Origin of the sequence: Nocardia vulneris, from assembly GCF_001613425.1 — a bacterium.
Taxonomy (GTDB): Bacteria; Actinomycetota; Actinomycetes; order Mycobacteriales; family Mycobacteriaceae; genus Nocardia; species Nocardia vulneris.
Map to the genome: position 1 here is coordinate 171327 of NZ_BDCI01000002.1, position 113411 is coordinate 284737.

Annotated in this window: 110 protein-coding genes, 1 pseudogene and 1 riboswitch (2 of these 112 cut by a window edge); of the genes and pseudogenes, 41 read left to right on the forward strand and 70 right to left on the reverse strand. The window is 69.4% G+C overall.

The features are described from left to right. A protein-coding gene (locus NVU01S_RS02625) for an AfsR/SARP family transcriptional regulator (protein ID WP_082031944.1) crosses the window boundary here: on the forward strand, positions 1–302 show its 3' portion. The gene continues 3061 nt to the left of window position 1, outside the view; the window shows 302 of its 3363 coding nt (coding positions 3062–3363); its start codon lies beyond the left edge, outside the window; it ends in the stop codon at positions 300–302. Here NVU01S_RS02625 and NVU01S_RS02630 read toward each other — a convergent pair. The 5 genes from NVU01S_RS02630 to NVU01S_RS02650 are packed head-to-tail and all read right to left on the reverse strand — an operon-like array spanning position 244 to position 5400. Next, entirely contained in the window at positions 244–804 is a 561-nt protein-coding gene (locus NVU01S_RS02630) for a VanZ family protein (RefSeq protein ID WP_043667504.1), read from the reverse strand. The two genes, NVU01S_RS02625 and NVU01S_RS02630, sit on opposite strands and share 59 nt — an antisense overlap. 39 nt (positions 805–843) lie before the next feature. Beyond that, a complete protein-coding gene (locus tag NVU01S_RS02635) occupies positions 844–1923 on the reverse strand; it encodes an SDR family oxidoreductase (RefSeq protein WP_043667506.1) in 1080 nt (359 codons plus the stop codon). Beyond that, positions 1923–3317, reverse strand: coding sequence for a condensation domain-containing protein (locus NVU01S_RS02640; RefSeq protein WP_043667508.1), 1395 nt, complete (start codon positions 3315–3317; stop codon positions 1923–1925). The genes NVU01S_RS02635 and NVU01S_RS02640 overlap by 1 nt, the downstream gene beginning before the upstream one ends. Beyond that, complete coding sequence (locus NVU01S_RS02645; protein ID WP_043667509.1) at positions 3314–4519, reverse strand: M20 family metallopeptidase; 1206 nt, start codon at positions 4517–4519, stop codon at positions 3314–3316. The genes NVU01S_RS02640 and NVU01S_RS02645 overlap by 4 nt, the downstream gene beginning before the upstream one ends. Positions 4520–4575: 56 nt before the next feature. Next, complete coding sequence (locus NVU01S_RS02650) at positions 4576–5400, reverse strand: class I SAM-dependent methyltransferase (RefSeq protein WP_156161500.1); 825 nt, start codon at positions 5398–5400, stop codon at positions 4576–4578. 188 nt (positions 5401–5588) lie between these two features. On the opposite strand from NVU01S_RS02650, the gene NVU01S_RS02655 reads away from it, so the two are divergent. From NVU01S_RS02655 to NVU01S_RS02685, 7 genes are read left to right on the forward strand one after another with little or no spacing between them, the layout of a single operon-like run. Further along, on the forward strand, positions 5589–6785 hold the full coding sequence (locus tag NVU01S_RS02655) for an iron-containing alcohol dehydrogenase (RefSeq protein WP_043667511.1): 1197 nt from the start codon (positions 5589–5591) through the stop codon (positions 6783–6785). Further along, positions 6775–8097 carry a cupin domain-containing protein gene (locus NVU01S_RS02660; protein ID WP_043667513.1) on the forward strand — a complete coding sequence of 441 codons (1323 nt, stop codon included), beginning with the start codon at positions 6775–6777 and terminating at the stop codon, positions 8095–8097. Before NVU01S_RS02655 ends, NVU01S_RS02660 begins: the two co-directional genes overlap by 11 nt. A 31-nt stretch (positions 8098–8128) precedes the next feature. Then, positions 8129–9139 carry a C-terminal binding protein gene (locus tag NVU01S_RS02665; RefSeq protein WP_043667515.1) on the forward strand — a complete coding sequence of 337 codons (1011 nt, stop codon included), beginning with the start codon at positions 8129–8131 and terminating at the stop codon, positions 9137–9139. A 53-nt stretch (positions 9140–9192) separates the two neighbouring features. Further along, entirely contained in the window at positions 9193–10116 is a 924-nt protein-coding gene (locus tag NVU01S_RS02670; RefSeq protein ID WP_043667517.1) for an isocitrate lyase/phosphoenolpyruvate mutase family protein, read from the forward strand. Next, a complete protein-coding gene (aepY, locus tag NVU01S_RS02675; protein ID WP_043667519.1) occupies positions 10113–11264 on the forward strand; it encodes a phosphonopyruvate decarboxylase in 1152 nt (383 codons plus the stop codon). The genes NVU01S_RS02670 and aepY overlap by 4 nt, the downstream gene beginning before the upstream one ends. Beyond that, positions 11254–12645, forward strand: a complete 1392-nt coding sequence (locus NVU01S_RS02680; RefSeq protein WP_043667521.1) for an aldehyde dehydrogenase family protein — start codon at positions 11254–11256, stop codon at positions 12643–12645. The genes aepY and NVU01S_RS02680 overlap by 11 nt, the downstream gene beginning before the upstream one ends. Positions 12646–12677: 32 nt before the next feature. Continuing rightward, positions 12678–13481: an SDR family NAD(P)-dependent oxidoreductase gene (locus NVU01S_RS02685; protein ID WP_043667523.1), complete on the forward strand. Its 804-nt coding sequence runs from the start codon at positions 12678–12680 to the stop codon at positions 13479–13481. A gap of 1 nt (position 13482) precedes the next feature. On the opposite strand, the gene NVU01S_RS44065 is transcribed toward NVU01S_RS02685, so the two are convergent. The 9 genes from NVU01S_RS44065 to NVU01S_RS02730 form a co-directional block, all read right to left on the reverse strand. Beyond that, positions 13483–13698 carry a phosphopantetheine-binding protein gene (locus NVU01S_RS44065; RefSeq protein WP_043667525.1) on the reverse strand — a complete coding sequence of 72 codons (216 nt, stop codon included), beginning with the start codon at positions 13696–13698 and terminating at the stop codon, positions 13483–13485. Next, the gene (locus tag NVU01S_RS02695; RefSeq protein WP_043667526.1) at positions 13698–15140 is read right to left on the reverse strand and encodes a class I adenylate-forming enzyme family protein; all 1443 of its coding nucleotides are present in this window, start codon (positions 15138–15140) and stop codon (positions 13698–13700) included. Before NVU01S_RS02695 ends, NVU01S_RS44065 begins: the two co-directional genes overlap by 1 nt. Before the next feature lie 2 nt (positions 15141–15142). Beyond that, positions 15143–16468: an aminotransferase class III-fold pyridoxal phosphate-dependent enzyme gene (locus NVU01S_RS02700; RefSeq protein ID WP_043667528.1), complete on the reverse strand. Its 1326-nt coding sequence runs from the start codon at positions 16466–16468 to the stop codon at positions 15143–15145. 34 nt (positions 16469–16502) lie between these two features. Beyond that, a complete protein-coding gene (locus NVU01S_RS02705; RefSeq protein WP_043667530.1) occupies positions 16503–17255 on the reverse strand; it encodes an ABC transporter permease in 753 nt (250 codons plus the stop codon). After that, on the reverse strand, positions 17252–18199 hold the full coding sequence (locus NVU01S_RS02710) for an ABC transporter ATP-binding protein (protein WP_043667698.1): 948 nt from the start codon (positions 18197–18199) through the stop codon (positions 17252–17254). The genes NVU01S_RS02705 and NVU01S_RS02710 overlap by 4 nt, the downstream gene beginning before the upstream one ends. Further along, complete coding sequence (locus NVU01S_RS02715; protein ID WP_052280393.1) at positions 18196–19344, reverse strand: serine hydrolase domain-containing protein; 1149 nt, start codon at positions 19342–19344, stop codon at positions 18196–18198. Before NVU01S_RS02715 ends, NVU01S_RS02710 begins: the two co-directional genes overlap by 4 nt. 58 nt (positions 19345–19402) lie before the next feature. Continuing rightward, positions 19403–20242 (reverse strand): pantoate--beta-alanine ligase, encoded by an 840-nt coding sequence (gene panC / locus NVU01S_RS02720; RefSeq protein WP_043667532.1) that lies wholly within the window; start codon positions 20240–20242, stop codon positions 19403–19405. A 191-nt stretch (positions 20243–20433) separates the two neighbouring features. Continuing rightward, entirely contained in the window at positions 20434–21114 is a 681-nt protein-coding gene (locus NVU01S_RS02725) for a response regulator (RefSeq protein WP_043667534.1), read from the reverse strand. Further along, positions 21104–22345 carry a sensor histidine kinase gene (locus NVU01S_RS02730; RefSeq protein WP_043667536.1) on the reverse strand — a complete coding sequence of 414 codons (1242 nt, stop codon included), beginning with the start codon at positions 22343–22345 and terminating at the stop codon, positions 21104–21106. The genes NVU01S_RS02725 and NVU01S_RS02730 overlap by 11 nt, the downstream gene beginning before the upstream one ends. Before the next feature lie 164 nt (positions 22346–22509). On the opposite strand from NVU01S_RS02730, the gene NVU01S_RS02735 reads away from it, so the two are divergent. Then, a complete protein-coding gene (locus NVU01S_RS02735; protein WP_209444778.1) occupies positions 22510–23079 on the forward strand; it encodes a hypothetical protein in 570 nt (189 codons plus the stop codon). Here the strand turns inward: NVU01S_RS02735 and NVU01S_RS02740 are convergent. From NVU01S_RS02740 to NVU01S_RS02750, 3 genes are all read right to left on the reverse strand, one after another. Beyond that, positions 23070–23396 (reverse strand): hypothetical protein, encoded by a 327-nt coding sequence (locus NVU01S_RS02740; protein WP_014985107.1) that lies wholly within the window; start codon positions 23394–23396, stop codon positions 23070–23072. The genes NVU01S_RS02735 and NVU01S_RS02740 overlap by 10 nt on opposite strands. 61 nt (positions 23397–23457) lie before the next feature. Beyond that, complete coding sequence (locus tag NVU01S_RS02745; protein WP_043667706.1) at positions 23458–24195, reverse strand: GNAT family N-acetyltransferase; 738 nt, start codon at positions 24193–24195, stop codon at positions 23458–23460. A gap of 98 nt (positions 24196–24293) precedes the next feature. Continuing rightward, positions 24294–26906: a helix-turn-helix transcriptional regulator gene (locus tag NVU01S_RS02750; protein WP_043667538.1), complete on the reverse strand. Its 2613-nt coding sequence runs from the start codon at positions 26904–26906 to the stop codon at positions 24294–24296. A 166-nt stretch (positions 26907–27072) separates the two neighbouring features. Between NVU01S_RS02750 and NVU01S_RS02755 the strand changes: the two genes are divergently transcribed. Then, positions 27073–27519 carry an ester cyclase gene (locus NVU01S_RS02755; protein WP_043667540.1) on the forward strand — a complete coding sequence of 149 codons (447 nt, stop codon included), beginning with the start codon at positions 27073–27075 and terminating at the stop codon, positions 27517–27519. Positions 27520–27591: 72 nt separating this feature from the next. Here NVU01S_RS02755 and NVU01S_RS02760 read toward each other — a convergent pair whose 3' ends face one another. The 7 genes from NVU01S_RS02760 to NVU01S_RS02790 all read right to left on the reverse strand — a co-directional run bounded on the left by NVU01S_RS02760 (position 27592) and on the right by NVU01S_RS02790 (position 33148). Next, positions 27592–28101 (reverse strand): hypothetical protein, encoded by a 510-nt coding sequence (locus NVU01S_RS02760; RefSeq protein ID WP_063048044.1) that lies wholly within the window; start codon positions 28099–28101, stop codon positions 27592–27594. 216 nt (positions 28102–28317) lie between these two features. After that, the gene (locus NVU01S_RS02765; protein WP_043667709.1) at positions 28318–29037 is read right to left on the reverse strand and encodes a DJ-1/PfpI family protein; all 720 of its coding nucleotides are present in this window, start codon (positions 29035–29037) and stop codon (positions 28318–28320) included. Between the two features lie 166 nt (positions 29038–29203). Next, positions 29204–30214 carry a GlxA family transcriptional regulator gene (locus NVU01S_RS02770; protein ID WP_043667544.1) on the reverse strand — a complete coding sequence of 337 codons (1011 nt, stop codon included), beginning with the start codon at positions 30212–30214 and terminating at the stop codon, positions 29204–29206. 139 nt (positions 30215–30353) lie between these two features. Then, a complete protein-coding gene (locus NVU01S_RS02775; RefSeq protein WP_043667546.1) occupies positions 30354–30935 on the reverse strand; it encodes a putative immunity protein in 582 nt (193 codons plus the stop codon). Positions 30936–31036: 101 nt separating this feature from the next. Further along, on the reverse strand, positions 31037–31867 hold the full coding sequence (locus tag NVU01S_RS02780) for a helix-turn-helix domain-containing protein (RefSeq protein WP_043667548.1): 831 nt from the start codon (positions 31865–31867) through the stop codon (positions 31037–31039). 48 nt (positions 31868–31915) lie between these two features. Beyond that, positions 31916–32539 carry a nucleotidyltransferase domain-containing protein gene (locus tag NVU01S_RS02785; RefSeq protein ID WP_043667549.1) on the reverse strand — a complete coding sequence of 208 codons (624 nt, stop codon included), beginning with the start codon at positions 32537–32539 and terminating at the stop codon, positions 31916–31918. 33 nt (positions 32540–32572) lie between these two features. Next, entirely contained in the window at positions 32573–33148 is a 576-nt protein-coding gene (locus NVU01S_RS02790) for a TetR/AcrR family transcriptional regulator (RefSeq protein ID WP_043667712.1), read from the reverse strand. Positions 33149–33257: 109 nt separating this feature from the next. On the opposite strand from NVU01S_RS02790, the gene NVU01S_RS02795 reads away from it, so the two are divergent. Together NVU01S_RS02795 and NVU01S_RS02800 are read left to right on the forward strand one after the other, a co-directional pair. After that, positions 33258–34112 carry a phytanoyl-CoA dioxygenase family protein gene (locus NVU01S_RS02795; protein ID WP_043667550.1) on the forward strand — a complete coding sequence of 285 codons (855 nt, stop codon included), beginning with the start codon at positions 33258–33260 and terminating at the stop codon, positions 34110–34112. 146 nt (positions 34113–34258) lie between these two features. Next, positions 34259–35065: an alpha/beta hydrolase family protein gene (locus NVU01S_RS02800; protein ID WP_043667551.1), complete on the forward strand. Its 807-nt coding sequence runs from the start codon at positions 34259–34261 to the stop codon at positions 35063–35065. Between the two features lie 93 nt (positions 35066–35158). Here the strand turns inward: NVU01S_RS02800 and NVU01S_RS02805 are convergent, their stop codons facing one another. Further along, the gene (locus tag NVU01S_RS02805; protein ID WP_218023624.1) at positions 35159–36475 is read right to left on the reverse strand and encodes a M14 family zinc carboxypeptidase; all 1317 of its coding nucleotides are present in this window, start codon (positions 36473–36475) and stop codon (positions 35159–35161) included. A 362-nt stretch (positions 36476–36837) separates the two neighbouring features. Here NVU01S_RS02805 and NVU01S_RS02810 point away from each other — a divergent pair, with 362 nt between their 5' ends. Continuing rightward, positions 36838–37935, forward strand: coding sequence for a carboxylate-amine ligase (locus tag NVU01S_RS02810; RefSeq protein WP_052280396.1), 1098 nt, complete (start codon positions 36838–36840; stop codon positions 37933–37935). A 57-nt stretch (positions 37936–37992) separates the two neighbouring features. On the opposite strand, the gene mbp1 is transcribed toward NVU01S_RS02810, so the two are convergent. The 10 genes from mbp1 to NVU01S_RS02860 all read right to left on the reverse strand — a co-directional run bounded on the left by mbp1 (position 37993) and on the right by NVU01S_RS02860 (position 49540). Beyond that, positions 37993–38235 (reverse strand): microaggregate-binding protein 1, encoded by a 243-nt coding sequence (gene mbp1 / locus NVU01S_RS02815; protein ID WP_029901942.1) that lies wholly within the window; start codon positions 38233–38235, stop codon positions 37993–37995. Between the two features lie 77 nt (positions 38236–38312). Then, positions 38313–39152: an SDR family oxidoreductase gene (locus NVU01S_RS02820; RefSeq protein ID WP_043667717.1), complete on the reverse strand. Its 840-nt coding sequence runs from the start codon at positions 39150–39152 to the stop codon at positions 38313–38315. A gap of 117 nt (positions 39153–39269) precedes the next feature. Further along, on the reverse strand, positions 39270–39740 hold the full coding sequence (locus tag NVU01S_RS02825; RefSeq protein ID WP_043667554.1) for an OsmC family protein: 471 nt from the start codon (positions 39738–39740) through the stop codon (positions 39270–39272). 9 nt (positions 39741–39749) lie between these two features. Next, positions 39750–41465, reverse strand: coding sequence for a glucosaminidase domain-containing protein (locus tag NVU01S_RS42240; protein WP_082031948.1), 1716 nt, complete (start codon positions 41463–41465; stop codon positions 39750–39752). 18 nt (positions 41466–41483) lie between these two features. Further along, positions 41484–43625, reverse strand: a complete 2142-nt coding sequence (locus NVU01S_RS02835) for a hypothetical protein (protein WP_043667556.1) — start codon at positions 43623–43625, stop codon at positions 41484–41486. A gap of 53 nt (positions 43626–43678) precedes the next feature. Next, positions 43679–45001: a hypothetical protein gene (locus tag NVU01S_RS02840; protein ID WP_202804861.1), complete on the reverse strand. Its 1323-nt coding sequence runs from the start codon at positions 44999–45001 to the stop codon at positions 43679–43681. Between the two features lie 25 nt (positions 45002–45026). Beyond that, complete coding sequence (locus NVU01S_RS02845) at positions 45027–45566, reverse strand: hypothetical protein (RefSeq protein ID WP_043667558.1); 540 nt, start codon at positions 45564–45566, stop codon at positions 45027–45029. 22 nt (positions 45567–45588) lie between these two features. After that, positions 45589–46839, reverse strand: a complete 1251-nt coding sequence (locus NVU01S_RS02850) for a hypothetical protein (protein WP_043667560.1) — start codon at positions 46837–46839, stop codon at positions 45589–45591. After that, positions 46839–49256: a hypothetical protein gene (locus tag NVU01S_RS02855; RefSeq protein ID WP_244467177.1), complete on the reverse strand. Its 2418-nt coding sequence runs from the start codon at positions 49254–49256 to the stop codon at positions 46839–46841. Before NVU01S_RS02855 ends, NVU01S_RS02850 begins: the two co-directional genes overlap by 1 nt. Before the next feature lie 65 nt (positions 49257–49321). After that, complete coding sequence (locus NVU01S_RS02860) at positions 49322–49540, reverse strand: hypothetical protein (RefSeq protein ID WP_156161503.1); 219 nt, start codon at positions 49538–49540, stop codon at positions 49322–49324. 143 nt (positions 49541–49683) lie between these two features. Here NVU01S_RS02860 and NVU01S_RS02865 point away from each other — a divergent pair, with 143 nt between their 5' ends. Beyond that, the gene (locus tag NVU01S_RS02865) at positions 49684–50475 is read left to right on the forward strand and encodes an AfsR/SARP family transcriptional regulator (RefSeq protein WP_244467178.1); all 792 of its coding nucleotides are present in this window, start codon (positions 49684–49686) and stop codon (positions 50473–50475) included. On the opposite strand, the gene NVU01S_RS02870 is transcribed toward NVU01S_RS02865, so the two are convergent. The 4 genes from NVU01S_RS02870 to NVU01S_RS02885 all read right to left on the reverse strand — a co-directional run bounded on the left by NVU01S_RS02870 (position 50404) and on the right by NVU01S_RS02885 (position 54984). After that, on the reverse strand, positions 50404–52122 hold the full coding sequence (locus NVU01S_RS02870; RefSeq protein ID WP_043667570.1) for a M1 aminopeptidase family protein: 1719 nt from the start codon (positions 52120–52122) through the stop codon (positions 50404–50406). The genes NVU01S_RS02865 and NVU01S_RS02870 overlap by 72 nt on opposite strands. Positions 52123–52157: 35 nt before the next feature. Then, complete coding sequence (locus tag NVU01S_RS02875) at positions 52158–52967, reverse strand: AfsR/SARP family transcriptional regulator (RefSeq protein ID WP_052280397.1); 810 nt, start codon at positions 52965–52967, stop codon at positions 52158–52160. Positions 52968–53115: 148 nt separating this feature from the next. Further along, entirely contained in the window at positions 53116–53901 is a 786-nt protein-coding gene (locus tag NVU01S_RS02880) for an alpha/beta fold hydrolase (RefSeq protein WP_043667578.1), read from the reverse strand. A gap of 120 nt (positions 53902–54021) precedes the next feature. Beyond that, positions 54022–54984 (reverse strand): zinc-binding dehydrogenase, encoded by a 963-nt coding sequence (locus NVU01S_RS02885; protein ID WP_043667580.1) that lies wholly within the window; start codon positions 54982–54984, stop codon positions 54022–54024. 81 nt (positions 54985–55065) lie between these two features. Between NVU01S_RS02885 and NVU01S_RS02890 the strand changes: the two genes are divergently transcribed. Both NVU01S_RS02890 and NVU01S_RS02895 read left to right on the forward strand, forming a co-directional pair. Further along, on the forward strand, positions 55066–55686 hold the full coding sequence (locus tag NVU01S_RS02890) for a TetR/AcrR family transcriptional regulator (protein WP_175068860.1): 621 nt from the start codon (positions 55066–55068) through the stop codon (positions 55684–55686). Between the two features lie 62 nt (positions 55687–55748). Further along, on the forward strand, positions 55749–57095 hold the full coding sequence (locus NVU01S_RS02895) for an FAD-binding oxidoreductase (RefSeq protein WP_043667584.1): 1347 nt from the start codon (positions 55749–55751) through the stop codon (positions 57093–57095). A gap of 19 nt (positions 57096–57114) precedes the next feature. Here the strand turns inward: NVU01S_RS02895 and pcaC are convergent, their stop codons facing one another. The 10 genes from pcaC to NVU01S_RS02945 are packed head-to-tail and all read right to left on the reverse strand — an operon-like array spanning position 57115 to position 66058. Then, the gene (gene pcaC / locus NVU01S_RS02900; protein ID WP_043667586.1) at positions 57115–57492 is read right to left on the reverse strand and encodes a 4-carboxymuconolactone decarboxylase; all 378 of its coding nucleotides are present in this window, start codon (positions 57490–57492) and stop codon (positions 57115–57117) included. Beyond that, positions 57489–58265 (reverse strand): 3-oxoadipate enol-lactonase, encoded by a 777-nt coding sequence (pcaD, locus tag NVU01S_RS02905; protein WP_043667587.1) that lies wholly within the window; start codon positions 58263–58265, stop codon positions 57489–57491. Before pcaD ends, pcaC begins: the two co-directional genes overlap by 4 nt. Continuing rightward, positions 58262–59608: a 3-carboxy-cis,cis-muconate cycloisomerase gene (gene pcaB / locus NVU01S_RS02910; RefSeq protein ID WP_043667589.1), complete on the reverse strand. Its 1347-nt coding sequence runs from the start codon at positions 59606–59608 to the stop codon at positions 58262–58264. The genes pcaD and pcaB overlap by 4 nt, the downstream gene beginning before the upstream one ends. After that, positions 59601–60125, reverse strand: a complete 525-nt coding sequence (pcaG, locus tag NVU01S_RS02915) for a protocatechuate 3,4-dioxygenase subunit alpha (protein WP_043667595.1) — start codon at positions 60123–60125, stop codon at positions 59601–59603. The genes pcaB and pcaG overlap by 8 nt, the downstream gene beginning before the upstream one ends. Next, positions 60118–60858: a protocatechuate 3,4-dioxygenase subunit beta gene (gene pcaH / locus NVU01S_RS02920; RefSeq protein WP_043667597.1), complete on the reverse strand. Its 741-nt coding sequence runs from the start codon at positions 60856–60858 to the stop codon at positions 60118–60120. The genes pcaG and pcaH overlap by 8 nt, the downstream gene beginning before the upstream one ends. Beyond that, positions 60855–62036, reverse strand: a complete 1182-nt coding sequence (locus NVU01S_RS02925; RefSeq protein ID WP_043667599.1) for a thiolase family protein — start codon at positions 62034–62036, stop codon at positions 60855–60857. Before NVU01S_RS02925 ends, pcaH begins: the two co-directional genes overlap by 4 nt. Beyond that, entirely contained in the window at positions 62033–62812 is a 780-nt protein-coding gene (locus NVU01S_RS02930; protein WP_043667601.1) for a CoA-transferase subunit beta, read from the reverse strand. Before NVU01S_RS02930 ends, NVU01S_RS02925 begins: the two co-directional genes overlap by 4 nt. After that, the gene (locus NVU01S_RS02935; protein WP_043667603.1) at positions 62809–63624 is read right to left on the reverse strand and encodes a CoA transferase subunit A; all 816 of its coding nucleotides are present in this window, start codon (positions 63622–63624) and stop codon (positions 62809–62811) included. Before NVU01S_RS02935 ends, NVU01S_RS02930 begins: the two co-directional genes overlap by 4 nt. 2 nt (positions 63625–63626) lie before the next feature. Then, on the reverse strand, positions 63627–64829 hold the full coding sequence (locus NVU01S_RS02940; RefSeq protein WP_043667604.1) for a 4-hydroxybenzoate 3-monooxygenase: 1203 nt from the start codon (positions 64827–64829) through the stop codon (positions 63627–63629). Then, positions 64826–66058, reverse strand: coding sequence for an MFS transporter (locus NVU01S_RS02945; protein ID WP_043667605.1), 1233 nt, complete (start codon positions 66056–66058; stop codon positions 64826–64828). The genes NVU01S_RS02940 and NVU01S_RS02945 overlap by 4 nt, the downstream gene beginning before the upstream one ends. A 102-nt stretch (positions 66059–66160) precedes the next feature. On the opposite strand from NVU01S_RS02945, the gene NVU01S_RS02950 reads away from it, so the two are divergent. Then, positions 66161–67063 carry a LysR family transcriptional regulator gene (locus NVU01S_RS02950; protein WP_043667607.1) on the forward strand — a complete coding sequence of 301 codons (903 nt, stop codon included), beginning with the start codon at positions 66161–66163 and terminating at the stop codon, positions 67061–67063. Positions 67064–67074: 11 nt separating this feature from the next. On the opposite strand, the pseudogene NVU01S_RS02955 reads toward NVU01S_RS02950, so the two are convergent. Together NVU01S_RS02955 and NVU01S_RS02960 are read right to left on the reverse strand one after the other, a co-directional pair. After that, positions 67075–69398 (reverse strand): annotated as a pseudogene (locus NVU01S_RS02955) (glycoside hydrolase family 65 protein). Next, the gene (locus NVU01S_RS02960) at positions 69395–70165 is read right to left on the reverse strand and encodes an HAD family hydrolase (RefSeq protein WP_043667728.1); all 771 of its coding nucleotides are present in this window, start codon (positions 70163–70165) and stop codon (positions 69395–69397) included. The pseudogene NVU01S_RS02955 and the gene NVU01S_RS02960 overlap by 4 nt, the downstream one beginning before the upstream one ends. A gap of 108 nt (positions 70166–70273) precedes the next feature. On the opposite strand from NVU01S_RS02960, the gene NVU01S_RS02965 reads away from it, so the two are divergent. Genes NVU01S_RS02965 through NVU01S_RS02975 form a run of 3 tightly spaced genes read left to right on the forward strand, consistent with a single transcriptional unit; the run spans position 70274 to position 71820 of the window. Further along, positions 70274–70837: a nucleotidyltransferase family protein gene (locus NVU01S_RS02965; protein ID WP_043667609.1), complete on the forward strand. Its 564-nt coding sequence runs from the start codon at positions 70274–70276 to the stop codon at positions 70835–70837. Further along, entirely contained in the window at positions 70838–71107 is a 270-nt protein-coding gene (locus tag NVU01S_RS45395; protein ID WP_043667612.1) for a BON domain-containing protein, read from the forward strand. It abuts the gene before it with no gap. Positions 71108–71112: 5 nt separating this feature from the next. After that, positions 71113–71820 (forward strand): metallophosphoesterase family protein, encoded by a 708-nt coding sequence (locus NVU01S_RS02975; protein ID WP_043667616.1) that lies wholly within the window; start codon positions 71113–71115, stop codon positions 71818–71820. 9 nt (positions 71821–71829) lie between these two features. On the opposite strand, the gene NVU01S_RS02980 is transcribed toward NVU01S_RS02975, so the two are convergent. Both NVU01S_RS02980 and NVU01S_RS02985 read right to left on the reverse strand, forming a co-directional pair. Continuing rightward, positions 71830–72456, reverse strand: a complete 627-nt coding sequence (locus NVU01S_RS02980; protein ID WP_043667618.1) for a DsbA family protein — start codon at positions 72454–72456, stop codon at positions 71830–71832. 115 nt (positions 72457–72571) lie between these two features. Next, positions 72572–73651 (reverse strand): AraC family transcriptional regulator, encoded by a 1080-nt coding sequence (locus NVU01S_RS02985; RefSeq protein WP_052280398.1) that lies wholly within the window; start codon positions 73649–73651, stop codon positions 72572–72574. A gap of 212 nt (positions 73652–73863) precedes the next feature. Between NVU01S_RS02985 and NVU01S_RS02990 the strand changes: the two genes are divergently transcribed. From NVU01S_RS02990 to NVU01S_RS03005, 4 genes are all read left to right on the forward strand, one after another. Next, positions 73864–74739, forward strand: coding sequence for a hypothetical protein (locus tag NVU01S_RS02990; RefSeq protein ID WP_043667619.1), 876 nt, complete (start codon positions 73864–73866; stop codon positions 74737–74739). A 67-nt stretch (positions 74740–74806) separates the two neighbouring features. Beyond that, entirely contained in the window at positions 74807–75193 is a 387-nt protein-coding gene (locus tag NVU01S_RS02995; RefSeq protein ID WP_063048045.1) for a hypothetical protein, read from the forward strand. Between the two features lie 101 nt (positions 75194–75294). After that, positions 75295–76407 carry a PLP-dependent cysteine synthase family protein gene (locus tag NVU01S_RS03000; RefSeq protein WP_043667623.1) on the forward strand — a complete coding sequence of 371 codons (1113 nt, stop codon included), beginning with the start codon at positions 75295–75297 and terminating at the stop codon, positions 76405–76407. Next, on the forward strand, positions 76404–77681 hold the full coding sequence (locus NVU01S_RS03005) for an MFS transporter (RefSeq protein WP_043667625.1): 1278 nt from the start codon (positions 76404–76406) through the stop codon (positions 77679–77681). Before NVU01S_RS03000 ends, NVU01S_RS03005 begins: the two co-directional genes overlap by 4 nt. A 95-nt stretch (positions 77682–77776) precedes the next feature. On the opposite strand, the gene NVU01S_RS03010 is transcribed toward NVU01S_RS03005, so the two are convergent. Then, entirely contained in the window at positions 77777–78889 is a 1113-nt protein-coding gene (locus tag NVU01S_RS03010; RefSeq protein WP_244467179.1) for an ABC transporter substrate-binding protein, read from the reverse strand. 577 nt (positions 78890–79466) lie between these two features. On the opposite strand from NVU01S_RS03010, the gene NVU01S_RS03015 reads away from it, so the two are divergent. After that, a complete protein-coding gene (locus NVU01S_RS03015; RefSeq protein WP_052280399.1) occupies positions 79467–80291 on the forward strand; it encodes a SigB/SigF/SigG family RNA polymerase sigma factor in 825 nt (274 codons plus the stop codon). An 84-nt stretch (positions 80292–80375) separates the two neighbouring features. Then, positions 80376–80666 (forward strand): hypothetical protein, encoded by a 291-nt coding sequence (locus tag NVU01S_RS03020; RefSeq protein WP_156161505.1) that lies wholly within the window; start codon positions 80376–80378, stop codon positions 80664–80666. Positions 80667–80764: 98 nt separating this feature from the next. On the opposite strand, the gene NVU01S_RS03025 is transcribed toward NVU01S_RS03020, so the two are convergent. From NVU01S_RS03025 to NVU01S_RS03035, 3 genes are all read right to left on the reverse strand, one after another. Next, on the reverse strand, positions 80765–81265 hold the full coding sequence (locus NVU01S_RS03025; RefSeq protein ID WP_052280400.1) for a DUF4383 domain-containing protein: 501 nt from the start codon (positions 81263–81265) through the stop codon (positions 80765–80767). Positions 81266–81494: 229 nt separating this feature from the next. Then, positions 81495–82088 (reverse strand): helix-turn-helix transcriptional regulator, encoded by a 594-nt coding sequence (locus tag NVU01S_RS03030; protein WP_052280401.1) that lies wholly within the window; start codon positions 82086–82088, stop codon positions 81495–81497. Between the two features lie 156 nt (positions 82089–82244). Further along, the gene (locus NVU01S_RS03035; RefSeq protein WP_043667631.1) at positions 82245–82436 is read right to left on the reverse strand and encodes a DUF1059 domain-containing protein; all 192 of its coding nucleotides are present in this window, start codon (positions 82434–82436) and stop codon (positions 82245–82247) included. 183 nt (positions 82437–82619) lie between these two features. After that, a riboswitch (cobalamin riboswitch) is annotated at positions 82620–82754 on the forward strand. A 137-nt stretch (positions 82755–82891) separates the two neighbouring features. Here NVU01S_RS03035 and NVU01S_RS03040 point away from each other — a divergent pair. Together NVU01S_RS03040 and NVU01S_RS03045 are read left to right on the forward strand one after the other, a co-directional pair. Continuing rightward, positions 82892–83875 carry a methylenetetrahydrofolate reductase gene (locus NVU01S_RS03040; RefSeq protein ID WP_244467180.1) on the forward strand — a complete coding sequence of 328 codons (984 nt, stop codon included), beginning with the start codon at positions 82892–82894 and terminating at the stop codon, positions 83873–83875. A gap of 90 nt (positions 83876–83965) precedes the next feature. Then, positions 83966–84349: an Rv0313 family protein gene (locus NVU01S_RS03045; RefSeq protein WP_043667633.1), complete on the forward strand. Its 384-nt coding sequence runs from the start codon at positions 83966–83968 to the stop codon at positions 84347–84349. A gap of 46 nt (positions 84350–84395) precedes the next feature. Here the strand turns inward: NVU01S_RS03045 and NVU01S_RS03050 are convergent, their stop codons facing one another. The 3 genes from NVU01S_RS03050 to NVU01S_RS45335 are packed head-to-tail and all read right to left on the reverse strand — an operon-like array spanning position 84396 to position 88780. Further along, complete coding sequence (locus NVU01S_RS03050; RefSeq protein WP_043667634.1) at positions 84396–86327, reverse strand: M3 family metallopeptidase; 1932 nt, start codon at positions 86325–86327, stop codon at positions 84396–84398. Positions 86328–86365: 38 nt separating this feature from the next. Next, positions 86366–86959 carry a PadR family transcriptional regulator gene (locus tag NVU01S_RS03055; RefSeq protein WP_043667636.1) on the reverse strand — a complete coding sequence of 198 codons (594 nt, stop codon included), beginning with the start codon at positions 86957–86959 and terminating at the stop codon, positions 86366–86368. Between the two features lie 12 nt (positions 86960–86971). Next, positions 86972–88780: a PDR/VanB family oxidoreductase gene (locus tag NVU01S_RS45335; protein WP_307681247.1), complete on the reverse strand. Its 1809-nt coding sequence runs from the start codon at positions 88778–88780 to the stop codon at positions 86972–86974. Between the two features lie 133 nt (positions 88781–88913). On the opposite strand from NVU01S_RS45335, the gene NVU01S_RS03065 reads away from it, so the two are divergent. The 6 genes from NVU01S_RS03065 to NVU01S_RS03090 all read left to right on the forward strand — a co-directional run bounded on the left by NVU01S_RS03065 (position 88914) and on the right by NVU01S_RS03090 (position 93905). After that, positions 88914–89471, forward strand: coding sequence for a mycothiol transferase (locus tag NVU01S_RS03065; RefSeq protein WP_043667639.1), 558 nt, complete (start codon positions 88914–88916; stop codon positions 89469–89471). A 149-nt stretch (positions 89472–89620) separates the two neighbouring features. Then, on the forward strand, positions 89621–90418 hold the full coding sequence (locus tag NVU01S_RS03070; protein WP_043667644.1) for an alpha/beta hydrolase: 798 nt from the start codon (positions 89621–89623) through the stop codon (positions 90416–90418). Between the two features lie 79 nt (positions 90419–90497). Continuing rightward, positions 90498–91496: an iron-containing redox enzyme family protein gene (locus tag NVU01S_RS03075; protein WP_043667647.1), complete on the forward strand. Its 999-nt coding sequence runs from the start codon at positions 90498–90500 to the stop codon at positions 91494–91496. A 41-nt stretch (positions 91497–91537) separates the two neighbouring features. Beyond that, positions 91538–92191 (forward strand): HemK2/MTQ2 family protein methyltransferase, encoded by a 654-nt coding sequence (locus NVU01S_RS03080; protein ID WP_043667748.1) that lies wholly within the window; start codon positions 91538–91540, stop codon positions 92189–92191. Continuing rightward, on the forward strand, positions 92169–92378 hold the full coding sequence (locus NVU01S_RS03085) for a CDGSH iron-sulfur domain-containing protein (RefSeq protein WP_082031951.1): 210 nt from the start codon (positions 92169–92171) through the stop codon (positions 92376–92378). The genes NVU01S_RS03080 and NVU01S_RS03085 overlap by 23 nt, the downstream gene beginning before the upstream one ends. A gap of 78 nt (positions 92379–92456) precedes the next feature. Next, positions 92457–93905 carry an FAD-dependent oxidoreductase gene (locus tag NVU01S_RS03090; RefSeq protein ID WP_082031952.1) on the forward strand — a complete coding sequence of 483 codons (1449 nt, stop codon included), beginning with the start codon at positions 92457–92459 and terminating at the stop codon, positions 93903–93905. 14 nt (positions 93906–93919) lie between these two features. On the opposite strand, the gene NVU01S_RS03095 is transcribed toward NVU01S_RS03090, so the two are convergent. Further along, a complete protein-coding gene (locus tag NVU01S_RS03095) occupies positions 93920–94129 on the reverse strand; it encodes a hypothetical protein (RefSeq protein WP_014985198.1) in 210 nt (69 codons plus the stop codon). A 225-nt stretch (positions 94130–94354) separates the two neighbouring features. Here NVU01S_RS03095 and NVU01S_RS03100 point away from each other — a divergent pair, with 225 nt between their 5' ends. After that, a complete protein-coding gene (locus NVU01S_RS03100; protein WP_043667652.1) occupies positions 94355–96526 on the forward strand; it encodes a catalase in 2172 nt (723 codons plus the stop codon). A 5-nt stretch (positions 96527–96531) separates the two neighbouring features. On the opposite strand, the gene NVU01S_RS03105 is transcribed toward NVU01S_RS03100, so the two are convergent. Both NVU01S_RS03105 and ligA read right to left on the reverse strand, forming a co-directional pair. After that, the gene (locus tag NVU01S_RS03105) at positions 96532–96798 is read right to left on the reverse strand and encodes a cytochrome P450 (RefSeq protein WP_043667654.1); all 267 of its coding nucleotides are present in this window, start codon (positions 96796–96798) and stop codon (positions 96532–96534) included. Positions 96799–96942: 144 nt separating this feature from the next. After that, complete coding sequence (gene ligA, locus NVU01S_RS03110) at positions 96943–98934, reverse strand: NAD-dependent DNA ligase LigA (protein WP_043667657.1); 1992 nt, start codon at positions 98932–98934, stop codon at positions 96943–96945. A 185-nt stretch (positions 98935–99119) separates the two neighbouring features. On the opposite strand from ligA, the gene NVU01S_RS03115 reads away from it, so the two are divergent. The 3 genes from NVU01S_RS03115 (at position 99120) to NVU01S_RS03125 (ending at position 101693) form a co-directional block, all read left to right on the forward strand. Beyond that, the gene (locus NVU01S_RS03115; protein WP_167829358.1) at positions 99120–100673 is read left to right on the forward strand and encodes an acyl-CoA carboxylase subunit beta; all 1554 of its coding nucleotides are present in this window, start codon (positions 99120–99122) and stop codon (positions 100671–100673) included. Positions 100674–100798: 125 nt separating this feature from the next. After that, positions 100799–101248 (forward strand): DUF4189 domain-containing protein, encoded by a 450-nt coding sequence (locus NVU01S_RS03120; RefSeq protein ID WP_082031953.1) that lies wholly within the window; start codon positions 100799–100801, stop codon positions 101246–101248. A gap of 10 nt (positions 101249–101258) precedes the next feature. Then, positions 101259–101693: a DUF4189 domain-containing protein gene (locus tag NVU01S_RS03125; protein WP_052280402.1), complete on the forward strand. Its 435-nt coding sequence runs from the start codon at positions 101259–101261 to the stop codon at positions 101691–101693. 13 nt (positions 101694–101706) lie between these two features. Here NVU01S_RS03125 and NVU01S_RS03130 read toward each other — a convergent pair whose 3' ends face one another. Then, entirely contained in the window at positions 101707–103383 is a 1677-nt protein-coding gene (locus NVU01S_RS03130) for a serine/threonine-protein kinase (RefSeq protein ID WP_063048047.1), read from the reverse strand. A gap of 402 nt (positions 103384–103785) precedes the next feature. On the opposite strand from NVU01S_RS03130, the gene NVU01S_RS03135 reads away from it, so the two are divergent. Beyond that, positions 103786–105138, forward strand: a complete 1353-nt coding sequence (locus tag NVU01S_RS03135) for an NAD(P)/FAD-dependent oxidoreductase (protein WP_043667661.1) — start codon at positions 103786–103788, stop codon at positions 105136–105138. Between the two features lie 45 nt (positions 105139–105183). Here NVU01S_RS03135 and NVU01S_RS03140 read toward each other — a convergent pair whose 3' ends face one another. From NVU01S_RS03140 to NVU01S_RS03155, 4 genes are all read right to left on the reverse strand, one after another. Next, complete coding sequence (locus NVU01S_RS03140; RefSeq protein WP_244467182.1) at positions 105184–105957, reverse strand: class I SAM-dependent methyltransferase; 774 nt, start codon at positions 105955–105957, stop codon at positions 105184–105186. A 110-nt stretch (positions 105958–106067) separates the two neighbouring features. Continuing rightward, positions 106068–106376, reverse strand: coding sequence for a type VII secretion target (locus tag NVU01S_RS03145; RefSeq protein ID WP_043667666.1), 309 nt, complete (start codon positions 106374–106376; stop codon positions 106068–106070). Between the two features lie 33 nt (positions 106377–106409). Further along, positions 106410–108884, reverse strand: coding sequence for a WXG100-like domain-containing protein (locus tag NVU01S_RS03150; protein ID WP_063048048.1), 2475 nt, complete (start codon positions 108882–108884; stop codon positions 106410–106412). Between the two features lie 278 nt (positions 108885–109162). After that, a complete protein-coding gene (locus NVU01S_RS03155; RefSeq protein WP_043681211.1) occupies positions 109163–110098 on the reverse strand; it encodes a Sco1979 family transcriptional regulator in 936 nt (311 codons plus the stop codon). A 377-nt stretch (positions 110099–110475) separates the two neighbouring features. Here NVU01S_RS03155 and NVU01S_RS03160 point away from each other — a divergent pair, with 377 nt between their 5' ends. Then, positions 110476–111996 (forward strand): FAD-dependent monooxygenase, encoded by a 1521-nt coding sequence (locus NVU01S_RS03160; protein WP_043681209.1) that lies wholly within the window; start codon positions 110476–110478, stop codon positions 111994–111996. Between the two features lie 37 nt (positions 111997–112033). Here the strand turns inward: NVU01S_RS03160 and NVU01S_RS03165 are convergent, their stop codons facing one another. Next, positions 112034–112261, reverse strand: coding sequence for a hypothetical protein (locus NVU01S_RS03165; protein ID WP_156161969.1), 228 nt, complete (start codon positions 112259–112261; stop codon positions 112034–112036). A 137-nt stretch (positions 112262–112398) separates the two neighbouring features. Between NVU01S_RS03165 and NVU01S_RS03170 the strand changes: the two genes are divergently transcribed. Then, positions 112399–113301 (forward strand): LysR family transcriptional regulator, encoded by a 903-nt coding sequence (locus tag NVU01S_RS03170; RefSeq protein WP_043681204.1) that lies wholly within the window; start codon positions 112399–112401, stop codon positions 113299–113301. Positions 113302–113330: 29 nt separating this feature from the next. Here NVU01S_RS03170 and NVU01S_RS03175 read toward each other — a convergent pair whose 3' ends face one another. Beyond that, positions 113331–113411, reverse strand: the end of a protein-coding gene (locus NVU01S_RS03175; protein ID WP_043681202.1) for an energy-coupling factor ABC transporter ATP-binding protein. The gene runs 639 nt beyond the window's last position; 81 of the gene's 720 nt are visible here — the last part of the coding sequence; its start codon lies off the right edge, out of view — the gene reads right to left on this strand; it ends in the stop codon at positions 113331–113333.

Here is a 113411-nt window from a genome sequence, read left to right on the forward strand (position 1 = left end):
AGGAGGTGCTCGCCTACGACGCGATCGCGACCGTGAACTACTGCTCGGCGCACTTCTCCGTGGCCCGCCAGCACTGGAAGGACGCGCTCGCGATCGCGGTCGGCCTCGGCATCCCGGAGACCCGGCGGATCGCCGAGCATGTCGCGGGCATCGACTCGACGTTCTCGGCCGCGCGCGCCACCCGCGCCGCGGACGCGCGCTCGGCGGAGTTCCGCAGAGCGGCGGAGCTGATCCGGGGCGAGGTCACCGCGGCGCAGCGGGCCGCAGCGATGGCGATGATGGCCGATCCGAAGGCACTGTAGGGGCGTCCGGCACGCGCGCCGCCCACCACCGCCGGGAGAGCAGGCCCGCCAGGCCCGCTCCGGCGGCGTTCAACAGCACGTCGTCCACCGAGCAGTGGCGGCCGATGGCGAGCGCGAACTGCAGCACCTCGACCGCGAGCGACACCGCCGCGCCCGCCAGCAGGAGGCGGTACCAGCGGCCGAACCACGCCCAGCGCACCGGGAGCAGCAAACCCAGCGCGGCGCACACCAGCAGGTTCCCGCCGAACTGCTCGATCACCCGATCGTCGGTCAATTGCTCGGCGAGGTCGCGCAGTGGTACCAGATTTACCGAACGACCAGTTCCTTTCGGCGTCAAGATCATCCACAGCCACGGTGCGGTGCCGACCACCAGCCCGACCTCGCACACCGCCGCACGCCGACCCCGCCATCGAGCCAGCCACCAGGCCAGCACACCCGCCACCGGCAGCGCGGCGACCGCGGTGAGCACGACCCCACCCCACGCCTCCCACGTCCCGTTCACACCACTCCGTACCGCCGCGCCGGCCCCACCGCACCGACGCTACTTCAGATACCAGGTGACGAGTCGCTCGACCAGTCCCAGGTCGCACGCCGACTCCGGCACGTCGAGCGCCGACTCCAGGTTGCGCCGGTCGAATTCGATCCGCTCCATCAGGTACTTTCCGGTGTAGGCCATTCGCGCGGCCACGGCCCGGTCCAGCACGGTCGGTCCGGCGTCGCCCCAGTCCTCCGGGCGCACCGGCCGCAGGGTCATCCCCAGTCCGGCGCCGATGATCCGAACCGTTTCCTCCGCCGAGACACCTACCCGATCGGTCAGGTTGACGATCTGCGGCAGGTCGTCGACCTCGGCCAGCCCCAGCAGCCATTCGACACAGGTATCGATGGGCACGAGATTGAGCGTCGCCCCCGCCGCCACCTGCACGGCGGCGGAGCCGCCCGGAAAACGGCGCGCCACCCGCTTCATGTTCGACATGAAGTTGTAGATGCCGAAATCCGAGGTGGTGTGCGCGGTCTTGGACGAGCCGACCACCTGCCCGAGCCGCAGCACCGCGCCCGGTACGCCGTGCTCGCGCACGTAGTCCCGGAAAACCAGCTCACCGGCGCACTTGGTGGCCTCGTAGACCGTCCGGAATCGGGCGGCGTCGGTGACGGGCTGCCAATTCTCCGCGGTCGGCGTGTCCGAGATACCACCGACATAGGCGGTACTGATCAGAAAGAAGCGCGAACCCGGCCTGCTGTGTGCGACGAACAGGCGCAACGCTCGCTCGGTGCCGCGGACATTCACCTCTTCGAGCAATGCGGGCCGATTGGGTGAGAGATCGACCGCCGCGGCGAAATGCCAGAAATCGCACGGTTCCGAGAAGATCGCCGCGGCGGTGAAATCGTCGATCCCCAGATATTCCTCGGCCAATTCGCAGTCGTAGGTCTCGACATTCGCGAGGCCGGGCGGCGGCGCGCCGCTCTCGTTGAGCGTCGCCGCGGCGAGCGCCTCGAAGACCCGGGTCCGTGCCCCACGTGCCAGCGCCTTGACCCGGATGCCGCGATCGAGCAGCGCACAGATCGTGTTGCTCGCGACGTACCCGTTCGCGCCGTCGACGACGGCCACCCTGGACAGTTCCATCAGACGCTCCACCCATTGCTACCGAAATGCTGGTCGACGGTGCGGGTCAACTGCCGCAACGTGATACCGGAATCCTGTGCGGCCGCGAGGCATACGCCGAAGACGGACGCGCACATCGCGGCCGCCAGGCGGTCGTTCCACCACCGTTGTGCCGCATTGAAAGTCATCGACAGCGCCGCGTCGGCGCCCTTGATGGTGAGCAGACCGTCGATCGGCAGCACATTGCCCACCGCTGTCCGGTGCACGGCGTATTCGGTGACCACGCAGTCGGGTCCGAACAGTGCCGTCCCGGTGGGCGTTTTCGGCACGTTCAGCATCTGCACCGGAAACAGCGCACTGCTCGGGTCGACCAGCGAGACGGACAGGTCCGGGCAGAGTTCCAGCACCTCGATGAACGGGTACCACTGGAAACGGTACGCGGCCAGGCTGTTTCGCTTGAACGAGGCGACCAGATCGGCGAACGTCGACTCCGGCGACCAGCCGAACTTGATCACGAAGGGGTTGAACAGCATGGCCACCGAATCGTGAAACCGGGGGTCCCGGCGGCCGTGACTGAAGGTCGGCATCAAGTACTCGGCCCGCCCGCACAGGTGGCCCAGGACGAATCCATAGGCGGCGGCCAGCACCATGAACGGCGTTGCGCGCAGGCGGGCGGCCATGGCTCGGATCGCCGCGGTTTCCGCGGCGGTCGACGTGCGGTCACCGCGGCTGGTGATCGCCGGACCATCCGACGGTGCCTGCGCGTGTTTCGCCTCGATCTGCAAGACCTCCAGAGCACCGACGTATTCCGGCCAGAAGTCGCGGGCCGCGGCCGCTTCGGGCGACTCCAGCGCGGCCAATTCGTCGAGCACCAACTGCCGGTAGCGCACCGTCGGCGGCGCGGGCTCCGGCGCGAGACCACCGGCGGCGCAATAGAACCGCCCGATATCGCGTTTCAGCACCTCCAGCGACCAGGCGTCGGCCACGCTGTGGTGCACCGTCACCTGGAGCAGCCGCCGGTCCTGCGCCGGATCTTCGAGGAGCAGCGTGCGCAGCAGCGGTCGACGGGCGAGGTCGAAGGGCGCGTTGTTATGTGCCACCAGCAGCGCTTCGCGTTCGGTCGCGTCCGCCGGCAGACCGAGCACCGTGTGCTCCGTTGCGGCGCCGGAACCGATGACCTGCTCGGCCATTCCGCGACCGCGGACCAGCGCGGTGCGCAGCGCCTCGTGCCGCTCGACCGTCCGCGTGACGGCCTCGAACAGCCGCTGCCTGTCCAGGGGTCCGTCGACGGTGAGCCGGCACGAGATGTTGAAGGCGGCCGCCGCCCCGCCGGGCCGGATGGATTCCAGGAAGTCCAGCAGATGTTGCCCCGGGGTCAGGGGCAGCCTGGTCCCACCTGCCGCCGGGGCGCTCACGGTACCGCGCCGCCGCGCAGGAAGTCCTGTGCCGCAACCGCATACGTCAGCGCGTAGCGCTTGAGGTCAGCCACCTCGACGAATTCGTCGGCCATGTGCGCGATCCACTTGCCGCCCGGGCCGTACACCACGCTCGGGATGTTCGCGCGACAGGTCAGAATGGTGCCGTCGGTGGTGCCGGGCACCGCGCCGAGTTCCGGGCGGACCCCGTTGACGATCTCGTGCGCGCGGACCAGCGCCGTGACCAGCGGGGTGTCCGGGTCGGTCTCGACCCACGGGCGATCGTCGATCACCGTGACGGCCGAACCGATGCCGCAACCGCGTGCCGCGTTGTCGACGCACTCGCCGATATTCTTCAGCAGCGTCTCGTGATCCACGCCCGGAATCGTGCGTACATCGAGGAACATCGAACTGACGCCGGGAATCGTGTTGAGCTGATCCGTCGTCCCGGCCCGCACCACGGTGGGCGTGATCGACGGTGCGCCCAGCGGCGGTCGCGAACCCGCCTCCTGCACCAGCCGGCGCTCCAGCGCCTCCAGGCCGAGCAGCGCACGGGCCATGGCGGGCAACGTGTTCCGGCCCTGCCACGGCATCGCGCCGTGGCTCATCACCCCGGTGAAATCCACGCGGAGCCGGATCGCGCCCTTCGACACCGGGCACACCTCGTCGCCCTCCGGCTCACAGCACACGACGCCGTCGACATCCTGGACGAACCCTTGGGCCACCGCGGCTTTCGCCCCGGACATCATCCCTTCCTCGTCGGCCAGCAGGAGCAGGCGGATCCGGCCGGGAAACGGCCCGGCCAGCTGCAATGCCCTGGTCCCGTACAGCATCGCGGCGACACCGGACTTCATATCGGCCGAGCCGCGACCGTAGAGCTTGCCGTCCCGGATCTCGCCGCCGTAGGGATCGACGGTCCACTGCGCCGGATCGCCCTCGGTGACCACATCCATATGTCCCTCGAACGCCAAGGTCGGCCCGGGACCGCCGCCGCCGGACAGCGTGACCGCGATATTGGGACGTCCGTCCGCGTCGAAGAACTCGGGCTGCCAACCCCATTCCCTGATCTTGGTGAGCAGGAAGTCCGCGACCGCGCACTCCCCGCGGCCCGCCTCGGTCAGCGAGTGGGTGCGAACCAGGTTTCGGGTGAATTCGATGAGTTCCGGCTCGTCGATTGCGGCATCCAGTGCGGCGATGTCCACGGGGACCCCCAGGTGTCTGTGTGTTTCATGCTAGGACGTTGCCGGGCGGCCCCGTACTACAACGCATTGCTCCGATCGGCCCGCAGCCACGACATCGCTTGTCGCAGACCGACGACCACGCCGTCCTCGACGACGAAACTCGTGCCGAACTCCGGCTCCGGGAGCGGCCCGAGCGCGGCCAAGCGCCGCCGGATCTCGGCGGCGTCCGCCGCTCCCGTACCGCCGTCGGCCAGCCACTGCGCCAGCGGCCGATAACTGGTGGTGCGGTGACATTCCACGACCTCGAGCAGGTTGGCGCGCAGCAGGCCGACGAGTTCGTGTTCGGCGAGGGTCGAGGCATGGCCCGGATCCCGCACCCGCTGGATCGCCTCGACCTGCTCGTGCACCGCGCCGGTATAACCGGTCACGTTGTCCGCGACCACGATATGGCCGCCGGGCCGCACCACGCGCGCCATTTCGGCCACCGCCAGCTCCGGCCGGTCGATGTGATGCAGGGCGCGCGTGCACAGGACGAGATCGAAAGAGCCGTCGGCGAACGGCAACTCCTCGACCAGGCCGACGACGAGTTGCACCGAATCCACCCCGGAGGCCCGCGCCTGCCGGAGCATCGCCGCGGACGAGTCCAGGCCGACAACGCGTTTACGCACGCCCGATTTCGCGACCACGGCCGCCGCGGCGGCGGTGCCGGTGGCCACGTCGAGCACATGCTCGACACCCAGCGGACGGATCATCTCGGCCAGCAGTTCGCCGTCCAGCCGGCGCGCCTGCCCGCCGGCATACGACTGGGCAATTTCGGCGAACCTGGACTGGTTCAAGGCAACTTGTTCGCGGTAGCCCGCGCCCGTCGCGGTTCGGCGCCGGATATGTTCCTGCGACCCCATGGCACCGGCCTCCGGAAGTTCGTGCACCGCTGGGAAGTTCGTGCACGACTGGTGAAACAAACGAGCTCTGATATTAACCGAGCCTAGGGTACCGTGTTATTCAACCTGAGGACTTCGTCCGTACACCGGGGGGATGATGGGGATTTCCCGTCACTGGGATCTCTTCGTTTGCTGGAGGCAGGTGGTCGATGCACGCCGCCGATTTCCGGGTCAGCACCGTGCTGCTGGACTCGCCTCGCACCCTCGTGGGTGAACGCGCGGCCGAGGTCGCTCCGGCCGTGGTGCGCGCGGCGGCCGGCACCGGCGCGCCACGTGTGCTCTTGGTGGCAGGCAACGGCTTCCGGCACCGCGTCTGGGCCGAACCACTCTTCGCCGCATTCCAGGGTTTCGCGCTGCGCACCGTCGTGCACGCCGGGCTCCCCACACCCGAATCCGTGGCCCGGCTGACGGACGAGATCCGCGCGCATCGCGCCGAGGTGGTCGTCACCGTCGGCGGCGGCAGCGTCATGGACGCGGGCAAAGCCGCCGCGGCACTGTCGACCAGCGCCGATCGCACGCCGCACGCGGTGGTTCTGGCCTGCGCCGCGCCGGCCGACGACGCAGGCGCGCCACCCGTCGTCGCCTTGCCGACCACACCCGGCACCGGCGCGGAGGCCACGCCCTTCGCCACCATCTGGCACCGCGACCACGGCCGCAAACTGTCCCTGCGCGGCAGCGCGTTACAGCCGGTGAGCGCGGTGCTCGACCCGGAGCTGCTGATCGGGCTGCCCGCGGCCGACCTCGTCAGCTGCCTGCTCGACACCCTCGCGCAAGGCCTGGAGGGCGCGTGGTCGATCCGCGCCGACGAACGATCCGAGTGGCTGGGCGCGGCCGCCTGGGCCCAGCTCGCCGAGGTGCTCGAGCAGCGCCACACCGACCTGAGCGCAGCCCATCGCGGCGCGGCACTGCTCGCCGGGCATCTCGCCGGTCGCGCCATCGCCATCGCGGGAACCACTGTGTGCCATGCGATGTCGTACCCGCTCACCTTGCGGCACGGCCTGAGCCACGGGCACGCGTGCGGCCTCACGCTGGCCTCGGTGCTGCGTTACAACGCACAGGTCGGCGCCGACTGCACCGACCCGCGCGGCGCCCAGCGGGTGCGCGGCGCCATCACGGGGGTGGTGCGGGCCGCGGGCGCCGACAGCGTCGAGGACCTGGCCGGGAAGGTGGCGGCGCTGGTGCGCTCGCCCGCGTTGCCGCCACCACCGGAACTACGCCACGAGGCGGCCCGGATCGCCACCGAGGCCCTCGCCTACGACCGCGCGGGCAACAACCCGCGCCGGGTGGACGCGGCGACCCTGACCCATTTGCTGGCCGGGAGTGCGGAGAGAGATCATGCTCGTTGACAACTACAAGGTCGTGCACTGGCTCAACATTCGGAAAGTGACCACCGGACAGATTGCGGGCACGCTCGGTATCGACCACGCGGAACTCACGAAATTGCTGGCTGTTTCCGGTGATTGCGAATGGCCGGACGACATCGTCGCTGTCATGACCCGCACGCTCCAGATCACCCCGGAACATCTCGTCGCGAGCGGACGACGCGATCTCACCGTCCTGGTCCGCACCGCGCGCGAACTCCGTGACACCCGGCGTCCCATTCAGCGCGACGGCATTCATTTCTACAACTACTACACAATGGCGGCACCGCCCGGCGCGGTCGCGCCGGTCGTGCTCGATATCCTGTGTCCCGCGAACCGATTGCCCGCTTTGAACAATGGGCACTTGGAACCGGCGATCACGATCAACCTCGGTCCGGGCGATATCCACGGCCGCTGGGGCGCCGAACTCGACGAGTCGACCTGGCAGGTGATCGTCGCCAACACCGACACCGACAGCTGGATCGTCGGCGATTCCTACGTCGAGCCGTCCTATTGTCCGCACACCTACTCGCTCGCCGGTCCCGAACCCGCCCGCATCGTGTCCTATACCGGCCGATCTCCGCTGGCCGGACTCCTGGAAGAGGTCAACGACTGGTCCGATCCGGCCGCGCGCGAACTGCTCGCCTGGCTCGACGGCGGCGTGGACCCGCAGCAGGTGGCCCGCCTGCTGCTCGCCCGCCGGGGACACACGGTCGAATCAGCCGGTGTCACGGTGGGTCTGACGCCCGACGCGCTGATCGCCGCGATCGACGACGGCACGCTCGCGGTGTTGCGTGAGCTGGGCACCACGCTCGGCTTCGACTACCGGCTGCTGATCCGGCCCGCCGCCCGGCACGACGCGGTCGGCAAGACCTTCAAGGACATCGCCGAATGCCGCAAGGAGGCAAGGGATTTCCGCGGGTACACGGTCACCTCGCTGGCCGCGGCCCCCCATCTGCCCGACCTCACCGGGCTCTATCTCCTGGTCGACGGCGCGGCGGGCGAGCACCTGCGCGAACCCGCCGAAACGCACTACCTCGTGACCGCCGGAACGCCGACGCTGCACTGGATTCGGGCCGACGGGCAGCAAGCAGCAGCCGAGTTGGAGGTGGACGGGTCGGCCTGGGTCGCGCCGTTCGTCGCGCATCGCTGGTCCGGCCAGGGCGCGCTGATCAAGCTGGGCTCGGGACGACATCTCGACTATCTCGACCTGTTCGAGCTGACCAATACCTATGCCGCGAGCGCCACAGTGCAGCGCGGGCACCGAGACAATCGCGGCTGGGGCTACGACTCCTGAACACCGCGCCGCGTCAGCACGGGAGGCAAGAGTGCGCGTCGTCTATACCGATCCGGCCTGGGCCCTGAACGAACGGGGACACCCCGACCTCGCCCGCGCGGATATCGAACGCACCGCGTTCGGCCACGAAATCGACTTGCGTTTAGGGCTTTTCGAGAGCCGATACGTCATCTCCGGTCCCGAGTTCCATGACCATGTGCGCGGCGCGGATGCGCTGGTCATCTACCGCTGCCAAGTCACGCCCGAGTTGCTGGACGCGGTCGGCCCGCACTGCCGGGTGATCGCCCGCAGCGGTGTCGGCATCGACAATCTCAACGCCCCGCTGCTGGCCGGGACCGGGATCGTCTCGTTCAACGTGCCCGACTATTGCGTGGACGAGGTGAGCACGCACACCCTCGCGCTGCTGCTGGCGTTGGAACGCAAGGTCTGCACCCAGGACCGGCTCGTCAAATCCCAGCAGTGGAATATCCATGCGGGCGGCGTACCGCGACGGGTGTCGACGTGTACCGCGGGGATCATCGGCTTCGGCCGGATCGGGCGGGCGACCGCCCGGAAACTCCAGGCGTTCTACAAGACTGTCCTCGCGTACGACCCGTATGTCGCCGCCGATCTGATGGCGGGTCACGGTGTCACCGCCGTCGCTTCGTTGCACGAATTGTTCGCTGCCGCAGACGCTGTCGTCCTGCACGCGGCCCTGACCGAGGAGACCGATCAGCTGGTCGACGCGGGCGCGCTGGCCGCGGCCCGGCCGGGCACGCTGCTGGTCAATGCGGCCAGGGGCCGCCTGGTGGACCCGGCGGCGGTCCTCGACGCGCTCGACGGCGGCCGACTGGGTGGCTTCGCCTCGGACGTCTTCACACCCGAGGACCCGAACGACGATCCGGCCGCGCGCAAGCTGTTGCCCAGGCCGGAGGTGGTGGTCTCGGCCCACCGCGCGTTTCTCTCGGCGGAGTCCGAGCGCAGTTGCCGGCGCCGGATCGCCGAGGGCGTCGCCCGGGTCCTGGCCGGCGGTCCGCCGCCCGCCGCGGGCCGGGTGACGTGATCCGTGGTCGCCACAACGATTTTCGATCCCGAGTGCGAGAGGCATTGCGCGTGATGGACAACCTCCCCCTTCCCACGGCCGCACCGGCACGGTGTCACGCCGGTGTGCGGTTGCGCGAACTGCTCGCCGGACCCGAACCGTCGTTCCTCATGGGCGCTCACGACGGACTCAGCGCGCGCATCGCGGCCGAAGCCGGCTTCGCCGGGATCTGGGCGTCCGGTCTGTGCATGTCCACCGCGCTCGGCGCGCGGGACAGCGACGAGGTGTCCTGGGGCGAAATGCTCGATCTGGTGGCCAGAGTCGTCGATGCGGGCGCGATCCCGGTGCTCGTCGACGCCGACACCGGCTACGGCAATTTCAACACCGCACGCCGCTTCGCCGCCCGTGCCGAACGGGTCGGCGCGGCGGGAATGTGCATGGAGGACAAGGTCTTTCCGAAGATGAACTCCTATTTCGGCGACCGGCACCCGCTGGCGCCGGTCGGCGACATGTGCGCCAAGATCGCGGCCTGCCGGGACAAGGTCGATCCCGGCTTCGTGCTCGTCGCCCGCACCGAGGCGCTCATCGCCGGGGCGGGCACGGCCGAGGCGCTGCGCCGCGCCGAGGCGTACCGGCAGGCGGGCGCCGATGCCATCTTCATCCATTCCCGCCGGCGCACCATCGACGAGATCGCCGAGTTCACCACCGAGTGGGCGGCCCGGCTGCCGCTCGTGATCGCGCCGACCACCTACCACACGGTGCCTCGGGAGACGTTCGCCGAACTCGGGATCGCCGCGGTGATCTGGGCCAATCAGTCGATGCGGGCCTCGGTGGCCGCGATGCGCCAGGTGTGCCGATCGCTCCTGCGCGACGGCCCCACCGCGGTCGAGCCGGATATCGCCTCGCTGCCGGAGGTGTTCGGTCTCATGGGATATTCGGAGTTGGAAGCGGACGAGGCGCACTACACCGAGCTGGCGAAGAAGTGGGTGGATTCATGATCGACGCGGACGAATTGCTCGGCGGGTTCGTCGCGCGCGGCGTGGCCGACGTGGTGGGCGTGCCGTGCTCCTACCTGACCCCGATGATCAACCGCGCGGCGTCCGGCGCGGTCGCGGGATACCTGCCGGTGACGCACGAGGGCGAGGCCGTGGCGGTCGCGGCGGGGTGCTGGCTGGCCGGTGCCACGGCCTGCGTGCTGGCGCAGAACTCCGGGCTGGGCAACATGGTGAACCCGCTGACCTCGCTCACCCATCCGAGCCGGATTCCGGTGCCGCTGCTCGTCAGCTGGCGCGGGGAACCGGGCCGCCCGGACGAGCCGCAGCACGAATTGATGGGGGCCATCACGCCGGGTCTGCTCGACCTCCTACAGGTGGGGCACGCGGTGCTGCCCGCCGACGCCGCCGGACTCGACGCCTGCTTGACCACCGGGTGGGCCGAGATGGCCAGCGAGCAAAGGCCTTTCGCGTTCATCCTGCGTGACGGGGTAGTGGCCGCCGAGCCGCTCGCGGAGCCGCCGCGGCCATCCCCGGTGCTGCCGACGGTGACCAGGACGCGGGCCGATCGGGCCGCGCCCACGCGCATGGCGGCACTGGAGGCGCTCGTCGGCGCCCTGCCCGACGCCGCCGCCGTGCTGTCCACCACTGGCAAGACCAGCCGGGAGCTCTACACTCTCGCCGACCGGCCGCAGCACTTCTACCTGGTCGGGGCGATGGGGTCCGCGAGTGCCGTCGGACTCGGCGTCGCGCGGCACACCCGCAGACCGGTCGTCGTGCTCGACGGGGACGGCGCGGCACTGATGCGGTTGGGCACCTTCGCCACGGTCGGCGCGCATGGCACCGCCAATCTGATCCATGTCCTGCTGGACAACGGCGTGCACGACTCCACGGGTGGACAGCAGAGTCTCGCGGCGCAGGTCGACTTCCCCGCGGTCGCGCGGGCCTGCGGCTATGTCCGCGTGTTCGACTGCGCGGACCTCGCCGAGTTCACCGACGCGGTCAAGGCGGCCCAGCTCGAGCCGGGCCCGGCGTTGCTCTACCTCCGGATTCGTCCGGGTTCGGTCGAGCGGCTGGGCCGCCCGGCCGTCGGACCGTCCGACGTGGCGCGCCGATTCCAGGCCTTCGTGACAGGAGACGATCATGTTTCGTGACGGCGCCTACCGACCCGCCGCCGAGAAGTTCCCGGTGCACAATCCGTGGACCGGGGAAACCGTCGGATCCGTTGCGCGCGACAGCGTTTCCGAGTTGGACGCCGCCATCTCCGGCTTGCGCGCGGCCTGGCGACCCCTGCGGCCGGACCAGCGGGCCACCATCCTGCGGAGCGCGGCCCGCCTGACCCGCGAACGAGCCGCCGACCTCGCACCGCTGATCTCGCGCGAATCCGGCGTCTGCCTCGCCGAGACCAGCCGGGAAACCGACCGGGCTGCAACGAATCTCACGGTCGCGGCGGACGAGGCCGAACGGCTGCGCGGGGAGAGCATTCCGGTGTCGGGACACGATCGGCTGGCGCTCACCATGTTCGAGCCGATCGGCGTCGTCGCGGCGATCACGCCGTTCAACCGGCCGCTCAACCAGGTGGTCGTGAAGCTCGCCCCCGCCGTCGCGGCAGGCTGCGCGGTGGTGCTGAAGCCCTCGGAGAAAACACCGCTCACCGCACTCGCTTTCGCCGAGATCATGCTCGAAGCCGGTCTGCCGCCGGAACATCTCGTCGTCACCACCGGTGCGCCCGGCGAGCTCGGCCCCGCGCTCGCCGGGCACCCCGACATCGATATGGTCACCTTCACGGGGTCGGCGCACACGGGCCGTGCGGTATCGGTGGCCGCCGCGGGCAAGAAACTGCTGCTGGAGCTGGGCGGCAACGATCCGCTGATCGTATTGCCCGATGCCGATCTCGACCTGGCGGTGCAGCTGACGGCCCAGGGCGCGTTCGCCACCGCCGGGCAGTCCTGCCGCGGCATCAAACGCGTGATCGCCGTGGGCCCGGTGGCCGACGATCTCGTAGCGGGGCTCGCCGAGGCGGCGCAGCGGAAACGGGCGGGCGACCCCCTAGATCCCGCGACCGAGGTCGGCCCGCTGATCACCGCGGACGCCGCGGACACGGTGGCCCGGCGGATCGCCGAAGCCGTTGCCGCGCAGGCGAAGCTGCTGATCGGCGGGGAACGCCGAGGCTCGCTCATCACCCCCGCGGTGCTCGATCACGTGCCCGCCGACGCCGAACTGGTGGTCGAGGAGACCTTCGGCCCGGTCGCCCCGGTGATCCGGGTGGCCGATACCGCCGAGGCGATCAGCGTGGCCAACTCGACCAGGTACGGCTTGCAGGCCGGGGTGGTGACCGGCGACGTCGCCGCCTTCACCACGCTCGCGGCGGCGCTGCGGGTCGGCGCGGTGAACCTCAACGCCGGACCGCATTTCGACTCCCCGCACCTCCCGTTCGGCGGCGTGAAATCCAGCGGACTCGGCCGCGAAGGCATCGCCTACTCGATCCGCGAGATGAGCACCGTCAAGACGGTGACCCTGCCCTACCCGCGGTAAACCCTTCGGATATCAAGAGTCAGGACGCATCGATGACCACGCACCCGGACCTCACCCCCGCCGCACTCGACTACCAGGCGCTCTTCCGGCTCGACGGCAAGCGCGCCGCGGTCATCGGCGCGGGCAGCGGCATCGGACGCGAGTCGGCGCTCGCCCTGGCCGCGCTCGGCGCCGAGGTGGTGTGCGCCGATATCGATCGCACCCGCGCCGAGGAGACGGCGCACCTGGCGGGCTCCCCCGCCGCCGCCCTGGGCTTGGATGCGCGAGACGCGGATGCTGTCGCCGCGGCCGCCGCCGAGCTACCCGACCTGGACGTGCTCGTCTTCACCACCGGGCGGAATGTGCGCAAGCGCCTGTTCGATTACGCGACAGACGAATTCGACGCGGTGCTGGACCTGAATCTGCGCGCCGCCTTCCATCTGATCCGGGCGTTCGGCAAGGGTATGGTCGCCCGGGGCGGCGGTTCGATCGTCGGCATGTCCTCGATCCGGGCGGTCACCGTCGAACCGGGGCAAGCCGTGTACGCGGCGACCAAGGCCGCGCTGGTCCAGCTGATCCGCGGAGCCGCCGCGGAATTCGGCCCGGCCGGGGTGCGGGTGAACGCCATCGCGCCCGGGGTGGTACGCACCCCGCTCACCGATTCGATCTTCGCGGAACCGCAGTGGCGGGCGGCGTACGCGTCCAAGAGCGCGCTCGGCCGCTGGGCCGAGCCGAGCGAAATCGCCGGGGCCGTCGCCTTTCTGGCCGCCGACGCATCGAGCTTCGTCACCGGGACGATGCTGTACGTCGACGGCGGCTGGACCGCCGTCGACGGCCGCTACGACCCGCCCTGCTGACTCACAGCACCTGCATCGTCTCCTGGACGAAGGAACCCATATCGGGCGCCTCGAACAGCAGGTGCATCGGCACCTCGGTGTCGAATTCCGCGCGCAGCGCGGTCATCAACTCGCCCGCGAGCAGCGAATCGCCGCCCAGTTCGTAGAAGTTCGCGCGCGGTTCGGTGTAACCGGTGCCGCACACCCGGCCGACCACGGCCCAAACCTGTTGCTCCACTACGTCTCCTGGTCCGCTCGGCGCAATTTGCCCGCGGCGCTGCGCCGGACGTCGGCCACGATCTCGATCGTCCGGGGCAGCTGCGCTCTGCTCAGCTCGGCGCGGCAACTGCGCCACAGCTCCGCGAGCACCTCGTCCGAATCATCGCCGCGCACGGCGACTTCGGCCCGCACCACCGCACCGAGGCGGCGATCGGGCAGCGCGCGGACCCGGACATCGCGGACCGCGGCATGACGTTCCAGGACCCGCTCGATATCGCGGGGAAACACCTGCACACCACCGACATCGATGGCGTCGTCGCGCCGGCCGACCAGCGTCACATAGCCCTCGGCGTCCTGCCACGCGAGGTCGCCGACGCTGAAATACCCGTCCACTTCGGCCAATCCCGGTCCGTCGCCGAGATAGGTGGGCTGCGCGGCGTTCTCGTCGGTCATGAACAGTTCACCGGTCGTCCCGGTGGCGACCGGCTCACGTCGCTCGTCCAGGACGCGGACCGAGCAGTGCCGCGGACGGCCGACCGAGCCGGGATGAGCCAGCCATTCGTCGCCGCGGATGCTGAGCACGCCGATCCGTTCCACGCTGCCGTACTCCTCGTACACCGTGCTCGGCTCCACCAGGTCCAGCCACCCCCGTTTCACCGATTCCGGGCAACGCGCCGCGGTGTGCACGACGAGGCGCAACGACGAAAACCAATGCCGTTCCCGCCCACTGGCTTCCAGCAGCGTGCCCATTTGCGCGGGCACGGTCCGCACCACCTGCACGCCTTCGGCACGCAGCGATTCCAGGAACAGTTTCGGCGAGGCGTTGGCGGGCACGATGATGCGATGCCCCAGCGCGAGTCCGTGGTACAGCGCCCCGAAACCCGCGTGGTACAGGGGAAGGCCGACCAGCTGGGTCTGTCCGTAGCCCAGGCCGCGCGCGCTCTCCTTGCTGCTCAACGGCCCCGACGAGGCGTACGCCCACGGGCGGTTGCGGACGACCAGTTTCGGGACACCGGTGGTCCCGCCGGACAGCGAGACCGACCGAGGTAACCCGTCCGCAGGCAGCCCCGGCGGCGCGACCGCACGCCGGTGGTAGGAAACCAGGCCCAGGTCGTCGCCTTCGACCACCCAGCCGCGCGGATAGCGTTCGACGATGCGCTCTTTCGTCGCGGCCGACCAGCGGTGGTCCACCGGAATGACGGTGGCGCCGGCCTCCCAGAGCGCGAGGGTGGCCACGACATGACCGATACCCGACGGCAACGCGACGGCCGCGACCGCGCCTTCGCGCAGACCCGCGTGCCGGTATTGCGCGGCGTGCTCGTGCACCTTCTGCACCAACCCGTGCCAACTGATCTCGGCGCTGGTGCCCGCGGAGAACCCGCGCACGCGCACCGCGCACGCGGCCGGGCGCTGCGCCGCCGTCTTCTCGACGAGTTCATTGATCGTGACGGTGCCGTCCATGCTCACACCTCCGTGACGTATTCGTCGGCGAGCGAGAGTGTTTCGTCCAACAGCGCCATCCCTTCCCGCAGCTCCGACTCCTCGATGACCAGCGGCGGGCACACCAGGATGATGTTCCAGTGGGTGAGCAGATACAGGCCCCTCCGGAACGCCTCGGCGGTCAGCCGCGTCATCGGCGCAGCGGCCGCGGCGTCCGGATTGAACGGCACCAGTGGTTCTTTCGTCACCCGGTCGCGCACCAGCTCCAGCCCCCAGAAGCAGCCGGTGCCCCGGACGTCCCCGATCGACGGGTGCCGCTCGGCCAGCGCGCGCAGCTCCGCTTCGATCAAGGCTCCCAGCCGATTCGAGCGCTCGATGAGCCGCTCCTTCTGGTACACGCCCAGCACGGCCACGGCCGCCGCGCAGCCCACGGGGTGCGCGCTGTGCGTGAGCCCGTACGGGAAGGTGGCGTCCTGGAGCCAGCCCGACAGCCGGTCGCTCACCGCCACGGCCGCCAGCGGTATGTACCCGGCGGTCAGCCCCTTCGCGCACGTGATCATGTCCGGCACGACATTCCACCGGTCGCACGCGAACCACGTTCCGGTGCGCCCGAATCCGGTCATCACCTCGTCGAGGATCAGCAGGATGCCGTGCTCGGTGCACACGTCCCGGATGCCCTGCAGATAACCGTCGGGCGGCATGATCACGCCGTTGATACCGGTGATCGGCTCGATGATCACCGCCGCCACGTTCTCGGCGCCTTCGTACTGGAGCAACTCCCGCAGATGCGGCGCGCCCGAGCACACCGGGCACGGCGTGGGATGCCCCGCCGGGCACCGGTAGGTGTAGGGGTCGAGCATGCGCACCACGCCGGGAATACCGGGCTCGCCCGCCCAGCGGCGCGGCTCGCCGGTCAGCGTCAACGCGCCCGCGGTGCTGCCGTGGTAGGAACGGTAACGCGCAATTACCTTGCTGCGCCCGGTATATGCCCGAGCCAGACGGATGGCGGCCTCGTTCGCCTCCGTGCCGCTGCAGGCGAAGAAGAACGAGTTGAGATCCCCGGGCGTGACCTCGGCGAGCCGATTCGCCAGCTCCTCGACGATCTCCACGTCCCAGGGGCGCCCGAGCGTGGCCATGGTGGCCACCTGCTTCTGCACCGCCTCCTGCACCTCCGTACGGCCGTGTCCCAGATTGGCATTCACCAGTTGGGAGCCGAAATCGAGATACGACCGTCCCGCGGCGTCGAAGAACCGGCAGCCGTCGCCGCCGACGATGCGCGGCGGCGCCTCCCCGCCCTGCCGCGACCACGACTGGATGACCCGGCCCCTGGGTGACGTTGTCTCTGCCATTTCCTTGACACCTCCGATTACCTGTGGCGCGCGTTCAGCGAATGGCCACGCGACGCTGACTACTGGGGTCGAAGGCCAGCGTCGCGACGATCGACAACACGCACGCCCACCCGGCCAGCACGAGCAGATGCGGCGCGATGCTCGCCAATCCCCCGTGCTGTGCCAGCACTTCGCGCATCCCGTCCACCGCCCAGTACTGCGGGGTCAGCGGCGCGAGCGGCTGATTCCATCCGGGCAGCAACCGCACCGGGACCACCGCGCCCCCGAGCACGCCCAGGCCGAGCACCACCAGCTGGCACAGGTTCTGCATCGCCGAGACGTTGCGCGTGAGCGAGACGAGCACCAGGCCGAGGGCGATCGCGGTCCACGCGATGGACAGGATCAGGACAGCGAGGGCGACGAGCGAGCCGTTCACCGTCGCGCCGAACAGCACCCGGCCCGTGCCGATCAGCAGCGCCATCTGCGCCGCGGACAACAGGAAGTACGGCACGGCCAACTGCAGCACCATCGTCGCACGGGACAGTCCGCTGGTGCGGACCGAACTCCAAGCGCCGGAGGCGTGTTCGCGATAGTGCGCGGTGCCCATGAACATCATGACGTAGAAGCCGAACATGATGGTGAAGCCCGGCACCGTCTGGTCGGCGCCTGCACCGTCGGTCAGGCGCGCGAAGGCGTCGCTCAGCAGGGCCTGCATCAACAGCGGCGCCGCGAACAGGAAGACGAACAGCGTGGGGTCGTGGCGCCAGGTCGCCGCTTCTTTCCGGAGGAAGGCCCAGGTGAGCGTCATCGCGCCGCCGATCCGGGCGCGCGCTCGACGGCGTGCAGGAAGGCGTTCTCCAACGACACCGGCACCGCGCGCACGTCCTTGACGGGCAGGTTGCTCGTGCCGAGCACCCGGACCACGGTCGCGACATGTTCCGGCTGCTCCGCGCCCACCCGAATCCGTCCGCCGTGCAGCGTGATCCGGGTCGCGGGCAACGCCGCGCGCAACAGGGTGGTGACGGCTTCGGTCTGTTCGCTGACGATCTCGCAGTACGGTCTACCGTATTCGGCCACAAAGCTTTTCACGTCCGCGGTGGCGACGACCCGTCCGGTGTCGAGCACCGCGATGCGGTCGCAGAGGCTTTCGGCTTCGTCCAGGTGGTGCGTCGTGTACAGCAGCGTCGAGCCCTCCCCGCGCAGTTCCCGGAGCAGGCGGTGGATGGCCTGGCGGGAATCGATGTCGACGCCGGTGCTCGGTTCGTCCAGCACCATCAGCGGTGGCGCGTGCACGATGCCCATTCCGATCGAGAGCCGGCGGCGCTCGCCGCCCGACAGGTGTGCGCCGCCCCGATCGGCGAGGTGGCTGAGCCCCAGCCGTTCCATCACCTCCGCGGCCCGGCGTCCGGCGGCGGCGCGCGACATCCCCCGCACGATCGCGGAGAAGCGCAGGTTCTGCCACACCGTCATCGGCAGGTACACCGTATTGTCTTGCGGGACATAGCCGATCCGCCGACGGACCCGGCGTCCGTGCCTGCGCACATCGGTGCCGAAGACCTCCACCTGCCCGGCGGTCGGTTTGACCAGTCCGCAGATGATGTCCAGCGCAGTGGATTTCCCGGCGCCGTTGCGACCGAGCAACCCGAAGATCTCACCGCGTCCGACCGCCAGGCCCACGTCGTCCAGGGCGAGGAACGAGCCGTACTTCTTGCGCAGGCCGCGCACCCGGACGATCGGTTCGTCGGTGGTCATGTCCATGACGCGGCCTGGCGTGCCACGATCTCGCGGACCTGATCCCGGTAGTGCACCGCGCGCCCGTAGCACTGGGTCATCAACACCGCGCCGAGGCCGGTGGGGATGTCGTACACGAAGCTGGTCGCGGCGCGCCCCAGCCAGCCGACGGTGTGCGCGCGCGGATCCAGTGCGGCCCAGGCCGGATCGCTGCTCGGCACGTGCAGCCCGTAGGAGAAGCCGTAGCCCTTGCCCGGGATGTAGTCGGGGCCGGTACCGGCCAACGGCCCGATCTGGTCGACGAAGAGTTCCCGGGTGAACGGTCCGAGCGCCGGGATCGACAGCACGCCGTCGCGATCCGGCGTGATCGCGCACAGCAGCGTGGCGAAATCCGCAGCGCTGGCGTAGCCGCCGGACCCGGCGGATCGCCACACCGGCCGCTCCTGATGGGTCACAAGGCCTTTCGGGGTCGCGGCGGCGTCGGTGAACGGCTGGGCGACCCGGTCCAGGTCGGCGGCGGCGACGCTGAATCCGGTGTCGCGCAGGCCCAGTGGACGGCACACCCGCTGCTCGACGATCTCGTCCAGCGGCCTGCCGTCCGCGGTCTCGAGTACCCGGCCCAGCACGTCCATCGCTATGCCGTACTCCCACACCGTGCCGGGGTCGGCCGCGAGCGGTTGGCGTGCCAGGTTGTCCACCACCTCGTCGAGGGTGTGCCGCGCGGCGGTGTGCTCGTATTTCCGCACCTGCGCTGTCGCGTAGTACGGCGCGAGGTGCGCCGAGGTGTGGAATCCGCCGCCGATGCCCGCGGTCTGGCGCAGCAGATCCTGCAGTGACGGTGGCCGTTTCGGTGGCCGCAGCGCGGCGCCCGCGGCCACGCGGCTCGCGGCGAAACTCGGCAGCCACGCCGCGACCGGATCGGTCAGCCGAATTCGATTCTCGGCCGCCATCGCCAAGGCGGCCAAGGCGGTGCAGACCTTCGTCATGGAGTAGATGCGGAAGAGGGCGTCGTCGCGCATGGGCCGACCGGCTTCCGGGTCGAGCTGCCCGACGGATCGCACGTGGATCAGTGCTCCGTTGTCGGTCACCGCGACGACCGCGCCGGGCAATCGGCGCGCGTCGACCTCTGCCGACACGGCCCCCAGCAGCTCCGCCATCATGTCCATCGTCGCCTCCCGCGCCCCGACCCCCCTGAATCTGTCACTGCGGCACCGGCTCTCGGTGCTACACCGCTATGTTGTCGATCAGCCGGGTGGGGCCCACCCACCCGGCGGCCACCAGCCTGGTGCCCGGTCCGCCGGTGCGCACCGGGTCCAGCGTTTCGGGGTCGACCAGTTCGAAGTAGTCGATCCGCTGGATACCGGCTTCGGTCAGGGCGCGCCGTCCTGCGGCGAGCGCCTCGTCCACCGGGCCGTGCTCGGCCCGTAGACGTGTCGCCGTCTCCGACAGGACGCGGAACAGCGCGGCCGCCGTTGGTCTTTCGGCGTCGCCGAGGTAGGCGTTGCGCGAGGACAAGGCCAGACCGTCCGGCTCCCGCACGGTCGGTACCGCCCGCACCTCGACCGGCAGGCCCAGGTCGCGCACGAGCGCGCGCAGTACCACCAGTTGCTGGAAGTCCTTCTCCCCCAGATAGACCGCGGTCGGCGCGAGCATGATCAGGATCTTCGACATCTCGGTGGTGACGCCGGCGAAGTGGGTCGGCCGGCCCGCGCCGCACAACACCGCGGAAAGGTGCGGAATCGCGACGTGCAAGCCGAAGCCGGGCGGGAAAAGCTCGGCCGCCGTGGGTAACCATGCGATGTCGGCCGCCGCTTTCTCGCAGAGCGCCAGATCCCTTTCTTCGTCGCGCGGGTAGGCGTCGAAGTCCTCGTTCGGCGCGAATTGCAAGGGATTGACGAAGATCGAGGCGAGCACCACCTCGTCACGTTTTCGTGCCTCGTGGACCAGGGCCAGATGTCCCTCGTGCAGGGCGCCCATGGTGGGCACATAGCCGATACTCGTGCCCCGCGCCCGCGGCTCGGCCAAAACCTCGTGCAATTCCGCCGTACTCCGGACAACGATCATCGCGTCAATTCCCTCAGCGAAACTCACAGTAGCCACCGCCACCGATGTCGGAAAACTCCCACACTCGATGCCCACGGCGAGCTTAACAGGAGTCGCGATCCCCAGTTCTCGAATCCGGCTTACTCCGAACGGCTTTCAGAATTCAGCGGATGAATTCCGGGCATTTCGCCGCATCGGCCGGCGCGCGGCGGTCAGCGATTGCCCGGGATCACGATGCCGGTTTCATACGCGAGCACGACCAGTTGGGCGCGATCACGCACCGACAGCTTGGTGAGCAGCCTGCCCACATGGGTTTTCACGGTCGCCACGCTCAGGTGCAGCGTCGCCGCGATCTCGGCGTTGGAGCGGCCCGCCGCGACATGTTCGAGCACTTCGCGCTCGCGGCCGGTGAGCGCGGCGGGGCCGTCCGGCAGCGCGGGCAGCGCGGCAGGCCTGCGGGCGAACGCGCTGATCATCCGGCGGGTGATACTCGGGGTGAGCAGGGCGTCACCGGCGGCTACCACGCGGATCGCGTGCAGCAGCTGCTCGGGCGGGGAGTCCTTGAGGAGGAAACCGCTTGCGCCGCTGCGCAGTGCCTGGAAGACGTGCTCGTCCTGATCGAAGGTGGTGACGATCAGGACGCGCGGCCCGTCCGCGTCGGCGGCCAGGTGCCGCATCGCTTCCAAGCCGTCCATGATCGGCATCCGGATGTCCATCAGCACCACGTCGGGTTGCAGCTGCCGGGCGAGCCGGACCGCCTCCCCGCCGTTACCCGCCTCACCGAGCACGCTGAGATCCGGTGCGGATTCGACCAATACCCGGAACCCGGCGCGGATCAGGGCTTCGTCGTCGGCGATCAGCACCCGGATCGGATGTTCGCGGTCAGCGCTCATCGTGGTCCCGCGACAGCGGAAAGGACGCGCGGACGGCGAACCCGCCCGCGGCCCGCGGGCCGGCGTCGAGCCTGCCGCCGAACAGCGAAACCCGTTCGCGCATCCCGAGCAATCCGAGTCCGGAACCGCTGCCGTCGGGCTCGGCCGCGCGGGCCGCCGCCGGACCGGCATCGGTGACCGCTACGTGCAATTCGGTCGGCGCATGGCGGATTTCGACCCACGCCCGGTCGGTATGCGCGTGCTTGACGACATTGGTCAGCGCCTCCTGCACGATCCGATAGGCGGTGGTCTGCAACAGCGGCGGGACCTCGACCGGGGTGCCGACCACCTCGTACGCCACGTCCAGCCCCTCGTGCCGTAATCCCTCGACGAGGTCCGCGATCTCGGCGAGCCCCGGATCGTCCGGTTCGGGGTCCGGGCCACACTCCCGAATCTGCGCCAGCACGCGCCGCAACTCGTGCAGCGCCGAGCGACTGGCCGATTCGATCGCGCCGAGCGCCGCGCGCGCCTCCCCCGGCCGCTCGTCCAGCACCAGCCGGGCCACTCCGGAACGCACGGCGACCATGCTCAGTGTGTGCGAGATCAGATCGTGCACCTCGCGCGAGACACGTAACCGCTCCTCGGCCCGGATCCGCCGTTCTTCCTCGCGCGCCTGCCGAATCTGCTGCTCCGCCAAGCTGTTCCGATACGCCCGGCGGGTGCGCACCATATCGCCGAGTAGCCAGGCGGGCACCGCGATCAGCAGTTGCACGAAATCCTGTTCCTGGTCGGGATGCAGGTCCGCGCCGAGCCAGCCGACGAGGTAGAGCGCGACGAGCGCGCCGCCGGTGACGAGCAGCGACTCGCGGCGCGGGCGCCGATCGGCGAGGGTCAGCACGGCGACGCCGAAGGCCGGGCCGGTGTTGCTCACCCACGGCGTGAAGCGGACGCCGAGCAGAGTCGCCACGCACAGCACACCCGCCACCGCGACGACGACCGCGACCGGCCACCGCCGCCGCACCACGAGCGGGAGCACCGCGGCGACGCCGAGCACCGCGATGGCGGGCGTCGAACCGATCCCGCTGGTCGCGCCGACCAGCACGGGCAGGGTGAAGAGCAGGAAGCAGCCGGCCGCGATCGCGGCATCGATCCAGTCCGGTCCGGGGCCGACCCGGCGCGGGACCGCGATGCGCCGATGAAGCCACGGTGCGGGTCCGGCGATCGGGGTCGGCGGTGTGGTGGTGATCGCCATAGCGCCGACAGTATCCGGCGGTTCGGGCAGGCACATCGCTCCGGAGTCGCGCGCCGGACTCATTCGGAGGTCGCATGCACGTAGCGACGTCGGCCTCGCGGCGGCCGACGTCTCGCGGCCCAGGGATGACGACATCGCCCTGGTCAGCGGGTCAGAGTTGGGGCATGAACAGAGACGACACCCGGGCGGAGCCAGAACTCTCGCGCCCACTGCTCGGCCTCGCCGCGATCTCGTTCGCGGCGGGTCTGATTTCCGGCGGCGTGATCTATCTGGATCGGTCCCCGCAGCCACAGGCCCACGTCGCGGGAACGGCGGCGTGGGGGCCACATCTCGTGTTGTTCGTACTGGCCGTCGCATCGGTCACGTACCTGATACGCCGACACGGCCTGTCGTCCACCGTATCGCTCGCGCCCGTCAGTCATGGTGCGGCCCAACGCTTGACGCGCACGGTGCGGTCGATCCCGCGCCACCGGACCGCCTTGCTCCGACTACTGCTCGCCGTCATACCGCTGGCCGTCCTGGTGTACAGCCCGTACCGGATCGGCGTGCAGATTCTCGCCGGCCTCGACCCGAACTTCACCGCGAACGCGTGGGGCGGGCCGAGCTATCCGGGCGCGATGGCCTGCCACTATCTCGACGCGGCCCTGCTGATCGCGGGGTCGGCCTACCTGCTGCACCGGCTGTTGCTACCAGCCAGACGCGGCAAGCAGGCCGAACCTGCGCCTCAGCGGTAGACCCAGATGCCCCCGCCGCCGAGCGGCAGCACCCGGTCCACCGGATGCGGCACGCCGTTGTCGTCGTTCTGGGTGCAGTCATACGGGAACAGCGAATAGTGCCCGTCGCCGCCGCTGCACATCAGCGGACGTGTGGTGCCGTACGGGCTGATCAGGATGCGCGAGGACAGGATCAGGTTGTTCTGTGAAGCGAACTCACCGGACCAGTCGTGCCGGTTGGCAAGCCGGGCGTCCGCATCGGGATCGGCGGACGCCAGCGGGGCCGCGACCAGCAGGGCGGTGGCGGCGATACCTACACATGCGAGTACTCGTTTCATAGGAGGACTATCGGCGATACCGCCCCGCTATTACGAATGGCCGGTCGCGCGCGCGATTCGCCTAAACGAAAACCGGCGTATCGCCCACGGCGGCGGGCGCCTGCACCATCGTCAGGCGCGAGCGCTTGCGCACCGTGAACCCGAGCGTTTCATAGAGGCTGATCGCCGTGGTGTTGCGCGCGACCGCGTGCAGGAACGGGGTCTCACCGCGGTCGCGGATTCCCGCGCCGACCGCCCGGATCAGGCGCGAGGCGATGCCGCGGCCGCGGAACTCGGCGTCGGTGCAGACGGCGCTGATCTCGGTCCAGCCCGGCGGGTGCATGCGCTCGCCCGCCATGGCGACCAGCCTGCCGTCCACCCGCAGGCCCAGGTACGTACCCATCTCGATGGTCCGCGACGCGAACGGTCCCGGCTCGGTCCGCGCGATCAGGTCGAGCATCTCCGGGACCGCGGCCGCGGTGAGCACCTCGAACTCCGGGTCGTGCGCCACGCGCAGTGCGGTGCCCTCCATCTGGACCGTTTCCACGGTGTCCAGCACGGTCCAGCCCGCGGGCGGCACGTGCCCCTCGCCGCGCAACGCGGTGCCGCCACCCGGTCCGAGCAAGGTGGCCAGATCGGCCCAGTCCTGTTCGTCCAGTTCCGGCGGATGGCCGAAGAACCTGGCCACCTCCGGGTCGTACCGGCCGATCCGTCCGGCCCAGCCCGCGAATCGGCGGTGCGCGCCGAGCAACGAGGTGCGCACCGGATCGTCCAGCGGATGCACCGGGGCAAAGACATCGAGGGTCGACTCAGCGGTCACCGCACACTCCTCCACGACAGCGTTCAACCACCGAACGTTAGCGAGGCGCACAATCACCGGCCATGATTGCGCTCACCACGATTCCGGGAGGGCTGCGGTCAGAGGTCGGGCACATCCCGCAGTTGCCGCCGCGACGAGATGCCGAGCTTGCGAAAGATGTTGCGCAGGTGGGCATCAACGGTGCGCGGACTCAAGAAGAGCTGGGCCGCCACCTCTTTCGACGTCGCACCGCCCGCGACCAGGCGCGCGATATGCGTTTCCTGCACCGTGAGCGTATCGGCGACCTGTGCGGATCGACTGCGCGCACTCTCGCCCGTGGCCCGTAGCTCACCCGCCGCCCGCGCCGCGAACGCCTCCGCGCCGAGCGCCGTCAGCGCGTCGTGTGCCTGACGCAGTTCGGTTCTGGCCTCGCGGCGCCGCCCTTCCCGGCGCAGCCATTCGCCGTAGATCAGATGCGCCCGTGCGCCCGCGATCGCCGGACCGCCGGCGTCCAGCAACGCGATGGCCGCCGCGTAGGCCGACTCGTCGTCCTCCACCAAAGCCCTTGCGTAGGCGGCCATTCCGTGCCCCCACGGATGGTCGCCCGCACGGGCGCGCTCGTCCAGCGCGGCCAGCGCTGGCTGCGCGAGATCCGGTCGGCGGCAGCGCGTCGCCGCCTCCACCAATTCCGGCAACGCCAGGCCCGACAGGCCCAGATCACCGGCTGCGACGGCTTGTTCGGCGGCGCGCAACGCGGCGGGATAGTCGGCCAGGCCGTTGTTGAGGACGGCGGTGGCGTACTGCACGCTGAGCGTCATCTCCGGCCCGACGCCGGCGAACAGCTCCACGGCCTCGGCCCGCCGGCCGCGCAGCGCGACCAGATGAATGCGCGGGTACACCAGCGGCGCCGCGCCCGTGGCCTCCGCGATCGCCTCCTGCTCGGCGATGAGCGCCGTCACGGCGCCGAAGTCACCGGCCAGCGCGACCACCGGCGCCAGCATGGCCAGTCCGATCGGCAGCAGGTGAAACGAGCCGAGCTCGCGCCCGGACGCGATCACACGCTGCGCGATCTCCCGCATCGCGGCGAGGTCCCACAGCTCCAGCGCGAGCAGATAGCCGAGCGTCGGCCACCGCAGCCACGCGTCGTCGGCGTGGTCCGCCACCAGCGGGCGCAGCAGCTTCGCGGCGGCCTGGTGCCCTTCGACGGTCAACGCGACCATGCCGTCCAAAATGCTGTCCGCACTGCCGCGCGGCTCCTGCGCGCTCGGCGCGCAGCGCGCGGCCTCGACCACCGCGTCCACCCCGCCGATCAGCATGCTCATCTCGAACGCGTCCACGTAGCACGCCCGAGCCCGAGCCGGTTCGCGCTCGGCCAGCCGCGCGGCGGCCCGCAGCAGATGGCCGGTCGGCAGGTCGCCGCCCCGGAAGCGGGCGAACGAGATCCGGCCGCGCAGCAGATCGACCCGCGGGTCGTCCGGTGGCAGGGTGGACAGCAGCTCCGCCGCGGCGGCGAAGTCCCCGACCGAGAGTTTCGCCTCGACCGCGGCGAGCACGCGCTCGGCCCGCAGGCCGGGATCGAGGGTCAGTGTGGCCGCGCGCTCCAGGAACGCCGCCGCCGCGGCCACGCCGCCGCGCGCCTGCGCGCGCGCCGCCGACCTGGTCAATGCGAGGGCCACCGCCTCGTCCGGACCGGCGCTGGCGAGCGCCCGGTGCCAGGCGACCCGGTCGGGATCGGCGACCGGATCGCTCACCTCGGCGAGCGCGCCGTGCGCCCGGCGCCGCTCGACCGGCGAGGCCGCCTGGTAGACCGCGGACCGCGCCAGCGGATGGATGAACCGGATCCGGGTGCCGAACTCGACCAGCGGCACCTCCTCGGCAGCGGCGTCCGCGACGCCCAGAAGTGCTGCCGCAGGCCATAAGAGGCCGGGATCACCGATCGGTTCCGCCGCCGCGACGGTGAGCAACAGGCGCACCTGCGGGGTGAGTTCGGCGAGCCGGGCCCGGAAGCTGCGCTCCGCCGCCCGCGGCGCGGGTAAGTCGAAACCGCCCGCCATGCCCGCCGAGCCCGCGGTGCGCGGCAGTTCCAGCAAGGCCAGCGGATTACCGCGGGCCTCGGCCAGGATGCGGTCGCGCACGCGCTCGTCCAAGGACGCGTGGAACTCGCGCGCCAGCAACGAGCGCGCCTCGGTTTCGCTCAACTGCTGCACCTCGAGCTGCGGCAGCTGCGCGAACTCGGCCACCTCCGCCCGCGCCGCGAAGACCAGGGCGACTCGCTCCGCGCCGATCCGGCGCGCGATGAACGCCAGGGTGCGAGCCGACGCGTGGTCGAGCCACTGCGCGTCATCGATGAGGCACAGCAGCGGGCGGTCGTGTTCGAGCAGCAGCCCCAGCGCCGCGGCCCCGGCCAGGAACGGGTCCGGGGTGCCGGTGTCCAAACCGAACGCGATCCGCAGCGCGCTGCGATGCTGCGCGGGCAGCGCGTCGAGATGTTCCAGGACGGGGGTGCACAACTGGTGCAGCGCGGAATACGGCAGTTCGGTCTCGAACTCCGCGCCGGTGGCCCGCATGACCAGGAACCCGGACGACGCCCGGGCCAGTTGATCGAGCAGCAGACTCTTTCCGATACCGGGCTCCCCGAGCAGCACCACCGCGCCACCCTGGGATTCCCGCGCCTGTTGCAGCAGCGCGAGCAACCGCGCCGTCTCCGCCGATCGACCGACCACATAGTTCACCCGCCGATCTTCGCCTGCCCGGAACCCGCTGTCACCTCGCGGATAGGTAGGTATCGCCGACGCGAACGCGGTAGCTCCGGCCGCAGACTTGCTCCAGGCCGCACGGACAGCCCCGGGGAACCCCGAAAACCTTCCGGACACAACGACATCGAAAGCGAGAACGATCATGGAACAGCGCACCCTCGACACCGCGGCGGAACCCCGGCAGCTGCTGGACGGCTGGCTCACCCTGTGGAACGGTGTCTACACCTTCGCCGACGATCTGATCGCCACCGACTTCCGGCTGCACGCCGCGATGATGGACGGCAGCGAGGGCGACGCGGTCCGCGGGCCCGACGCGCTCGTCGACTGGATCGACCAGGTGCGCGCCGCCTTCACCGAACTCGTGTTCAGCGTGGCGGTCGGGCCGATCGCCGACCGCGACCACCTCGTCGTCCGCTGGGTCGCCGTGGGCACCTACGGCGGCGGCTTTCCCGGCGCGACCGCGCCCGCGGGCACCGCGATCCGGTTCACGGGGATCGACATCCTGCGCATCGAGAACGCGAAAATCGCCGAATACTGGGTCAATTCGGATATGCACGTGCTGCTGGCGACGCTCGGGGTCCGGTACTGAGGCGACGGTCCTGACCACCACGCCCCCGGGCCGCCGTCGCCCAGCCGTGCCGGCGTTCGTGCCGAGCGGTGGCTACGGGAACTGCGCGGTCGTGATCACGCCTTCTACCCCGACCGGCTGCTGGGTCGCCCTGGTCGGCAGCACGGGGCGGGCGGTATCGCTGTAGCGTCGCTTGACCATGGCCGCGGCTTCCTCGGGCGTCTCCGGGCGCCACGGCCTGGTCGAGAGCTTTTCCAGCACACAGATCAGCAGCATCTGCCGGGTGCGGGTGACGGGATGGCAGTTCATACCGGCCTGCCCCAGACCCTCGCCGGCGGTGCCCCGCTCCTCCGGCGGCACGGTCTCGGTGAGCACCCAGTACAGCTCCGGGCTGAGCAGGACGGACTCGCCGTTGCTGTCGTTGAACCAGCGCACCGAGTACTCGATCAGCAGCTCCGCGATCGGTCCACTCTGCCGCAGCGCCTCGACGAAACGAGGCAGACCGCCGCTGCTGTCCGAGTTCCGCTGGATCAAGGTCGCGATTCGGTCCGCGACCTCGCGTAGCTGCGTGATGTCATGGTCGGCCAGTTTCGGCAGCGTCATCAATTCGTCCTTACCCGTCACCCGGCAAGAATTCAGCATCCAAACCCAGATGTCAACGCCGCGTCAATAGCTGACGGATATCACAAAGTTGTTCCGCCGCAATGGTGCTCGATTACAACGAGCGAACCGGACAACAGGACTTATCGCGGCAAAGAGCCGTCGTGATAAGCGCGTGATTCATGATCGGCGGCCTCGGGTAAGCGCTGAACCGTCGGGTCAGTGCCGCTTCCGGCCGCGGATCTTGGTGAGTGCCAGTTGCCACGCGACGGTGCCGACGGCGACCGTGGAGCGGACATTGGCACTTTCCAGCGTCATTTCGGCGACGGCCTTGCGCATGACCTTCGCCGAAGCCTTCGACGGGTGGCCGGCATCGTAGGGCGGGTGCGGGTCGTATTCGATCAAGAGCTGAATGATCTCGGCGCGCTCGGTACCGTAGATCTCGCCGATCAACCACAGTGCGGCGTCGATTCCGGCGGAAACCCCTGCGGCGGTGAGGATCTTGCCCGAACGCACGATCCGTTCCGTGGGCCGGGACTCCACGCCGAGCAGTGCCATCGGTTTCTGCGCGAACCAGTGCGTCGTCGCCGGGTGCCCCGGCAGGATCCCGGCCGCGGCCAGGATCAGCGCGCCCGAACATACCGAGGTCGTCCACTTGGTGTGCGGATGGACCGCGGCCAACCAGCCGGTCAGCTCCTTGTTCGCCATGGCGGTCGGGGTATCGGTCCCGGAGCCCGGCACGAGAACCACATCGGGAGTTGGGGTTTCGGCGAACGTGTGGGTGGCGCCCAACGCCAGCACGCCGCTGTCGGTGATGATCGGGCCGACTTCGTTGCTCACCAAACGGATCTCGCTGCCGGGCACCAGGCGCAGCGCCTCGTACGGCCCGATCGCGTCCAGCGCGGTCATGCCGGGATAGAGGACGATCGCGATCTGCAGCCCGCTACCGTCGTGGGCGGGTACTGCCACGTCGGCGGGTGCCGGGGCAGGTGTCGCGGTCTCGGCGACGGTGCCGTCTTCGACGGTGGCAGAAGCTGATTGCGGCGGCTGGTCGGCCATGGTGATATTCCCTTGTCTTCGATGGTGCTGATGCCGGGAGGCGGCACTAGGCGTCGGAGAGTTCGAAATCCGTGCGCTCGAGGGCGGCGGAACGGGGGCGCGCGAAGCGGTCCCGGTACTCCCCGGGCGCCACCCCGAGGAGCCGTTGAAAGGTGCGGTACAGCGTTTCGGGGCGCCGCAATCCGACCGCGACGGCGACGCGATCCAACGGGTAATCGGTGGTTTCCAGTAGCCTTCGCGCGGCGGCGACCCGCACGCGCTCCACGTAGCGCGCCGGGGTGGTGCCCAAGTCGGCGGCGAACACGCGGGAAAAGTTGCGGGTGCTCATACCGGCCTGCTGGGCCAGCGCCTCCAGCGACAGATCCGCGGTGAGGTTCTCCTCGATCCAGACCTGAAGGGCGCGAAGCGGTTCCAGGCGCGGCGGCCCGGCCGCGACGGGCGCGCTGAACTGACTCTGGCCGCCAGGGCGGTGCAGATAGACCACCAGCCAGCGCGACACCTCGCGGGCGAGGTCCGGTCCGTGGTCGGCGGTGAGCAACGCGATCGCGAGATCGATGCCCGCGGTCACGCCCGCCGAGGTCCAGATCGGGCCGTCCTGCACGTAGATCCGATCGGGCTCGACGTCGATATCGGGATACCGCTCGGTGAGGCGGCTACTTCCCGCCCAGTGCGTGGTCACCGTCCGCTCGTGCAGCAGCCCGGCTTCGGCCAGCAGGAACGTGCCCGAACACACCGAACCGATGCGCCGGGCCCGCTGCGCCACCTGCCGGATCCCGTCGATCAGCGCTGGATCCTTGCGTGCGGGACCGAACGCGACTCCCCCGGTCACCAGCAACGTGTCCACCGGCCGGGACAGGTCGCCGATCGCCCGAGCCGTCACCTCGATCCCGTTCGAGGCGGACACCCGGCCCGCCCGCGCCGCGACCACCTCGACGTCGTACAGCGGCTTCCCGCTCAGGACCGCCGCCGCATTGAAGACATCGGCAGGCCCGGCCAGGTCGAGCAGCTGGAACCGGTCGAAGACCGCCAGTTGCACGAGTCGGGTGGAAGCAGGCATGCACCCATCGTGCAACCGGTCCGGTATGGCGTCAACGACACAAAGATTGCAAATCCAGCCACGAGACCCCGACCCCGGCCGCGACAGGTCGCCGAGCGCGACGACTGATCGGCCGCCGACCCCGTTGGCCCGACACGACTCAGCTACGACTGGGATCGGCCGCCGAAGTCACACCGCGTCGCAGCGAACGATCGAGGTGGCGCAGCAGTTCGCCCGCCCTGCCACGACCTCCCGGCGCTGCCGGGTATCGGGACAGGACACCGATCACGGTGGAGTTGGCCAGTTTTCGCGCCTTTTCGAGGTGAGCGGCGGCGACTGCCCGATCACCGCCCGCGTCGAGTTCGAGGGCCAGAGCGGTGTAGGCGGCCGCGCCGAGGATGTGCCAGACCTGGGTGGCTTTGGCCAGGGGGTGCAGGTAGGCCGACGAGCCCGTAGCACCGGCAGCATGGGCAGCGGCGGCGACCAGCGGCCGCCCGCGCTCGTCGGCTTCCCACGCCGCGCGGTGCGCCGCCATGGCGGTCACGCGAATCGCCTTCGTCCGCTTGCCACCGGCGGCGAACTCGCGGGCCTGCGCTAGTACGGCGCGCACCCGTGGATCGCCCGGACACGCACGCTCGTAGATCGGCACCACCGGCGCGGCACAGGCCGAGGCGTACGCCGTGACCTCGCGCAGTTCGGCCATGCTCAGTGCGATGGTCAGGTTCTCCTCGGCTGCACCCATGAGACTTCACCGTATCGTTGAACTGCCGGTTGGCACTTCCAGCCGCTTTACTGGCGAGGCGCGCCCGAAACCCTCAAACGCCGGTTCGCCTGCTGCCGCGCTCAGGCGTACCCGGGCGCGGCCCACGCGACGGGGTCGACCGCCAACCACGGCGCGGCAGCCAGGGCCGTAGGTGTGAGCCCCGCAAAGGCTTTGGCGTCCCGATGCAGATGCGACTGGTCGACGTAACCGCATTCGGCCGATACCCGCGCCGCGCCGACCCCGCCCGCGAGGCGGTGCGCCGCATGGTCGAACCGAACCAGCTGCGCCGCCCGCTTCGGCGTCAACCCGACCTGCGACCGAAATCGGGACCACAGTCGTTTTCGGCTCCAACCGAGCTCCCCGGCCAGCGGATCGACCCGAATCCGCCCGTGGCTCCGCACGATTCGCCGCCAGGCGTACGCAACCTCCGGGTCCACCGCAGCCCCTTCCTGCTGCCGCCGGGCGATCGCGAGCTCGGCGATCGCGAACCGCTCGTCCCACGAGCGGGCGGCGCGCAGTCGCGCGCCGAGCCGTGCGGTATCCCGTCCCCACAGCTCCTCGAAAGCGACCACCACCCCGGCCGACTCCGCCGCGGCACCCGAAATCGCCTGCGCGACAATCGGAGACAATCGGATCTGCAACAGGTCGACCTCGCGTCCGCCCCCGCGCACGTTGCCGGGGGCCAAACCGACCACACTGCTACCGTGCACGCACTCGCCGGCGCCATCGATCAACCGGACGTCCCCGAAGTCGAGGAATATCGTCACCGCCGGATACGGCACCACCGGCAGTTCCACCGTTCTCGCCGCTCGCCCGCGAAACCCGGCCATGCTGACCCCCGCGACCCGCGGCCGCGCCGGGACCGCAACCTCGACCGCGGCTCCGCCGATCCGAAACGGCGCACCAGACATGCCGCCATCGTAGGAGCGTCGGCGAGCAGATGAGCCCGCTGCCTGCATTCAGAGCCGCGCCAGCCAGGCGTGCCCCGGATGCACCCGGGAAAGCCAATCGAACAGTCGTGCGCGCCGCGTTGTGTTCATCGCGGGCAGCACGCGATCGAAATCAGCCTCGTCCTTTGCGCGCAGAGCTTTCGCTTTGAACAGCAGTGCGACTTCGGGAATTGAGTAGGGAATCCCGTCGTCGGTGCGCAGAATCAATTCCGCGTACGGCACTGCGATGGACGGGTCACGGCGGCAGACCCAGTGATCCCCGGCCTGCGCTTCCCGAAAAACATCGAGTCGATAGCGACCCGACGCGGGTTCGCGCAGCCAGGTCTGAAAGTGATTCTCCGCTTCCGCCGGATACGGCCAGGCTCGGCCGTCACCGACGACATCCCAGTCGAACCCGGGCAGCGCGGCCAGTATCTCGCCGAATCTCGCTGCCGGAACCCCGATTTCGAGATCGCCGTGCGTCCGCGCAGTACCGCCGGTGAACAAGTCGAGCGCCCACCCGGCCGCCACATACCACGGAGCCGCCACACCCGACAGTCGCGCCGCGACCTCGGCCGGCGTCCACGCCGCCCAAAGCCGGTCGGCTTCTTCCGCCGAAAGCTCCCGCGAGCACGAGGGGTCAGGCGAACCCACGGCGTTCCTTTCCGTACCGAGTTGCGTTGCGATTCACTCGAGTCCGAGGACGGCGGCCGTCGAGCGCCATAGGCGATCGGCGGCTGTCTCCGGGTCCGGGGGCGGGGTCAGCCGGAGTTGCTGGCCGATGCCGTGGCGCAGTCCCCCGATGACGAAGGCGCCCGCGCTCTCCGGGTCGATCTCGGCGGGGATCTCGCCGCGCGCTTGGCCGCTGCGAATGTTGTCGGCGGCGTTGGCGCTCATGGTCTGGATGTAGACCGCCTCCAACTCGGTGAGCTGCGGGTCCAGGGCGGTGCGGTCGAGCAGGACGGCGGCCAGCGGATCGGCGAAGTGGTAGGCGACGAAACGGCGGGTGCGTTCGTGCTCGCGGGTCGACCAGTCGGCCGCGGGGAGCTGCGCGTCACCGATGGCGTGCCGCAGGCCCTCGTAGAACGTCTCGTAGATCGCGGCCAGCAGCCCACTCTTCGAGCCGAAATGGTGATACATCGCCCCGGTGCTCAGCCCGGCACGCCGGGTGAGCGCGGCCAGCTCCAGCACGCCGTTGCCGCGGACCAGTTCGTCGCGGGCGGCGTCGAGAAGTTGTTGACGACCGATCGGTGCACGTGCCACAGTCGGAATCATAACCGAACTCAGTTATGTTCTGATCTCGAGGAGTTCCGATGCGGGAACCAAACCAACCCATCCTGCGCGTCGTGCCGACCGTCCGCGAGTCCCGGCCATGAGCGCCGAGGTGTCGTCCCTGCCGGACCTGGGCGGCGACCTGGCCGGCACGTACCGCCGCACGGCGAGCAGCGGCGCGAGCATCGAGGCGGAAATCTGCGCGGCCGATCTGACCGCCCTCGACCGCGACGGCTACGTCATCCTGCCCGACCTCCTGAGCCCGCAGGAACTCGACGAGATCCGTGCGGCGGTCGCGCCGCTGCTGAATCGGCACGGCCGCAACAAGTTCGAGGGCCATACCACCCAGCGGATCTACAGCGTGCTCAACAAGACGCGCGCCTGCGACCGCATCGCCGACCATCCGCGGGTGCTCGCGCTGCTGGATCGCTTGTTCTTGCCGAACTATCTGCTGTCGATGCTCCAGGTGATCAACATCCTGCCGGGTGAGCAGGCCCAAATGCTGCACACCGACGACAGCTTCTATCCGCTGCCGCGCCCCCGTGCCGCACTCGGCGCCGCGACGATCTGGGCGATCGACGATTTCACCGCCGACAACGGCGCCACCGACATCATCGCGGGCAGCCACCGGTGGGGGCACCGCATGCCCGAGGAGTCCGAGCGCGAACCCGTGGTGATGCGCGCGGGCTCGTGCGTGTTCTTTCTCGGCACCCTCTGGCACGGCGGCGGCGCCAACCGTTCGGCGCAGCCGCGCCTGGCCCTGACCGCCCAATACTGCGAACCGTGGCTGCGGCCGCAGGAAGCGTTCACCCTCTCGACCACCCGGGACACCGTCCGCGCGGTCTCCGAGGACATCCGCCGCATGCTCGGCTACAGCATCCACCCGCCCTTCATCGGCCAGGTCGACGGCATGCACCCCAAACGCCTGCTGGAACCCGGCGCTCCACCTCTGTGAGCACGGGGGGCGTGCGACCGGTCGGCACGCAAGCCGAGTCAGCGCGGCCGCGCGACCCGCAAGCCGGTGGCCGCGCCAGCGACACGCTGATTTCGCTTATAGCGCAAGGGATTCCCGCGCCACCGCGAGCGATCTAGCGTGGGCGCATGACCTCACCGATCACCGGCACGGCCGCGGGCGTGCCGTTCACCGCTCTGCCGCCGTCCGGGGACGCCACCGTCGCACCGATGATCGTCACCTGGCACATGCTGGACGCGCCCCGCACCGACGCCGCGTTCGCCGCGGCGCTGCCGATGGCGGGCCTGCCCGCTTGGCGCGTGCATCTCGGCATGCCGATGTGCGGGGCGCGCATGGTCGACGGCAGCACCGACGCGATCGTCGCCCTGTTCAACGAAGACCCGCTGATGTCGTTCCTCTACCCGTTCGCCCAGCAGGCGACCGCGGAATTCCCGGCCGCCCTCGCGGCGCTGCGCGAGCAGTTGCCGGTCGACGACGGCCCGATCGGCGTGCTCGGCGGTTCGCTCGGCGGCGCCGTCGCGTTGCACGTGCTCACCACGACCGATATCCCGGTCTTCGCCGCCGCGGTCGTGAACGCCGCCATCCGCATGCGCTCGGTGGTCGACCTGTTCCCCGGCCCGTATCCCTACGACACCGAATCCGAAAAAGCCGCCGACAGTATGGATTTCGTCACCGAAGCCGCGCGCCTGGCCGACCGCGCACCCCTGCTCGTCGTCAGCGGCGAACTCGACCACCCCGCCTTCCGCGCCGACGCGGCCCGTCTCGTCGCCGCGATCGGCCCCCGCGCCGAACTCCAGCCCATCCCCGGCCTCGCCCACCCGCTGGCCGACGAACCCGGCCTCGCCCCCGCGCCCCAATCCCCCCAGGCCCGCGCAGTGGACACCGCCCTCACCCGATGGTTCGCCCACCAGCTGGCGCAAGCCCCCACGCCCTAGACCCCTGCTGTCCCCCAGCACTATTCGAGACCACACCGACAAGACCCACCGGCCTGGTCACCCTTCGACCAGACCGGTGGGACAACGAGCCGATCAGGACGTCTGCCCGCCCTGCCGGTAAGGCGCGTTCGCCAGTTGGGCGGCGGTGCTGAACGCCTTCTTCATCTGCGGCCAGAAGGTGCTTTCCACGCAGGAGTAGCGCGGCATGAAGCCGCCGCACGACCCCGAGCTGTTCGGGCCGATTTCGATGGTGATGGCGGCCAAGCCCAATGCGCCGTGGGCTTGGTCGTCGGTCGTGCCGGTGGTCGAGTAGCCGACGGTTTCCTCGGAGGTACCGACGACGAATCCGCTGGGCACGATCTTCTTGGTCAATGCGCGCAGCTGGGTGGCATTGCGGCTGGTGGCATTGCTCGGGATGATCCCGTAGTTGCCGTAGGCGTGCAGATCGATCACGATGCCGGTCGCGGTTTGCGGCACGTCACCGCCGCCGCTGGGCCGCTGGTTGGCGAACAAGCTCGCGTAGAGCTTCTGAATGGCTTGGGTTTCCGGTTCGGAGCCGGCGCGCGGACCCTGATAGGTCTGCGAGCAGGGGTTGCGGGAATCCCCGCCCCAGCGGACGGTGAAATTGCGATTCAAATCCACTCCGGGGCCTTGCCCGGAACCGTCGACGACAGAGCACGACGCCGGGGTCGCGCTGTTGTTCACATTCTTGCGTTGCATCTTGGGCCGATTACCGCCGCTGGCGGTGACGTCGACGCCGTCCGGGTTGGTCACCGGGACCACCCAGACCTCGGTGTTGTCCAGGATCGAGGTCACCGCGGGATCGGTGCCGTAGCCGGTGGCGAGATAGTCGATCCATTTCCACGCCAATTCACCGGTGGCCAGTTCGCGGGCGTGGATCTGCGCGGTCAGCAGAAAACGCGGCTTGCGCGTGGTGGGCGCCAGATCGCAGCCGACGGGTTTCATCGTGGTTTTCGCGGCGGCTTTCTCCGCATCGGTCCCCGCGGACGTGCCGGTCAGGCAGATCACGTTCATCGTGTGCCCGCCCCGGCCCCGGTCGGCCAGCCACGATTTGCCGATATTGTGCACCTGCGCGATGCCGGGATATTTGGCGGCGGTATCGCTCGCGTGCCGAAGCAGATCGGCCGCGGTGTGATAGCCACCGTAGTAGGTGGCATCAGGCGTCCGCCGCTCCGTAGGGTCCGCTTTGTAGACCGGCGCCTTCTTGGTCAGGGTCAGCCCCTTCGCGCGCAGCGCCTGGGCACCGGCCTCGTCGACCGCGATGGTCACCTTGCCCGGTCCGGCGGGAACCATTTCGATCCCCGCGTTCTCGATGATCTCCACCTGTGCCCGCGACGGCACCGGCACATCCCAATAGTAGGGGGAATCATCGGCGGCGTGCGCCGTCACCGGACTGAAGAATAGCGTCGAGAATCCACCGACCGCCGCCACGGTGATAGACGCAAGAATATTGCGAAAACTGCTCATGGACTTTCCTAGTCTTGGGCGGCGACCACGGCCACCGCGAGCCATGTCGTTCTTCTGTGCGGAGATTAGGCCGGTGCGCCGACGCGGTGAAACCCCAGTCGGCGAGTGGGGAACGGCGGCGGGTGGCGGCATACTCGCAGCACTCCGTAAGGTGTCGCACAACAGGTTTCGCCGATTCGCGCATCTTTTGCGCCGGTCCGGGTAAAGCACGGCCAACAGCGGTCACCGGAGGTGGTCTCGCCGGACGGCGTGCACCTGTCCGGATCGGCGAGGAGTTCGATCGAATGCAGGCACTCACCATAGGTTTCGAAGAGGAATTTCTGCTGGTCGACGCGGAAGGCCGTCCGGTACCCGAATTCGACGCGGTCTGCGGCTGGCTGACGGACAAACTCGAGGCGGCCGACAGCGCCCGCTTCAAGCCGGAACTGCAGCTGACGCAGATCGAGACGATCAGCGGCATCCACACCAGCATGACCGCGCTGGCGAGCGAATTGCGCAGCGCCAGAGCCACGCTCGCCGCCGCGGGAGACGCGTGCGCCGTGTCGGTACTGCCGGTCGGCACCGCACCGCATCCGATCGCCGACGACACTCCCCTGCCGGACTCGGGCCGCTATGCCCGGATCCACGACCGGTATCGCGGCATGCTGCGCGAGTACACCGCGTGCGGTGCGCACGTGCACATCGGGGTCGCCGATCCGGATCGCGCCGTGGCCGTCGTGAACCATCTGCGGCCGTGGTTGCCGACATTGCTTGCGGTCGGGGTGAATTCACCGTTCCACCACGGCCGCGACTCCGGCTACGGCTCCTGGCGGATCGCCGAGCAGACGCGCTTCCCCGGCGCCGGCCTGCCGCCGTACGCGCGTTCGGCCGACGACTACGACGCGCGGATCGCCACTCTCCTCGAGTGCGGCACGCTCGTCGACGATCACATGTCGTTCTGGCTGGCGCGGCCGTCGAAGGTGTACCCCACCGTGGAGGTGCGCGCCGCCGACACCGCCGCCACCGTCGACGACGCAATCTTGCAGGCGGTGCTCACCCGCGGTTTGGTGCAGACGGCCCTGAACAAGCTGGACGAGGGTGTCGAAGGCCCGCGTATCGACGATCAGGTTGGCGCAGCGGCAATTTGGGCCGCCGCGCGCTACGGCTTGGCCGGCCCCGCCGTCGATCCGATCGAGGAGATCCGGGTGCCCGCGATATTGCTGCTACGTTCCCTCGTCACCTGGATCGCCGACGCGCTCACCGCCACCGACGACACCGCCCTGGCAAAGCGACTGTTGCGCAACGTGGAACGCCACGGCACCGGCGCTGCCCGGCAACGTCGAGCCGCACAGCCCGGCTTGCGCCACCTCGTCGACGCCTTCCGCCTGACCAGCTGGTCCTGACGCACGAACAGCGTTGCCGATCAGCGCGATTCGCTGACCGGCAACGCGACGCGACGACTAGTTGTGCTGATGTCCGGCTTGGCGCGCCTCGTTCACATCGGCCTCCGCGCGCGCCTTCTCCGCCGCGGCTTCCTTCTGCGCTGCCTCGCGCTCGGATTCGGCCTTGTCCTGCTGCGCCTTGCCCTCACCTTTGAGGTTCTCGTCACCGGTGACGACACCGGCGGCCTCCTTGGCCTTGCCTTTCACGTCTTCGACAACACCTTCGACGCCCTCGCGGGGGCCACTTCCATGTTCTGACACAGTTATTCACCTTTCGAGCTGCGACTGCGGCTGACCTTCGGCGCTTACCCGGAGTCGCTCGACTCAATCCACCGCGGTCAAAGGATCGGCCTGCCGCCGGTCACGGCGATCCGCGCGCCAGAGATGTAGCTGCCGTCGTCGGAGGCCAGCAGCACGTAGGCCGGGGCGAGTTCGGCAGGTTGGCCCGCGCGCCCGAGCGGCACGTCGTCGCCGAAATTCGCCACCTTCTTCGGCGGCATCGTGGACGGGATCAGCGGGGTCCAGATCGGCCCCGGCGCAACGCTGTTCACCCGGATCCCGCGCTCGCCGAGCAGTTGGGCCAGGCTCGCGGAGAAGTTCGCGATCGCCGCCTTCGTCGCCGCATAGGGCGCGAGGGTCGGTGAGGGCATATCGGAGTTGACCGACGAACTGCCGATGATCGACGCGCCCGGCTGCAGATGCGGCAGCGCGGCTTTGACCAAGCGGAAGTACGCACTGACGTTCACCTGGAAGGTGTGATCGAACTCCTCGTCGCTGATCTCCTCCAGCGTCTCGTGCGTCATCTGGTAGGCCGCATTGCTCACCAGGACGTCGATCTTCCCGAACTCCTGCACGGTCCGATCGATGACGGTCAGGCACTGCCCCGGCTCGGCGAGATCGCCGGGCACCAGCACCGCCTTGCGCCCGGCCTGCTCGACCAGGTCGGCCACTTCCTTGGCGTCGTCGTCCTCGCTCAAATAGGAGAGCAGCACGTCCGCGCCCTCGCGCGCGAAAGCGATCGCGACCGCGCGCCCGATGCCGCTGTCGGCGCCGGTGACCACCGCCGCCTTACCGGTCAGCTTGCCCGACCCCCGGTAGCTGTCCTCCCCGCAGTCCGGCACCGGATCCATCCGCGCCTGCACGCCGGGAACCGGCTGCTGCTGTTCAGGAAATCCCATGGCCACTCCTCTCGTCGCACCACGCCATGTACCCGCCGACTACCGCGATACGGGGTCGGCAAACACCGGGCCGACGCGTCGAGCACCAGGCCGGGAGGAGTCGTGGACCGGCAGGGTCTAGGCGCTGGAGACCTGCGGTTCGCAGCGAATGTCGAAGTTGACGGAATTGGCGATGAAGCAGAGGTCGTGGGCGCGCTCGTGCAGCGCCAGCGCGCGCTCGTGGTGCTGCGCATCGGTGATCCGCGCCTGCGGGCGCAGGACCACCTCCGAGAAGCGGCCACCGCCCTCAGGGTCTTCGACCATGGTGCCCGACGGATGATCGGTGTATTCGGTGACCACGATTCCGGCACGGGCGCACAGCACCAGATACCAGAGCATGTGGCACTGCGACAGCGAGGCCACCAGCAACTCTTCCGGATTCCAGTGTTCGGGCGCGCCACGGAACGCCGGATCCGCGGTCCCGACGATCGGCGGTTTGCCCGCGGCGCTGACGAGATGCGATCGCTCGAAATCCCGGTACCCGCTGGTGCCGGAGCCGGTATTACCGGTCCAGGTCACGTCCAGCGCGTACTCGTGCGCCTTGGTCATCGGCCACCCCTACGGCACGGTTTCGATCAACTTCATCACACCTGTCAAGGTCGCAGCATAGCTCGGTTCGGTGGCGTAGCCCGCGGCCGCCACTGCGCGGGCGAACGCGTAGGGATCGGCGGTGTGCGCGAACGCTTTCGCGTACCGGGGCTGCAACAGCACCTGTGCGTGGCCGTCGAACGACTCCGCCGGAGCGGCGTAGGCCCGGAACCACGCGCGCACGACGTAGTTGTACCGGCCGTCGGGCCGTGGTGTCACCGAAATGATCTCGGGGTAGCCGCGTACGTTCGGCGTGCTGTGCACTTCCGTGGTCGTGCACAGCTTACGTTGCGCCTCGGGCACTTTCGCGCCCGCCTTGATGCCGAAGAAGTTGTTGCCGCAAGCTTTCGCGCCCCAACCGGTTTCGAGCGCGGCCTGGCCGAGGGTGACCAACCACGGGATGCGGCTGCGGGTTTCGTTCGCCTGTGCGTGCGGACGGTACTTGCGCACGAAATCGACGACGTGCGCGGGCACCCGGCCGCTGGGGCGCGGCCCGGGTTTCGGCGTCGGCGCGGGTGCGTTACCGCCGCCCAAGCCGGGAACAGGTCCGGCGAACAGCGGACTCGGCGATCGCGCACCCTCCCAGCTCAGGTCGACGTGAATGTGGTCGGTGTGCGGGTTGCTGCCGCCGTACGCCCGCCAACCCTGCGCCCGGTACTGCCAGCCCCACTGCCGTCGATTCCAAATGATGTACGCCACTTGCAATTCCACCGCGTTGGATTGCAGCCAGGCAAGGTAGGCGTCGACCTGAGCCCGATGCGCCGGGTCGGCCGCGTTCGCGTAGAGGTCGATCGAACGCCCTTCCCCGTGCAGCGACGGGGTGCCGAAAGTGGTTGCCCGGCAGTTGAAGGTGCCCGCCTGACGGCCGGTCAGTCGCTTCCACTGATTCGCCATGGCGCGGGCACCGGGCTGCTCCCCCGTCGCACACTTGGTGAACGAACCGCGCCGTACGATGCCCGCCGCACGATCGGGCGTCCGGGTCGGAGTGGGCGTGGGCGTAGGTCCCGGCTTCGGCGTCGATCGGTTCAGGCGATACTGCCGCACATGGGCGAGTGCGGCCGCGTTGGCCGCACCGGTCAGATACGTCCAGGTGTCGGGTCGTCCGCGCACGTCGATGTGCGCGAAATTGCCGCCGACGCCGAGCGCGATATCGTTGCCGCAGGCGTCGATCGCCAGTTCCGCGATCTGCAACCCGGTGAGACCGGCGATGGCTATATCGGCGGCTTGTCCGCTGCAATGCCTACTGAGCGTGGGCTTTTGCCCGCGCGCCCGGTAGACGGCGACATTGCTCGCCCAGGACCGGTAGCCCGAGGTGATCTGCACCGGTTTTCCCACCCGATCGCGGATCGCCTGCAGACAGCGGACCAGAGCCGGTGAGATGCGGGCGCGGTCCGCGGGCCGTCCCCCGCTGCTGACGAGTTCACCGACGGTGAAGTTCGGCGCCAGCTTCTTCGTGCGAACCTGCGGGCCGGTGTCGTAGAGCGGCAGACCGGTACTGTTCGGATCCCAGTGCTCTTGCCCGGCGGCCGATGGACCGGGCCGGGCGGTGAGCACCAGCCCCGACGGGAAGCTTTCGGCTTCGAAGCCCGCCTCGGCACCCGCGATGCTCTCGTCGAACTCGTGCTGCTCGACGGCCCCGGATTCTTCGGCGGCGCTGGGGACAGGCCACTCGGCGACGACGCTCATCACTTGCCTCCCCACGTCTCAGTAGGTGCTCTGGTGGAGGGGGCGGCGCTCCCGCGGCGGCCGCGCGGGCGTCGCGGTGCGCACCCCGAGGTCGGCGAGGGTGACGACGGTGCTGCCGCTGGTCCAGAAATTCTTCGCCTGCCCCCGCGCGACGAGCTCGACGCACGCGGCGTGCGCGCACTGGCTGACGCCGGGACGGGCGGGATGGAATTCGTAGTAGTCCAGCATCGAGATCTCGATCCGAGTGGCGGGCTTTTTCCGCCAGTCCTTGGACGCCGGCGGCAGCACCCGCCACTGCACGCAGTCGATCGCCCCGTAAGCGAATTGCAGGTCGCTGTTGCGGTATTCGCTCTGCTCGATCCGGGTGACTCCGATATCGCCGCCGCGCGCGATCGACTTGCGGATCTTGTCCCGCACGCCGGCCGACCGCTTGATCATGTCCGCCACGTCGATGGTGACCTCGGTACCGCTGGCCCCGAGGAAATGCGCGAACAGCCGGGCCGCCAGCGGGCCTGCCGCGATCACGCGGGCCATCGAGAAGATCGCCACATCGCGCGGATCGCCGAACGCGCACGCACAATCGATCGCCGCCTTGGCGTCGAGGCGATGACTGGTCAGGCTGCAGCGCTTGCGGAATCGCTGCTGCAGCACGCTCCAAGGCGCCTCCGGCTTCAGATCGTCCTGCACCGGCTTGCAGGTGCCGAGCATCCGGCGCGGGCGCGCGGGCGGCACCTCGCCCTCCGACGATTCGCGCGCTGTGCACCGGCACCCGCACTCCTGCGCGATCGACTCCCCCGCGTAATCCTCGGACTCCCAACCGGTCTCGCCCCAGTATTCGCCGTCGCCCGCCTGCGGCGTCCACAGCTCGTCGGCGCTCTTCTCGGCCACTTCCCGGCTGACGACCCCGCCGCGCAGGTTCGCCGACGCGTCGGCGAGCAGCTGCCAGCCGAATCGACGGGGAATGTCGTTGTGCGGCACCCGTGTTCGCTCCACCCGGAAGTTCGGCGAACCGGCCGCCCGGAGCGCCGCGGCGACCCGCTCGCTGGCCCGCGCGGTGCCCTCACCGGGGCGGTACAGCACCCGCAGCGCGCCGGTGCCCGCCGCCATGCGCTTACGCGCCCAGTCGAGCAACGCTTTCGGGTCGTTGTACAGCGCGTCGAAGGTGTGCACCTCGTCCGGATCGGTATGACCCAGGATCGCCATCAGCGCAGCGCCACCGCCGGAGTGCGCGGTCAGGATCAGCCGATTGCGCCGCACGGTCGTGCCGGTCGCCGCGCCGAAACGGGCCAGCGCGTCATCGATCAGTGCCTGCAGTGCACCGGGTTTCGTGAGCGCCGGGAACGTGTAGCGCGCCGGATTGCCCTTCGGCTGATGGTGGCCGCGGGGCAGGATCAGCAACGTCGGGACGGTCCGTCCGGCGGCTCCCGGCTTGGCCGGATCGGTGAAATCCAGTCCGCTGATCGGTTTCTTGTGCTTGACGATCTGCATGGCCGCGCCGTGACCGGAGTAGCCGTGCAAATGCACGACCACGTCGACCACCGAAGGCTCGACCATGCCGTTCCACTCGATCAGCAGATCCGGTGGCGTGCCCGCGTGCGAACGCAGCTGGGGATGCCGGTGCACGAGCAACCGGCCGGGTGTCACCGCGACGGGCTGGGCGTCTTCGTAGTCCGCGTCTTCGTAGTCCGCGTCTTCGTAGTCCGCGTCTTCGTAATCGGCGTCTTCGTAGTCCGCGTCCTCGTTGTCGGCTTCCTCGTAGTCGGCTTCCTCGTAGTCGGCTTCCTCGTAGTCGTCGTTCTCGTAGTCGCCCTCTTCGTAGACTCCGCCTGCGTAACCGGCGTTCTCGTGGTCCGCTTCCGTATAGTCCGCGGCCTCGAAAGTCGCTGCCTCGCTGTCTACTTCGAAGAGCGCTTCCTCCTGGTCGGCGTCCTCGCTGTCGTACTCGGTCCCGTAGGCGTAGTCCGCCTCGGTATCCCCGGCTTCGTTATCCCCGGCTTCGTCGAACTCGGTGTCGGAACCTTCGTTCTGCCAGCCGGTCTCGCCGTCGTATTCCAGATCACCCACGTCCTCGGCGAAGACGTCTTCGCGCGTGGGCCACACGCCGGTCTCCGGCGTCGCCTCGGGCGAAGCGAAGATCGATGATTCGGCAACGGTACTCATATCAGGCTCCAATCGGTATCGCGCGATGGCGAACGACTCGACGTCCCCACGGCTCAGAGCCGTGGGGCCACTCGTCGATGTCCGTTCGTCGCGGCCGCCGCCGGCGCCGCCGGTGCCGAGGGTGCGGTGGTGCCGGACAGCACGCCGGCGGGCAGCAGTTTCGTCGGTTGCGCCGATCGGACCTGATTCGTGCTGCGGCGCATGGTGACCGCCAGATCCTTGACCCGCTCACCGGTCGCCGACTGCCACAGATCGATGATCCGGTTCATCGTCTGGGCGGGGCCGGGCCCCGGCACGCCGGTGGAGCGATACAGCAGCTCGGCTTGCGACTGTTCGTCGAACACCCCGAGCTCGATCGCCCACAGCAGCGGGGAAACCAGCGTGGCGAGTTCGAAGAGTTCGCGCGCCTGCCGCGAGGGCGCCACGCCGACCCGCCTGCCGATCGTCGCGAGCCGATCGGCCGGGTTACCGCCGCTGATACCCGCGTTGGCGCTGAGGTCCCGGACCACCGCGCTCTCGTAGTCGACCGTGAGGTGGAACCAGTTCAGCAGGCAGACGTAACTGAACTCTTCGCGCGAGAGCATCCCGCCGAGCCGGCGCAGCCGCAGCATCTCGGCCAGAGTCTGGCACAGGTATCCGATGTAGCTGGCGTCGGTGGGGTTCGAGCCGGAGGTGTTGCGTTCGTTCTCGATGCCGAGCCAGACCTGCCGCAGCAGTTCGTTCCACATCTCGATGAAGCGGATGTTGCTCGCGGCGCCCGCGTCGCGCTTCCAGGCCTGGCTGTCCGCGCCGGGCGCCGGATGCGGGAGATCGAGTCCGAACATGCGCCAGTAGGCGTTGCGCCGGTTCACCCGGGCATCGGGGCGCAGCTGGCTGGTCAATCCGCCCACCCGGAACAGCGGCGGGTCGCGGAAGAACAATTCCTCGGTGGCGCGTACCCAAGCCATGGTTTCGACCGAAGGTGCGGGCAGCGTCTCGCCGACCACGTAGCGCCGCACCACCTCCGCGAAAATCTCTACGGCGCCGGTGCTTTCGACCAGGTACGCGTAGAACATGTGGTCCCACAGCGGCACCACCTGCGGATCGTTGGTCGGGTTGTAGCCGAGCGGCGGCGGGAACGGCGGTGTCCCCGTGGTGGGCCCGTGCACGCCGGACTTGAACGACTCCTTGATCAAGTTGTCCGGCAGCTGCGTCAACTTGACCGCGGCCGGGTCGCCGAGCGGCACCTTGGTCTCGGTGAAGACCTTGGGCCAGACGGTGATTCCGCCCTGCGCCCAGATCTCGTCCAGCCACCGGCTCAACTGCTCCGGGTGGAAGGTGAAGACCGCGTCGGCGGGTGTCAGCGGGTCGGTGAGCTTGGGGAGCTTGGTAGCCAACTGTCGGAACATGGCGCTGCCTTCCTTAAAGTGCCTGCGGCGAATCGGAGTGCGTGAGCGAGACGCCGCCGCCGGAGCCGGAGCTGACCGGCCCGTACGTCACGAAGGTGACGGCCCGGACCTGCCCGTCGCAGTCCTGGATCTGCGCCGCGACCGCCTCGGCGGGATAGGTGATCGAGAAGGTCGGTTTCGACCCGCAGCCGTCCCCGTTCCCGCCGTCTCTGCGGATCTCGTCGTAGACGTAGAGGATTTCCGGGCCGCGAGCACCGCGGTGGATCACGGCGATCCGCTCCGCGTAGTTCGGCAGGCCCTTCTGGAATTCGAGCAGTTTGTGCTCGACGTCGACCCGGGCGGGCAATCGCTGGGCGATCGGTCCCTTCGCCGAGAGGTTGCGTGACTGCAACCCGTATTGCAGCTCCGAGAAGATCGACAGCGTGAAGTCGTTGCCGTTCGCGAGCGTGCTCGGCGCCGCGCTCTCCTGCTGCCGATACTGCTGAAGCACGCCGGTGAACAACTGGATCAGCTGATCCATGTCCACCGCCGCCTTGCCTGGCTCGTTGTCCATGTCGGTCTCCTATCTCCTACGTTCAGGCGGCGACGCGGTCGCCGCCACCCATCCGGCGCAGCCATGTCTCCATTTCCGATGGCGCGGTGGACGATTCGAGACCGCGCAGCACGGTCAGCGCCAGAATTCGCATCGGCTCGACCCGCTGCAGGTAGGTCGAGGTGTACAGCGAGGCACCCGCGCGGTCGGCCAGTCGGTTCAGTTCGGCGGGCGATACCCGCCGCGGGTCGGCCAGTGCCGAGAGCGGCACGCCATGGAAGGCTCGCATCGGCCTGCGCGTGCACACCTCGGCGATCGTGGGCAGCAGCGGCATGCTGGCCGCCACGATCGCGCCGACCTCCGAAGAAGCCTGCGCGAGTGGATGTCTGGCCTGCCAGCGCGCGGCCAGCGCGTCCCACGGGCCGGCGCCGAACCAGCTCCGGCACAACGCCGCGTTGAACTGCACCCGCAGCGCCGAGACCGGATGCGGGTCACCGAACGGCATCCGGTACACCTGGCTCGACGGTCCGTCCACGACCGTCGCCAAAGCCGGCACCGGCGCGTATCCCAGCAAGCTGAAGGCGTAGACGTCGGCCGCCACCTCGGAAGCCCAACTGCGCCAAGCGGCGGCCGCCGGCGCGCTGTGCGGCGCCAGCGCGGCATGCAGGGCCGCCGCCAATTCCTTTGTCCAACTGGTCAAATGGGCCACCTGGTGGCCGGTCTCGTGCACCAGCGAGGTCGGCTGCCACAGATTGTGCCGAGTGATCTTGATCGCGGCCGCCGGTGACAGGGAGGCGTCCCAGAGCCGGGCGCCGGAGCGCAGGATCGACGCGCCCATGCCCTTGTCGAGATAGGTGAGCACCGGCGGTGTGTCGATGCCGAGCGGCCGCAGTACCTGATCCATGCTGTGCACGGCCAGGGCGTCCAGCCCGCGCAGCACGGCCGCGGTGCGCGGATTCGTCCTGGTGTTCACCGCGTCGCAGTAGAAGTCGACCACGGCTTCCGCGCGACTGTACCGGCGGCGCACCCTGAGCAGTTCCGCGCGTGCGGTTTTCAGGTCCGCCGGTGTCGTCGCACCTTTGATCGTGAACAGCGTGCGGTCCGCCTGCGCGGTGAGTCTGCGCGCCTGGCCGGTGAGGCTCGCGCGGACGCTGAGCCCGAGATAGGACTCCAGCTCGCGCCATGCCACCGGTGACGCGCTGACCTCGAGGTCGCCCAGCGCCGCGCACGCACGCCGCCAGTGCCGCGCCTCGGCGGCCAACGCGGCGGTCTCGGTGGCGAATCGGGCGTCCATCACTTCGTTCCCGGCGTCGCGACGACCTCGGCGACGGGCACTTGGCCCGAATCCGCCGGTACGCCGGTGAAAGTCACCGTGAGCGTCACCCCGTCCGCCGGATCGGCGACGGCGGCGGCGAACTGGGCACCCCGCTGCGCGAGATAGGTGGCGATACCGGTACTGGTCGCGGCGGTCAGATCGCCGGCCAGTTTCGCCGCCGCGACCGGGTCGGTCGACAGCTCGGCTTTCAGCAAGCGCCGCGCGATCCGATACTGCAGGCGCGGCAGGAAGATCTCGCGCAACGCCGACAGCACGGCGGGCAGATCGCGCTGTCCGGCGGGCGCGGCGCGTTGCAGGCGGGCCTGCATCGCCCGGGCCCGCCGCTCGGACAGCTTGATCACGATGCGCATCCGCTTCGTGGCCGGATCCCAGCGCACCGTGGTGAGCCTGCGCGGCCGGCGACCCTTGCGCGCGGGCAGTTTCGCGACGCGCACGCGGTAGTACCGTTGGCCGGGCACGGGCCGGTAGGCGCCGGGCGCACTCCCGACCCGGCGGCGGCGACCGAGCGCGGGTTCGCGCAGCAGCAGTCCCGCCGCCTCGGCGGTGAGCGGCTGATAGTCCTCCGCGGCGGGTTGCTCTGCCGCGGGCAGGGTTTCATCTCGGGTGAGATGCCCCAGCATGGTGCCGGGCATGGTCTCGTACAGGTCGATCTCGGCCTGCACCGGCCACCGATCGACGCCGCGGTCGAGCAGATAGGACTCCAGCGTGCCGCCGTCGTTCCAGCGCACCGCCCGCGCCACCTGTCGCGGGATCGGCACCGCGAAAACCCTGGTGTACTTGCGGAATCGGTAGCGCGGCCCGGTCGAACGGGGCAGCATCACCCAGAAGCCGCCCTCCTCCGCGGTTTCCCGCTCGGGCAGGTCCGCGCGCAGCAGCCGATCGGGCAGGTACGCGGCGGCCGACTCGGCGAAGGCGCGCTGTACCGCCGCACTGACCTGGAGCGGATCGGTGAACGCTGCCTCGGGCAACTCCTCGAGCACTCGCGTCACCGTCGCCTCGACCGCCGAGGCGAGCGCCTCGCCGGGGATCGTATCTTCTTCCTGGCCGGTGGCTTCCAGGCCGAGCGCGGTGAAACCGACCCCGACCACCGCCCGTGCGATCAGGACCGACGGGTCCTGCCCCGCGATCTTGCCGATGGTCCGCGCGGCGTCGGGACCGACCATCCCCTTGATCAGCTTCGCCAGCGGCTGCGCGATCAGATTGATCAGCTTCGCCCGCGCCCCGGTCACTTTCAGCCCGAGTTTGAGCAGCGGCCGGATCGCCAGCACCGCCGGGACGAACTGCTCGATCTCGGCGATCGGCGGGTCCTCGCCCGTGTAGGCGCTCAGCTGGGCGGCGAGCCGGGCGCGGGCGTCGTCCAGTTCGGCGACCGTATTCGCCTCGGGCTCTTCGGCATCGGCCTCGTCGTACTCCTGCGCGTCGGCCTCGTCGTGCTCCTCGGCGGTGAACATCGCGAAGAGCTGGTGGTCGAAATCCTGCGCCAGCAGCGCTGCGGTGCCGAATTCGTCGGCAGCCTCGTCGGTTTCGTCCGAGGTCTCGTCGGCGGCCTCGCCGATTCCCAGCCGCTTGGCCAGAATCGGCACCAGCGGCCGGATCTCGGCGGGCAGGATCCGGGTCAGCGGGTTCAGCAGTTTCGCGACGACGCCGTTGAGCAGCGAGAGCCCGATCTTCTTGAGCCGCTGCAGGATCGGCCCGAGCACGTGCTTGCCGACCGCCTGCAACCCGCTCTTGAGCGTCTTCAGCCCGCTCTTGGCGACGTTCAGTACGCCCTTGACCGGGTTGCGGACGAACCCGACCGCCTGCCGGATCTTCTGCTTGATGACCGACTTCACCTTGCGGGTGATCTTGCTGAGGAAGTTCTCGAACACCTCGGAACCGAGCGCGGCGGGGGTTTCCAGCGAGTCGAGCAGTTCGTCGAGCTCCTGCTCGGCCAGCCCGTGCAGATCGGCGTTCTCCAGCCCGCTCGCGAAGTGGTCGATGGTGCGTTCCCATTCGCTGATCAGCGGTGCGAGCCACTCCTGCAACGACTCCCGGCACTCGGACGCCGACGGCGGCACCGACCACTGCTGGGCATCGGAGAGCGCCCGCGCGGCTCCTTCGTCGAGCAGTTGCTCGAGCGCCTCGGTGAATTCTTCGTCGTGCATTGCCTCCAGGAACTCGGTGGCGAGTTGCGACTGCTCGTCCGCCGCCGAGTAACCGTGCTCCCCGAAGGGTGATTCGGTGAACGAGTAGCTTTCGAACGGCGACTCGTCCGAGGCGGCCGTCGGCTGCTCGGCCGCCTCGTCCACCGCCTCGCCGAAGGGCGAGAGCCCGGAAAAGGGCGAGACATAATCCTCGGTAGCACCGCGAGACTCGGTGTATGAGTCACTGCGCATTGTGGTCACCTCCGCAAACGACGGGCGTTTCGCGTCACTGTGCGCGACCACGGTGTGCGCGAACGTCAACGCTTCGTCTCGCCCGGTGCGGTCTGCCCCGGCGCACGGTCGTCGCCCAGTTCGGCGAGCAAGGTCGCGACCCGCGCCAGCGACGCGTCGATATCGGCGAACACCCATTCCCGGGCGGAGTCCGGCTCGGCCGAGCCGGCCAGGACACGGATGATCAGCCGTCCCCGGTCCCGCCAGGCCCGCACCACGATCGTTCTGCTTTCGGGTCCACTCACCGGACCACGGTCGCGCGCGGCCATACCAACTCCCGTCAATGCCGAGGGGGCGGCGTTGACGCGGCGTTGACGCACGCGCAGCACCGGGTCGGCACGCTGAGCGCACTCGGCCGCGTCGCGGCCGGTAACGGAGGGATGATCCGATGGCGGTCGCCATTTGCCTGCTCGGCGGTTTCGCGCTGCGCGTGGACGCGAACCACGTTGCCCTGCCGCAGCATTCACGGCGTGTGCTGGCCTATCTGGCGCTGGACCAGATCGCCCAACCCGACTGCGACCGCGCCCTGCTCGCCGAACGCCTGTGGCCCGACGCCACCGCGGACCGGTCCCGGGCGAGTTTGCGCACCGCCCTGTGGCGGATCCGGCAGGCCGCCCCCGCACTGGCGCACGGCACCGGCGGCCGAGTGCGGCTCGGCGCCGATGTGACGGTCGACGTGCACGAGTTCCGGGGCAATGCCGAACGCATGCTGAGCGCGCAGTCCGACTGCCCGCGCGACCGCGCCGCGCTGCTCGCCCGCACCAACGAGCTGCTGCCGGGCTGGGACGAGACCTGGTTGCTGCTCGCACGAGAACAGTTGCGGCAGATGCGATTGCACGCCCTGGAAACGGACGCGCGCAAGCTCGCGGCGCGGGGTCGCTACCACGAGGCGATCGAGGCGATGCTCGCCGTGGTCGCCGAGGAACCGCTGCGCGAATCGGCACAGACCGCGCTCATCGAGGCGCATCTGTGCGAAGGCAACGTGGTCGAGGCGCGCAGGCAGCTGCGTTTGTTCGCCGAGCTGCTGTGGACCGAACTGAACATCCGGCCGTCACCGGAGTTGTTCGGACGGGTCGGCATGGCCGCCCCGCCGCCGCCCGCGCCCCGATCAGTCGATCGTCATGTCGCGCTGGGCGAGCGCCGCATGCTCCCACACCTGGGTGCCCGACGGCGGATGTGAGCGGCGCGCGTGCACCGACGCCAGCACCGACACCCTGGTGCCGCGCGCGGGCAGCAGCGCCGCGGGCAGCCGGGCCGACACGGTGCGCCAACGGCCCGGCGCAAGTTCGAAACCCACCGCCGCCGTCTGCGCGGGGAAGAAGTCGACGGGAAAGGTGGGCGGTGCGCCGGTGGTGACTCGTAACGCGAAGGTGACGACGAAGCAGCGGCACGGTCCGGCTGCCGCCGTGTTGGTTATCCGGGCGTGAATCCAGTTGTCCTGACCGGCTTTCGGCTGCACGTGGACCGCGAACCGGTCGTCCCCGTGCCGGTTCCACATGCTCGGCGCCGGCCCGAAGACCAGGCGCGGGTCCGGCGTCGACTCCGCGAAGCCGTAGACGAATCGGTGGCAGGCGTCGACGAGATCCGCGGCACCGGAACCGGACACCAGATGTGCGACCAATTCCGCTGTGCTGACCGGAGTCCCGCGGCGCGCGCGGTACAGCTCTCCCATCAGCGTGCGCAGCGAGGCCGCGCCGATCCGTTGCGCCACACCGCGAAAGAATCGGCTGCCGTCGTCGTACGCCGCCGTCGGCGTGCTGCGCTGGAACGGCTGCCGCGCGCACAGCCGCACCGGCGGGCGGGTGAAATCGAAACTCTCGGTGCGAGTGTCGCCGTCGTCCCGGAAGCTGGTGTACGCCTCGTCCCACCACCCGTCGGTCTGTGCCGCCGGGCTGAGGCCGCGAGCGAACCACGAGTGGAAGACCTCGTGGCCGAGCGCACCGGCCGCGGTGGTCGCGCCGCCCGCGTACTCCATGCCACCGCCCGCGCCGTGGAACAGGCACACGAAACGGTCCCCGAGGAACGCGCCGAAGGCGGTCTCGTACTCCGCCAGCAATGCGCCGACCCTGGCGTGCAGCGCGGGCAGATTCTCCTGACCGCCGACGAGTTTCCAGGTTTCCACCACCACCGGCCGCCCGGACACCGGCAGCGATACGGTCGACGAGCGCAGCACGACCGAGTCGGCCGGTCGCAGCTCGAGCAGCGACGACATCGTGGTGTACCAGGACGGGAAACGCACCGTCCAGGCGTTGGCACCGACCACGGTCACTGCGCCGTTGGTGATCAGCGAATGGGCGACCGACGTTGCGGTGACCCGTAATTCGAGCGTCCACGGAAATTGATCGAACGGCAGGTTCGACGGGAACCAGGCCTCCAGGTACCGGCCCGCGTACAGGTCGGACATGCCGAGCGACCAGCGCACCCGCCCGTTCGACCACTGCAGCACCGGTGGATACGCCCCGCCGAGATCGGCGTCCGGTGTATCGAGCCGGTACGTCACACTCAGCCGATGCGCCGATCCGGCCGCCTGGGTGCGGCCGACGACCCGGATCGAGCTGTGCGCACCTGCTCCGACCTCGTGGGCGGCCAGCTCGGCGGGGTCGAGCCGGGCGCCGTCGAGCCGAGCGGTGCGCACCGTCTGCCGGAGGTCGAAGATCGGTGCGCCGGTGTGCGGGCCGACCACGTAGTCCACGGTCGCCTCGACGGATCCGGTACCGGTCGCGGCGTCGAGCGTGACGACCGCGCGCAGTTCCTCGATGTGCATCGGCACCGCGCGCAGTCGGCCGAGCGGTGTCGGCGGTGGTGCGTTGCGGAAATCGGCCGGCATCCGCGCAGCATGCCCCGGTGCCGTACGCGCGGGCGTCAACGTCGCGTAGTCGCCGGGCACGCCCGGACGCCGGCGCGCCGCCCGAGCTCGGCCGACGGGCGCAGCGCGAGCTCGCGCCACAGCGTCGCCGCGAAGAGGTCGAACTGCCTGCGCGCCTCGGCCGCATTGCCCTCGCCGAGGTGGGCATCGATCAGAATCGCCTGCGCCGATTCGCGCAGCGGCTCCTCGGCGACGACCCGCAGGATCAGGTCGATCGCCTGCGGATAGCGGCCCTGGGCGCAGTCGTTGCGGGCCAGCGCCTCCAGGGTGTGCAACCGCAGCAACCGGAGCTGTTCGCGGAACAGCACCAGCCAGTCCTCGTCCCAGCCCGGTAGGAGTTCGGCCGCCGTGCACAGCGCGGGCGCATGCGCCGCCGGGCCTGCACACCCGGCCAGCAAGGCCTCGGCGCGCCGCCGGAACCGGTCCACGTCGACCTCGACCTGCTCGGTCAACCGCACGCGCTCCGCGTCGCCGCCGAGCAGACCGGGCCCCGCCCGGCGGATGCGCCACAGCGCGGTGCGCAGGCTGGCCGAGGATCGATCCGGCGACGAGTTCTCCCACAATCGCTCGGCCAGCACCCGTCGTCCGCACTCGGGCGCGGTCATCCGGTGCAGTGCGAGATAGGCGAGCACCCGCTGCGCGTGCACCGGTAACACCACTTTCGCCCCGGCCACCCGCAATTCGAACCCGCCGAACAATGACAACTGCGCGGCGGCCCCGGGCAATTCCACGGCAGTGGCCGCATGCGCCGCGGTGATCCTGGTCCGCGGGTACGCCGGGAGGGGGCCTGCCGCCCTGCCCGCCATCGCTGAATTCGCTACCCACATGGTCACGTCTTTCGACGAACGTCATTCTTTCGACACCATGACACCGCAGGTCAGGATGTCGCACCTGAGTAGATCGCTACCCGAATCGGGGCGAATCCAGCGAAACGGGTCCGCTGACCGAACCCCTTCACTGCGCGCGCAGGAAGCCACGCAGAATCGGCAGCAACGCTGTGGTGCTGACCATATGGTTCTGCCCCTCGAGAATGCGAAGGGTGGAGGTGGGAATGGTGTCGGCGAGTTGCTGTGCGACGTCGTGCAATCCGGCCGGGCTTTTCGCCCCGGCGACGATATGCAGCGGTACTTCGATGCCGCCGAGCCGGTCGAGCGGTGGCACGTCCGCGGTCAGCGCGATGTCGTAGGTGAGGGTGGGTGCCAGGGCCTTCATGGTGGACCAGCCGGGAAACAGCGGCAGCAGCGCGACGAACAGGCGCGGCATGCCGATTCCGCGCAGGAATTCCCGCACCGCACCCGAGTTCTCGCCCTTTCGCAGTAGCAGCTCGACCTTGTGTGCCAACTCGGCGTAGGCATCGCGTTCCGCCGCATCGTGCACGTACGACGCGTCATAGATGACCGCCCGATCGACCTTGTGCGGTAACCGCAGCGCGGCTTCGAGGGTGAGCACCGCACCCGACGAATGCCCGTAGACGAAGGCATTGCCACCGGCCGCGTCGATCAGCGCCTCGATATCGTCGACTTCGCGCTGCACCTCGTAGGGCGCGGTGTCGGTACTGTCGCCGCGGCCGCGACGGTCGTAGGTATAAACGGTGAATTCCTTCGAGAACGCTTTGACGTCGTCCACGACAGGCCGGAATTTCCGGAAACAGGTCGCCCCGGTGACATACACCAGCGCGGGCCCCTCGCCCACCACGTCGTAGGCCAATCGCGTGCCGTCCGCCGATATCGCCGTTCTCATCTGTGCACCCTCCGCGTCGAAATCTGTCACCGTATCGACGGGGCGGGGCAGCAGAACTCATCGGTGCACGCACCGCCGCACCGCCGCACCGCGGCGCCGCCGCACCGCGGCACCGATGTCTCAGGGCACGAGCACGACCCGGCCGAACACCTCGCCCGCGTCGATCAGCCGATGCGCAAGAACCGCGTCGGTCAACGAAAGCTCTTTGTGCACCACCGCTTCCAGCTCGCCGCGGCCCGCGGCGGCGAACAGTTCGGCGATCGCCGCGCTGATCTCGGGGCCGGGCACCGTATCCGCGCTGAAGGTGGCGAACGACAGCGATTTCTGGAATGCCGCGATCATCGGCGCGGCGAAGTCCGCCGGCGGCATACCGCCCATCGCGCCGACCACCACCATGCGGCCGTTCGGCGCGAGCCCGCCGAGGAACGCCGACACCGCCGCACCGCCGACGATATCGATGATCACGTCGTAGTCCGCGGGAGCGTCCGGCCCGCCGCGGCCGTGCCGGTCCAGCACGTGCGTGGCGCCGAGCTTGCGCAGGCGTTCACCACGCTCGGCCGAGGAGGTCGTCACCGCGACCGATCCCGCACCGCGCCGCGCCGCGAGCTGGACCACCATCACCCCGATGCCCCCCGCCGCGCCCCGCACGAGCACCGACTCACCGGGCGCGAAATGGGCATGGCGCAAGGCGAAATGGGCCACCATGGCCGAACTCCCGAGGGTCACCGCCGCGGCGGCCGACACCGCCTCCGGGACGGGCACCACCGTCGCGGCCGGGGCGACAGCGCGCTCGGCGTAGCCCCCGCTCAACCCGGTGTGCGCCCAGACCCGCCGGCCGATCCACGCGGTGTCGACACCGTCCCCTACCGCCGCGACGGTCCCCGCCACCTCACTGCCGAGCACATGCCCGGGCGTGGACCCGTAGGCGGTCAACGCGCCGCTGCGGATCAGCGCGTCGAGACCGCCGACGCCGATCGCCTCGGTCACGATCAGCACCTCGCCCGCAGCCGGACTCGGGTCGGGAAGATCGACCACCGCGAGGATCTCCGGCGCCCCGAACGCCGGGAACGTCACTGCTTTCACTGCTGCCTCCATGCGCTTTCGAACTGAACCGATCCACGGAACGTAACGGACGCCCCCGTCCGTTTAGCTAAAGTGAGAGCGGTGACCACTCGTTTGTCTCAGCCCCTCCGTTCCGATGCGCGAGACAACCGCGAGCGCATCCTCGACGCGGCGCGCGCGGTGTTCGTCGCCGACGGCCTGGACGTGCCGATGCGCGCGATCGCCCGGCACGCACAGGTCGGCCCGGCCACCCTCTACCGGCACTTCCCGACCAAGGAGTCGCTGGTCACCGAGGCGTTCACCGATCACATGCACGCGTGCCGAGCCATCGTGGACGAGGGCTTGGCCGACCCGGACGTGTGGCACGGTTTCAGTGTCGCCGTCGAGAAGTTGTGCGAATTGCTGGCGCGCGACCAGGGTTTCAGCGCTGCCTTCATGTCCGCGTTTCCGCACTCGATGGACTTCACCGCGATCCGTTCGTCCTCGCTCATCGGCGCCGCCGAACTGCTGCGGCGCGCCAAGGACAGCGGTCAGCTGCGCGCCGACATCCTGGTGGACGACCTCGTCCTGATGATCATGGCCAACGGCGGGCTGCGTACGAGCAGCCCTGCGGCACGCGTCGCGGCGTCCCGGCGCTTCGCCGCGCTCATGCTGCAGGCGTTCCGCGCCGCGCCCACCGTCGTCCCGCTGCCGCCGGTGCCGCGATTGACGCCCGCGAGCTGAGGCCGCGACCTACGATGCGAGGACGGGCGCCGACCCAGTGCGGGCCCGGCTGGAGGAGCACGATGACCACCGCGTTCGACGGCCCACCCCTCGAGATCGACACGCGCCCCGCGGTTCTCGACCAGTTCACGGTCGACGAGACCGGGCGCGCGGGGCAACGCCCGCGCGGCGTCGCGGCACCGGCCGATGTCGACGAGGTGGCCGCGCTGGTGCGGTGGGCGCGGGCGACGCGGACACCGCTCATCGCCCGCGGCGCCGGGACGAGCCTGGAAGGACACCTGCTCGCTCAGCGCGACGAACTGATCGTCGATCTGTCGCAGGCGAATTCGATCCTCGATATATCCCCCACCGATTTCACCGCCACGGTGCAGCCGGGCGTCACCCGCACTCAGCTGAACGCGGCGACGGCCGAACACGGTGTGCAGTTCACCGTCGACCCCGGGGCCGACGCCTCGCTGGGCGGCATGGCCGCGACCAATGCCAGCGGCACCACCACCGTCCGCTACGGCGGGATGCGGGCGAATGTGCTTGCGCTGCAAGCGGTGCTCCCCGATGCGACGGTCGCGCGCTTCGGCCGCGCGGTTCGCAAATCGTCCAGCGGCTATGACCTCAAGGATCTGCTGATCGGCTCCGCGGGGACCCTCGGCATCATCACCGAACTCACCGTGCGCCTGCACCCCATCCCGGAATGGATACGCTCGCTGCGGGTGTCGTTTCCGACGGTGGCGGACGCGGTAGACGCCGCCGTCGAGATGCTCGGCGCCGCACTCCCGGTGAGCAGGCTGGAACTCGTCGACACGGTCAGCATGGTCGCGACCAACGCCTATCGGGGCACCGACTATGCCGAGACCCCGGCGCTGTTCATCGACGTGGAGTCGTCGTCGGAGCCGGCGGCGCTCGCCGAGGAACAGGAGATCACCCGAATCGTCCTGGGCCACAATGCCCTCGACCTCGCCGCGGCCCGCACCCACACCGAGCGCCACGCCCTGTGGGAGGACCGGCACAATCTCTTCTTCGCGTTGAAATCGCTGCACCCCGGACGCCGGTTCATGGTGACCGACACCGCCGTCCCGTACTCCCGGCTCGCGGCCGCCGTCGATACCGCGCTGCGCCTCGGCGCGGAACTCGGCCTGGCGGTCAGTGTCTGCGGCCACATCGGCGACGGCAACGTGCACACCATCGTGCCCTACGACGAGCACGACGACGAGGTGGTGCAGCAGTACTCCGACCAGTTGGTGCGCCATGCCCTGGCCGTGGGCGGCACCGCGACGGGCGAGCACGGCATCGGCCTCACCAAGAAGAAGTACCTGCGCGAAGAACACGGCGCGGCAGTCGACCTGATGCTCGCGATCAAACGCACCCTCGACCCACTGAACCTCTTCAACCCCGGCAAGGTGCTCGACCCATGAGCCGAACCGGAGCAGGGATCTACGACTCGCCGGGTTCGTCCAGCACGGCCTGGCCGATTGTGAAGGCGGCGTTGGCGGCGGGGACGCCTGCGTAGGCGCCGGTGTGCAGGAGGACCTCGGCGATCTCGGCGGGGGTGAGGCCGTGGCGGCGGGCCGCGCGTACGTGCATCGCGATCTCGTCGTGGCGGCCCAGGGCGGTGAGCACGGCGAGGGTGATGCAGCTGCGGGTGCGGCGATCGAGACCGGGGCGGGCCCAGATCGATCCCCACACCGACTCGGTGATGTATTCCTGGAACGGGCGGGTGAATTCGGTCGTCGCGGCCTCGGCACGGTCGACGTGCGCGTCGCCGAGCACCTCGCGCCGGACCTGAGCGCCCCGCTCGGCACGTTCGTTCACGAATTCTCCTTCAAATGTCCGAGGATCAGCTGGTTGACGACGTCCGGTCGTTCGATGTTCGCCAGATGTGCCGCGGACTCGACGATTTCGAGCCGGGACAGCGGAATGGCCGCGGCGATGCGGTGACCGTGTGCGGGCGGCGTCGCGGGATCGTCCGCGCCCGCGATGACCAACGTGGGAGCGCTGATCCTGGTCAGACCCGCCGCGATGGCCATCGTTTCGATCGCCGCGCAGCACGCGGCGTAGCCCTCGGCAGGCGTGGCGGCGATCATGTTCTCGTAGAAGCGGATTCGTTCCGGGTGAGCAGCACGCCAGGGCGGCGTGAACCACCGTCGCACTACCGCGCCCGCCACCGCCGCGGCCCCTGCGGCCCGGACCGTGGCGGCACGCTCGGCCCAGCCGGCGGGCGGGCCGAGTTCGGCACTGGTGCAGCACAGCGTCAACGTGCGCAGCCGATGCGGGGCATGCGCACCGAGCCACATGCCGACCATGCCGCCCAGGGACAATCCCACGAAATGCACGCGACGAGCAGCCAGCCGATCGAGCAGCGCGAGCACGTCGGAACCGAGATCGGCCAGGGCATACGGTCCGCTCGGCACCGGCGAATTCCCATGACCCCGTTGGTCGTAGCGCACCACCCGGTAGCCCGCGGCGGTGAGTGCCGCCACCTGTGGCTCCCACATTCGGACATCGCTGCCGAGCGACCCGCTCAGCACCACCGTGTCCCCCGCAGGCGGCCCGTCGACGTGGGCATGCACCGCCACCGAACTCATCGCGTCATCCCTCCCCATTCGGCCAGCGCGCGCAGCCGGAAGTCGTTCGCGGCACCCAGATACCCGGACGGCTCGAGCAGCTCGTCGATTCGCTTGCGGTCCAGATACTTCCCGATCACCGGATCGGCCGCGAGCAGCTCGGCAAGGTCACCCCGTACCGCCTCGGCACAGCAGGCCGCGACGAGATCACCGGCCTGCTGTCGACCCACCGCCCCCTCGCTCGCCGACACCACCTCGACGGCGACGTGTTCGGCTACGAGCACACCGCCGGAGCCTGCCAGATTCGCACGCATCCGCGCGGGATCGATGTGCAGGCGCGACAGGCAAACCCGCAGCCAGTGCACCGCCGAGCCGGTGCTGCGCAGCAGTTCCACCAGCGGGCGCCACTCCGCATGCCACGACCCGGCGGCTCGTTGATATTCGTGGGCAGCCGAACTCAGCACAGTCGCGACCAGACCGGGCGCCTGCGCGGCCGCACCGGCGGCGAGCACCGCGGCGACGGGATTTCGCTTGTGCGGCATGGTCGATGATCCGCCGCTACCGGGCGGACCCTGCTCGGCCACCTCGGCGACTTCGGTCTGCGCGAGCAAGGTGACGTCGCGGGCGATCTTCGCGACCGCACCGCAGGTCTGGCCCAGAGCGCCCGCGATTTCCGCGATTCGGCTGCGTTCGGTGTGCCAGGGCAAGGTCGGCTCCGCGAGGCGTAGCCGACGCGCCAGCTCAGTAAACACGGGAACTCCGTGCTCGCCCAGCGCCGCCGCCGTCCCGACAGCACCGCCGAACTGCACCGCCAGGCGGTGGTCCCGAACGCGATCGAGCTGCCGCAGCGCCGCTACCACGCCGCCCAGCCATCCGGCGGCCGTGAGCCCGAACGTCACCGGGGGTGCCTGTTGCAACAGGCTGCGCCCGGCCAGCACGGTATCCGCATGCTCCTCGGCCGAACGCGCGAGCATTTCGGCGCACGCCACCAGATCGTCGCGCAGCGCGGCCAGCGCTCGGGCGGTGACCAGCATCGCGGCGGTATCGAGGACATCCTGACTGGTCGCCCCGAGGTGCACGTAGGCCGCCGCCGCGGGGCCGACCCGCGCGGTCAGCGCGCGTACCAGCGGTCCTGCCGGATTGCCGATCCGCACCGCGGCCGCGCCCAGCGCACCGGCGTCGTATTCCTCGGCACGGCAGTGCTTTTCGATCTCGTCCGCGGCCGCTACCGGAACCACACCGGCCGCCGCCGAAGCGCGGGCGAGTGCCGCCTCGAAGTCGAGCATCGCCTGCACCCACGCCCCATCGCCGACCGACTCCGCGACCGGGCCCGCCGCGAGCACCCCACCGAACAGCTCAGACATCGAAGAACACCGTCTCGTCCGCCCCTTGCAGATGGACATCGAAAACGTAACCGTCCCCGGCGCGTGCGGCGATCAGTGTGTGCCTGCGTGCCGGCGGCACCGTCGCCAGCACCGGATCGACCGCGTGCCGGTCGGCGTGCTCGGGAAAATACACCCGGGTGACCACACGGTGCAGCAGCCCCCGGGCGAACACCGACATGTCCAGGTGCGGGGCTTGCAGCCCGCCCGCACCGTCACACACCGCGGCCGGGAGCGGGAGGTGCAGCGCGTATTCGCCGCGCCGGGTATCGCTGCGCGCGAAGCCGTTTCGCGCGCCGCGGTGCGCGTCGCCGACCACCTGCCAGGTCTCCACCAGGGCATCGTCGATGGCGGTGCCCGCGCCGTCGAACACCCGGCCGGTGAGCCACACCGCACCCGGTGCGCCGGCCGGGACCGCGAATTGCCCGTCCGCCCAGGTCAATCCGAGATGCAGGTAGGGACCGACGGTCTGGGAGGGCGTGCTGGGCAGGCTAGTCATCCTCGGCCTCCTCGTCTTCGAACGGGGTCGCGCCCCGCCCGCGCAGCACGATGTCGAACTCGAAGGCAAGCGCGCGCTCCGGCTCGGTGCGCGCGTGATCGAAACGGCTGACCAGCAATTCGCGCGCGTGCGCGGGCACCGAGTTGTAGACCGGGTCCTGGAAGAACAGCGGATCGTCGGGGAAGTACATCTGCGTCACCAGGCGCTGGGCGAAGGCCTGCCCGAACAACGAGAAGTGGATGTGCGCGGGCCGCCACGCGTTGTGATGGTTACGCCACGGGTACGCACCGGGTTTGACCGTGGTGAACTCGTATCGCCCGGCGCTGTCGGTGTAGGTGCGGCCGGCGCCGTCGAAGTTGGGGTCCAGCGCGCAGTTCCAGCGGTCGCGATCGTGCCGGTAGCGACCGCCCGCGTTCGCCTGCCAGATCTCGATGAGCGAGTGCGGAATCGGTGTGCCGTCACCGTCGAGCAGCCGCCCGTGCACGATGATCCGCTGGCCGATCGGCTCGCCTGCGTGCTGTGCGGTCAGGTCGTGATCGGCGGGACCTACCCGATCCGAACCGAAGACCGGGCCGGTCAGCTCGGTCAGCCGCTGCGGCAACACGATCAGCGATTCGCGCGGATGCCGCAGCACCGTCGACGCGTAGTCCGCGTAGTCCAGGGGCGGATGGCTGCCGTCCGGGTCGCGCCGGAATCCGGCCGGAGATGGTGTCGCGCAATGCCGTGCGCTCATGATGCTGCCTCCAGAACTACCGCAAGTCCTTGACCGACGCCGATGCAGAGCGCGGCAAGGCCCCATCGGCTGCCGCGCCGCCGCATTTCCCTGGCCAACTGCACGACGATCCGGCCCCCGGACGCGCCCAGCGGATGACCGAGCGCGATCGCGCCCCCGTTGACGTTGACTATCTCGGCGTCCAGCTCGGGCCATCCGGCCAGACACGCGACCGATTGCGCGGCGAACGCCTCGTTCAGCTCCACCACGCCGATATCTCCCCATCCGATTCCGGCCCGCGCCAACGCGATTCGAGCCGCCTGCACCGGACCGACGCCGAACACATCGGGGTCCACACCCGCCGCCCCGCGACCGGCGATCCTGGCCAGTGGTGCGCGACCGATCCGCTCGGCCACGGACTCGTCGCCCAGCAGGAGCGCGCACGCCCCATCGCTCAGCGGCGAGGCGTTCCCGGCCGTCACCGTCCCGTTCGCCCGGAACGCGGGCCGCAACCCCGCCAGCGTGCTCACGGTGGTGCCGGGCCGGATCGGCTCGTCCCGGTCGAGGCCGGTATCCGGTACCGCGACAACGTGATCGTCGTAGAAACCGTCCGCCCAGGCCCGGGCGGCGGATCGGTGACTGCGCGCGGCGAACTCGTCCTGCTCCGCCCGCTCGATACCGAATCGTTCGGCCAGCGCTTCGGTGCTCTCCCCCAACGAGACCGTCCAGGCCGCGGGCATCGCCGGGTTGACCATGCGCCAGCCCAGCGTGGTCGAGTGCAGCGTCGCGTCACCGGCGGGAAAGCCCTTGGGCGGCTTGGTCAGCACCCACGGGGCCCGGCTCATCGATTCGACCCCGCCGACCACGACGAGCGCCGCGTCGCCGGTCTCGATCATCCGGGACGCGTGCAGCGTCGCGTCCAGGCTCGACCCGCACAATCGGTTCACCGTCGTGCCGGGCACCGAGGTCGGCCAGCCCGCGAGCAGCACGGCCATCCGGGCGAGGTTGCGATTGTCCTCACCGGCCTGGTTGGCCGCACCGAAGACCACGTCGTCCACCGTCGCCGGGTCGAATTCCGTCCGTTCGGCAAGGGTGCGCAACACGTGCGCGGCGAGATCGTCCGGGCGCACGCCCGCCAGGGCGCCGCCGTAACGGCCGAACGGCGTCCGCACGCCGTCGTAGAGGAACGCGCCGCTCACGACGCCGCCTGCAGGGCGTGCAGCGCGGCGAGTTCGGCGGCCGAGGGCGGTGCGGTAACCTGCAGATCCGCAGCGACTTTCAGCTCCCAGCCGGTCGCGGCCCGCACCTGTTCGACGCTCACCCCGGGATGCACCGCGACCAGCGCCAGTTCACCGGTGCCATCGGGTCGCAGGACCCCGAGATCGGTGATGATCCGCGTGGGCCCCGCCCCGCGCAGGCCGAGCCGGGCGCGCTCCCCGCCGCCGCGGCCGTGGCCGAACGAGGTGACGAAATCGACTCGCTCGACGAAGGATTGCCGTGATTGGCGGACCACCACGAACACCTCGCCGCAGGACGCGGCGATCTCGGGTGCGCCACCCGCGCCCGGCAGCCGCACCTTCGGCTGCCGATAGTCACCGATGACCGTGGTATTGATATTGCCGAACCGATCCAGTTGCGCGGCACCGAGAAAGCCGATATCGATGCGTCCTGGTTGCAGCCAATAGTTGAACACCTCCGGCACGCTGATCACGGCGTCTGCGGTCGCCGCCAGGATCCCGTCCCCGATCGAGGCGGGCAGCCTGCCCGGCTTGGAGCCCAGTGTGCCGGACTCGTAGATCAGCACCAGGTCCGGCGCATGCGTCGTGCGCGCCAAGTTCGCTGCGGTGGAGGGCAATCCGATGCCGACGAAACACCGCTTGCCGCCGGTGAGCGCCCGCGCGGCGGCGACCGTCATCACCTCGTCGGCGGTTGCTCGCACCGGCGTGGCGTCCGTTTCGGCCGGAATCCGGTTCATGCGTCACTCCCCGCGAAGATGTGCTCGTCGAGCCATTGGGTGAAACGGCCACGGTCCCGGCTGATCGGGTCCCAGGCCGCGTAGAAGGCGTTGTCGCGTTCGGAATACCCGTGCGCGTAGGACGGATGCGCGCCGCCGGGCACCGCGGCGATCGCGGTGATCGCCCACGCGGGCAGCACGATCGCACCGGGCACCGGGGTGAGCTCGTCGACGATCTCCTCGACGGTGACCAGGCTCTGCCGCGCGGCCAGCACGGCTTCCTTCTGCACCCCGAGCAGACCCCACAGCTGCACGTTCCCGGCCCGGTCCGCCCGCTGCGCGTGGATCACGGTGACATCCGGCCGCAGCGCGGGCACCGCGGTGAGCTGTTCGCCGGTGAACGGACAGCTGATCGGCTTGATGGTCGCGGTGACCGTCGGCAGATCGGTGCCGACGTAGCCCCGCAGCACCGCGAACGGCAGACCGGAGGCTCCCGCGACGTAGCGGTTGGCCATGCCCGCGTGGCTGTGCTCCTCGAGCTTTAGCGCGTGCGGCCAGGCGTGCTCCACCGCGTCCCGGAACCGGTGCAGCGAACCGACACCCGGATTGCCGCCCCACGAGAACACCAGCTTCGCCGCGCAGCCCGCGCCGATCAGCTGGTCGTACACGATGTCCGGGGTCATCCGCACCAGGGTCAGCCCGCGCACGCGCTGCCGGATGATCTCCTGCCCGGCGGCCACCGGGATCAGATGCGTGAAACCCTCCAGCGCGACGGTGTCGCCGTCCTGCACGAGCTCGGCCACCGCGGCCGCCAAGGTCGAAATCCTGGCCATACTCACTCCTTTCGTTGTCCGGTCGGTTTCCGGTGCTGCCAGCCGGTGTATGCGTCCGCGAAATATGCTGCGCCGTAACGTGATCCGGTGATCAGCGCGAGTTCGCCGCGCTGGCGCTCGATATCGAAGGGCGACGCGCCGTCGATGCTGTGCAGCATGGTGGTCGCCCAGTAGGAGAAGTGCTGGGCGCGCCACACCCGGCTCAGGGCGCGCTCGGTGTAGCGGTCGAGCACATCCGGGTCACGCCGGGCGTAGCACTCGGTGATCTCCTCCGCCAGCACCGCGACATCGGCGAGGGCGAGGTTCAGTCCTTTCGCGCCGGTGGGCGGCACCGTATGCGCGGCATCACCGGCCAGCAGCAGGTTCGCGTGGCGCATCGGCGCGGTGACGAACGAGCGGAACGGCAGCACCGTCTTGGCGACGATCGGGCCTTCCCGCAGGGCGAACCCGTTGCCGTCGACGCGGCGGCGTAGCTCGGACCAGATCCGATCCTCGTCCCATTCCCCGGGCCGCGTCCCGGGCGGGCACTGGAAATACATCCGCTGCAACGCCGCGGTGCGCCGGCTGATCAGCGCGAAGCCGAATTCCGAATGGGCGTAGATCAATTCGTCATGCGAGGGCGGCGCTTCGACGAGCACCCCGAACCAGGCGAAGGGATATTCACGGAACCACTCCTTGCGGGCGCCCGGCGGGAAAGCGGGCCGGCAGATCGAGCGCGAACCGTCCGCGCCGACGAGCAAATCCGCCTCGACGCGCACCGGGCTGCCGCACGATTCGGTGAACGTGACGGTCGGACGGGCGCCGGAGATGTCGACGGCAGTGCCGGTCACGCCGTAGCGCACGTCGCCGCCGTCGGCGCTGCGCCGCCGCGACAGGTCCAGGAACACCTCGGTTTGCGGATAGAGCCACACGGATTCACCGACCAACTCCTGGAAGTCGATGCGATGGTTCGTGCCGTCGAACCGCAGCACGACGCCGTCGTGCCGGTCACCCGCGGTGCGCACCCGGTCCGAGGCTCCCGAATCCACCAGCAGCCGAACCGAACCCGCCTCGAGGATCCCCGCCCGGATGGTGCTCGCGATGTCGTCGTACCCACGGTGGTCGACGACCACGCTGTCGATCCCGGCGCGGTACAGCAGATGCGAGAGCAGCAGACCGGCCGGGCCCGCACCGACGATCGCCACCTGTGTGCGGATATCCCTCACGCCGGTCGCACTTTTCGTTCGAGCTGCGGCTCGGGCTCGGCCGGGACGAGTCCGTCCACGGTGGTCCGCGGCACCGCGGCCATGGCGAGCAGGCCGAGGCCCGCGACCGCCGCGAAGAGATAGAAACCCCACGGGTTCGCCGAGCCGGCGACGATGAGCCAGCCGGTGATCGTCGGACCGGAAATCGCCCCCAACCTGCCCACTCCGGCAGCGAAACCCATTGCGGTCGCGCGGATCTCGGCGGGATAGGCCTGCGTGACGTACGCGTAGATGAGCACCTGCGCGGAGAAGACGAAGATGCCCGTGACGAGCACCAGCGTGTTGAGCAGCGCGGTGCTGGAGATCCGCACGCTGAGCACTGCCAAGAACAGCGACGCGGCGGCGAACCACACCAGCACCGTCGGTTTGATTCCGCGCCGGTCGGCGAGCGTCCCGGCGGCGAGCAGGCCGATGACCGCGCCGATGTTCAGCATCAGCAGCACGGTCAACGAGGTCGACATGTTGTATCCGGCGTCGCGCATCAGCTTGGGCAACCAGGTGTTCAAGCCGTACACGAGCAGCAGGCCCATGAACGACCCGACCCAAACCCCCAGCGTCGCAAGCACATACGGTGGACGCAGCAGCACGGTGGGTCGCGGCCGGTGCGGCGCCGCCTTGGCCGCCAGGTACGCCTGCGACTCCGGCAGCTTGGCCCACAGCACCGGCAGCAGCAGGACACCGGCCGCGCCTCCCGCGTAGAACAGCGGCTCCCAGTGCGGGATCACCCGCAGCGCGAGCAGCGCGGTCAGCACCGCGCCGGTGTGATAACCGGTCATGGTGATCGTGCTGGCGAACGCCCGCCGCGCCGGGGGCATGTGCTCGGCCATGAACGTCAAAGCGGTCGGCAGGCCGGCGCCCAGTCCGATGCCCGCGATCAACCGGAATGCGGCGAAGACACCCACCGAACCGGCCAGCGGTATCGCGGCGGTGCACAGCGAGAACACCGCGATCGAGCAGAGCAGCATTCTGCGCCTGCCATAGCGGTCGGCTATCGGACCGGAGGCCGTCGCGCCGATGGCGACGCCGACCAGGGAGATGGTGGCGGCGAACGTGGTACTCGCCGCGGTGAATCCGAGATGGCGCTGGTCGATGAGGGTGGGAATGACGGCGCCGAGCACGACGAGGTCGTAGCCCTCCAGCAGCACGGTCAGCCAGCAGAGCACCGCCGGCCAGGACAACAACTTCTTCATAGGGAGTTCGTTTCTGGTGTGCAGTTGTGAGTGCCATCACGCTACGATCGGCCTCATCAGAAATCCAATAGATGTTTTTCCCCACTTGCATAGAGGAGATCTATGGGCGCGGAGTTCGATCTCAACCTCGTCCGAACCTTCGTGCTGCTGTACGAAACCCGCAGCGTGACCGCGGCGGCCGACGTCCTGGGCGTCACCCAGCCCACGGTCAGCTACGGACTGGGCAAGCTGCGCCGGCGCCTCGGCGACGAGCTGTTCGTGCGCGGCCCCGGCGGTCTGGTCCCCAGCTCGGAGGCCGAGCGGCTCTATCCGCCGCTGCGCACCGCTATCGAGCAGATGGACGTAACCATCGGCGCGACAAAGGAATTCGATCTCTCCGGGCCGATCGGTTTCGCCATCGGGCTCACCGACCTCGGCGAGGTCAATTCGTTGCCGCGGGTGCTGGCGGAACTCACCGCCCGCGCGCCCGCCGCGAGCCTGCAGGTGCGCGCGTTCGATATCGACACCGCGACCGACGAACTCACGCGCGGCCGGGTGGACGCGATCGTGGCCACCCCGATCCTGGATTCGGCCCGGCTCAGCAGACTGCCGCTGTTCACCGAGGGCTACGCGGGCATGGTCGCGGCCGACCATCCACGGCTACAGAGCCAGGCGCCGACCGACGCCGAACTGCGCGCCGAACGGCATATCGTCGTGGACGGCGCCACCGGCCACCCCGCCCCCAGGCATGCCCTGCGCGCCCACGGCCTGGAGCGTCGAATCGCCGTCCGGGTAACCCGTTTCGCCACCCTGCCCTACGTCGTGCAGGACAGCGAGCTCGTCGCGATCGTCCCGCAGCGGGTGGCGCGCGCGCTCGCTCGGACCCACCCCGTGCGCACCTTCGCGCTCCCCTGGCAGATCGACCCTGCCGAAGTTGCCGCGTACACCCGTCGACCGCCCGGCCGCAGCCCCGCCCAGACCTGGTTCCTCGACGTCATCCGCGCCGCACTCCAGGATCTGCCGTAGCCGAGGGCAGGTCAGGCGCGGCGATACGGGGCGCGCCCCTGCGGCGGTTCGGCTTTGGACTCGCTCGGCGTATCCGGGATCGGCAGGAGCAGCGGTTGCTGCCGCACGGTGTGCGCATCGCCGTGATGGTAAAAGGTGCAGGGTTCGCCGGACAGCAGCCGGTAGGTGACGGTGTCCCGCGTGATCTCGACCGCCAAACGACTGCCACGCCACAGAATTCGGAAAGCGAGCCGATTCAGCTGCTCGGGTAGCCTTGGCGCGAAACGCAATTCGCCGTCGCACTCGCGCATACCGCCGAAACCGGCCACGCAGCAGCTCCATGCGCCCGCGAGGGAGGCGATGTGCAGTCCACTCGCCACGTTCTGGTGCAGATCGTGCAGGTCGGTGAGCGCGGACTCGACGAAGTAGTCGAAGGCCAGTGACACATTGCCGACCTCCGCCGCGAGGATGGATTGCGCGCAGGCCGAGAGGGAGGAATCCCGGACGGTGAGCGCCTCGTAGTAGTCGAAGTTCCGTACCTTCTGCTCCGGCGTGAAGGCAGCGTCAGGTCCGCCTGCTTGACCACCTGTTTGCGATTCAGGTCGAAGTACGGATAGTGCAGCAGCAGGGGGTAGCGGTCGGCCGGGGTCGCGGCGAAATCCCAGCGCAGGTAACGGGTGAACCCCTCCGACTGCTCGTGGACCCCGAGCTCGTCGTTGTACGGCATCGCCGGCTGCTCGGCGTCGGCACGCCACCGCTCGAGCTCGGCCGCCGACACCTCGAGACGCCGCGCGATGTCGGGGTGCCGCGCGCACGCCGCGGCGGCCCCGCGCAGATTCCGCTGCGCCATCAGGTTCGTATAGATGTTGTTGTCGGACAGCGCCGAATACTCGTCCGGGCCGGTGACGCCATCGATCCGGAAGGTTCCGCCCGAATCGCGGTGGCCGAGACCGGTCCACATGCGGGCGGTCTCCACCAGCAATTCCACCCCGCACTCCCGCTCGAAGCGCTCGTCGCCGGTGGCGGTGACGTACCGGATGGTGGCGTCCGCGATATCGGCGTTGACGTGCACCGCCGCGGTCCCGGTGGGCCAATAGCCGGAGCCCTCCTCGCCGTTGATCGAACGCCACGGGAACATCGCGCCGGGCTGCCCGAGTTCCCGCGCGCGCCGCCGCGCCAGATCGAGCGTGGTGTGCCGCCAGCGCAGCGCGTCCGCGGCGGCGGCGGGCACCGTATGGATGAGCAGGGGAAGCACGAAAGTCTCGGTGTCCCAGAACGAATGGCCGTCGTAGCCCGGCCCGGTCAGCCCCTTCGACGGTATCGCTCTGGTCTCGCCGCGCGCCCCCGCCTGCAGCACGTGGAACAGCGCGAAACGCACCGCCTGCTGCATCTCGGGATCACCGTCGATCTCGATATCCGCGCTCGACCAGAAGTCGTCCAGGTACGCGCGTTGGCGCTCGAGCAGTTCGTCCCATCCGGTCTCCATACCGGCGGCCAGCGCCGCTTCGACCTGCGCGCGCAACGCGGGGGTCGAGCGCTGCCCGGACCAGCCGTACGCGAGGTATTTCGTCAGGCACACCGTGTCGCCCCGGGCCACATCGACCGCAATCGTCAACCGGGCCAGGTCGGCTTCCGCGTGGATCGCGCAGCGTGGCGTGGCCGTCGCGGTCAGTTCGTGGTCCATCGCGGCCGCCATCCGCAATTCCGATCGGGCGGTGTGGTGAGCGAGCACCGCCTGGAAGTCCCGGGCCGCGGCGAAATCGGACACCAGCGGACGGTCCAGCCGAGCCGCGGCCCGCGGATCGCCGTGCTGCGCCGCCAGTGGCTCGTTGGCGAGCAGATCCGATTGGATCACCAGGTCCAGATCCTCGTCGAGCGGCTCGACCTCGTAGCGGATCGCCGCGAGCGCCCGCTCGGTGAACGAGACGAGGCGCTGCGAGCGGATCCGGACGGACCGGCCCGTCGGCGACGTCCACACCGTACTGCGTCGCAGTGTGCCGGAACGGAAGTCGAGCACGCGTTCGTGGGCCTCGGTGTGGCCGTAGCGCAGATCCATCGGCTCGTCGCCGACGAGCAGGCGGATGATCTTCCCGTCGGTGACGTTCACGACGGTCTGGCCCTGCTCCGGATAGCCGTAACCCAGTTCGGCATAAGGCAATCGGCGCTTCTCGTAGAAGCCGTTGAGATAGGTGCCCGGCTCGCCGACCGGCTCGCCCTCGTCGAAGCCGCCGCGTAGACCGATGTGCCCGTTGGCCAGCGCGAAGATCGATTCCGTGCGTTTCAGCGCGCCCAGATCCAGTCCGCACCACCGCAATTGCCATGGATCCACCTCGAAGCCACGACAATCCGCCGTCATCGCTGCTCCCGCAATTCCGACAGGTCGGCCACGACGACGTCCGCGCCCGCGGCGGTCAAATCCTGCCGATGCTTGCCGTCACCGACTCGATCGACACCGACGACGAATCCGAAACCACCCGCGTGACCGGCCGCCACCCCGGCCACCGCATCCTCGAAAACCGCTGCCGCGGCCGGCTGCACGTCCAGACGACGGGCGGCCGCCAGAAAGCCGTCCGGCGCGGGTTTGCCGTGCAGGCCGAGCCGGACCACATCGTTGCCGTCGACCCGGACATCGATACTGTCGGCCATCCCCGTAACCTGTAGCACCGCAGCGGCATTGGCCGAGGCCGTCACGACGGCCACCCGCAGCCCCGCGCCGCGGATCGCCGCCAGATAGTCGACCGAGCCGGGATAGACCTCGACACCGTCGCGCTCGATGAACGAAAGCAACAGACTGTTCTTCCGGTTGCCGAGCGCGTGCACGCTCTGCGTGCCCGGCTCGGCGTCCGGCTCGCCCTCCGGCAACGTGATGTCCCGGGACCGCAGAAACTCCCGCACCCCGTCGGCCCGCGGCCGGCCGTCGACGAAGCGCAGATAGTCGTCGGTGGCGAACGGCACGAAATCCGGCCCACAGCGCTGCCGGAGATAGTCGTCGAACACTTCCCGCCAGGCGCGTTGGTGCACCGCCGCGGTGTCGGTCAGGACCCCGTCGAGATCGAACAGCGCCGCCGAGATCACCTCCGGCACACCCAGGCGGCGGCCCCGGCCGTCCCTTTCAGAGGTCATGGCGGGGCGATACCCCGTTCCGCCGCCGGAAAACCCGACACCGCGCGGTAGCGGGCGAACCACATCGACCGACCGCATAGTCGACCGGCTACCGGGTATCGCCCCACCATGGTCGCCACGATCGATGAGCTGCTGCACGCACTGACCCGAGCCGTCAATGCGCTGGCCGCGGCGGAGGTCAAGTTCGCGGTGGCCGGCGGTTGCGCGGTCTACGCGCGCGGCGGTCCGGCCTCGCAACACGATGTCGACCTCTTCGTCAAACCGCAGGACTGCGACAAGGCGGTGCGCATCCTGGCCGAAGCCGGGCTGCGGGTGTGCGACCCGCCCGAGGACTGGCTGCGGAAGGTCTACGCGGGCGACGTCCTGATCGACGTGATCCACCGGCCGAACTACCGCGACGTCACCGACGACCTGCTCGACCGCGCGACGCCCATGCGCATCGGCCCGACCTCCGCGCCGGTGGTCAGCGGCACCGATCTGATGGTGGACAAACTGCTCGTCTTCGATGCGCACCGGCTCGATTTCGCCCCGCTCCTGCACATCGCGCGCGACCTGCGCGAGCAGATCGATTGGCCGGCGACCCGCGAGCAGACCGAAAACTCGCCCTACGCCCGGGCATTCCTCGGCCTGATCGACGATCTCGGCATCACCGACACCGGAAAGGTGGAATAGATGGAGCAGCCGCAATATTTGGTGGCGCACCTGCGCCGCGCCCTCGCCGAGGACCCGCGCACCGCGGAACTCGGTGTGCACGTGACGATCCGCGGCGACGTGGTGGCCCTCGACGGCGAGGTCGCCACCGAGGAACGCAAACGACAGCTGGAAACCGTAGTGCGCGAAGAGCTTCCGCAGGCCCGCATCCACAACGACGTTCGGGTCGCGCTACCGGGCGGACCCGGCGCCAGCGAGGCGCTGGGCTCCGTCGACACCGGAAGGAGTTGAGCCGCATGCGGATAGCCGCCGTCGGCGATGTACATCTCGGCGTCGACTCACACGGACTGTGGCGTCCGACGCTGCGCGAGTTGCCCGAGCACGCCGATATCCTTTTGCTCGCCGGCGATCTCACCCGCCACGGGACCGTCGAGGAGGCCAAGGTGGTCGCGACCGAATTCGCCGAACTCGGCGTACCCGTCGTCGCGGTGCTCGGCAACCACGACTATCACAGCGACGCCGAAGACGAGATCACCACGCTCCTGGTCGAGCACGGGATCACCGTGCTCGAGGGCAGCTCCGTCACGGTCGACGTGCACGGCCGGACCCTCGGCGTCGCGGGCACGAAAGGCTTCGGCGGCGGTTTCGCCGGAAAATGCGCGAGCATCTTCGGCGAGCGGCAGATGCGCGATTTCTCTTGTCACACAGTCGCACTGGCCAACTCGCTCGCCGCGGCCCTGGCCGAGCTCGACACCGATGTCACGGTCGCGCTCACCCACTACTCCCCCGTCAGCGACACCCTGCACGGGGAACCGCGGGAGATCTACCCGTTCCTCGGCTCGTACCTGCTCGGCGAAGCCATCGATGCGCATGCCGCCGACCTGGCCTTACACGGCCATGCCCACGCGGGCACCGAACGCGGGACCACCCCCGGCGGGATCCGCGTGCGCAATGTGGCCCAGCCGGTACTGCGGGCCGCCTACGCCATCTACGAGATCACCTGACGAGGCGGCTCAGCCCAGCTCGGATTCGTCGGTGCGGGCGCGCTTCAACTCGGCGAAGGCGGGGCAGGCCGCCAATACCGCTACGGCATCGAACAGTTCGACGGCACGCCGGCCCCGGGGCACGGCCGACAACACCGGCCCGAACACGGCCGCGCCATCGATTTCGATGATCGGCGTGCCCACCTCGGGTCCCACCGCGGCCATCGCCTGGCGGTGACTGCGGCGGACCGCGTCGTCGAATTCGGTGGTGTAGGCGGCCGCCAGGACGCTGCGCGGGGCGCCGATGGCGGTCAGCGATTCCTCGATGATCTGCTTGCGGTCGCGCATGCGCGCATGGTGGAAACGCGTCCCGAACTCGGTGTAGTAGCGGTCCACCAGGGTCGGGTCGTCGAGCGCCGCGAGGGCCGCCACCGCCCGCACCGGCGGCCACCCGTCGGCCAATCGCGCCCGGTACTTCTCCGGCAGATCGGGATTATCGGCATTGAGCACCGAAAGGCTCATCACCCGGAAGCGCCGGTCGAGCGGGCGGAGTTTCTCCACCTCCAGCACCCACCGGGACGCGATCCAGGCATAGGGACAGATCGGGTCGAAATAGAACTCCACCCGGGCAGGACTCGGCTCCGACTCGTGACTCAAGCGACCGCCTTCCGGATTTCCATGGCGGGCAGGATCTTTCGCATCTCTCGAACGTATGCCGCGGCGTCGATACGCGCAATCGGCCGCGGTGCCCGCGCAACCACGGGCGAGGGGTTCACGTCGGCTTGTCGATGATCGAGACGCCGCTGCGGCGCTCGAATCTCGCTCGTGCCGGTCCGCCGCGCCGGGCCTGCGCGGCCCGGCGGATCTGCAGCGGCGTCGCGCCGAACCAGCGACGCGTCGCGCGGGTGAGCGCCGATTGTTCGCCCAAGCCGATCAAGCCGGTGATCTCCGAGAGGGGCCGCTCGGTCTCGCACAGCAGCCGGTACGTGATGTCGCGGCGCGCCGCGTCGAGCACCGCGGTGAACGTGGTGCCTTCGGCGGCGAGCGCCCGCTGCAGCGTGCGCTCGTGCATGGACAGGACCCGCGACACCGCCGCCATATCGGGTTTGGCATGGGTGATCAATCCGTCGATCGCACAACGCACCCGGACGGCCGCCGTCTTGTCCCGTTCGGAGTACGTGTCGGCCAGGAAGTCCACGGCCACCGCGTACTTCGTGGCGTTGCCCGCCAGGGTCGGCCGGGTCAGCAGCTCCTCGGGCACCCGCAGCACGGTGGTGGTCGCGTCGAATCGCACTTCGGCACCGAAGAATTCGGCGTAGCGGGCCGCGGGCGCCAGCGGCGGATGCGGCAGGTGCACCGACCGCAGGCCGTAGTCGCCCCCGACGAACTGCCGCAAGGTGCGGTGGATCGTCCCGGCGGCCAGGTCGATGCTCTGGGCGAAGCCGTTCGCCTCGGCCGGATCCCGGTAGTTGATCGCGGTCGTGCCCGGCTGGCCCAGCGGATCCGCGACCAGCGCGAGCGAGACCCCGATGGAGTGGCTGAACAGGAAACGGGACGCGCACGCCACCGCCGCCCCGACCGTCGTGGCGTGCGCGATCGCGACAGCCAGCGGTCCGGAGGTCGTGTCGAGCTGCCGTCCCGCCAGCCGCAAGCCGAAATCCGGGCAGCCGAGTTCGGCCGCCGCGATCTCGAGCGCCCAGCCCACCGATTCGCTCGACACCATGGCGTCGTCGCTCTCGATCGCGGCGGCGCCGATATCGAAGCGTTCGAGCAGTGCCGCGCCGTCGCCACCCAGATCGTCGACGAGGGCCTGGTAGCCGCGCAATGCCGCGGCGCGCGTCCACACCACCATCGTCGCTCCCGTCGTCGCGCGCGAGCCGCCGCCCCGGCGCGAGTCAGCTCAATTGCTGGAGCGTAGCCGAGGATCCTTCGTTTGTTCCAGGTGAAATTTCCGCCAGCGCGCGGGGACCGGTCCGCTGGCCGACACAAAGCCCTGACTTCCCGCCGGGCGGTACCTACGCTCGCCCTCGAACAGCTCGGAATCGAAAGAGATTGGGGGAGCATATGTTCACCGGACGCACACTCTGGCCGTCGAATCAGCCGATCGCCGCGCCTGCCTTGACGGTGTTCGGCAACCGGCTGGTGCTGGTCTGGTCGACGCAGAGCGGCACCATGTATGCGGCGTCGGGAATGGAAGCCGACGGAGTCGTCAACGCGAAACCTCTGCCTGCGGATTTCAGTCTGCAACGCCCGGCCTTGGCGGCCCATGCGCAGACCGGCCTGCTGTATCTCGGCTATACCCGCACCGACGGCAACATGTGGCTCGCGTGGTCGCACAACGGCATCGACTATCACGATCGCCGGCAGTGGCTGGAACCGCCGATCGGCGGGCCCGCCATGCAGTCCGACAACGTCTCGATGTGGTTGACCTACACCGCACAGCGCGATCTGCGGGTCAACGCGGTGCAATCACAGAATCCACCGTTCAGCCATTACGGGCGCAGCCCCGAACCCGCCGAGCAGAGCGTGGACACCCCCGGACTGGTGATCCGGCCCGACAAAGGCGTACTGCTGGCGTGGACGGGCATGGACAGTGCGAACAATCTGAACGCACGCTATATCGGCGTCAATGTGCCGCCCGGTCGCACCACCTTCAGCGACCGGCTCATCGGCGGCCCGAACCTGTTCCCCCTCGGCGGCCGCTACGTGGCGGGCTACACCGGCAAGAACACCAACCTCTACTTCCTCTTCGGCGTCGACAACCTGAACGAGGGGCAGACCGAGCGGTGGAAGTTCGCCGATACCAGCCCCTGGCCGCCCGCGGTCGCGACCGTCAACGGCGTCACCTACGTCGCCTGGTTCGGCACCGACGGGCAGAACAAACTCAACTTCGCCGACCTCGGCTCCATGCCGACGATCTACCGCGGCGGCAGCGGCTAGACCGGCGACCGGCACTGGGGAGCCGCGGATCCCGACACGGGGCCGGATTCGGCTATGGTTGGCGCTTGTGACCGTGCGAGTCGAGGCACCACGCAGGCGAGGCATCGCCGTCGTGTTCGCGGCGTCCGCGCTGTTGCTCGCCCACGCGCTGTTCATGTGCGTGCTCGGGCTGCCGGGCGTCTCCGGTACCGCGCAGGCGCTGGTGGCGGCGGAGAAGACCCTCGGGACAACCCATCACACGGAAGCTCCCGCCGACGCGCACGACCAGGGCTGCCTCATGAGCATCCCGCAGCGCGCCGCCGAACCCACCGCCACGACCACCGCCGTCGACCTCGACCACGCTGACGCACAAGCGAATCCGAGCCGGCCGTGGCTCGCCGGTTGGGGGACGTGGCGGATCGCCGCCCCCGACGGACGCGGCATTCTGCGAAATCTCTGTATCGATCGCTGCTGACGGCTACCCCCGCCGCACGCCGATTTCCGGCGCGCCGGCCCGCGGGTTCGTCCGATACAGCACGGCATCCCGGATGCCGCTTCGACGCTAGGAGATCGCTCATGTGCAGTGCCGTTGTCGATCGTGTCGTCTTGTCCGCCAACCATCTTCACCCCCAGGAGCAGAGCCGCCGCCGACCGGCGACCCTCGTCGGGGACACCCCGGTGCTCTGGATCGGGGAACCGTTCGCCGGCTCGGGCCACGGATTCTGGGCCAAACTCGAAGCCCACAACCCCGGCGGGATGAAGGACCGCCCCGCCCTGCACATGGTCGAACGCGCGCTCGCGCGCGGTACGCTGCGGCCGGGCGCCGGGATCGTCGAATCGACCAGCGGCACCCTGGGTTTGGGGCTGGCGCTGGCGGGGATCGTGCATCGCCATCCGGTCACGCTGGTCACCGATCCCGGGATGGAGCCGATGCTGCGGCGCATGCTCGCCGCCTACGGCGCCACCGTAGACGTGGTCACCGAACCGAGCCCCGTCGGTGGCTGGCAGCAGGCCCGGCGCGATCGGGTCGCGCGACTGCTTGCCGCGCAACCTGGTTCGTGGTGCCCCGACCAATACAACAACCCCGACAACGTCGACGGCTACCAGTCGCTGGCCTTGGAACTGCTCGCCCAGCTCGGGCACATCGATGTCCTGGTGTGCTCGGTCGGCACCGGCGGCCATTCCGCCGGGGTCGCGCGGGTGCTGCGCCGCTTCCAACCGGACCTACGCCTGGTCGGCGTGGACACGATCGGGTCGACCATCTTCGGGCAACCCGCCGCGAGCAGGCTGATGCGCGGGCTCGGCTCGAGCATCCATCCGGCCAATGTCGACTATCCGGCCTTCAGCGAGGTGCACTGGGTCGCCCCGCACGAAGCGGTCTGGGCGGCACGAACATTGGCCTCGACGCACTATTGCAGCGGCGGCTGGAGCGTCGGCGCGGTGACGCTCGTCGCAGGCTGGCTGGCGCGCACCGAACCGGCCGGTACCCGGATCGCGGCGGTGTTCCCGGACGGGCCGCACCGCTACACCGACACCGTCTACAACGACGACTATTGCGCCGAGCACGGGCTTTTCGATCAGCCGGTGCCGACCGAGCCCGACCTGGTCGACGATCCGCACGCGCAGGTGGTGCGGCACTGGACGCGCTGCACCACCGTCGTCGCGCCGGCCGCGGCGCTCGCCCGATGAGCGGATGGTGGCGCCGCTGGGCCGCTTTCGACCGGCCGAGTCAGGTGCTGATGATCAACCAGTTCGGCATCAATCTGGGCTTCTACATGTTGATGCCCTACCTCGCCGCGCACCTGTCGAGCGGGCTCGGGCTGGCGGCGTGGACGGTCGGTCTCGTGCTCGGCGTGCGGAATTTCGCTCAGCAGGGCATGTTCCTGGTGGGCGGCACCCTCGCCGACAGGTTCGGCTACAAGCCACTCATCGTCGCCGGATGTGCTGTGCGCACCGCGAGTTTCGCACTACTGGCGCTGGCGGACACCTTGCCCGCCGTGTTGATCGCCGTGGCGGCGACCGGCTTCGCCGGTGCACTGTTCAATCCGGCCGTGCGCGCCTATCTCGCCGCGGACGCCGGGGCTGAACGGCGGGTGGCGGCCTTCGCGATGTTCAACATCTGCTATCAGGCGGGCATTCTCGCGGGGCCGCTGGTGGGGTTGGCGTTGACGGCGTGGGATTTTCGCGCCACCGCGGGGGTGGCCGCGATCGTGTTCGCCGGGCTCACCGCCGTTCAGCTGCGCTGGCTGCCCAGCCGTGATATCGATCGGGCGGGCGACGGTGCTTCTGTACTGGCCAATTGGCGTACGGTGCTGCGCAATCGACCGTTCCTGTTGTTCTCGATCGTCATGATCGGCTGTTACGTGCTGTCCTTCCAAGTGTATCTGGCGCTGCCGCTGCAAGCCGGAATCATCAGCGGTTCAGCGCAATCCGGTACCGGGCTGATCGCGGCGATCTTCGCGGTGAGCGGCGTGGTCGCCCTGGTCTGCCAGTTGCCGGTGACCAGCTGGCTCGCGCGGCGCGGCGGCTCCGGTCACGGGTTGGTGGTCGGCATGGCGATCATGGCCGCCGCTTTCCTACCACTGCTGTGCGCACCGAACACGGGGGCAGTCGGCGGCACACCGGTCGCCGTGGCCGCCCTGCTGCTCTGCGCCGCGCTCCTCGCCCTGGCGACCGCGGCCGTATTCCCTTGTGAGATGGATACTGTCGTCACGCTCGCGCGCGGCCGGATCGTGGCCACCCACTACGGCTTCTACAACACGATCGTCGGTACCGGCATCCTGCTCGGCAATCTCACCACCGGTGCCCTCTTCGACGCGTTCACCGACTCCGGCCGCCCGGCCCTCATCTGGGCCGTCCTCACGGTCATCGGCGCCGCCTGCGCACTGGCACTGTGGGTGCTGAACCGGTCCACGCCGCCGACCCGCGTCGAGGCCGGAACGGAGGTCGCCGCCAGCCGCTGACTCGGCGCACCCCTTCCGATGCCCCGCACCCGTTCCGGCGCGGCGCAGCGGGTGCGGGAACTCGGCAGGGGTGCGGCTGCTTCGGGTCGGCCCGGCTACTCGGCCGGACGGGTGTGCAGCACGCGGAACCGCTCGGGTTCGGCCGGGTCCCGATCGACGACCTGGATCGGCGCACCCGCCCATTGCCAGACATTCAGGCCGGGTAGGCGCGCGAAGGCGATCGATCCGCGGGTGCCTTCGACGGCCACTTGTGCCCACGACTCGGCGATATCGGCACCGCGCAGACGCAGCGCCGCGGCGAGAACGGCGATCGTGTCGTAGCCCTCGAACGCGACGAACGAGGGTGCCGTCCCCAACCGCGCGCGCAAGTGGCGCTCGACTCGGTCGCCGCGGACGCTGAGCCGCTCCGGCAGGTAGCGCAGGAACGGAATTCCGGCTCCGGCGTCACCCAGGGCCTTCGTCCATTCGGGGAACTCCGGCTGCCCGGCCGGGGCACCGAGCAGCATCTCGGCCAGCCGCGCATCACCCCGCACGGCTTCGACGAGCGGCACGGCCGGGTCCGGGTGGCCGACCAACAGGAGCAGCGCGGTCGCGCCCTGCTCTACCAGCGCGTCGCACAGCGCCGCCGGGGCGAGCACTCGGGTATCGAGTTCGAGCACGCTACCGCCGCGCGAGGCGAAGTACTCCCGCAGGATGCGCGTCCCCGCAGCCCAGTAGACGCTGGGCTGGGTGGCTACCGCGATGCGGTCGCGGCCCGCGCGGAGCAGGAAGTCCGCGTAGGTCTGCCAGCCGCGCGATTGTGGTGGGGCCAGCCGCGCGACCCGGTCCGTCGGCTGCTCGACGAGTTCGTCGAGGACCGCGGACGAGCACAAGAACGGCAGGCCGAGCGCGTCGGCGCGGGCGGCCGCGGCACGCGCGACGACGCTGTGATACTCCCCGGCCAGGGCCGCCACGCCGAGGCGAGCGAATTCGTCGACAGCCGCGACGGCCCGCTGCGGATCCGCCGCGGTATCACGAACCACCAGTTCGAGCGGTCGTCCGAGGACCCCGCCCGCGGTATTGATGTCCTCGACCGCCAGCTCCAGCCCGGCGAGCAGGTGCGCACCGGCTTCGACCCAGCCGGGCCGGGTCCGGGGAACGAGAGCGCCGATCCGGACGGATCGCTGTGCCGGGCGCACCTGGGTGACCATGCCGGATATTTCACCCACGACCATTGATCGCGGGCAACCGAATTACCGCGGGTGCGCACCGGCACCGGCACACGGCTTGGTTTGTCCCGTCGCCGGCGGCAACGGCTTCACGACGACGGGCATACAGATCGTCCACTGTCGCTGTCCCGGGTCGCGGGGCGGATCGGCCTGGTAACCGAACGCGAGACACCCTCCGAAGACCAGCGCCAGGGCCGCCCCCGCACCCAGTATCGGGCGGACCAACCTGAGCCTGGGCGGCGCAGCCAACTGCTGCACGTGGCGACGGTGCGATCGCGACCACCACCAGATCAGTACAAGTTCCCTCATCGCACAGTCCTGCCCTCGCCTGTATGTACTGAATCGCGCTGGCGAGCAACGTGTTACGTGAAGTTGCGGAGCTGATTTCGGTCGGTCGATCCACGGAACGCACCGCGTCCGGTTTTCGTTTTTCGGCTGGAGTTATCGCAAGACTTCGTTATCGGGACAGACGCCACCGTTCGGCGACTGCGACGCTGAACTGAGCGACGTGTCGAATGAGGGCGTTCAACCAGGAGCAGTGCCTCACGGCGAATGCGTCGCGCACGGAAGGTTCCTCATGACCATCCAGTCCCCTGCCGCCGCCCGCCGCATTCGCCCACGTCGCGGTCGCGGAAATGATTCCTACGATGGGATCGAGCCAGTGCTGGCAGAGCTGGCGGACTTGCCCGGCGACTCGCTCGAGTACGAGCGGCTACGCGCCGAGATCCTGCGCCGCTGCCTACCGCTGGCCGAGCACATCGCCAGGCGCTACACCGGCCGCGGTGAGAATTACGACGACCTGTTCCAAGTCGCCAGCCTCGGGCTCGTCGCCGCCGTGGACCGCTACGACCCGGCGCGCGCGACACCGTTCCTCGCCTTCGCCGTCCCGACGATCATGGGCGAAGTCCGCCGCCACTTCCGCGATTTCGGCTGGTCGGTACGAGTTCCCCGGCGCACCAAGGAAATTCAGCTGATGCTCGCGCCCGCCGTGGAACGGCTCTGTCACCGGCTGTCCCGGATGCCCACCGCCCTCGAGATCGCCATCGAACTCGACGTCGATCTGCTCGAGGTGACCCAGGCCATGCTCGCCGCCAACGCCTACACCAGCGATCCGCTCGACACCTCGGCGCACGACAACGACAACGACTACGCGCCGAGCGCGGCCGACCTGCTCGGCGCAGAGGAACCGGGCTATCAGCTGACCGACGAAGCGCTCGCCATCGCACCACTGCTGGACGAACTTCCGGCCCGCGAGCGCCTGGTTCTGCATCTGCGGTTCTTCCGCGGACAGACCCAGATCCAGATCGCCGAACGGCTCGGCGTCTCGCAGATGCAGATCTCGCGCATCCTCACCAAAACACTCACCCAGCTACGCGAAAGTGCACTGCCGGAGGACGATTGACCGCGCGCAGCACCAGATAGTCGCGGCTACAGCATGTTTGAACGCCGCGCAATCGGGCTTACGGTGGGAAGGACGATCGGGACGGTGGATATGAAGACCAGAGAGATCACCGTGCGGGTGAAAAAAGGCCAGTGGCGCGCCATCAGCGCAGCGGCCGACTGTGCGGGCATGAGCGTCGAGGACTACATCCGCTGGAGCGTCAAGCTTTTGGCGCTGCAATCCAGGCCCGGCGGCAACCCGCACCAGACGCCCACCACACGTCCCGAGCCGCGCCGGCGCGCCCGTCCTGTGCTCGATCAGCCCGAGTCGACGGTGTGGGAGGAGTGCTTCGCGGAGCAGCTGTCGCACCGTATCGAACAGTTCCGCGACGTCTGAAAGCCCTGGGTCACCGCAGCGGCGAACCCCGCGACATGCAGTTGTCGCGGGGTTCGTCGTCGTGTGCAGTGCCGTCCGGCTCAGTGCGGGCCGAGTGCTCAGTGCCGCCCGAGTGACGGGCTGGTGCCGAACGAACCGCTCGCCTGGTTCGCCGCGACCCGCGGCAGCAGCAGGCCGAGCGCGACCATGCCGACACCGAGACCGAAGTGCAGCCAGTTGTCGGCGGTGTTGACGGGAACGAAGTTCGCGCTGCTGGTTTCGTCGACGATCAAGCCGTACAACCAGAGCACCAGATAGATCACGCCGCCGCCGATCAGGAACCCGCGCGAGGCGGCGGCGGTTCGCGCCGCCGCGAGACCGGCGATGCCGAAGAGCAGGTGCACGATGTTGTGCAACACCGAAACCTGGAACAGCCCGAGCAGTTTCGCGTCGGTGTGATGTCCGGCGAAGGTCAGCGTGTCGAAGCCGGTCGTGATGCCGGGCACGAATCCGAGCACGCCGACGAGCAGGAACACCGCACCGACGATCAGCGAGCCGAGCTGGACCAGCGTACGGGCCCGCGGGCCCGTATGGGCGACGGGTTGTTGGCTGTAAGTCATAGTGATGCCATCTCTTTCGTATTCCGGGGCACGGCGGCTCCGCACACCACACCCGGTCCGACGGCCACATTCAGCAGTGAACGGCCGAGCGCCCGGCACGCTCCCCGCGGAACGCACCCGTCGGCGCAGTGCACGAGCGATCTACCCGGCGCTTTCCACCCGAAACCGCCTCGATGACACAGAACGGGCACGTTCGGAAGCCCGGACGGGAGGAACGGCGAAAGTACTGTCAGTTGTTCAAGGTGGTGTGGGGGGATTGGCCGTAGATCCGGCGGTAGGACGCGGCGAAGCGGCCCGAGTTCGCGAAACCCCAGCCGATCGCGATGCGGGTGACCGTCGCGCCGTCGGCGGGCGCGCAGCGGTCGAGTTCCTGATGGGCCCCGCGCAGTCGCAGGCGGCGCAGATAGGCCATCGGGGTGGTGTGCAACTCCTGCTGGAAGGCCAGTTGCATGGAACGCACCGATACGAACCCGGCGGCGGCGATATCGGCGATCACGAGCTCCTCACGCAGGTTCGCCTGCATGTATGTCACTCCCAAGCGCACCGAATCCGCCGCCGCGCTGAACACCGCGGGCTCCGGGACGGGCGGTTCGGCGACCGGCAGGACGGCGTTCACGCACGCCGCCAGATATTCGGCCGCGTGGTCGGTCAAGCCCAGCGCGATGGTCGACGCCTCGACACTGCGTTGATGCTCGAGCACCGAACGCACCAGGCGGACGGCCGCCATATCCGGGGCGGGCCCGGCGAAGTCCGCGGCCGTCACCACCCGCAGGAATTCCTCGATCGCCGGTATGTCCCGGCCGTCGAATCTCGTGCTCGTCACTGCCACACCATCCGATCAACCCCCGAACGGTCGCCTCCCGGTCCGCACTATCCACCCTACGCAGGGGCCGTCCGTCGGCCTGCGCATCGAACTCTCCCCGGTCAGCGTCACCGCGCCCCGAGAGCGCGCGGTCTGCCGGACGCCGCTGCCGACTATCTAGGTGCTGACCTTCTCGTCCTCGAGCGACGCAAGGATCTGCGCGCGTAGCTCCGGTCCGTCTTCGTGCCGATGCACGGAGATCGCGTGCTCGCTGGCGGCTCGCACGACTTCGTCCTCCTCACCGGCGATGGTGAGCGTGCACTTCGTTTCGCTGGGGAACCTGCGGCAGTCGGCTACTTTTCTCGTCATGGGACGAGCCTCCTGAGAGATCAATATTGCTGGTCTCTACGGTAGACCTCCCAGGTCACCGCGGTCGCGAAAGCGGAAATCGGGGAGGCGGGGCCGGGCGCGCTTGGCGCGCCCGCAGGTCGTCGCTTATATTCGCGAGCACAACTGGTTCGCCGGAGGTGGAGTCGAGGAGCCCCTGATCCACCGGCCGGCGTCGAGTTCGGACCGCGTTCGCGCGCGCCCGGACGAGAGGGAACCCGGTGCGAATCCGGGACTGTCCCGCAACGGTGAATGGGCGCGCCCATGAGTCCGAAGACCTGCCGGGTGTGCCGGGTACGCCGTATCCGGCGGTCGTCGCCTCGTGGATCGGGCGTAACGCCGAGTGGACCCGGGCACGGGATTGATGCTTCGAGGGCTCCGTCAGCGTTTCGCTCGTTATGGGTGGTGGCCACAGGGCGCTACCACGGAGTTCATCAATGCTGAACCCTCACAAGAGTTTTCCCGCTCGCATCGCACCCGCGGTGCGCGGCGTGCCGTCGGTCGTGCAGAGCCTGCGCCTGCACTCGCGGCAGCGGGTGCCGTTCTCGGTGGAATTCAACCCGCCGCGCGACGCCGCGGGCGAAGCGCGACTGTGGCGCACGGTGCGCGAATTCGAGCGCATGCATCCGGCGTTCGTCTCGATGACCTACGGCGCGGGTGGTTCGACCAAGGACCGGACCGCGCGGATCACCGGCGCGCTGGCGCAGGAGACCACCTTGCTGCCGGTGGCGCATCTGACGGCGGTCGGGCACAGCATCGCCGAACTGCGCGCGCTGGTCGGCTCCTATGCCGACTACGGCATCCGCAACATCTTGGTGCTGCGTGGCGACCCGCCGGGTGATCCGCTCGGCGACTGGCACAAACATCCCGACGGAGTCGAGTACGCCGAGGAACTGGTGCGGATCGTGCGGGATCTCGGCGATTTCAACGTCGGCGTCGCCTCCTTCCCGCAGATGCACCACCGCTCCCCCGACCTGGACACCGACACCGCGTTCCTGGCCGCGAAACTCCGTGCCGGAGCGGATTATTCGATCACCCAGATGTTCTTCGAGGTCGACCACTACCTGCGCCTGCGCGACCGGCTCGCGGCCGCCGACCCGGAGCAGGGCGCCAAGCCGATCATTCCCGAGCTGATGCCCGTCACGTCGCTGCGCACCGTGGCGCGGGCGGAGGAACTCAGTGGCCGCGCGCTGCCCGCGCCGATCATGGCGCGCCTGCTCCGGGCGGCGGGCACCGGACCGGAGGAGAACCGTGCCGCGGTCCGGGAAGTCGGGATCGAACTCGCCACCGAACTCGCCCAGCGCCTCATCGACGAGGGCGCGCCCTGCCTGCACTTCATCACGTTGAACTTCGCCAAGGCGACCACCGAGGTGCTGACGAACCTGGGCTACGCGGTCACGGCCGCCCCGCTGAGCGCCTGATCCACCCGGTCGAGCCGGGCGACGTGGCGAAGTCCCGGGTACGCGAGGACACTGAAGACGAATACCGTATTCGTCCCGAGGAGCGATGTGATGGCAGCCGAGAGGCCTTTTGGGATCGATCCGGAAGATTTCGAACGTGCGCTGCGGGAGGCGGGGATCGAGATCCGCGATCTGCTCGGCAAGGCGGGCACCTACGTCGACCGCGCCGGAGTGAACACGCTGGCCTCGCTGCTCGGCCAGTTCGTCCAGCCGGAGCGCCCGCGCGCGGCCAAGCCGGAGAGCGAGACCACCGGCGAGACCGGCAGCGGCGTCTGGGTGATCTACAGCATCAACGACGCGGGCGAGGCCCGGGTCGAGCAGGTGTTCCCGAGCGAACTCGAGGCCTTGCGGGCCCACCGCGACAACACCGACGAACGCCGGCGCGTCCGCTTCCTGCCCTACGGCGTCCCCGCCACCGCGCTCGACTCGCTCTGAACACCACCTTCAGTCCGCGGTGGCGACCTTCCAGAGACTAGGTGACTCAGGGGGCGGGCGCGGGCGCGTCGGGGACGTGGTCGAGCCAGGCCGCGAAGGCGTCGAAGGTGAACGGGCGGCCGAGGAAGTCGGCGATCAGATCGGCCGCGTCCTTCGATCCGCCGGGGGCGAGGACGCGGTCGCGGTAGCGGCGAGCCACCGCGGGCGCGAGTAGGTCGGCGGGGTCGAATTCGGCGAACAGGTCCTTGGCGATGACCAGGCTCCAGAGATAGGTGTAGTAGGCGGACGTGTAACCCGCGAGATGGCCGAACGACGCCTGGAAATGGGTGCCGGGCAGCACGGCGATCAGGCCGTGGCGTGCCATCGCATCGAGTACCGCCGTGGTGTGGTCGGCGGGCCGATCGCGGTGCAGCAGATACGACACCGCGGTGTAGCCGACCTGGGTCTGGATCTGGATGCCCTTGCCGAAATCGGTCGCGGCGCGCATCCGCCGCACCAGCTCGGCGGGGATCGCGGCCCCGTCCTCGTCGACCGCGAACCGCCCCAGAATTGTCGGGTCCCAAGCCCATTCCTCGAGCATCTGGGACGGCGCCTCGACGAAATCCCACTCGGTGGCCACGCCGGAGAACCGTGCCCAATCCTGTTGTCCGGCAAGCACATGGTGCAGCAGGTGCCCGAATTCGTGGAACAGCGTGACGACCTCGTGGTGTTCCATCAACCCGCGGGAGAAGTTGCACACCAGCACGCCCTCGGGCAGCAGCCGGCCGGCGATGCCGCCGACGAGCTCGAATTGCGCCGCGTGCTTGTACTTTCCGGCGCGCGGGTGCAGGTCGAGGTAGATCCGTCCGCAGCGCGCACCGTCGGCGTAGACGTCGTACGCGGTGACGTCCGCATGCCAGGACGCGACGTCGACCGGCCGGTACTCCAGGCCGAACAGCTGACCGGTGACGTCGAGCAGACCGTCGCGCACCCGGGTGAAATCGAAGTAGCGGCGGACCTCGCGGGCGTCCACGTCGTACTGCTCGCGCCGGATCAGCTCGGTGTAGTAGCCGACCTCGGACCGGTCGATGGTCGCCGCCGGGCCGTCGTGCGTGCGCCGCTCGAGCAACGTCGCGAGGTCGCGCCGGCCCGCGGCCGCGGCCGCCGCGGAGATCCGCTCGATGAAATCCGCGATGGCCGCTCCGGTGCCGATCATCTTGACGTCGGCGTCGTAATCGGGCCAGCTGCCGAAGCCGAGCAGGCGGGCCTGTTCGTCGCGCAGCTCGAGCATCTCGTGCAGCACCTCGTCGTTGACCGGCCAACCGCGGCTTTCGAATTCGACCGTCAGCTCGCGCCGGGCGGCGGCGTCGCCGGCGAACGACCGGAACGGCCGGTAGTCCGGGTAGTCGGTGGTGACGGTGACCAGTCCATCCGCGTCGACCGGATGCGCGGCGACGAAATCGGCGGGCAGGCCGTCGAGTCGCTCGGGGGCCAGCCGGATCGAGCGGACGTCGTCGCGGATCGCCCGCCCGAAGTCCTGCGTGAGCACGGTGAGCCGCTCGGCTATGGCCCGCAGCCGGGCTCGCGTCGGTTCGTCCCGGTCCACGCCGGTGCGCCGGAAGTCGCGCAGCACGTGTTCGCGCATGCGGCGCGCCGCCGCGTCCAGTCCCGCCGCGTCGGTGGCCGCGACGACGTCATACAGCGCACGATCCAGCCCGCGATCGGTCCGGGCGCGATCGATCCGCTGCACGAGTTCCTCGGCGAGCCCGCGCACTTCGCGCTCGGGATGGACTTCGACGAACAAGCCTGCGGCCGCGTCGACGCCGCGCAACGCGATATCCGCGTCGTTCCACAAGCCGAGCACCGCGGCGGTGTCACGCGGGGCCCCGTCCTTCAAGCTTGTCAGCGTCTGTGCCACCGTCGCGAGGCCGTCGTCGACATAGCCGGCGAGCCACTCGGACCACTCGGCGGACGGCAGGGCAAGCGGCTGCGGACTCATCCCCCGACAGTAGCCGCCGCCCGGCCACGGTCATGTCGTTACCGTGCGTGCAGCCGCGGCCAGAATTCGCCCAGCGCGGCGGGGTCGTGCTCGATGAGATCGCGAAAGCGGGCCACGAAGCGCTGTTCGGCGTCGATCAGCTCGAGCCGGTAGTGGCACTCGATCACGAAGACCTGGTCGATATCGCCGGCCGCGGCCAAGACCGCCCGTAGCTGCTCCGCCTGTTCTGCCAGCGCGCGGTCCCGTTGGTCCAGCAGAGCGGCGACGTCGGCCGGGGGCAGCACCACGATCAGCGACAAAGCCGCCTCGAACTGCCGGAATTCCTTGGCGGGCACCGAGACCATCTCTCGCATCCGCGCGCGCAGGCGCTCCTGCCCGGCCTCGGTGGGCCGGTAGATCGTGCGTTCGGGGCGCTGCCCGGCCCGCTCGGTGTGCTCGGCCGTCAGGTAACCGGCGCGGGTGAGCTGGTCGAACACCATGTACAGCGAGGCGTGCTTGAACTCGACACTGCGGTCCGCGTTGCGCCCCTTCAGTAGTTTGCCGACCTCGTAGGGGTGCATCGGCCGTTCCATCAGGTAGGCGAGCACGACCAGCGCGAGCGGGTTGTGCAGTGGGTCCCGCCGGATAGCCACGGGACCCTCCTCCTAGACGTCGAGCACGAGTCGATCTCCTCGCGCGCGGGACACACAGGGGTAGATGATATCGACCCGGTCGCGTTCACCGGCTTGCAGGACGTCGTCGCGATGGTCGGGGACACCGGCCAGTACCCGCGTCGCACAGCTGCCGCACACGCCGTCCGCGCAGGACAGATCGACGGTGGGATCGACGGCCTGGATCGCCGCGAGCAGGGTGCGGTCGGCGGGCACCGGCACCACCACGCCCGAGCGGCGCAGCTCGGCCTCGAACGCCGTGTTCGTGCGGTCGTCGCCGCGCTTGCTCGCGGCGAAGCGCTCGGTGTGCAGCGTGACGTGTGGCTGCCGGATGACGGCGGATTCCATTGCGCCGAGCAGATCTTCGGGACCACAGCAGTAGACCGCGGTGGCCGCGGGTGTGCGCCGGAGCAGATCGTCGAGATCCGGGCGAGGGTGCGTATCGGCGGGCAAGAGCGTCACCCGGTCCGGGTACTGGCGCAGCAGCGCGTTGCCGAACGCCATCGTCGGAAGTGATCGTCCGCGATAGACCAGTCGCCATGCGCTGTCGGCACCGTGCAGCTGCCGGATCATCGGCAGGAACGGCGTGATGCCGATACCACCGGCGACGAACAGGTACCCGGGCGCGTCGATCAGCGCAAAGTTGTTGCGCGGTCCGCGAATACCGATGTGCGCGCCCACCGGGAGGTCGTGGATCTCCGCCGATCCGCCGCGCCCGTCGGGCTCGCGCAAGACGGCCACTCGGTAACTCGCCGAATCGGCCGGATCGCCGTAGAGCGAGTATTGGCGGACCCGGCCGGACGGCAACACGAGATCGATGTGCGCGCCCGGTGCCCACGGCGGCAGTGCCTGTCCCTCGCCGGTTACCGTCAGCGCGATTGTGCCGTCGGCGATTTCGCGGCGGTCGGCGAGTACCGCCGGAGTTGCCGGCTGCTTGCGCCCGGTCAGCACCCGGCGCCCGCGTCGGGTCTTGCCCCCGGGCTTGTACAGCGACAGCAGCACTGCCGCAATCAGACTGAGCGTCGAACCACCGAATCCCCAGACCGCCACCATTGCGGACGCACCGAGGTCCGCCGGGCTGCCGCCGGTACCGGCCAGCTGTGCCGCGCGCGCCGCCGCGTGTTCCAGCGCATCGTGCAGAAACCCGAACGCCACGAACAGGATTCCCACGGCGATGGCCAGTTTGGCCGCCACCCAGTAATACCGGAACAGGCCCCAACTCGTCGTCAGACCCACCGCCAAGCCCGTGAGAAAGGTGGCGAAATTCGCCCAGGGCAGCAGGGTCAGGTCGAAGACGGCCATCAGTTCATAGGTGACCCGGCTGGTGTGGATATCGCGCGTCGTCATCGCGACCACCGCCATGGCGGAGATGGTCACCGCGATGCCGACCCAGCAGCACGCCGCGACGATATGCGCCGCGACAAGGGCTTTGCGCGGTTTCGGGCGCAGTGGCCCGGCCAGCGCGGCCAGGATCGGCACCGCGAGCCAGGTGGCGAACATCGCGACGAGGTCGCCGACGACGAACGCTTGCAGTACCACGGCGACGACCAGCAGCCAGCCGACGCCGAGCAGCACCCGGCGCGGCGCGGCGCGTTCGGCGATCACCAGCACGACGAGACCGCCGGCCACCGCGATGAGCAGCCACCACATCGGGACGCGCGCCGCCGTCAGCGTCGCGGGAAAGACCGGGGGTGACACCATTGCCGCGATCGCGACGATCAGGAAGGCCACCAGCATGTTTCGCGCGGGCCGCAACGAATGTCGCTGGGCAGACGCGGGTTTCGACGATGTTCGGACTGACATAGGACGTGTCTCCGCATACTCATATAGTCGATATCGACTAATCGAGTATGTCGCTCCTGCCGACCCCTGCCATCCGGGACAACCCTGAAACACGCACCCGCGCCGCCCGACCCCGGGCTCTAGGGTGGCCCGCATGAACGATTGCCCGTGGGAACCACCCCTGGCAGGCACCGAGGCCGAACATCTCCTCGGCGCACTGGAACGCCTGCGCACGACCTTTCGCTGGAAGGCCGACGACCTCGACGCCGACGGACTGCGCGCCCGCGTCGGCGCATCCACGTTGACCCTCAGTGGTTTGCTGAAGCACCTCGCGCGCGTCGAGGACGAGATGTGCACGACCAAGTTCGACGGCACACCGCCCGGTCAGCCCTGGCGCAGCGCGGACTGGTCCGCCGACCCCGACTGGGACTTCACCTCCGCCGCGACGGATACCCCCGCCCAGCTCTATGCGTTGTGGGATGCCACGGTCGAGCGTTCGCGAGCCACCCTCGCTGCCGCGCTCGCCGCGGGCGGACTCGATCAGCTGGTCCATCTGGCCTGGCCGGACGGACGACAGGCCAGCCTGCGCAGGCTCGTCTGCGACCTGATCGAGGAGTACGGCAGACACACCGGCCACGCCGATCTGCTGCGCGAAGCCGTGGACGGACGGGTCGGCGAGGACCCGCCCGCCGGGTGGCGGCAGCGGACCTAGCCCGGACGCCACACCGACGTCAGGACTCGAATCGATCGTCCGGTTCCGTAATCGCTGGCAGGTTTACCCATTATTTGCTGTAATTAGAATATCTGGATTACCAGATTGGCTCGATGGTGCCGGACCCCGACTCGACGGAGGTAGACGAGATGACTGAGCGCACACCGGTGGTTTTCGTGCACGGGCTGTGGCTGCACGCGACGAGCTGGCAGGACTGGGCGCAATGCTTCGCCGACGCCGGATTCGACCCGATCATGCCCGAATGGCCGGGTGTGCCCGATACCGTCTCGGCGGCCCGCGCGGTGCCCGAACGCCAGGCCGGTGTCGGCGTCGCCGAGATCTCCGCGGCCTACGCCGAGGTCATTCGCGGGTTGCCGCGCCCGCCGGTCCTCGTCGGCCATTCGATGGGCGGCTGGGTCGTACAGCATCTGCTGGGCCAGGGCTTGGGGGCCGCGGCGGTCGCCATTTCGCCCGGCCAGATCCGCGGCGTGAAAGCCGTCAGCCTCACCCAGGGCCGGGCCGTGCTGCCGATACTGGGCAACCCGGACAACGTCAAACGCGCGGTCTCCTTGTCCGCCAAGCAGTTCCGCTTCTGCTTCGGCAACGCCGTGTCCCCGGCGGAGTCGGACGCCTTGCACGAGAAGTGGTCCATGCCCAGCCCGGCCCGGCCGTTGTTCCAGCTCGCCTATGCGAATTTCGTCCCGAACTCCCCCGCCGCCGTGGATGTCCGCAACGACACCCGTGGACCGTTGCTGTTGCTGTCCGGCAAGCTCGACCACACCATCCCCGACGTCCTCACCCGCGCCACCGTCAAGCGCTACCGGCACGCCAAGGCGATCACCGACTACCAGCGCTTCGACGACCGCGGCCACTCCCTCGTCGTCGACAGCGGCTGGCACACCGTCGCCGACACCGCCCTGCAATGGCTCCGCAAGGCCCTGCGGTAGCGGCGCGCACCGGATCCCGGGAAGCGGTTCGCTCGGGTGTTGCGTGCGTCGGAAACCGGATCCTGGGTACGTCCAGCGCATGACTTCCACTTCTGTCACCGAGGTCAGCGTGCTGCCCGCACCGCGGGGCGAGTTGTCCGCCGGCGTCATCGAGACGTTGTCGCGGGAACCGGGCAGCGCTGTTCCCACCCTGCCCGATCTCGATCCGTACGGCGAGGACTTCCAGCTGGCCCTGCACACCTGCTACGAGCTGCACTACCAAGGCTTCGGCTCGGTCGACACAGGGTGGGAATGGGATCCCGGGCTGCTCACGCTGCGCGCCGCGCTGGAACAGCGGTATCTGCGGGCGCTGCGTGACGATGTACCCGGCGGCACCGATCTGGCGGCCGAGCTGGAAACCTTGCTGGCCGTCCCGGCCGAGGAGACCGGCGTCAGCGCGTTCCTGCGCGACGAAGGCGAACCGTGGCAGCTGCGCGAATACTTCGTGCACCGCTCGATCTACCACCACAAAGAGGCCGACCCGTACGCCTGGGCGATCCCCCGGCTGCGTGGTCAAGCCAAAGCGTCGCTGGTCGCGGTGGAGTTCGACGAATTCGGCGGCGGCCGCGGTGAACGGGTGCACGCCCAGCTCTACGCCGATCTGCTGGCCGGCGCCGGACTCGATCCGCGCTATCTGCACTACCTCGACATCGTGCCCGCCCCGATGCTCGCGCTGGTCGACATGATGTCGCTGTTCGGCCTGCATCGCGCTTGGCGTGGCGCGCTGATGGGGCACTTCGCCACCGTCGAGATCACCTCCCCGCCCGGTGCCCGCCGCATGGCACAGGCGCTGGGCCGCTGGGATTCCGATCCCGCCTGCGCGCTGTTCTACCACGAACACGTCGAAGCCGACGCCGTGCACGAGCAGGTGATGCGCGAGGCGATCACCGACCTGCTCGCGCAGGAACCGGAGCTTCGGGAGTCAGTGGTCTTCGGCATCCAGGTGACCGATTTGCTCGAGGATCGCTTCGGCGAGCACGTGCTCGGCGCGTGGCGGCAGGACCGCACGTCGCTACTTGCGCCGCTTTCCTCGCGCTGATCATGATTGACCCGCCGATGAGCGGGCATCGCGTACAGGTGATGTTGATACGCACCCCCGGTGTCTACCGGCCACAGACCGATACCTGGCTCCTCGCCACCGCGCTGGCCGATGCCGCGCTGCCACCGGGCGGCCGGGTGGTGGACCTCTGTAGCGGCACCGGCGCGCTGGCCGTCCGCGCGGGGCTGGCCGGGGCGGCCGCGGTCACCGCGATCGATATCTCCCGCGCGGCGAGCATGTCCACCTGGCTCAACTGCCGGCTGCACGGCATCGACGTCGAGATACTGCGCGGCGATTTCGAAACCGCCTTGGCGAACCGGGAATTCGATCTGGTGCTGGCCAATCCCCCGTATGTCCCGGCCCGATGCGAGGGGCCGGTCCGCGGCCGCGCGCGAGCCTGGAACGCGGGCACCGACGGACGGTCCTTCCTCGATCGGCTCTGCGCCCGCACCCCGGACCTACTCGCCTTGGACGGCACCGCGTTGATCGTGCACTCGACGGTCGCCGACCCGGATCTGACCATCACCCAGCTGCGCCACGGCGGCTTGAAGGCGGCCGTGGTCGCCCGCACGACGATCCCGTTCGGACCGGTGATGCACCGCTGCGCCGGACACCTCGTCGAGCAGGGCATGATCCAGCCGGGACAGCAGGACGAGGAATTGGTGGTGATCCGTGCCGACAAGACCCGAAAGTAACCGGCGGCGAATAACTTTCACCGACGACGGCCCGGCGTTGATCGAGGGTCCGGTCGAGATCGTCACGGCCGACGGCACCCGCATCGACTGCGACCGTTTCCAGGTCGCGCTGTGTCTCTGCAAGCGCTCGAAGAACTATCCGCTCTGCGATACCAGTCACCGTAAACGGCTGCGCGGCACCGCATGAACGCCGGTCCGCGGGCGGGCGTTTCGACGGGCGCGGCCCGGGCAATCGGCCGACGTGACCTCCTTATGGCTAGACAACGTGCCCGCCAGGACGTATTCGCCGTTCGAACCGGGACGGTGGTTCGATCATGTGGTGGTCGGTGGCGGTCTCACCGGCGTGAGCACCGCACTGCTGCTCGCGCGCGGCGGTGATTCGGTCGCCTTGCTGGAGGCCCGCACGCTCGGTGCGGCCGCGACCGGCAACACCACCGCCAAACTGAGTCTGCTCCAGGGCACTCATCTCTCCGGCATCGCGAAGAAGCATCCCGCCGACACGCTGCGCGCCTACGTCGAGGCCAATCAGCAGGGCCAGCGCTGGCTGCTGGATTTCTGCGCCGACCACGGCATAGCCACCCAGCATGCGCCCGCCTTCACCTATGCGAGCACCCGCGCGAACACCCCGCAGATCGAAGCGGAGCTCGCGGCATGCCGCACCGCGGGACTCGACGCGCACTGGGCCGAGGAACTGGATCTGCCGTTCGCTACCTACGGCGCGGTCCGCGTGGACGACCAAGCCCAGTTCGATCCGATGGCGGTGCTGCGCGGGCTGGCCGACGCGGCCGAGCGGCAGGGCGCGGTGATCGTGGAGAACACCCGGGTGCTGACCGTCAGCGGCGACACCGTCCGGACCGAGCACGGTGAGATCCACGCCGGGACAATCGTTCTCGCGACCGGTACCCCGATCCTGGACCGCGGCGGCTTCTTCGCCCGGCTGGAACCGAATCGCTCCTACGCGTTGGCCTTCCGGGTGCCGGAACCGATTCCGCACGGCATGTACCTGTCCGCGGACGCACCGACCCGTTCGCTGCGCTATGCGCCGCGGCCCGAGGGCGAACTGCTGCTGGTCGGCGGTAACGGGCACGTCGTCGGGCGGGAGAAACAGACCCGGGCCCACGTCGACGATCTCGCCGAATGGACGCGAACCTATTGGCCCGCTGCGGAATTGACGCACAGCTGGTCGGCACAGGATTACTCGCCGATCGACGGTCTCCCCTACGTCGGCCCCTTGGTGCCGGGCAACGAGCACATTCTCGTGGCCACCGGTTACTCGAAGTGGGGCATGACCAACGGCGTCGCCGCGGCGCTGGCGATCGCCGGCCGGGCGGCGGGCAGGCCGCCGGAGTGGGCGCGAACCCTCGAAGCGTGGCGGCCGCGGGAACTCACCGGGCTGGCCACGGCGCTGAAGGCCAACGGTGGCGTCGGACTGGCCATGGCGAGCGGCTGGGCCCGCGCGGAGTTACACGGTGACGGCGACACACCCGCCGAAGGGCACGGCCAGGTGCGCCGCGCCGGTCTGCGGCCGGTCGGCACCTGCACGGTGGACGGCAGGACGACCGCGGTCTCGGCGATCTGCCCGCATCTGTACGGCGTCGTGCAGTGGAACGACGCCGAAAAGTCTTGGGACTGCCCGCTGCACGGCTCCCGGTTCGCCCCGGACGGAACCGTTCTGGAAGGACCCGCGACCCAGCCGCTGGCCCCGAGTCAGTGACGTCGCGGTCACGCTCACGCCGCGTCGGCGATCCGGCGCAGCTCCTCCTCGGTGCACAGCACCGTGACCGTGGCCGCCAGCACCGCCGACACGTTGACGCCCGCCGCGCGGGCGCCGGCGACCGCGCGCTTCAGCTCGTGCAGGCTCGTCGGAGTTCGGTCGGTGTCGTACCCGATGATCGCCGCCTGCAGGGCGATCACCGCGGTGGAATGGCACTGGCTCATGTCGTCGTTTCCTGGATGGTATCGATGTCCGCCGTGCCGTCTCGGCCGCGAGATCACGTGCGGGGATGCGGAATCGAGCCGATTCCGGTCATGACACCAGGTTAGCGCCGCCGACCGACAAAGCAGCGCGATCTTGCCCACCGCAACGAGACTGTTTGCTTCCTGAGCAGCCGGGCATAGCGGTCGCGAGAGATCTTGCCTGTCCGACCGAGGAGGTGTCCACGAATGCCCGGATCCACCCGACGTTCGAAGCCGAAACCGCAGCCTGTCGCCCCGGGCGCGCCGGCCAGTGCCGCACCCACGGTGGCCGAACCGACACAGCCCCGCGAACCGCTCCCGCCGAAGCCCGACCAGGCGGCGCCGCGGCCCAGCACGCCGACCGGAGCGGCGGTCGACGAGCCCGTCCGCGCCGCAGGCCAGCAGGGCGCCTTCCTGACCACCGCGCAGGGTGCCCGGCTCACCGATACCGATCATTCGCTGAAGGCGGGCCCCCGCGGACCTGTGCTCCTGCAAGACCACCATCTGCGCGAGAAGATCACCCATTTCGACCACGAGCGGATTCCGGAGCGAGTCGTGCACGCCCGCGGCGCGGCCGCGCACGGCGTGTTCACCGCCAACGGCGCCGCGGCCAAGATCTGCTGTGCGTCGGTGTTCGAAAAAGGTAAGCAGACACCGGTTTTCGTGCGCTTCTCGACCGTGCTCGGCTCGCGCGGGTCGGCCGATACGGTGCGCGACACCCGCGGTTTCGCCACCAAGTTCTACACCGACGAGGGCGTATTCGACTTGGTCGGCAACAACATCCCGGTGTTCTTCATCCAGGACGGGATCAAGTTCCCCGACATCATCCACGCGGGCAAACCGCATCCGGACCGGGAGATCCCGCAGGCGCAGAGCGCCCACGACACGTTCTGGGACTTCGTCACCCTGCACACCGAAGCCACCGCGCACACCCTGTGGAACATGTCCGACCGCGGCATCCCGCGCTCGTACCGGATGATGGAGGGCTTCGGCGTCCACACGTTCCGGCTCATCAACGCGCGGGGCAAGACGGTGCTGGTGAAGTTCCACTGGAAGCCCGCGCTCGGCGTGCACTCGCTGCTCTGGGAGGAAGCGCAGATCGCCGCCGGCGTCGATCCGGACATGCACCGGCGCGATCTCGCCGACGCCATCGAGTCCGGCGCCTACCCGAGCTGGGATCTCGGAGTGCAGGTGTTTCCGGACACCGAGGAACAGACCTTCGAGGGCATCGACCTGCTCGACCCCACCAAGCTGGTGCCCGAGGAGCTGGCACCGGTGCAGATCATCGGCACGATGACACTCGACGCCAACCCGACCAACTACTTCGCACAGACCGAGCAGGTCGCGTTCCACCCCGGCCACCTCGTGCGCGGCATCGACCACACCGACGACCCGCTGCTCCAGGGCCGCCTGTTCTCCTATCTGGACACCCAGATCTCCCGCCTCGGCGGTCCCAATTTCGCGCAGCTGCCGATCAATCGGCCCCATGTCGGCACGAACGACATGTTCCGCGACGGAATGCACCAGACCGCACTACATTCCGGGGTCGCACCGTACCGGCCCAACAGTCTCGACGGCGGCTGCCCGTTCCTCGCCGGGAACAAGGACGCCGCCTTGATCGAGTATCCCGAAGCCGTTGCGGGAAAGAAGGTTCGGGAGGCACCCAGGAGCTTCGACGACCACTTCAGCTCGGCCCGGCTCTTCTACGCCAGCCTCACCCCGATCGAACAGGCGCACGTCGCCAAGGCGTACACCTTCGAGCTCGGCAAATGCTACGAGAAGGCGATCAAACAGCGCGCCGTGACGGTGCTGCGCCAGATCGACGAGCAGCTGGCCGCAACGGTCGCGCAGGGGCTCGGCCTGCCGCTGGACGGCAAAGCCGGCAAGAAGGTCGAAGTGGTTGTGTCGCCTGCACTCTCCCAACTCGGCGGCAAGTGGCCGACCGACGGACGGATCATCGGCGTCTTCGCCGACGACACGACCGATGCGGCAGCGCTCGCCGGTACGGTCGCCGCGATCGCGGACCAGTCGATGACGCCCTTGGTCATCGCCCCGCACGGTGGCGAACTCGGCAAGGGTGCACGGCAGGTCCCCATTTCACGCACCCTGGACACCGCACGGTCCATCGAATTCGACGCCCTGCTCATCGCGGGCACCGCCGCGGATCCGCGATTGCCGTTGCTGCTGCAGGAAGCACACCGCCACCTGAAGGCCATCGCCTACACCGCGGCGGGCGCCGACGCGATCCGCTCGGCCGGCATCGCCGAGGAGTCCGCCGGTGTGGTGGCGGCCGAGACCACCGACTCGGCCTTCGACGCGCTCACCGCCCTCTTGCCGGAGCACCGGGTATGGGCGCGAGCCGGTGAGTACCCGCAGTGAAGCGCTCACTTCGACTGTGTCACAAAGCTATTCGAGCCGAACGAACCGTCCGCCCCCGAACCGAGGGTGACCGGTAACCGCGCGTGCCCATTGGAGATGAAGCTGCCGACCGGCGTCAATGCGCTCGGCTCGACGGTCAGGCGCAGGCCCGGGAAGCGGGCGAACAGTGCAGGCAAGGCCACCTGCGCCGCCAACCTGGCCAGCGGCGCCCCCAGACAGTGGTGCACACCGTGCCCGAAGGCGAGATGCCGATCTTTGGTGCCGCGGTGCACGTCGAATTCGTCGGTGCGTGAACGCCGCGGACACCGGTGTGGTCGAGCTACCTCGCAGCCTACAAACCCGAGCACCCGAGGGCTTGCACCCCGACACCGACCGGATGGCACATTCGCGCCCGACGAGCACCGCCGGGCACGGCGTCAGACGATCTTGGCGTCGATCAGCAGGGTCCAGATCTTCCCCTGATCGACCACCTCGACCCCGAGCTTCTCCGCCTTGGTCAGTTTGCTGTCGCCGACGCCCGCCCCCGTGATGAGCAGGTCCGTGTTCGCCGAGACCGAGGAGGCCGCTGTCGCGCCCGCCTGTTCACACAGCCGTTGGAACGTCGGCCGGGCGACCTTCTCCCCGGAGCGCGGGTCGCTGATCGCGCCGGTGATCACCACGGTCTTGCCCGCCAGCGGCGCGCCCGCCGCGATCACCGGCGGCAGGTCCTCGGCGCGCACGTCCAAGGAGACGCCCGCCGCGCGCAACCGTTCCAGTTCGGGCCGCAGCCGGGTGAGGTGCGCGACCAGGGACGCGGCAACCTTCGGCCCGATGTCCTCCACCGCGACGAGGCGTTCCTCGCCCGCGTCGGCCACCTCTTCCAGCGAACCGAATCCCGCGCGCGCCAACCGCGCGGCGGTGCCGTCGGAGGCCATCGGGATGGCCAACCCGATGAGCGCGCGGCGCAGGCCGACCTGCCTGCTGGTCTCGATCGAGTCGATCATACGCTGGGCCGAGACCTCGCCGACGCGATCGAACTCGAGCAGCCGCTCCTTGGTGAGCGTGTAGAAATCCGACGGATTCTCCAGAATGCCCGCCTCGGCGAGACGTTCGATCCACACCTGCCCGATCGCGTCGATGTCGGCGGCCGCCCGCGAGGCCCAGTGGATCAGTCTGCGCACCGTCTGGGCGGGGCAGGAAACGTTGGTGCAGAACAATTCTCGGCTGTTACCCTGCTCGGTCACCGGTTGCCCGCAGGACGGGCAGCTGGTGGGCGGCACGATCTCGAGCTCCTCGCCCGTGCGTGCCGCGGCGTCGAGCACGCCCGCGACGAACGGGATCACATCGCCGGCGCGCCGCACCAGCACGGTGTCACCGACCTTGATGTCCCGGGCCCGGATCACCTCCTGGTTGGCCAGCGTGGCCTTGGTGACCGTGGTGCCGCCGACGAACACCGGCTCCAGCCACGCGACCGGGACGATCTTGCCCGTCTTGCCGACGTCCCAGATCACCTCACGCAGCAACGTGGTCTTCTCCTCCGCCGCGAACTTGAACGCCAATGCGCCGCGCGGCGAGTTGGACCGGGTACCGGCCGCCGCGTACGCCTCGCGATCGGCCAGTCGCAGCACCGCGCCGTCGAGGTCGTAGTCCAGTTCGTTGCGGCCCTGCTCGATCGCGGTGATCGCGGCCTGCGCCTGCTCGGCGTCGGCGCACAGGCGCATCTGTGCTCCGGCGACACCCAGGGCGCGCAGTCCCTCCCCCAGATCGTCCGCGGCGCCGCCGTCGGAGGTGTCCAGATCGAATCCGAAGAATTGCAAGCGCCGTTCGGCGACGGTGGCCGGGTCCTTGGCCCGCAGCGTGCCCGCCGCCGCGTTGCGCGGATTGATCAGTGGCTTGTCCGGATGCGCCGTGTTGTAGGCGAGGAAGGTCGAGCGCAGCATCACCGCCTCGCCACGCACCTCCACCCGCCCGGGCACCTCGATCCGCTCGGGCACGCCGTCGACCAACGCGCGCACCAGCATCGTCACGTCGTCACCGGTGGTGCCGTCGCCCCGGGTCACGGCACGCTGCAGACGCCCGTCCGTATAGACCAGCGACAGGGACAACCCGTCGAGCTTCGGCATCACCACCACCGCTTGGCCGGGGAACCGGTTGAAGAATGCCGCGACCTGTTCGGGCTTGGTCGCCTTCTCCAGCGAGAGCATCGGCCGCGCATGCCGGATCGGGGCGTGCAGCACTGCCGGTGCGCCGACCTGCTCCAGTGGGTTCGGATCGGGGGCCAGGTCGGGGTGCGCCTCGATCAGCGCCCGCAACTCGTCCTCGATCGCGTCGTAGTCGGCATCCGCGACCAGCGGCGCACCTTGGTAATAGGCGTCGCGCAGCGCCACGATGCGGTCCGCGAGCTCTTGGATACGTTCCCCAGTTTCCACAGCACCAGACGCTACCCATAACCACCGACAACACCGCGTTCCGACTGTTCGCGAGGCCATAGGAACGGGGCCGCGACTGTGACCTGTCCCGCATATGGGGGCCGATGGTCCGTGCGGGTGTCCACACCGCTTAACGTCGCGTCTGCACGACAGCACGACAGTTGGTGAGGAAGGTGGCGGCGAGCGTGGTGGATACCCAGGCGAAGCTGGATGAGTTGGTCAAGATCCTGGCGATCGCTGCGGAGCCGGCGGGTGAGGCCGGTATCGCCAAGCGGGAGAAGAAAAGTATTCCCAGCGTTCGACAGCGGGTGCACATGCTGCTCGACCCCGGAACGTTCATCGAGACCAGCGCTTTGGCTCGGCAGCCCGATCAGAAGGACGCGCTCTACGGCGACGGATTGGTCACCGGACGGGGGCTGATCGGCGGGCGTCCGGTGGTGGTGATCGCGCACGATCAGACCGTCTACGGCGGCTCGGTCGGCATCACCTCCGCACGAAAGTTCATGCGGGCGTTGCAGTTCGCGTTCGACAACGCCTGCCCGGTGGTGACCATCAACGACTCCGGCGGCGCGCGGATCCAGGACGCGGTGGGCTCGATCGCCTCGTTCGGCGACATCTCCCGGGTGCTGGAGAAGCTGTCCGGCTATGTCCCCCAAGTCTCGATCATCCTCGGCAAGTGCGCGGCGGGCTCGGTGTACGGGCCGATCAATACCGACGTGCTGATCGGCACCCAGGATTCCTACATGTTCGTCACCGGCCCAGAGGTGATCAAAGCCGTCAACGGCGAGGACATCACCGCCGAGGCGCTCGGCGGGGCGAAGGTGCAGGCCGAACGCGGCACCCTGCATCATGTGGCCGAGACCGAAGAGCAGGCCTACGAATGGGCCCGGCAGTACCTGAGCTACATGCCGACGAGTTGTCTCGAACAGCCGCTGATCGTGAATCCCGGTCTCGAGCCCGAGATCACCGCCACCGACCGGGAGCTCGACACGATCATCCCCGACTCCGACCGGACCGGGTACGACATGCACGAGATCCTGCTGCGGATCTTCGACGACGGCGAATTCCACGAGATCCGTGCGGCTTTCGCGCCGAACCTGATCACCGGGTTCGCCCGCGTCGACGGCGTGCCGGTCGGCGTGATCGCCAATCAGCCTCTGGTACTCGGTGGTTCGATCGATGCCGCCTGCTCGGACAAGTCGACCTACTTCATCCGGCTCTGCGACGCGTTCAACATTCCGCTGGTGTTCGTCGTCGACACCCCCGGCGTGCTGCCCGGCCTCGAGCAGGAGGCCAACGGCGTGATCATCCGCGGCGGGCGGGTCCCGCGCGCGATCATCGAGGCCACGGTGCCGATCATCAATCTCGTGGTGCGCAAGTCCTACGGCGGGGCCTACGGCATGATGGCGGCCCGGCAGGTGGGCGCCGATATCAGCTTCGCCTGGCCGACCGCCCGGATCGCGGTGATCGGCGCGGAGAGCGCGGTCGATCTCATCGGCAAGCGGCAACTGGCGGCGGTGCCGGAGGAACAGCGGGCCGCGGCGCGCGAATTCATGGTCAACCACTACAACGAGACGATCGCGACCCCGTGGATCGCCGCCGAACGCGGGTACATCGATGCCGTCATCGAACCTTCCCGTACCCGCTTGGAGATTCGGCACGCACTGCGTCTGCTCCGCGAAAAGCCCACGGTCAAGCCGGAATTCAATCCGCGTAAGCACGCCGTGTATCCGATGTGACATCGGTCGAATCGCAGGCTCCGGTGCGGGGCCTGCGGTTCGATTCACGCACTCGGGCTGGACAGTCGGCGCGATTACCGCAATGATCGCCCGGTACTTGCTGTCCGACCTCGGGGGTTGTTTGCATGTCTTCGATACGAAAGTCCGCGCTGGCCATGGTGATTCCGCTGGCAGGCGCGATCGCCGGCGCCGCGGCCGGTCCCGCGCACGCGGCCGGGAGTCTCTACGGCGCGATCGCCGTGGGCAACCATCAGATCGGCTATGTCACCGACTATCCGACCCAGGCGGCCGCGGACCAAGCCGCCAAGGACGCCTGCGGCGTCGTGTACTGCTCGATCAAGTTGCAGATCAAGGACAGTTGCGGCGCTGCGGCCCAATTCGATTCACGCGGGCTGTGGGGGCCGCTGACCATGTTCTACTACGGCACGGGCGCCACGGCCGCCGACGCCGAGCGCATGGCCCTCGCGCAGGTGCCGCACACACCGTTCGGCACCATGATGGGTCTCGCCCTGGGTAGTTCGATGCACCTGGACCCGTTCATCCGGGCCACCGTCTGCACGTCGAACGCGGGATGAGGGCGAGCGCATGACGGTCTCGAGTAAATTCGCCGCGGTCATGGCCGTGTCGGCGGTCGCCTGGGCCATCCTCGGCAGCGGTGTGGGAACCGCCACCGCGGCCGGAGATCTGTACGGAGCCATCGCGGTCGCGCCCATGAAAGTCGGTGAGGCCACCGACTATCCGACCCAATACGAGGCGGACCAGGCGGCTCTGGCGGCCTGTGGTGACGGGGTGTGCCACATCGCGGCCCGGATCCACAACGAATGCGGCGCGGTCGCCGAAGTCGACGGGCGCACCCCGCTCGGCACCTCGCCCATGTACTTCGCGGGCACGGGCCGCACGGCGGCCGAGGCGGAGGGCAACGCGCTACGACTCGCCGGCCCGAACGTCGGCACGCCGCTGCTGGAAATCGTGAAACCCGCCTTCATTCTCGACACCATCTGCACCTCGAACGCGGGCTAGCGCCGCCCCGAGTTCACCCGGGCCACTGGTGAACTCGGGTCTGCGGTACCACCGGCGGCGCCTGCTGTTGCTGCGGCTGCGGCCGCTGCTGGACCGGCGGCGCGAGCACGGGCGGCGCCGGCTGCGCGGGCGACAGCGTGTCGCCGGGCGGCGCGACATCGTCCGGCGGTGGGGCATCCGCGGGCAGCGGCGCCGATGTCACAGCGACAGTGGTCGGTGCGAGCGTCGTGGTCGGCGCGGGTGGGTTCGACGTAGTCTGTTGCCGCACAGCAGAGGTCGTCGTCCCCTGTCCAGGCGAGGCGTCGTCACCGCGTACCGCGAACACCGTCCCGACGACCACACCCACCCCGGTCACCAGCACCCCGGCGCCCACCGCGACCCGCCGCGGCTTCCCCGAACCTCCCGCCCTCAGCCAGGATTTCGCACCTCCGGGCGTCGCGGAACGTGCCCTCTCCGGCAGCTGACCCACTGCCACTCGACCGGCCCCATGCCGAACAACCGCCACCACCTCACCGCCCGGCGCGGGTACCGCCTGGGTGGAACCATCGGCAGCAGTCGGTGCCGAACGCGCCGCACCCTCACTGTCGGGTAGCACCGACGCTGCAGCACCGTGCTCGACGGGCTTTGCCGACAGCGCATCGACGCCGTCCGGCGGCGGCACCAGCGCCGCGTTGCCGATCACTGTCGCGGTTGTCCGGGCCAGGCCGTCACCGGATGCCGCCCCGCCGAGGGCGTTGGCGACCGTCGGGGCCGATCGAGCCGACCCGTTGTCGCCGGTTCGCAGCGCCAGGTCGGCGGGCTGTGCGGCGCGGATCGGAAAGGGCTCTGGCCGTGGGGTTTCCAAGGGCGGGGAGGTGCGGGTGAGAGCTTGGGCAGTCGCTTCGGCGAGCGCGGTACAGCTGTCGTAGCGGTCCCCGGGTGACTTGGCCATGGCCGTGGCGATGACGATGTCGAGGGCGGCGGGGAGGTCCGGGCGGCGCTCGCGCGGGGTGGGCGGTGGGGCGGCCAGGTGTGCGCCGATCACGGCCGCCTGATCTTTGCGCGGGAACGGATGCTGTCCGGTCAACAGCTGAAAGAGGGTGCAGCCCAACGAGTATACGTCGGCGCGATGGTCGGCGACCGCGTCGCTGAAACGTTCTGGTGCCGCGTAGGCGAAGGTGGCGGCGATACCGGACAGCGTCACCGTGTCGTCGAGCGTGCGCGCGATCCCGAAATCGGTGAGCACCGCGCGTTCCCCGTGCCGGACATCGTGCTCGATGAGCAGATTGGCCGGCTTCACGTCGCGGTGCAGGACCCCTTGCGCGTGCGCGTAATCCAGCGCGTGCGCGGCGTCGGTGAGCAGTCGCACCACCCGCTCCGGCGCAAGCCCGTCCGGATGGCCGCCGAGCAATCCCGCCGCGTCACCGCCGTCGATGTAGCGCATCGCCAGCCACAGCGCCGGATCTTCGGCGGCACTGCGGTCGTAGACGGAGACGATGTTGGGGTGCTCCAGCCCGGCGGCCAGGCGCGCCTCCCGATCGAAGGCGGAGCGCGTCTTTCGGTCGGTGTGGAAACTGTCGGTGAGCACCTTCAGCGCCACCCGCCGCGGCATCCGCGGGTGCCGCGCCAGATACACGATGCCCATTCCGCCCGCACCGAGCACCCGCTCGATGGTGAACCCGGCGAACCGAGTCCCCGGCTGCACAACCACGACGTTCCTCCCCGGACACCTGACGGGCCGGACACCCGAATCCGTGCCACGACCCCGGAGAGAATCTAGCCCACGCCATGCCGGCGCGGAGCCCACCGAGCACCGGTGCCCGTCGCACGCGACAGTCCCCGCTGCCCGGACCGCTCCATCCCCCCACCCTGCCCGCACATCTCCGACACCCGGCTGCGTCGATGGCGCGCACACCACTCGACGAGTCGTTCCGGCCCATCGGATGACTCATTCAGCCGCTCAGCTGGGCACCGAACCCGGTGTCCCGCAATACCGTTGCGTACGACCAGATGGTTTTGTGCGGCCACCCCCCGCCGCATCAGAACCCTGGCGTCGCCGAGACGCCCTTTTCGACAGGCTACTGGCCGCCGAGACGAACGGAAACCAGCTCGAATGAGCAGTGCGACAGCAACAATCGAGAACACCGACCGCGCCGTGGTGATCGGCGCCAGTATTGCCGGACTGACTGCCGCGCAGGCACTTTCGGGAATCTTTGCGGAGGTCACCGTCGTGGAGCGGGACGTGCTCCCGGCCGGTGCCGGGCACCGCCGGGCCGTGCCGCAGGGCAGGCACGTCCATTCCCTGCTCGCCGGGGGCGCGATCGCCCTCGAGCACCTCTTTCCCGGCTTCGGCGACGATATGGTGCTCGCCGGCGCCGTTCCGTTCTGGTCCGGTCTCGATTGGTACCTCGACGGATATCGCATCCAGGCGCCGCCGCAACGTGGACGTGGTGTGGTGTCGAGCCGTTGCCTGCTCGAATCGATACTGCGCGACCGGGTTGCCGCCCTGCCGAACGTGACGATCGTCGACAACTGTGCCGTACTGAATCCGGTCGCGCCGACGGACCGGCGTCGCGTGACCGGTGTGCGGGTGCAATCGCGGGCGCGCGGCGGCGCGCCCACCGTGCTGCCGGCCGATCTCGTGGTGGACGCCAGCGGCCGGGGCGGTCGGTCGCCGCTCTGGTTGGCAGAGCTCGGCTTCCAGCCGCCGCGGGAATCGAAGATGCCCGTCGACACGACCTATGTCACACGCTCGTACCGACGCGAGCCCCAGCACTTGAACGGCCGGCCCGGCACCATTGTCAGCCCGTTTCCCGGGTCGCCACGCGGGACGTTCCTGCTCGCCCAGGAGAACGACGAGTTCATCCTCACCATCGGTGGCCTCTTCGGCGCACAACCGCCGATGGACGACGACACCCTCCTGACTTTCGCGCAGTCGCTGCCCACCGACGATTTCGCGGACTTCCTGCGCACCGCGACGCGGATCAGCGAGCCGGTCAAGATGCGCTACCCGACCAGTGTCCGCCGCCACTACGAAGAACTCGACGAATTCCCGGCCGGATATCTGGTCCTCGGCGACGCAGTGTGCAGCTTCAATCCGGTACACGGGCAAGGCATGTCGATGGCCGCCAGGTCGGCCGTGATCCTGCGTGAGCTGCTCGAAGCGGGTCCGAACGATCTGGCGCAGCAGTTCTTTCGAGCGGTCGCCGACCCGGTCGAGGCCGCTTGGACGTTCGCGACCAGGATGGATTCCCGGTTCCCGGCCTCGGGTATCGCACCTACCCTCGAGAGCAGATTGCTGGACCGCTATGTCGCACGCATGGCCCGGGCGGCCGCGACCGACGACCTGGTGGCGGCGGCCGTCGTCAGCGTGCTCCAATTGACCGCGACCCCGGACACGCTCCTCGCTCCCGCGGTGCTGGGCCGGGTGTTGCGACATATGAGCAACGCCGCACTGGTGGGTTGAAACGCTCTGCGCTCGTTCAGGATCCGCTTTCCGGAACGGTCTCGGTCACGTGCGCAACTGCCGGACGCGTAAGACTCCCGTAAGCAGCGGAAGGACGAATTCGCCACCGCTCGTCTCCGGTGTGCTCGCGAGGAACGCGCGGATACGGCCGAGGGCGGCCGCGCGTTCGGGTTCCGGCATCACGAGCATGCCCGCGCGCGTTCCGAGGGTCGCAACGAGGGCGTCGGCCGTGCGCCGCTGCCCGTGTGGAAACTCGGCCTGCTCCGGCGCACCGAATCGCGCGGGCAGGCCCGTGGCAGGCAGATGCAAGGTCGCGGTGGCGGCCCGCCAACTGGTGCGGGTGTCCCGCGAGCCGATCGCGGCAGCGCCACTGACCTTTTCGAGTCCGGCCACCCAGTCCACCCGGTCGTCCATGACGTTCCACAGTCCGGCCAGAATGCCGCCGGGCGCGAGGACCCTCGCTATCTCGGGGCCCGCGACGCCCATATCGAACCAATGCAGGGCGTTACCCGCCAGCACCGCGTCGACGGACGCGTCCGGCAGCGGTATCGACTCGGCGCTGCCCGGCAACGCCCGGACGGACGGCAGGGCACGGCGCAACTCGGCCAGCATCGCCGGATCGGGTTCCACCGCGACGACATCGGCGGCCGAGGACGCCAAAGTTCCGGTCAGCTTGCCGGTTCCGGCACCGAGGTCCAGCACCCGCGGCCCGGGCGCGCGTTCCAGCGCCCAGCGCACCGCGGCGGGCGCGTAGTCCGGGCGGTGCGCGGCGTACGCCTGCGCGGCCGCGCCGAAGGATGAGGCATGCGTCCTCTGCACGTCCGGCTCCACAAGGTCACCCTAGCCGCAAGGCGGATACCACACCGCCGCAATGACATCGGTCCGCGCGGCGAACCGCCTACCGACGCACGGTATGTGTGCCGGTCCGGTCAGCGGCCCGAGTTCGCTGCGTCCATCGCGTCCATCTGGTCGGCGGCGTTCCGCTGGCCCGTGGCGTATTCGGCGAAGGTGGTGGACATCTGATCGATCGCCGCGAGCAAGTTCTCCCGGGCGGCGAGATAGCCCTTCTCACCCTGGGCGAACTTGTTGCCGAAACTGTCCTTCCCCCACGGGGTGCCGGAACCGGCCACCGTGGTGCGAAGGGTGCCCAGCGTGCGCGAGATGCTGTCGTGGATCCGATCGCAGTCGCCCGCGGCCCGGCGCAATTGGTTCGTGTCGACCTCGACCTTGTCGGCCACCGTCTATCCCTCTCCTTGTGATTACGGGTTCGTTCAGAGCTTGAAAGGCACGTCCACTGAAGGTTTTTCGTCGTCTGTGCCCGGTTCCGCGTCGTCGGGCCCGGTCTGTTCGAGCACCCACACCGAACTGTCCGGCGCCTCGGGCCCGTGGAACGGCCTGGGCAGCGGAGCCCAATGCGGCAGCTGTTTCGGCCGGGTCTTGCCCTTCATGTCCTTGCCGGGTCCGAGGAACGGCTCCTGCGGTCTGGTGCCCTGATTGCCAGGGTTGTTCGTGCCACCGCCGCCATGCGTGGCGCCACCTCCGCCGGGCGGTGGCGCAGTGGTGATGGAAGAGCCCGAGCCGGACGAGCCGCTGGAACCGTTCGAATGCTGGCCGACCGAACCACCCTGCACCGAACCGCCCGGAACAGGGCTGCCCGCAGGCGACCCGGTGCCCGGCGTAGCGGCACGCCCCGGAGCAATCCCGTCCGCCACCGAGCCGGAACCGCTCGGCGGCCGCCAACCGCCGTCGACCGAGGCCTGCCACGAGGTGGGCGGCACGAAGCCGTTGCGCCCCGAAGACCCTGCGGTGCTGTTGGATCCCTGCACCGACGACGAACCGCCGCCATTCGTACCCACGGAATTGCCACCCGCAGAACCGTGCACGGACGCCTGGCCACTACCGCCTGAGACCACAGAGCCGCCACCCGCCGACCCATGCACCGACGACTGACCGCTACCGCCTGAGACCACGGAACCGCCACCCGCCGACCCATGCACCGACGACTGACCACTGCCGCCCGAAACCACGGAACCGCCGCCGTTGGACCCGTGCACGGACGACCCGCCACTGCCGAGGGACTCCCGCGCCGAATGAAAGGAATCCCGCGCGGTGTGGAACGACTGCCCTTCGCTGTCGACCGTCGCCCGGCCGGTGTGACCGGTGTGAAAGGACCGGCCGTCGCTGTCGAGGGTGCCGCGGCCGTCGCTGTGCACGGACCGGCCGTCACCGTCCGCGCTCGCGCGACTGTTCGTCTCGCCGCGCACCGATGTGCCGTCGGCCGGGCGAACCGCGGGCGGACCGCCCTGCGAGCCGCGCACCGACGGCTGCGAATGCTGGGACCCGGCGGCGCTTTCGGTCACCGAGCGCGCCGGACCAGTGCCGTGCGAACTGCCGCCGTCACCGGACGAACCGGCCGCACGTGAGCCACCGCTGTGCGAACCGCCCTGTGTCCCTTGACCGCCGGAGCCCACCGACCCACCGGCGACCGATGTGGCGTGGCTCCCTCCGGTACCGTTCCGCTGCGAACCCCCTTGTGTCCCTTGACTGCCCGACACCGACGACCCCTCCGTGGCCGAACCGGCACGGCTGCCGCCGTTGCCGTCCAAGGACCGCAACGGAATAGACGATCCGCCGGACCCGCGGCTCGAGCCGTCGTGCACCGACGAACCCCCGCGACTCGCTGCGTCGGATGCCGGGCTGCGCGGCGCGCCGGGCTTGTGCATCCACAGTCGGTACCGCACATCCGACGACGAGATCGGGCTCGACTTGGCGAAAGCGCCGCGCGCACCGCCGACGAGCCCGCCACGCGCGATACCGCCCACCCACCCGTTCGGGGACGCGAACGACGACCAGTCCCCGGTTGCCACCCCCACCGCGAGATTGCCCGTCGCCGAGCCCACCACGCCCGACGCCGCGCCGATGAACGCACCCCGCCCGGTGCGCCCCCACACGTTGTCCAGCGAGCGCGCACCGAACTTGTCGATCCCCCGGCCGAGGTAGCGCGCGAACTCGCGCGAGGGCAGGGTACTCGCCACCGAGGCGAACACCGACACGCCGAATTCCTTGCCGTCGAAGTGCCGCCGCTTCCCGTCCGCCATCTGCCCGAGTTGCACGGCCGCGTTCAGTCCCCCTGAGGTGAGGGCGCTTTCGCCGACCTTCACCGTGTAGACGCCCCAGCCCTTCGCGGTCGGCAGCACGAAACGCCCACCCGCCAACGACTTCCAGAAGTACCGCTTCTCGGCGGAGGCGCCCAATTTGCGCGCCAATCTGGTGATCGCGTTCTGCACCATGTCCTCGAACACCCGCAGGAACGAGCGGGTGTAACTGACCGCCGCGGCCTCGACCACGGGCGCGGTCGGCGGAAACAGCCAGGCCCACAGGATTTCTATGGCCAGCCAGCACAGCGAGATGATGATGGTCAGCTTGGTCGCCTGCAGCTGGGTGCCCAGATCGAAGGTCGAGTCCGAAATCTGCTGTAGCAGTTGCGCCAGCGACTCCAGGGACTGGTCGCCGCTGCGCAGCCCGTCGAAGAGCCGCCCCATCGCCTCGCTCGCCGCACCCTGCGGATAGGCGAGCATCGTGTCCTTCTCGGCCGCATCGATCTGCGAAAGTTGCGCCTGCAGTTCCTCGCTCGCGGTCTTCCAGGCCGCGGCGATCGCCCACATGGCGTCCTCGTCACCGTCGGGCCAGCTCGATCCGGCGATCCAGCCGAGCCAGCGGAGTTCCTCCGGGAGATACAGACTCATCAGACCCGCTCCGCCCCATCCACGCTGCGAACATCAAACCCACAGCGCCCCAGCACATCTGACCGCATGCCTACACAAACAAGCAGTCAACCGGGCCGCCGCAGTCCACGATGACGCACACCGCACCCCCACCACTACCCCCCGCCCCACCTCGTCTCCACAATTTCACCCACCCGTCACCGGCGCGCGTTGTGGACGTTCCCGGGGCCGATGGTCGGCCCGCCTTCCTCGCCGAGGCCGACAAGGCGGCGCACGCGGCGACGGAACCGCCGGCCGGACTAGAGTTCCGCCGCCGCGGCGATCATGAGGTCCCGGGATCGCGCCGGGGTGTCGGCTTGCACGGCGAGCCGGTCCATCACTTCGCGGTAGTGCCGGACTTCGTCCGGGCGATCCAGATAGAGGGCGGTGGTGAGCTGTTCCAGATAGACGATGTCGGGCAGCTCGCGCTCGGCGAAACGCAGCATCGTGAACGAGCTGCCCGCCGCCGCGTTCGCGCCGGTCCGGTAGGACAGCACCTGGATGGTCACGCTCGGCTTGGCCGACATCTCGATGAGGTGCTCGAGCTGCGCGCGCTGCACGTGCCGGCCGCCGACCGGGCGGTGCAGCACGGCCTCGTCCAGCACCGCCCACAGCATCGGCCCGCCGGGCACGTCGAGGATCTCCTGGCGTTTCGTGCGCAGCTCCACCCGGCGCGCCGCCTGTACATCGATGCGCTGGCCCGAGCCGCGCCGTTCGGCGCGCCGCACGGCCTCGCTGTTCTGGTGGCCTACCGCGACGACGGCCGCGGCGTAGTCCTCGGTTTGCAGTAGACCCGGAACCAGTTGTCCCTCAAAGGTTCTGATCGTTCGCGCCGCGCCCTCGAGGCCGATGTAGGTCTCGAACCATTGCGGCAGCAGATCGCTGTACCGGTGCCACCAGCCCGGCTGGTTCGCTTTGCGCGCCAGATCGACGAACTTGGCACGCTGTTCGGTGTCGGTGACCCCGTACAGGCTCAGCAGGTCGACGATGTCGCGTTCTTTGAACCCGGTCCGGCCGAGCTCGAGCCGGCTGATCTTGGCGTACGAGCCACGGATGTGGTCCGCCGCGACCTGCGGCGTGATGCCTCGCGCTTCGCGAAGTTTGCGCAGTTGACCGCCCACCGCGATCCGCAGAGCCGTCGGACCACGTTCGGCGACACTGGAATCGACGCCGATCCGGCTCGGTTCTGCGGCCATGAGCTTCTACTCCGATGTTGGAAACCACCGACGGCGCGCGCGCCCGTCACCGTCGCAAACAACACCGTATCCACGCCGATCATAGCTTTTTACCGCGCACACTGGTACTTCCCGATGGTTCCACGCCGGAACCCACTGCCCGGATTCGGCACCGGGCGGGGGCACTGGATGCCGCCAGCTACTCATTGGACAACAAGGCCCAGGGCCGGACACAGCGCGGCCTCGCGTACCGTGTGGAGGATTTTGCGGGAAAACGGCGAGTGGTCGATCCCTTCCCTTCTCAACATATAGCTCACCGGGGGCCTTGCGGCAAGACCCGGGGTGTGCCGCAGAATTGCCGAGCTCGACCATCACCTGCGGACTTTTGGGAGTAATGCGTGACCGACATCGACGTGATCATCGTGGGCGCCGGGCCGACCGGCCTGACGCTGGCCGCCGAATCGAGCCTGGCCGGTATCCGGCCGCTGGTGCTGGAGAAGCACCTGGCACCCCGAGACGTCCCCAAGGCCAGCGGCATCGCCGGCCAGATCCTGGACGTGCTGCGCTACCGCGGCATCCTCGACCGTTTCGAGGCCGCCAGCGGTAACCCGCACATCGCCGCCCGGTTCCCCTTCGGCGGAACCCACTTGGACTTCACCGAACTGGCTGATCCACCGCTGCGCGCGGTACCGCTGCCGCAGCGGGAGATCGAGCGCCTGCTCGCCGAGCGCGCCGCGGAACTCGGCGCCGAGATCCGTCGCGGCCACCGAGTGGTCGGACTGCGCCAGGACGAGGCCGCAGTCACCGTGGAGGTGCGTGGCCCGGACGGACCGTACGAGCTGACCGCGCAGTACCTGGTGGGTTGCGACGGCGGCCGCAGCGACATCCGCACGCTCGCCGGTATCGCGTTCCCGGGCACCACCTATCCCGAGGTGAATCGCGTTGCCCAAGTGTCCGTAGGGGATTCGGTCACGGTGCACGACAACGGCGATATCGAGGTCCCCGGGCTCGGCCGGCTCCCCTTCGGGTTCAACCGGACCGACCGCGGCATGTTCGCCTTCGCACCCAATCCGGGCGGACTGTTCCTGCAGACCGTCGAGGACGACACCACCGACTATGACGACGACGAGCCGCTGACCCTGGCCGAACTCGCCGACAGCGTGCGCCGGTTGCTCGGTGTCGAGCTGCCGATGTCGGATCCGAAGCGCCTGTCCCGCTTCACCTTCAAGGATCGGCAGGCCGAAACCTACCGTGCCGGGCGCGTTCTGCTGGCCGGCGACGCGGCGCACCTGCTGCCCGCCACCGGCACCGCGCTCAACGTCGGCATGATCGACGCGGTCAACCTGGCCTGGAAACTGGCCGCCGACGTGCAGGGCTGGGCGCCGGCCGGACTGCTGGACACTTACCACGAGGAACGTCATTTCGCCGGAGCGCGGGCTCGGTTGCAGACCAGGGCTCAGGTCGCGCTGCGCCGCGGCCATGACGACGCCGCGGAGGCACTGCGCACGGTGTTCCAGGAAATACTCGGCGACGAACCGGCCCTGCGCCGGATCGGAGCCATGGTCGGCGGCACCGACATTCGCTACCCGATGCCCGGCGACCACGTCCTGACCGGCACCTTCGTCCCCGATCTCCCGCTGCACACCGACCGCGGCGCGACGAGCGTCGCCGAACTGATGCCCGGCGGACGGCCGGTACTGCTCGTATTGTCCGAGCGGCCCGAGTTCACCGAGATCGGCCGGAAGTGGCTGCACCGCATCGAGATTCAGGTCGCCAAAACGGACGAGCAGCTCGCCGACGCACTGCTGATCCGCCCGGACGGCCACATTGCCTGGGCCGCGGGGGTGGGCGAGCCCGCCGCCACCGCCGCAGCGAGCCTGCACGAGGCGTTGACGCACTGGTTCGGTGCCGCCGCCTGATCGGTTCGATCGCAAGTGAGTCGCCGGGCCCGGGCGACTACTGGTCCGGCGACTCACCATCCGACCAGCCCGATCCGGGTACCACCAGGAGTGCCAGACCGGCGAGCAAGAGCAACAGCGCCAGCAGCTGCTGCCCGGCCAGCAGTGCCAGCGCCGCCAAGAACAAGGCACGGCGGCCGAAGACCCGGAGCAGCCGTACGACGTCGGCATCGGGGCCGCCCGGCGCGTAGCCTACTTCGCCAGGGTTCGCGACAGGTTTAGTCACCACGGCACCTCGATTCCGCCTCGCCCACGTCTGCGGCGTGAAATGAGCACGCCAGATACCTAGCGTCGCCGACGGGCCGATCACCCACAATGCGCAATCCACGCATGCAGCCTCAGGCAGCGCCTTAGGCTGAAGCGGTGCACTACGACTTGGTCGATTTACGGCTGTTCCTCGACGTGGTCTCGGAAGGGTCCATCACGGCAGGCGCGCAACGGATGCATCTGAGCCTGCCTTCGGCCAGCGCGCGGATCCGCGCGCTGGAACATCAGGCCGGTCTGGCGCTGCTGATCCGTGGCCGTCGCGGCGTCCGCCCGACACCGGCGGGTAGCACGCTGGCACGGCATGCGCGGGAGGTGCTGCGGCAGACCGCACGGCTGGACAGCGCGCTCGCCGGGTATACGAGTTCACCCGAAGTCGGGCTCACCCTGTTGAGTGGCGGCGGTGCGATGCATCAGATCGTGCCGCGGGCCTTGATCTCGTTTCTGCGTGCGCAACCCGGCATCGATGTCGTTGTCGCGGAACGCCGTACCCCGCAGATGGTCCGGATGCTCACCGACGGCGCGGCCGATCTCGGCATCGTGATCGGCAACGAGGCGGGCGATTGCGGGCTGGCGGTCGAACCGCTCTGCGACGGTTCGCTCGTGGCGATCGGACAGGCGGGCGGAATCCTCGCGGGCAGAACGATGCTGACCTTCCGGGAGGTCGCCGAGCATCCCCTGGTCGGCCTGGATACCGGCTCGTCGCTGCAGCAGTGGATCGAACAGCACGTCGGGGTGCAGGGCGGTCCACTCCCCCGCTACCGCACCCGCGTCGCCAACCTCACCACCGTCATCACGCTGGTCGCCGCGGGCGTCGGCCTGGCCATCGTGCCCCGCAATGCGATCCACGCCGACCCCACCCTCGACGTGTGCGAGCTGTCCGACGCCTGGTCCCACCGCCACCACGTGATCGCCTGGGGCAGTAAGGCCGACCTCTCCTCCCCGGCCCTGACCGCGCTCGCCGACCACATCCGCCGGGCCGCCGACACACAGACAGCCTGACCGCGGCAGCGATGTCGCCGGTGTCCGCGTCAGCTGAGGCGATGGGCGGCAAGGAGTTCGGCGTCGGCGAGGACGCTGTCGATCGGGCCGTCGGCGACGATCCGGCCCCC

What these genes read in the sequence shown, in the direction of transcription:
- NVU01S_RS02635 (WP_043667506.1), bottom strand. Translation starts at nt 1,923, where the DNA reads ATGGAACTGTCCAGGGTGGCCGTCGTCGACGGCGCGAACGGGTACGTC.
- NVU01S_RS02650 (WP_156161500.1), bottom strand. Translation starts at nt 5,400, where the DNA reads ATGGGGTCGCAGGAACATATCCGGCGCCGAACCGCGACGGGCGCGGGC.
- NVU01S_RS02655 (WP_043667511.1), top strand. Translation starts at nt 5,589, where the DNA reads ATGCACGCCGCCGATTTCCGGGTCAGCACCGTGCTGCTGGACTCGCCT.
- NVU01S_RS02660 (WP_043667513.1), top strand. Translation starts at nt 6,775, where the DNA reads ATGCTCGTTGACAACTACAAGGTCGTGCACTGGCTCAACATTCGGAAA.
- NVU01S_RS02670 (WP_043667517.1), top strand. Translation starts at nt 9,193, where the DNA reads ATGGACAACCTCCCCCTTCCCACGGCCGCACCGGCACGGTGTCACGCC.
- aepY (WP_043667519.1), top strand. Translation starts at nt 10,113, where the DNA reads ATGATCGACGCGGACGAATTGCTCGGCGGGTTCGTCGCGCGCGGCGTG.
- NVU01S_RS02680 (WP_043667521.1), top strand. Translation starts at nt 11,254, where the DNA reads ATGTTTCGTGACGGCGCCTACCGACCCGCCGCCGAGAAGTTCCCGGTG.
- NVU01S_RS02685 (WP_043667523.1), top strand. Translation starts at nt 12,678, where the DNA reads ATGACCACGCACCCGGACCTCACCCCCGCCGCACTCGACTACCAGGCG.
- NVU01S_RS02695 (WP_043667526.1), bottom strand. Translation starts at nt 15,140, where the DNA reads ATGGACGGCACCGTCACGATCAATGAACTCGTCGAGAAGACGGCGGCG.
- NVU01S_RS02700 (WP_043667528.1), bottom strand. Translation starts at nt 16,468, where the DNA reads ATGGCAGAGACAACGTCACCCAGGGGCCGGGTCATCCAGTCGTGGTCG.
- NVU01S_RS02705 (WP_043667530.1), bottom strand. Translation starts at nt 17,255, where the DNA reads ATGACGCTCACCTGGGCCTTCCTCCGGAAAGAAGCGGCGACCTGGCGC.
- NVU01S_RS02710 (WP_043667698.1), bottom strand. Translation starts at nt 18,199, where the DNA reads ATGACCACCGACGAACCGATCGTCCGGGTGCGCGGCCTGCGCAAGAAG.
- NVU01S_RS02715 (WP_052280393.1), bottom strand. Translation starts at nt 19,344, where the DNA reads ATGGACATGATGGCGGAGCTGCTGGGGGCCGTGTCGGCAGAGGTCGAC.
- panC (WP_043667532.1), bottom strand. Translation starts at nt 20,242, where the DNA reads ATGATCGTTGTCCGGAGTACGGCGGAATTGCACGAGGTTTTGGCCGAG.
- NVU01S_RS02725 (WP_043667534.1), bottom strand. Translation starts at nt 21,114, where the DNA reads ATGAGCGCTGACCGCGAACATCCGATCCGGGTGCTGATCGCCGACGAC.
- NVU01S_RS02730 (WP_043667536.1), bottom strand. Translation starts at nt 22,345, where the DNA reads ATGGCGATCACCACCACACCGCCGACCCCGATCGCCGGACCCGCACCG.
- NVU01S_RS02735 (WP_209444778.1), top strand. Translation starts at nt 22,510, where the DNA reads ATGAACAGAGACGACACCCGGGCGGAGCCAGAACTCTCGCGCCCACTG.
- NVU01S_RS02740 (WP_014985107.1), bottom strand. Translation starts at nt 23,396, where the DNA reads ATGAAACGAGTACTCGCATGTGTAGGTATCGCCGCCACCGCCCTGCTG.
- NVU01S_RS02755 (WP_043667540.1), top strand. Translation starts at nt 27,073, where the DNA reads ATGGAACAGCGCACCCTCGACACCGCGGCGGAACCCCGGCAGCTGCTG.
- NVU01S_RS02760 (WP_063048044.1), bottom strand. Translation starts at nt 28,101, where the DNA reads ATGACGCTGCCGAAACTGGCCGACCATGACATCACGCAGCTACGCGAG.
- NVU01S_RS02770 (WP_043667544.1), bottom strand. Translation starts at nt 30,214, where the DNA reads ATGCCTGCTTCCACCCGACTCGTGCAACTGGCGGTCTTCGACCGGTTC.
- NVU01S_RS02775 (WP_043667546.1), bottom strand. Translation starts at nt 30,935, where the DNA reads ATGGGTGCAGCCGAGGAGAACCTGACCATCGCACTGAGCATGGCCGAA.
- NVU01S_RS02780 (WP_043667548.1), bottom strand. Translation starts at nt 31,867, where the DNA reads ATGTCTGGTGCGCCGTTTCGGATCGGCGGAGCCGCGGTCGAGGTTGCG.
- NVU01S_RS02795 (WP_043667550.1), top strand. Translation starts at nt 33,258, where the DNA reads ATGAGCGCCGAGGTGTCGTCCCTGCCGGACCTGGGCGGCGACCTGGCC.
- NVU01S_RS02800 (WP_043667551.1), top strand. Translation starts at nt 34,259, where the DNA reads ATGACCTCACCGATCACCGGCACGGCCGCGGGCGTGCCGTTCACCGCT.
- NVU01S_RS02810 (WP_052280396.1), top strand. Translation starts at nt 36,838, where the DNA reads ATGCAGGCACTCACCATAGGTTTCGAAGAGGAATTTCTGCTGGTCGAC.
- NVU01S_RS02820 (WP_043667717.1), bottom strand. Translation starts at nt 39,152, where the DNA reads ATGGGATTTCCTGAACAGCAGCAGCCGGTTCCCGGCGTGCAGGCGCGG.
- NVU01S_RS02825 (WP_043667554.1), bottom strand. Translation starts at nt 39,740, where the DNA reads ATGACCAAGGCGCACGAGTACGCGCTGGACGTGACCTGGACCGGTAAT.
- NVU01S_RS42240 (WP_082031948.1), bottom strand. Translation starts at nt 41,465, where the DNA reads ATGAGCGTCGTCGCCGAGTGGCCTGTCCCCAGCGCCGCCGAAGAATCC.
- NVU01S_RS02835 (WP_043667556.1), bottom strand. Translation starts at nt 43,625, where the DNA reads ATGAGTACCGTTGCCGAATCATCGATCTTCGCTTCGCCCGAGGCGACG.
- NVU01S_RS02845 (WP_043667558.1), bottom strand. Translation starts at nt 45,566, where the DNA reads ATGGACAACGAGCCAGGCAAGGCGGCGGTGGACATGGATCAGCTGATC.
- NVU01S_RS02850 (WP_043667560.1), bottom strand. Translation starts at nt 46,839, where the DNA reads ATGGACGCCCGATTCGCCACCGAGACCGCCGCGTTGGCCGCCGAGGCG.
- NVU01S_RS02855 (WP_244467177.1), bottom strand. Translation starts at nt 49,256, where the DNA reads ATGCGCAGTGACTCATACACCGAGTCTCGCGGTGCTACCGAGGATTAT.
- NVU01S_RS02865 (WP_244467178.1), top strand. Translation starts at nt 49,684, where the DNA reads ATGGCGGTCGCCATTTGCCTGCTCGGCGGTTTCGCGCTGCGCGTGGAC.
- NVU01S_RS02870 (WP_043667570.1), bottom strand. Translation starts at nt 52,122, where the DNA reads ATGCCGGCCGATTTCCGCAACGCACCACCGCCGACACCGCTCGGCCGA.
- NVU01S_RS02875 (WP_052280397.1), bottom strand. Translation starts at nt 52,967, where the DNA reads ATGGCGGGCAGGGCGGCAGGCCCCCTCCCGGCGTACCCGCGGACCAGG.
- NVU01S_RS02880 (WP_043667578.1), bottom strand. Translation starts at nt 53,901, where the DNA reads ATGAGAACGGCGATATCGGCGGACGGCACGCGATTGGCCTACGACGTG.
- NVU01S_RS02895 (WP_043667584.1), top strand. Translation starts at nt 55,749, where the DNA reads ATGACCACCGCGTTCGACGGCCCACCCCTCGAGATCGACACGCGCCCC.
- pcaD (WP_043667587.1), bottom strand. Translation starts at nt 58,265, where the DNA reads ATGAGTTCGGTGGCGGTGCATGCCCACGTCGACGGGCCGCCTGCGGGG.
- pcaB (WP_043667589.1), bottom strand. Translation starts at nt 59,608, where the DNA reads ATGTCTGAGCTGTTCGGTGGGGTGCTCGCGGCGGGCCCGGTCGCGGAG.
- pcaG (WP_043667595.1), bottom strand. Translation starts at nt 60,125, where the DNA reads ATGACTAGCCTGCCCAGCACGCCCTCCCAGACCGTCGGTCCCTACCTG.
- pcaH (WP_043667597.1), bottom strand. Translation starts at nt 60,858, where the DNA reads ATGAGCGCACGGCATTGCGCGACACCATCTCCGGCCGGATTCCGGCGC.
- NVU01S_RS02930 (WP_043667601.1), bottom strand. Translation starts at nt 62,812, where the DNA reads ATGAACCGGATTCCGGCCGAAACGGACGCCACGCCGGTGCGAGCAACC.
- NVU01S_RS02935 (WP_043667603.1), bottom strand. Translation starts at nt 63,624, where the DNA reads ATGGCCAGGATTTCGACCTTGGCGGCCGCGGTGGCCGAGCTCGTGCAG.
- NVU01S_RS02945 (WP_043667605.1), bottom strand. Translation starts at nt 66,058, where the DNA reads ATGAAGAAGTTGTTGTCCTGGCCGGCGGTGCTCTGCTGGCTGACCGTG.
- NVU01S_RS02950 (WP_043667607.1), top strand. Translation starts at nt 66,161, where the DNA reads ATGGGCGCGGAGTTCGATCTCAACCTCGTCCGAACCTTCGTGCTGCTG.
- NVU01S_RS02960 (WP_043667728.1), bottom strand. Translation starts at nt 70,165, where the DNA reads ATGACCTCTGAAAGGGACGGCCGGGGCCGCCGCCTGGGTGTGCCGGAG.
- NVU01S_RS02965 (WP_043667609.1), top strand. Translation starts at nt 70,274, where the DNA reads ATGGTCGCCACGATCGATGAGCTGCTGCACGCACTGACCCGAGCCGTC.
- NVU01S_RS45395 (WP_043667612.1), top strand. Translation starts at nt 70,838, where the DNA reads ATGGAGCAGCCGCAATATTTGGTGGCGCACCTGCGCCGCGCCCTCGCC.
- NVU01S_RS02975 (WP_043667616.1), top strand. Translation starts at nt 71,113, where the DNA reads ATGCGGATAGCCGCCGTCGGCGATGTACATCTCGGCGTCGACTCACAC.
- NVU01S_RS02985 (WP_052280398.1), bottom strand. Translation starts at nt 73,651, where the DNA reads ATGGTGGTGTGGACGCGCGCCGCGGCATTGCGCGGCTACCAGGCCCTC.
- NVU01S_RS02990 (WP_043667619.1), top strand. Translation starts at nt 73,864, where the DNA reads ATGTTCACCGGACGCACACTCTGGCCGTCGAATCAGCCGATCGCCGCG.
- NVU01S_RS03000 (WP_043667623.1), top strand. Translation starts at nt 75,295, where the DNA reads ATGTGCAGTGCCGTTGTCGATCGTGTCGTCTTGTCCGCCAACCATCTT.
- NVU01S_RS03005 (WP_043667625.1), top strand. Translation starts at nt 76,404, where the DNA reads ATGAGCGGATGGTGGCGCCGCTGGGCCGCTTTCGACCGGCCGAGTCAG.
- NVU01S_RS03015 (WP_052280399.1), top strand. Translation starts at nt 79,467, where the DNA reads ATGACCATCCAGTCCCCTGCCGCCGCCCGCCGCATTCGCCCACGTCGC.
- NVU01S_RS03025 (WP_052280400.1), bottom strand. Translation starts at nt 81,265, where the DNA reads ATGACTTACAGCCAACAACCCGTCGCCCATACGGGCCCGCGGGCCCGT.
- NVU01S_RS03035 (WP_043667631.1), bottom strand. Translation starts at nt 82,436, where the DNA reads ATGACGAGAAAAGTAGCCGACTGCCGCAGGTTCCCCAGCGAAACGAAG.
- NVU01S_RS03040 (WP_244467180.1), top strand. Translation starts at nt 82,892, where the DNA reads ATGCTGAACCCTCACAAGAGTTTTCCCGCTCGCATCGCACCCGCGGTG.
- NVU01S_RS03045 (WP_043667633.1), top strand. Translation starts at nt 83,966, where the DNA reads ATGGCAGCCGAGAGGCCTTTTGGGATCGATCCGGAAGATTTCGAACGT.
- NVU01S_RS03050 (WP_043667634.1), bottom strand. Translation starts at nt 86,327, where the DNA reads ATGAGTCCGCAGCCGCTTGCCCTGCCGTCCGCCGAGTGGTCCGAGTGG.
- NVU01S_RS45335 (WP_307681247.1), bottom strand. Translation starts at nt 88,780, where the DNA reads ATGTCAGTCCGAACATCGTCGAAACCCGCGTCTGCCCAGCGACATTCG.
- NVU01S_RS03065 (WP_043667639.1), top strand. Translation starts at nt 88,914, where the DNA reads ATGAACGATTGCCCGTGGGAACCACCCCTGGCAGGCACCGAGGCCGAA.
- NVU01S_RS03070 (WP_043667644.1), top strand. Translation starts at nt 89,621, where the DNA reads ATGACTGAGCGCACACCGGTGGTTTTCGTGCACGGGCTGTGGCTGCAC.
- NVU01S_RS03075 (WP_043667647.1), top strand. Translation starts at nt 90,498, where the DNA reads ATGACTTCCACTTCTGTCACCGAGGTCAGCGTGCTGCCCGCACCGCGG.
- NVU01S_RS03080 (WP_043667748.1), top strand. Translation starts at nt 91,538, where the DNA reads ATGTTGATACGCACCCCCGGTGTCTACCGGCCACAGACCGATACCTGG.
- NVU01S_RS03095 (WP_014985198.1), bottom strand. Translation starts at nt 94,129, where the DNA reads ATGAGCCAGTGCCATTCCACCGCGGTGATCGCCCTGCAGGCGGCGATC.
- NVU01S_RS03100 (WP_043667652.1), top strand. Translation starts at nt 94,355, where the DNA reads ATGCCCGGATCCACCCGACGTTCGAAGCCGAAACCGCAGCCTGTCGCC.
- NVU01S_RS03120 (WP_082031953.1), top strand. Translation starts at nt 100,799, where the DNA reads ATGTCTTCGATACGAAAGTCCGCGCTGGCCATGGTGATTCCGCTGGCA.
- NVU01S_RS03125 (WP_052280402.1), top strand. Translation starts at nt 101,259, where the DNA reads ATGACGGTCTCGAGTAAATTCGCCGCGGTCATGGCCGTGTCGGCGGTC.
- NVU01S_RS03135 (WP_043667661.1), top strand. Translation starts at nt 103,786, where the DNA reads ATGAGCAGTGCGACAGCAACAATCGAGAACACCGACCGCGCCGTGGTG.
- NVU01S_RS03150 (WP_063048048.1), bottom strand. Translation starts at nt 108,884, where the DNA reads ATGAGTCTGTATCTCCCGGAGGAACTCCGCTGGCTCGGCTGGATCGCC.
- NVU01S_RS03155 (WP_043681211.1), bottom strand. Translation starts at nt 110,098, where the DNA reads ATGGCCGCAGAACCGAGCCGGATCGGCGTCGATTCCAGTGTCGCCGAA.